Annotated in this window: 111 protein-coding genes and 2 tRNA genes (2 of these 113 running past the window's edge); 44 read left to right on the forward strand and 69 right to left on the reverse strand. The window is 71.9% G+C overall.

The window, feature by feature from the left end; translation table 11 throughout:
• The 4 genes from F4692_RS03855 to nrdR form a co-directional block, all read right to left on the reverse strand.
• Window positions 1-266, reverse strand: partial view of a ComEC/Rec2 family competence protein gene (locus F4692_RS03855; protein WP_179618287.1) — the 5' end (the start) only. Its footprint begins 733 nt before the window's first position; 266 of the gene's 999 nt are visible here — the first part of the coding sequence; its start codon is at window positions 264-266; the stop codon falls past the left edge of the window.
• A gap of 23 nt (window positions 267-289) precedes the next feature.
• Complete coding sequence (locus tag F4692_RS03860; RefSeq protein WP_179618288.1) at window positions 290-1,312, reverse strand: MBL fold metallo-hydrolase; 1,023 nt, start codon at window positions 1,310-1,312, stop codon at window positions 290-292.
• A gap of 240 nt (window positions 1,313-1,552) precedes the next feature.
• On the reverse strand, window positions 1,553-4,465 hold the full coding sequence (locus F4692_RS03865; protein ID WP_179618289.1) for a vitamin B12-dependent ribonucleotide reductase: 2,913 nt from the start codon (window positions 4,463-4,465) through the stop codon (window positions 1,553-1,555).
• A gap of 123 nt (window positions 4,466-4,588) precedes the next feature.
• Window positions 4,589-5,074, reverse strand: a complete 486-nt coding sequence (nrdR, locus tag F4692_RS03870) for a transcriptional regulator NrdR (protein WP_179618290.1) — start codon at window positions 5,072-5,074, stop codon at window positions 4,589-4,591.
• A gap of 345 nt (window positions 5,075-5,419) precedes the next feature.
• Between nrdR and F4692_RS03875 the strand changes: the two genes are divergently transcribed.
• Window positions 5,420-5,755: a hypothetical protein gene (locus tag F4692_RS03875; protein ID WP_179618291.1), complete on the forward strand. Its 336-nt coding sequence runs from the start codon at window positions 5,420-5,422 to the stop codon at window positions 5,753-5,755.
• Between the two features lie 42 nt (window positions 5,756-5,797).
• Here F4692_RS03875 and F4692_RS03880 read toward each other — a convergent pair whose 3' ends face one another.
• From F4692_RS03880 to F4692_RS03890, 3 genes are all read right to left on the reverse strand, one after another.
• Window positions 5,798-6,568, reverse strand: a complete 771-nt coding sequence (locus F4692_RS03880; protein WP_179618292.1) for a hypothetical protein — start codon at window positions 6,566-6,568, stop codon at window positions 5,798-5,800.
• Entirely contained in the window at window positions 6,565-7,077 is a 513-nt protein-coding gene (locus tag F4692_RS03885; RefSeq protein ID WP_179618293.1) for a hypothetical protein, read from the reverse strand. Before F4692_RS03885 ends, F4692_RS03880 begins: the two co-directional genes overlap by 4 nt.
• Before the next feature lie 274 nt (window positions 7,078-7,351).
• Entirely contained in the window at window positions 7,352-7,702 is a 351-nt protein-coding gene (locus F4692_RS03890; protein WP_179618294.1) for a LysM peptidoglycan-binding domain-containing protein, read from the reverse strand.
• Between the two features lie 295 nt (window positions 7,703-7,997).
• Between F4692_RS03890 and lexA the strand changes: the two genes are divergently transcribed.
• The 4 genes from lexA to F4692_RS03910 are packed head-to-tail and all read left to right on the forward strand — an operon-like array spanning window position 7,998 to window position 11,135.
• The gene (gene lexA, locus F4692_RS03895) at window positions 7,998-8,720 is read left to right on the forward strand and encodes a transcriptional repressor LexA (RefSeq protein WP_179618295.1); all 723 of its coding nucleotides are present in this window, start codon (window positions 7,998-8,000) and stop codon (window positions 8,718-8,720) included.
• 57 nt (window positions 8,721-8,777) lie between these two features.
• Complete coding sequence (locus F4692_RS03900; RefSeq protein ID WP_179618296.1) at window positions 8,778-9,995, forward strand: NAD(P)/FAD-dependent oxidoreductase; 1,218 nt, start codon at window positions 8,778-8,780, stop codon at window positions 9,993-9,995.
• Window positions 9,996-10,005: 10 nt separating this feature from the next.
• Complete coding sequence (locus F4692_RS03905) at window positions 10,006-10,728, forward strand: sulfotransferase family 2 domain-containing protein (RefSeq protein ID WP_179618297.1); 723 nt, start codon at window positions 10,006-10,008, stop codon at window positions 10,726-10,728.
• Entirely contained in the window at window positions 10,725-11,135 is a 411-nt protein-coding gene (locus tag F4692_RS03910) for a DivIVA domain-containing protein (protein ID WP_257029486.1), read from the forward strand. Before F4692_RS03905 ends, F4692_RS03910 begins: the two co-directional genes overlap by 4 nt.
• Before the next feature lies 1 nt (window position 11,136).
• Here F4692_RS03910 and F4692_RS03915 read toward each other — a convergent pair whose 3' ends face one another.
• The 3 genes from F4692_RS03915 to secD all read right to left on the reverse strand — a co-directional run bounded on the left by F4692_RS03915 (window position 11,137) and on the right by secD (window position 15,846).
• Window positions 11,137-13,134, reverse strand: coding sequence for an ATP-dependent DNA helicase (locus F4692_RS03915; RefSeq protein ID WP_374757294.1), 1,998 nt, complete (start codon window positions 13,132-13,134; stop codon window positions 11,137-11,139).
• Window positions 13,135-13,288: 154 nt separating this feature from the next.
• Complete coding sequence (locus F4692_RS20915; protein ID WP_257029487.1) at window positions 13,289-13,420, reverse strand: hypothetical protein; 132 nt, start codon at window positions 13,418-13,420, stop codon at window positions 13,289-13,291.
• A gap of 140 nt (window positions 13,421-13,560) precedes the next feature.
• Entirely contained in the window at window positions 13,561-15,846 is a 2,286-nt protein-coding gene (secD, locus tag F4692_RS03920; RefSeq protein ID WP_179618298.1) for a protein translocase subunit SecD, read from the reverse strand.
• A 208-nt stretch (window positions 15,847-16,054) separates the two neighbouring features.
• On the opposite strand from secD, the gene F4692_RS03925 reads away from it, so the two are divergent.
• Window positions 16,055-18,181, forward strand: a complete 2,127-nt coding sequence (locus tag F4692_RS03925) for a M14 family zinc carboxypeptidase (RefSeq protein ID WP_179618299.1) — start codon at window positions 16,055-16,057, stop codon at window positions 18,179-18,181.
• Window positions 18,182-18,307: 126 nt separating this feature from the next.
• Here the strand turns inward: F4692_RS03925 and hflX are convergent, their stop codons facing one another.
• From hflX to miaA, 9 genes are all read right to left on the reverse strand, one after another.
• Window positions 18,308-19,867 (reverse strand): GTPase HflX, encoded by a 1,560-nt coding sequence (gene hflX / locus F4692_RS03930; RefSeq protein ID WP_218858143.1) that lies wholly within the window; start codon window positions 19,865-19,867, stop codon window positions 18,308-18,310.
• A gap of 68 nt (window positions 19,868-19,935) precedes the next feature.
• Entirely contained in the window at window positions 19,936-20,712 is a 777-nt protein-coding gene (locus F4692_RS03935) for an NYN domain-containing protein (RefSeq protein WP_179618300.1), read from the reverse strand.
• Window positions 20,713-20,844: 132 nt separating this feature from the next.
• Entirely contained in the window at window positions 20,845-21,993 is a 1,149-nt protein-coding gene (locus F4692_RS21940; RefSeq protein ID WP_179618301.1) for a thrombospondin type 3 repeat-containing protein, read from the reverse strand.
• A 38-nt stretch (window positions 21,994-22,031) separates the two neighbouring features.
• Complete coding sequence (locus F4692_RS03945) at window positions 22,032-22,808, reverse strand: SDR family oxidoreductase (protein ID WP_179618302.1); 777 nt, start codon at window positions 22,806-22,808, stop codon at window positions 22,032-22,034.
• A gap of 147 nt (window positions 22,809-22,955) precedes the next feature.
• Window positions 22,956-23,741 carry a diaminopimelate epimerase gene (gene dapF / locus F4692_RS03950; protein ID WP_179618303.1) on the reverse strand — a complete coding sequence of 262 codons (786 nt, stop codon included), beginning with the start codon at window positions 23,739-23,741 and terminating at the stop codon, window positions 22,956-22,958.
• Between the two features lie 39 nt (window positions 23,742-23,780).
• On the reverse strand, window positions 23,781-25,631 hold the full coding sequence (gene ggt / locus F4692_RS03955; protein ID WP_179618304.1) for a gamma-glutamyltransferase: 1,851 nt from the start codon (window positions 25,629-25,631) through the stop codon (window positions 23,781-23,783).
• Between the two features lie 86 nt (window positions 25,632-25,717).
• A complete protein-coding gene (locus tag F4692_RS03960) occupies window positions 25,718-26,236 on the reverse strand; it encodes a dihydrofolate reductase family protein (RefSeq protein WP_179618305.1) in 519 nt (172 codons plus the stop codon).
• Between the two features lie 63 nt (window positions 26,237-26,299).
• Window positions 26,300-26,446, reverse strand: a complete 147-nt coding sequence (locus F4692_RS03965; RefSeq protein WP_179618306.1) for a hypothetical protein — start codon at window positions 26,444-26,446, stop codon at window positions 26,300-26,302.
• A gap of 42 nt (window positions 26,447-26,488) precedes the next feature.
• Window positions 26,489-27,400, reverse strand: coding sequence for a tRNA (adenosine(37)-N6)-dimethylallyltransferase MiaA (gene miaA / locus F4692_RS03970; RefSeq protein ID WP_179618307.1), 912 nt, complete (start codon window positions 27,398-27,400; stop codon window positions 26,489-26,491).
• A gap of 87 nt (window positions 27,401-27,487) precedes the next feature.
• Here miaA and F4692_RS03975 point away from each other — a divergent pair, with 87 nt between their 5' ends.
• The 4 genes from F4692_RS03975 (at window position 27,488) to F4692_RS03990 (ending at window position 29,633) form a co-directional block, all read left to right on the forward strand.
• A complete protein-coding gene (locus F4692_RS03975) occupies window positions 27,488-27,718 on the forward strand; it encodes an antitoxin (RefSeq protein ID WP_179618308.1) in 231 nt (76 codons plus the stop codon).
• A complete protein-coding gene (locus tag F4692_RS03980) occupies window positions 27,715-28,245 on the forward strand; it encodes an NUDIX domain-containing protein (RefSeq protein WP_179618309.1) in 531 nt (176 codons plus the stop codon). The genes F4692_RS03975 and F4692_RS03980 overlap by 4 nt, the downstream gene beginning before the upstream one ends.
• The gene (locus F4692_RS03985) at window positions 28,242-28,532 is read left to right on the forward strand and encodes a hypothetical protein (protein ID WP_179618310.1); all 291 of its coding nucleotides are present in this window, start codon (window positions 28,242-28,244) and stop codon (window positions 28,530-28,532) included. The genes F4692_RS03980 and F4692_RS03985 overlap by 4 nt, the downstream gene beginning before the upstream one ends.
• Before the next feature lie 147 nt (window positions 28,533-28,679).
• Window positions 28,680-29,633 carry a type IV toxin-antitoxin system AbiEi family antitoxin domain-containing protein gene (locus F4692_RS03990; protein WP_179618311.1) on the forward strand — a complete coding sequence of 318 codons (954 nt, stop codon included), beginning with the start codon at window positions 28,680-28,682 and terminating at the stop codon, window positions 29,631-29,633.
• A gap of 95 nt (window positions 29,634-29,728) precedes the next feature.
• On the opposite strand, the gene miaB is transcribed toward F4692_RS03990, so the two are convergent.
• Entirely contained in the window at window positions 29,729-31,231 is a 1,503-nt protein-coding gene (miaB, locus tag F4692_RS03995) for a tRNA (N6-isopentenyl adenosine(37)-C2)-methylthiotransferase MiaB (RefSeq protein ID WP_179618312.1), read from the reverse strand.
• Window positions 31,232-31,526: 295 nt separating this feature from the next.
• Between miaB and F4692_RS04000 the strand changes: the two genes are divergently transcribed.
• The 6 genes from F4692_RS04000 (at window position 31,527) to F4692_RS04025 (ending at window position 36,813) form a co-directional block, all read left to right on the forward strand.
• Entirely contained in the window at window positions 31,527-32,774 is a 1,248-nt protein-coding gene (locus F4692_RS04000) for a glycoside hydrolase family 16 protein (RefSeq protein WP_179618313.1), read from the forward strand.
• Between the two features lie 52 nt (window positions 32,775-32,826).
• On the forward strand, window positions 32,827-33,324 hold the full coding sequence (locus F4692_RS04005; RefSeq protein WP_179618314.1) for a 2'-5' RNA ligase family protein: 498 nt from the start codon (window positions 32,827-32,829) through the stop codon (window positions 33,322-33,324).
• A 59-nt stretch (window positions 33,325-33,383) separates the two neighbouring features.
• Complete coding sequence (locus F4692_RS04010; RefSeq protein ID WP_179618315.1) at window positions 33,384-34,160, forward strand: amino acid ABC transporter ATP-binding protein; 777 nt, start codon at window positions 33,384-33,386, stop codon at window positions 34,158-34,160.
• Between the two features lie 107 nt (window positions 34,161-34,267).
• Window positions 34,268-35,152 (forward strand): glutamate ABC transporter substrate-binding protein, encoded by an 885-nt coding sequence (locus F4692_RS04015; protein ID WP_179618316.1) that lies wholly within the window; start codon window positions 34,268-34,270, stop codon window positions 35,150-35,152.
• 100 nt (window positions 35,153-35,252) lie between these two features.
• The gene (locus tag F4692_RS04020) at window positions 35,253-35,942 is read left to right on the forward strand and encodes an amino acid ABC transporter permease (protein WP_179618317.1); all 690 of its coding nucleotides are present in this window, start codon (window positions 35,253-35,255) and stop codon (window positions 35,940-35,942) included.
• A 1-nt stretch (window position 35,943) separates the two neighbouring features.
• Entirely contained in the window at window positions 35,944-36,813 is an 870-nt protein-coding gene (locus F4692_RS04025; protein WP_179618318.1) for an amino acid ABC transporter permease, read from the forward strand.
• Window positions 36,814-36,837: 24 nt separating this feature from the next.
• Here F4692_RS04025 and F4692_RS04030 read toward each other — a convergent pair whose 3' ends face one another.
• The 4 genes from F4692_RS04030 to F4692_RS04045 are packed head-to-tail and all read right to left on the reverse strand — an operon-like array spanning window position 36,838 to window position 39,099.
• Window positions 36,838-37,314, reverse strand: coding sequence for a hotdog fold domain-containing protein (locus tag F4692_RS04030; protein ID WP_179618319.1), 477 nt, complete (start codon window positions 37,312-37,314; stop codon window positions 36,838-36,840).
• 16 nt (window positions 37,315-37,330) lie between these two features.
• On the reverse strand, window positions 37,331-37,900 hold the full coding sequence (locus tag F4692_RS04035; protein WP_179618320.1) for a P-loop nucleotide/nucleoside kinase family protein: 570 nt from the start codon (window positions 37,898-37,900) through the stop codon (window positions 37,331-37,333).
• Between the two features lie 9 nt (window positions 37,901-37,909).
• Complete coding sequence (locus F4692_RS04040) at window positions 37,910-38,290, reverse strand: VOC family protein (protein WP_179619021.1); 381 nt, start codon at window positions 38,288-38,290, stop codon at window positions 37,910-37,912.
• Complete coding sequence (locus tag F4692_RS04045) at window positions 38,290-39,099, reverse strand: trans-aconitate 2-methyltransferase (protein ID WP_179618321.1); 810 nt, start codon at window positions 39,097-39,099, stop codon at window positions 38,290-38,292. The genes F4692_RS04040 and F4692_RS04045 overlap by 1 nt, the downstream gene beginning before the upstream one ends.
• A gap of 196 nt (window positions 39,100-39,295) precedes the next feature.
• Here F4692_RS04045 and F4692_RS04050 point away from each other — a divergent pair, with 196 nt between their 5' ends.
• On the forward strand, window positions 39,296-39,781 hold the full coding sequence (locus tag F4692_RS04050; protein WP_179618322.1) for a MarR family winged helix-turn-helix transcriptional regulator: 486 nt from the start codon (window positions 39,296-39,298) through the stop codon (window positions 39,779-39,781).
• Window positions 39,782-39,785: 4 nt separating this feature from the next.
• Here F4692_RS04050 and F4692_RS04055 read toward each other — a convergent pair whose 3' ends face one another.
• From F4692_RS04055 to F4692_RS04095, 9 genes are all read right to left on the reverse strand, one after another.
• Entirely contained in the window at window positions 39,786-41,642 is a 1,857-nt protein-coding gene (locus F4692_RS04055) for an ABC-F family ATP-binding cassette domain-containing protein (RefSeq protein WP_179618323.1), read from the reverse strand.
• 122 nt (window positions 41,643-41,764) lie between these two features.
• The gene (locus F4692_RS04060) at window positions 41,765-43,333 is read right to left on the reverse strand and encodes a flotillin family protein (protein ID WP_179618324.1); all 1,569 of its coding nucleotides are present in this window, start codon (window positions 43,331-43,333) and stop codon (window positions 41,765-41,767) included.
• 54 nt (window positions 43,334-43,387) lie between these two features.
• Window positions 43,388-43,885, reverse strand: coding sequence for a hypothetical protein (locus F4692_RS04065; RefSeq protein ID WP_179618325.1), 498 nt, complete (start codon window positions 43,883-43,885; stop codon window positions 43,388-43,390).
• A 136-nt stretch (window positions 43,886-44,021) separates the two neighbouring features.
• Entirely contained in the window at window positions 44,022-44,921 is a 900-nt protein-coding gene (locus F4692_RS04070) for a 4-(cytidine 5'-diphospho)-2-C-methyl-D-erythritol kinase (RefSeq protein ID WP_179618326.1), read from the reverse strand.
• Window positions 44,918-45,784 (reverse strand): 16S rRNA (adenine(1518)-N(6)/adenine(1519)-N(6))-dimethyltransferase RsmA, encoded by an 867-nt coding sequence (gene rsmA, locus F4692_RS04075; protein ID WP_179618327.1) that lies wholly within the window; start codon window positions 45,782-45,784, stop codon window positions 44,918-44,920. Before rsmA ends, F4692_RS04070 begins: the two co-directional genes overlap by 4 nt.
• Before the next feature lie 47 nt (window positions 45,785-45,831).
• Window positions 45,832-46,962, reverse strand: a complete 1,131-nt coding sequence (locus F4692_RS04080; protein ID WP_308645149.1) for a transglycosylase family protein — start codon at window positions 46,960-46,962, stop codon at window positions 45,832-45,834.
• Between the two features lie 257 nt (window positions 46,963-47,219).
• Window positions 47,220-48,122 (reverse strand): TatD family hydrolase, encoded by a 903-nt coding sequence (locus tag F4692_RS04085; protein ID WP_179618328.1) that lies wholly within the window; start codon window positions 48,120-48,122, stop codon window positions 47,220-47,222.
• Window positions 48,109-48,939 carry a 16S rRNA (cytidine(1402)-2'-O)-methyltransferase gene (gene rsmI, locus F4692_RS04090; protein WP_179618329.1) on the reverse strand — a complete coding sequence of 277 codons (831 nt, stop codon included), beginning with the start codon at window positions 48,937-48,939 and terminating at the stop codon, window positions 48,109-48,111. The genes F4692_RS04085 and rsmI overlap by 14 nt, the downstream gene beginning before the upstream one ends.
• A 125-nt stretch (window positions 48,940-49,064) precedes the next feature.
• Window positions 49,065-50,792: a PKD domain-containing protein gene (locus F4692_RS04095; RefSeq protein WP_179618330.1), complete on the reverse strand. Its 1,728-nt coding sequence runs from the start codon at window positions 50,790-50,792 to the stop codon at window positions 49,065-49,067.
• Window positions 50,793-50,953: 161 nt separating this feature from the next.
• Here F4692_RS04095 and F4692_RS04100 point away from each other — a divergent pair, with 161 nt between their 5' ends.
• Window positions 50,954-52,546 carry a dolichyl-phosphate-mannose--protein mannosyltransferase gene (locus F4692_RS04100; protein WP_179618331.1) on the forward strand — a complete coding sequence of 531 codons (1,593 nt, stop codon included), beginning with the start codon at window positions 50,954-50,956 and terminating at the stop codon, window positions 52,544-52,546.
• Window positions 52,547-52,706: 160 nt separating this feature from the next.
• Window positions 52,707-52,934, forward strand: coding sequence for a hypothetical protein (locus F4692_RS04105; protein WP_179618332.1), 228 nt, complete (start codon window positions 52,707-52,709; stop codon window positions 52,932-52,934).
• Window positions 52,935-52,991: 57 nt separating this feature from the next.
• Here the strand turns inward: F4692_RS04105 and F4692_RS04110 are convergent, their stop codons facing one another.
• A complete protein-coding gene (locus F4692_RS04110) occupies window positions 52,992-53,603 on the reverse strand; it encodes a hypothetical protein (RefSeq protein ID WP_179618333.1) in 612 nt (203 codons plus the stop codon).
• A gap of 44 nt (window positions 53,604-53,647) precedes the next feature.
• Between F4692_RS04110 and F4692_RS04115 the strand changes: the two genes are divergently transcribed.
• From F4692_RS04115 to F4692_RS04135, 5 genes are all read left to right on the forward strand, one after another.
• Window positions 53,648-54,304, forward strand: a complete 657-nt coding sequence (locus F4692_RS04115) for a Type 1 glutamine amidotransferase-like domain-containing protein (protein WP_179618334.1) — start codon at window positions 53,648-53,650, stop codon at window positions 54,302-54,304.
• Entirely contained in the window at window positions 54,301-55,383 is a 1,083-nt protein-coding gene (locus tag F4692_RS04120) for an alanine racemase (protein ID WP_179618335.1), read from the forward strand. Before F4692_RS04115 ends, F4692_RS04120 begins: the two co-directional genes overlap by 4 nt.
• Before the next feature lie 78 nt (window positions 55,384-55,461).
• Entirely contained in the window at window positions 55,462-56,070 is a 609-nt protein-coding gene (locus F4692_RS04125; RefSeq protein ID WP_179618336.1) for a sulfite oxidase-like oxidoreductase, read from the forward strand.
• Window position 56,071: 1 nt separating this feature from the next.
• The gene (locus F4692_RS04130) at window positions 56,072-56,773 is read left to right on the forward strand and encodes an FAD-binding oxidoreductase (protein ID WP_308645150.1); all 702 of its coding nucleotides are present in this window, start codon (window positions 56,072-56,074) and stop codon (window positions 56,771-56,773) included.
• Between the two features lie 67 nt (window positions 56,774-56,840).
• Window positions 56,841-56,993: a hypothetical protein gene (locus F4692_RS04135; RefSeq protein ID WP_179618337.1), complete on the forward strand. Its 153-nt coding sequence runs from the start codon at window positions 56,841-56,843 to the stop codon at window positions 56,991-56,993.
• Between the two features lie 85 nt (window positions 56,994-57,078).
• On the opposite strand, the gene F4692_RS04140 is transcribed toward F4692_RS04135, so the two are convergent.
• The 7 genes from F4692_RS04140 to F4692_RS04170 form a co-directional block, all read right to left on the reverse strand.
• Window positions 57,079-57,151: transfer RNA gene (locus tag F4692_RS04140), tRNA-Ala, on the reverse strand.
• Window positions 57,152-57,335: 184 nt separating this feature from the next.
• Window positions 57,336-58,268, reverse strand: coding sequence for a divisome protein SepX/GlpR (sepX, locus tag F4692_RS04145; RefSeq protein ID WP_179618338.1), 933 nt, complete (start codon window positions 58,266-58,268; stop codon window positions 57,336-57,338).
• Window positions 58,269-58,328: 60 nt separating this feature from the next.
• Window positions 58,329-58,937 (reverse strand): GNAT family N-acetyltransferase, encoded by a 609-nt coding sequence (locus F4692_RS04150; RefSeq protein WP_179618339.1) that lies wholly within the window; start codon window positions 58,935-58,937, stop codon window positions 58,329-58,331.
• Window positions 58,937-59,413 (reverse strand): MogA/MoaB family molybdenum cofactor biosynthesis protein, encoded by a 477-nt coding sequence (locus F4692_RS04155; protein ID WP_179618340.1) that lies wholly within the window; start codon window positions 59,411-59,413, stop codon window positions 58,937-58,939. Before F4692_RS04155 ends, F4692_RS04150 begins: the two co-directional genes overlap by 1 nt.
• Complete coding sequence (moaC, locus tag F4692_RS04160) at window positions 59,410-59,898, reverse strand: cyclic pyranopterin monophosphate synthase MoaC (protein WP_179618341.1); 489 nt, start codon at window positions 59,896-59,898, stop codon at window positions 59,410-59,412. The genes F4692_RS04155 and moaC overlap by 4 nt, the downstream gene beginning before the upstream one ends.
• The gene (gene glp, locus F4692_RS04165; protein ID WP_179618342.1) at window positions 59,898-61,139 is read right to left on the reverse strand and encodes a molybdotransferase-like divisome protein Glp; all 1,242 of its coding nucleotides are present in this window, start codon (window positions 61,137-61,139) and stop codon (window positions 59,898-59,900) included. The genes moaC and glp overlap by 1 nt, the downstream gene beginning before the upstream one ends.
• Window positions 61,132-62,547: a UTP--glucose-1-phosphate uridylyltransferase gene (locus tag F4692_RS04170; protein ID WP_179618343.1), complete on the reverse strand. Its 1,416-nt coding sequence runs from the start codon at window positions 62,545-62,547 to the stop codon at window positions 61,132-61,134. The genes glp and F4692_RS04170 overlap by 8 nt, the downstream gene beginning before the upstream one ends.
• 22 nt (window positions 62,548-62,569) lie before the next feature.
• On the opposite strand from F4692_RS04170, the gene F4692_RS04175 reads away from it, so the two are divergent.
• Entirely contained in the window at window positions 62,570-63,178 is a 609-nt protein-coding gene (locus F4692_RS04175; RefSeq protein ID WP_179618344.1) for a 5-formyltetrahydrofolate cyclo-ligase, read from the forward strand.
• Here F4692_RS04175 and F4692_RS04180 read toward each other — a convergent pair.
• A complete protein-coding gene (locus F4692_RS04180) occupies window positions 63,175-65,814 on the reverse strand; it encodes a penicillin acylase family protein (protein ID WP_179618345.1) in 2,640 nt (879 codons plus the stop codon). The two genes, F4692_RS04175 and F4692_RS04180, sit on opposite strands and share 4 nt — an antisense overlap.
• 101 nt (window positions 65,815-65,915) lie before the next feature.
• Here F4692_RS04180 and F4692_RS04185 point away from each other — a divergent pair, with 101 nt between their 5' ends.
• The 3 genes from F4692_RS04185 to F4692_RS04195 are packed head-to-tail and all read left to right on the forward strand — an operon-like array spanning window position 65,916 to window position 67,356.
• A complete protein-coding gene (locus tag F4692_RS04185) occupies window positions 65,916-66,242 on the forward strand; it encodes an FmdB family zinc ribbon protein (RefSeq protein WP_179618346.1) in 327 nt (108 codons plus the stop codon).
• Window positions 66,243-66,294: 52 nt separating this feature from the next.
• On the forward strand, window positions 66,295-66,927 hold the full coding sequence (locus tag F4692_RS04190; RefSeq protein ID WP_179618347.1) for an SAF domain-containing protein: 633 nt from the start codon (window positions 66,295-66,297) through the stop codon (window positions 66,925-66,927).
• Window positions 66,928-66,984: 57 nt separating this feature from the next.
• Window positions 66,985-67,356, forward strand: coding sequence for an MscL family protein (locus F4692_RS04195; protein WP_179618348.1), 372 nt, complete (start codon window positions 66,985-66,987; stop codon window positions 67,354-67,356).
• Window positions 67,357-67,521: 165 nt separating this feature from the next.
• Here F4692_RS04195 and F4692_RS04200 read toward each other — a convergent pair whose 3' ends face one another.
• The 5 genes from F4692_RS04200 to F4692_RS04220 form a co-directional block, all read right to left on the reverse strand.
• On the reverse strand, window positions 67,522-67,710 hold the full coding sequence (locus F4692_RS04200) for a hypothetical protein (protein ID WP_179618349.1): 189 nt from the start codon (window positions 67,708-67,710) through the stop codon (window positions 67,522-67,524).
• Entirely contained in the window at window positions 67,707-68,990 is a 1,284-nt protein-coding gene (locus tag F4692_RS04205; protein ID WP_179618350.1) for an LCP family protein, read from the reverse strand. The genes F4692_RS04200 and F4692_RS04205 overlap by 4 nt, the downstream gene beginning before the upstream one ends.
• 111 nt (window positions 68,991-69,101) lie before the next feature.
• Complete coding sequence (locus tag F4692_RS04210; RefSeq protein ID WP_179618351.1) at window positions 69,102-69,908, reverse strand: carbohydrate ABC transporter permease; 807 nt, start codon at window positions 69,906-69,908, stop codon at window positions 69,102-69,104.
• Complete coding sequence (locus tag F4692_RS04215; protein WP_179618352.1) at window positions 69,908-70,855, reverse strand: carbohydrate ABC transporter permease; 948 nt, start codon at window positions 70,853-70,855, stop codon at window positions 69,908-69,910. Before F4692_RS04215 ends, F4692_RS04210 begins: the two co-directional genes overlap by 1 nt.
• Window positions 70,852-72,228, reverse strand: coding sequence for an ABC transporter substrate-binding protein (locus F4692_RS04220; protein WP_179618353.1), 1,377 nt, complete (start codon window positions 72,226-72,228; stop codon window positions 70,852-70,854). Before F4692_RS04220 ends, F4692_RS04215 begins: the two co-directional genes overlap by 4 nt.
• 280 nt (window positions 72,229-72,508) lie before the next feature.
• Between F4692_RS04220 and F4692_RS04225 the strand changes: the two genes are divergently transcribed.
• Window positions 72,509-72,584: transfer RNA gene (locus F4692_RS04225), tRNA-Arg, on the forward strand.
• Window positions 72,585-72,620: 36 nt separating this feature from the next.
• The gene (locus F4692_RS04230) at window positions 72,621-73,334 is read left to right on the forward strand and encodes a transporter substrate-binding domain-containing protein (RefSeq protein ID WP_179618354.1); all 714 of its coding nucleotides are present in this window, start codon (window positions 72,621-72,623) and stop codon (window positions 73,332-73,334) included.
• Window positions 73,335-73,372: 38 nt separating this feature from the next.
• On the opposite strand, the gene F4692_RS04235 is transcribed toward F4692_RS04230, so the two are convergent.
• Both F4692_RS04235 and F4692_RS04240 read right to left on the reverse strand, forming a co-directional pair.
• Complete coding sequence (locus F4692_RS04235; RefSeq protein WP_179618355.1) at window positions 73,373-73,801, reverse strand: hypothetical protein; 429 nt, start codon at window positions 73,799-73,801, stop codon at window positions 73,373-73,375.
• 76 nt (window positions 73,802-73,877) lie between these two features.
• Window positions 73,878-74,378 carry a DNA-binding protein gene (locus F4692_RS04240; protein ID WP_179618356.1) on the reverse strand — a complete coding sequence of 167 codons (501 nt, stop codon included), beginning with the start codon at window positions 74,376-74,378 and terminating at the stop codon, window positions 73,878-73,880.
• Window positions 74,379-74,455: 77 nt separating this feature from the next.
• On the opposite strand from F4692_RS04240, the gene F4692_RS04245 reads away from it, so the two are divergent.
• The gene (locus F4692_RS04245; protein WP_179618357.1) at window positions 74,456-76,489 is read left to right on the forward strand and encodes a vWA domain-containing protein; all 2,034 of its coding nucleotides are present in this window, start codon (window positions 74,456-74,458) and stop codon (window positions 76,487-76,489) included.
• A 49-nt stretch (window positions 76,490-76,538) separates the two neighbouring features.
• Here the strand turns inward: F4692_RS04245 and F4692_RS20660 are convergent, their stop codons facing one another.
• Both F4692_RS20660 and F4692_RS04255 read right to left on the reverse strand, forming a co-directional pair.
• Window positions 76,539-77,615, reverse strand: a complete 1,077-nt coding sequence (locus F4692_RS20660) for a serine/threonine-protein kinase (RefSeq protein WP_308645151.1) — start codon at window positions 77,613-77,615, stop codon at window positions 76,539-76,541.
• Window positions 77,616-77,624: 9 nt separating this feature from the next.
• Window positions 77,625-78,797: a saccharopine dehydrogenase family protein gene (locus F4692_RS04255; protein ID WP_179618358.1), complete on the reverse strand. Its 1,173-nt coding sequence runs from the start codon at window positions 78,795-78,797 to the stop codon at window positions 77,625-77,627.
• A gap of 53 nt (window positions 78,798-78,850) precedes the next feature.
• Here F4692_RS04255 and F4692_RS04260 point away from each other — a divergent pair, with 53 nt between their 5' ends.
• The 3 genes from F4692_RS04260 to F4692_RS04270 are packed head-to-tail and all read left to right on the forward strand — an operon-like array spanning window position 78,851 to window position 81,866.
• Complete coding sequence (locus tag F4692_RS04260) at window positions 78,851-80,728, forward strand: beta-propeller domain-containing protein (protein ID WP_179618359.1); 1,878 nt, start codon at window positions 78,851-78,853, stop codon at window positions 80,726-80,728.
• A gap of 53 nt (window positions 80,729-80,781) precedes the next feature.
• Window positions 80,782-81,048 carry a DUF2277 domain-containing protein gene (locus F4692_RS04265; protein WP_179618360.1) on the forward strand — a complete coding sequence of 89 codons (267 nt, stop codon included), beginning with the start codon at window positions 80,782-80,784 and terminating at the stop codon, window positions 81,046-81,048.
• A complete protein-coding gene (locus F4692_RS04270; RefSeq protein ID WP_308645152.1) occupies window positions 81,045-81,866 on the forward strand; it encodes a Sir2 family NAD-dependent protein deacetylase in 822 nt (273 codons plus the stop codon). Before F4692_RS04265 ends, F4692_RS04270 begins: the two co-directional genes overlap by 4 nt.
• 35 nt (window positions 81,867-81,901) lie before the next feature.
• On the opposite strand, the gene F4692_RS04275 is transcribed toward F4692_RS04270, so the two are convergent.
• Complete coding sequence (locus F4692_RS04275) at window positions 81,902-82,582, reverse strand: iron-dependent transcriptional repressor DtxR (RefSeq protein WP_179618361.1); 681 nt, start codon at window positions 82,580-82,582, stop codon at window positions 81,902-81,904.
• Window positions 82,583-82,645: 63 nt separating this feature from the next.
• On the opposite strand from F4692_RS04275, the gene F4692_RS04280 reads away from it, so the two are divergent.
• Window positions 82,646-83,461: a hotdog family protein gene (locus F4692_RS04280; RefSeq protein ID WP_218858145.1), complete on the forward strand. Its 816-nt coding sequence runs from the start codon at window positions 82,646-82,648 to the stop codon at window positions 83,459-83,461.
• A gap of 13 nt (window positions 83,462-83,474) precedes the next feature.
• Window positions 83,475-85,052, forward strand: coding sequence for a glycoside hydrolase family 13 protein (locus tag F4692_RS04285; RefSeq protein WP_218858146.1), 1,578 nt, complete (start codon window positions 83,475-83,477; stop codon window positions 85,050-85,052).
• Window positions 85,053-85,160: 108 nt separating this feature from the next.
• On the opposite strand, the gene F4692_RS04290 is transcribed toward F4692_RS04285, so the two are convergent.
• Window positions 85,161-85,604 carry a MarR family winged helix-turn-helix transcriptional regulator gene (locus F4692_RS04290; protein ID WP_179618364.1) on the reverse strand — a complete coding sequence of 148 codons (444 nt, stop codon included), beginning with the start codon at window positions 85,602-85,604 and terminating at the stop codon, window positions 85,161-85,163.
• A complete protein-coding gene (locus F4692_RS04295) occupies window positions 85,601-87,187 on the reverse strand; it encodes an MDR family MFS transporter (protein WP_179618365.1) in 1,587 nt (528 codons plus the stop codon). Before F4692_RS04295 ends, F4692_RS04290 begins: the two co-directional genes overlap by 4 nt.
• Before the next feature lie 591 nt (window positions 87,188-87,778).
• Between F4692_RS04295 and F4692_RS04300 the strand changes: the two genes are divergently transcribed.
• A complete protein-coding gene (locus F4692_RS04300; protein WP_179618366.1) occupies window positions 87,779-88,675 on the forward strand; it encodes a helix-turn-helix domain-containing protein in 897 nt (298 codons plus the stop codon).
• A 19-nt stretch (window positions 88,676-88,694) separates the two neighbouring features.
• On the opposite strand, the gene F4692_RS04305 is transcribed toward F4692_RS04300, so the two are convergent.
• The 3 genes from F4692_RS04305 to F4692_RS04315 are packed head-to-tail and all read right to left on the reverse strand — an operon-like array spanning window position 88,695 to window position 92,981.
• Window positions 88,695-90,656, reverse strand: coding sequence for an ABC transporter ATP-binding protein (locus tag F4692_RS04305; RefSeq protein WP_179618367.1), 1,962 nt, complete (start codon window positions 90,654-90,656; stop codon window positions 88,695-88,697).
• Between the two features lies 1 nt (window position 90,657).
• Window positions 90,658-92,391, reverse strand: a complete 1,734-nt coding sequence (locus tag F4692_RS04310; RefSeq protein WP_179618368.1) for an ABC transporter ATP-binding protein — start codon at window positions 92,389-92,391, stop codon at window positions 90,658-90,660.
• A complete protein-coding gene (locus F4692_RS04315) occupies window positions 92,391-92,981 on the reverse strand; it encodes a TetR/AcrR family transcriptional regulator (protein ID WP_308645153.1) in 591 nt (196 codons plus the stop codon). The genes F4692_RS04310 and F4692_RS04315 overlap by 1 nt, the downstream gene beginning before the upstream one ends.
• A gap of 106 nt (window positions 92,982-93,087) precedes the next feature.
• On the opposite strand from F4692_RS04315, the gene F4692_RS04320 reads away from it, so the two are divergent.
• Window positions 93,088-93,492: a hypothetical protein gene (locus F4692_RS04320; protein ID WP_179618369.1), complete on the forward strand. Its 405-nt coding sequence runs from the start codon at window positions 93,088-93,090 to the stop codon at window positions 93,490-93,492.
• A 21-nt stretch (window positions 93,493-93,513) separates the two neighbouring features.
• Window positions 93,514-96,474 carry a hypothetical protein gene (locus F4692_RS04325; protein WP_179618370.1) on the forward strand — a complete coding sequence of 987 codons (2,961 nt, stop codon included), beginning with the start codon at window positions 93,514-93,516 and terminating at the stop codon, window positions 96,472-96,474.
• On the opposite strand, the gene pdxH is transcribed toward F4692_RS04325, so the two are convergent.
• The gene (pdxH, locus tag F4692_RS04330) at window positions 96,426-97,082 is read right to left on the reverse strand and encodes a pyridoxamine 5'-phosphate oxidase (RefSeq protein WP_179618371.1); all 657 of its coding nucleotides are present in this window, start codon (window positions 97,080-97,082) and stop codon (window positions 96,426-96,428) included. The genes F4692_RS04325 and pdxH overlap by 49 nt on opposite strands.
• Before the next feature lie 37 nt (window positions 97,083-97,119).
• On the opposite strand from pdxH, the gene F4692_RS04335 reads away from it, so the two are divergent.
• Window positions 97,120-98,226: a citrate synthase 2 gene (locus F4692_RS04335; RefSeq protein WP_179618372.1), complete on the forward strand. Its 1,107-nt coding sequence runs from the start codon at window positions 97,120-97,122 to the stop codon at window positions 98,224-98,226.
• 13 nt (window positions 98,227-98,239) lie between these two features.
• On the opposite strand, the gene F4692_RS04340 is transcribed toward F4692_RS04335, so the two are convergent.
• From F4692_RS04340 to F4692_RS04350, 3 genes are all read right to left on the reverse strand, one after another.
• Window positions 98,240-98,884 carry a VldE C-terminal domain-containing protein gene (locus tag F4692_RS04340; protein ID WP_179618373.1) on the reverse strand — a complete coding sequence of 215 codons (645 nt, stop codon included), beginning with the start codon at window positions 98,882-98,884 and terminating at the stop codon, window positions 98,240-98,242.
• Window positions 98,885-98,971: 87 nt separating this feature from the next.
• Window positions 98,972-99,337 carry a thiol-disulfide oxidoreductase DCC family protein gene (locus F4692_RS04345; RefSeq protein WP_179618374.1) on the reverse strand — a complete coding sequence of 122 codons (366 nt, stop codon included), beginning with the start codon at window positions 99,335-99,337 and terminating at the stop codon, window positions 98,972-98,974.
• A gap of 35 nt (window positions 99,338-99,372) precedes the next feature.
• Complete coding sequence (locus F4692_RS04350) at window positions 99,373-99,855, reverse strand: GNAT family N-acetyltransferase (RefSeq protein ID WP_257029496.1); 483 nt, start codon at window positions 99,853-99,855, stop codon at window positions 99,373-99,375.
• Between the two features lie 104 nt (window positions 99,856-99,959).
• Between F4692_RS04350 and serC the strand changes: the two genes are divergently transcribed.
• Window positions 99,960-101,081, forward strand: coding sequence for a phosphoserine transaminase (gene serC, locus F4692_RS04355; protein WP_179618375.1), 1,122 nt, complete (start codon window positions 99,960-99,962; stop codon window positions 101,079-101,081).
• A 21-nt stretch (window positions 101,082-101,102) separates the two neighbouring features.
• Here the strand turns inward: serC and F4692_RS04360 are convergent, their stop codons facing one another.
• The 4 genes from F4692_RS04360 to F4692_RS04375 are packed head-to-tail and all read right to left on the reverse strand — an operon-like array spanning window position 101,103 to window position 104,813.
• The gene (locus F4692_RS04360; protein WP_179618376.1) at window positions 101,103-102,098 is read right to left on the reverse strand and encodes a DNA topoisomerase IB; all 996 of its coding nucleotides are present in this window, start codon (window positions 102,096-102,098) and stop codon (window positions 101,103-101,105) included.
• A gap of 51 nt (window positions 102,099-102,149) precedes the next feature.
• The gene (locus F4692_RS04365) at window positions 102,150-102,647 is read right to left on the reverse strand and encodes an O-acetyl-ADP-ribose deacetylase (protein ID WP_179618377.1); all 498 of its coding nucleotides are present in this window, start codon (window positions 102,645-102,647) and stop codon (window positions 102,150-102,152) included.
• Between the two features lie 3 nt (window positions 102,648-102,650).
• Window positions 102,651-103,946, reverse strand: coding sequence for a M4 family metallopeptidase (locus F4692_RS04370; protein WP_179618378.1), 1,296 nt, complete (start codon window positions 103,944-103,946; stop codon window positions 102,651-102,653).
• Between the two features lie 51 nt (window positions 103,947-103,997).
• On the reverse strand, window positions 103,998-104,813 hold the full coding sequence (locus tag F4692_RS04375; RefSeq protein ID WP_179618379.1) for a hypothetical protein: 816 nt from the start codon (window positions 104,811-104,813) through the stop codon (window positions 103,998-104,000).
• Window positions 104,814-105,052: 239 nt separating this feature from the next.
• Here F4692_RS04375 and typA point away from each other — a divergent pair, with 239 nt between their 5' ends.
• The 3 genes from typA (at window position 105,053) to F4692_RS04390 (ending at window position 108,336) form a co-directional block, all read left to right on the forward strand.
• A complete protein-coding gene (typA, locus tag F4692_RS04380; RefSeq protein WP_179618380.1) occupies window positions 105,053-106,942 on the forward strand; it encodes a translational GTPase TypA in 1,890 nt (629 codons plus the stop codon).
• A 5-nt stretch (window positions 106,943-106,947) separates the two neighbouring features.
• Complete coding sequence (locus tag F4692_RS04385; RefSeq protein WP_179618381.1) at window positions 106,948-107,592, forward strand: hypothetical protein; 645 nt, start codon at window positions 106,948-106,950, stop codon at window positions 107,590-107,592.
• 252 nt (window positions 107,593-107,844) lie between these two features.
• On the forward strand, window positions 107,845-108,336 hold the full coding sequence (locus F4692_RS04390) for a hypothetical protein (protein ID WP_179618382.1): 492 nt from the start codon (window positions 107,845-107,847) through the stop codon (window positions 108,334-108,336).
• Here F4692_RS04390 and F4692_RS04395 read toward each other — a convergent pair.
• The 4 genes from F4692_RS04395 to F4692_RS04410 form a co-directional block, all read right to left on the reverse strand.
• Window positions 108,317-109,684: an MFS transporter gene (locus F4692_RS04395; protein WP_179618383.1), complete on the reverse strand. Its 1,368-nt coding sequence runs from the start codon at window positions 109,682-109,684 to the stop codon at window positions 108,317-108,319. The genes F4692_RS04390 and F4692_RS04395 overlap by 20 nt on opposite strands.
• 45 nt (window positions 109,685-109,729) lie before the next feature.
• Entirely contained in the window at window positions 109,730-110,521 is a 792-nt protein-coding gene (locus F4692_RS04400; protein WP_179617620.1) for a hypothetical protein, read from the reverse strand.
• 167 nt (window positions 110,522-110,688) lie between these two features.
• On the reverse strand, window positions 110,689-111,444 hold the full coding sequence (locus tag F4692_RS04405; RefSeq protein WP_179618384.1) for a hypothetical protein: 756 nt from the start codon (window positions 111,442-111,444) through the stop codon (window positions 110,689-110,691).
• 150 nt (window positions 111,445-111,594) lie between these two features.
• Window positions 111,595-112,040 carry the 3' portion of an acyltransferase family protein gene (locus F4692_RS04410; protein WP_179618385.1) on the reverse strand. The gene runs 601 nt beyond the window's last position, so only the last 446 of its 1,047 coding nucleotides appear in the window; the start codon falls outside the window, past its right edge; its stop codon occupies window positions 111,595-111,597.

Below are 112,040 nucleotides of genomic sequence, written 5' to 3' on the forward strand. Positions count from 1 at the left end.
CGGTAATAGTCGACAGGATCCACGAGGAGGCTCTTGTAGTAGTCCTCCCAGGACTTCGACAGGTAGGTGCCGCTCGCCGTATGGGCGATCTCCAGGGACTTGAACTCGGCAACGTTTAGTGCGTGCTCGCGTGCCAGCGCGAGTTCATCCTCGTAGGGCAGGCTTGTGCTGTTGTTGATATCGACCATCATCAGACGTCCGCTTGGGAGTTCGATGAAGGTGCAGTCGCCGTGCCCAACGTTCAGGAAGTGCAGTTTCAAAGGCATCGCTCGGTCTCCTGTCCGTCGGCTCAGGCGCTCTCGTCGAGCCAGCCGAGCGGCTGGATCGGTCCGTAGTCCAGACGGTTAGGGGTGCCTCGGTGCCACCAGATGTTGATGCCGCGCGCTTGATAAACGGGGTACCCGCGTCGCCGGATCGCGTTGGCTACCTCTGAGCGAGGGTGGTCCTCCGCCTTCTGCCCGACGGTGACGTACGCGCTCCCACGCTGCATGTCACCAGCGACCGGTCCGAGCAGGCGATCGCATAGGTCCTTGGTGAGGTTGTGCCGTGAGCCGTGGTGAGGCACGTCGAAGAAGTCGATCCGCTGGCTGCCAAGGCCAATACTGTCCAGGTAGTCAGCGGCAGCCGAGAGAGCCGGTTCACCAGCATCGCCCGTGAGCAAGGCCCGGTAGCCATCCACCACCAGGTTGCAGATCACGCTTGTGTTGTTGCGCGGGGTGGTCCCGCCGTTGTCACCTGTGAGCGTCTCGCCGGGGTCCGAGCCGAGAACCTTTCTCACTGCCCGTTTCGCGGAAGCGGCAGACTCCGCGAGCAGGCGGAGGACCCGGTTGGCCACCGAGTTGTACTCGGCTTGCCCGGATAGGAACGCCTTGTAGTTAGCCTCCGACGGCCCGGCGATGGTGAGTGCTCCGCCGAAGTACTGGGCGCCCGCGAACGAGGAGTCGTCCACGACGGTTCCATTGAGGATGGCCACGTTGACCAGGTTCTCGACCGCTCCGGACTTGTAATCGTCTCCGGAGAACCCGTGCTGAGACGGTCGATGAATGAGGAGTCGTCGAACAGTTAGTTTCTCGATGACCGTCGACGTCCCCCCGATGTGGTCATTGTCGGGGTGTGTGCAGACGACGAGGTCGACGACGTTCGTGTTGTAGTACTTCTCGACGTGGTTCACGATGCGGTCGCCCGTCTCAGCGAAGCCGCCGTCGATCAACACAACGACGGTCCGGCCGGTTGACGGGTCGGTGAACCGACAGCCGATGGCGTCCCCCGTCTTGGATTCTTCTCCCACCCACAAGAAGTCGATCTCGATCATGCGCGTCCCCTGTTCGCTTGGCGCCCTGCACTTCCTCACTAGAAGCGACCGTGTAGTCCCCCGTCGCCTCGCTTAAAGCGGTGCAGGGTCGGAGCGGTCATCCGCTTCGACCCTGCACTTCACTTCTTGAGAACCAGTTCCCAGCGTCAGTTGTCGCCATCAGATGGCAAACAGTCGCCCTTTCACGGCAGACAGTCGCCGTGAAGTGGCAAGACTGTCGCTAGGAACTGGCACTTGTCATCAGCTGCAACCGCTGGTGCTCCCGCAGCCCTCGCACACGTAGCACGAGCCAGCCGGGCGCATCTTCGTCCCGCAGGTCATGCAGAGCGGCGAGTCGACGGCCGTACCGGTGAGCTTCTCGAACAGCTCGGCGGTGGTGTGCGGCGCACCGGTGGACACCTGGGCGGGGACCTCGCGGGCCTCGTTGCCGTGGGTGTCCTTGGTCTCGACCTCCTCGACCTCGACGACCTCGGCGGCCGCGGACGCAGACGCCGCGGACGTCAGCTCGGCAGCCGAACCAGTCTCCTCCACGAGCGGCTCGTAGGAGCCCGTCTCGAGGTGGCGCTGGCGCTCCTCGGCAGAGTAGATGCCGAGCATCGAGCGCTCCTCGAAGGACAGGTAGTCCAGGGCGAGGCGGCGGAAGATGTAGTCCATGATCGACTGCGACATCCGCACGTCCGGGTCGTCGGTGAGGCCGGCGGGCTCGAAGCGCAGGTTGGTGAACTTCGAGACGTAGGTCTCCAGCGGGACGCCGTACTGCAGGCCGATCGACACCGCGATCGAGAAGGCGTCCATCACGCCGGCGAGGGTCGAGCCCTGCTTGCCGAGCTTGAGGAAGACCTCGCCGAGCTGGCCGTCGTCGTGGGCGCCGGAGGTCATGTAGCCCTCGGCACCGCCGACCGTGAACGACGTCGTACGCGAGACGCGCGACTTCGGCAGGCGCTTGCGGACCGGGGCGTAGACGACCTTCTCGACGACCTTGGTCTCGACCTCGGCCGAGGAAGAAGCCGCGGCAGCCTTGTCTGCCTCGTCCTTCTTGGCCTTGCCGCCACCGTCGGAGAGGGGCTGGCCGACCTTGCAGTTGTCGCGGTAGACGGCGGTGGCCTTGAGGCCGAGCTTCCAGGACTGCAGGTAGACGTCCTCGATCTCCTCGACCGTGGCGGTCTCGGGCAGGTTGACCGTCTTGGAGATCGCGCCGGAGAGGAACGGCTGCGCCGCCGCCATCATCCGCACGTGGCCCATCGGCTTGAGCGAGCGCGCACCCATAGCGGTGTCGAAGACCTCGTAGTGCTCGAGCTTGAGGCCGGGGGCGTCGATCACGTGACCGTGCTCGGCGATGTAGGCGACGATCGCCTCGACCTGCTCCTCCTGGTAGCCCATCTTCTTCAGGGCCCGCGGGATGGTCTGATTGACGATCTGCATGGAGCCGCCGCCGACGAGCTTCTTGAACTTCACCAGCGAGAAGTCGGGCTCGATGCCGGTGGTGTCGCAGTCCATCATGAAGCCGATGGTGCCGGTGGGCGCGAGCACGGAGGCCTGCGCGTTGCGGAAGCCGTTCTTCTCGCCGAGCTTGATGACGTCGGCCCAGGCCTTCGTCGCGAGCTTGTGCGTACGCCCGTCCTCGGTGTGCAGGACGCGCACGACGTCGTTGGCGGCCTGGTGCTTGCGCATGACGCGCTTGTGGGCGTCGGCGTTGCGGGCGTACCCGTTGTAGGGGCCCACGATGCCGGCGAGCTCGGCGGAGCGCTTGTAGGACGTGCCGGTCATGAGCGAGGTGATCGCGGCAGCCATCGACCGGCCGCCCTCGGAGTCGTAGCCGAGGCCCATCGCCATGAGCAGGGCGCCGAGGTTGGCGTACCCGATGCCGAGCTGGCGGTAGTCGACGGTGGTCTGGCCGATCGCCTCGGTCGGGAAGTCGGCGAAGCAGATCGAGATGTCCATCGCGGTGATGATGAACTCGACGGCCTTGGCGAAGAGCTCGGCGTCGAAGGTGTCGTCGTCCTTGAGGAACTTCAGCAGGTTGAGCGACGCGAGGTTGCACGAGGAGTTGTCGAGCGACATGTACTCCGAGCACGGGTTGGACGCGGTGATGCGACCGGTCTCGGGGTTGGTGTGCCAGTCGTTGATCGTGTCGTCGTACTGCAGGCCCGGGTCGGCGCACTCCCACGCGGCCTGGCTGATCTTGCGGAACAGGTCGCGGGCGTCGACGGTCTCGATGACCTCGCCGGTCGAGCGCGAGCGCAGGCCGAACTCGGTGCCGTCCTCGACGGCGCGCATGAACTCGTCGTTGACGCGGACCGAGTTGTTGGCGTTCTGGTACTGGACCGACGTGATGTCGGCGCCGCCGAGGTCCATGTCGAAGCCGGCGTCGCGCAGCGCGCGGATCTTGTCCTCCTCGCGCGCCTTCGTCATCACGAACTCCTCGATGTCGGGGTGGTCGACGTCGAGGACGACCATCTTGGCCGCACGACGCGTGGCGCCGCCCGACTTGATGGTGCCCGCGGACGCGTCGGCGCCGCGCATGAAGGAGACGGGGCCCGAGGCCGTACCGCCGCTGCTGAGGAGCTCCTTGGAGGAGCGGATGCGGGAGAGGTTGAGGCCGGCGCCGGAGCCGCCCTTGAAGATGAAGCCCTCCTCCTTGTACCAGTTGAGGATGGAGTCCATCGAGTCGTCGACGCTGAGGATGAAGCAGGCCGAGACCTGCTGCGGCGACGCGGTGCCGACGTTGAACCACACCGGGGAGTTGAAGGAGAAGTACTGGTTGACCAGGAGCCACGTCAGCTCGTGCTCGAAGACCTCGGCGTCGGCGTCGCTCGCGAAGTAGCCGTTGTCGACACCGGCCTTCGTGTACGTCTTCACGATCCGGTCGATGAGCTGCTTGAGGCTCCACTCGCGGGCGTCGGTGCCGACGGCGCCGCGGAAGTACTTGGTGGTGACGATCGTGGAGGCGTTGACCGACCAGAAGTCGGGGTACTCGACGCCACGCTGCTCGAAGACGGTCTCGCCCGTCTTCCAGTTGGTCTGGACGACGTCGCGACGCTCCCAGGTGATGGCGTCGTAGGGGTGGGTCCCGGCCGTGCTGAAGACCCGCTCCAGCTTGAGGCCCTTGCCCTTCGCCGCTGCCTTCGAACGCGAGCTCGCCGTCTCTGTCATGGGTTCCTCATCCCTCGTGGTGCGTGGTGTGGTGGGTGGTGCTGACGTACGTGGAACGTGGGGTGCTTCAACGTGGTGAGCCCGGCAGGCAGCTTCCCCACTACCTGCCGGGCCGTCTGGGGGTCAGCCCGTCTGCGCAGGTTGCGCGGGCTGGTCGTCCGCGGCTCGCTCGAGCCGCAGCATCTTGATCTCCGCGTCGAAGTCGTCGGCCGACTCGAACGCGCGGTAGACGGAGGCGAACCGGAGGTACGCCACCTCGTCGAGGGCCCGGAGCGGCGCCAGGATCGCGAGGCCGACGTCGTTGGCGTCGAACTCGGCCTGACCGCTCAGGCGCAGGGCGTCCTCGACCTCCTGGCCGAGGCAGGCGAGCTGGGCGTCGGTGACCGGGCGGCCCTTGCAGGCCTTGCGGACGCCGGCGATCGCCTTGTCACGGTTGAACGGCTCGGTGGCGCCGGAGCGCTTGAGCACCGTGAGCTGCATCTTCTCGACCGTCGTGAACCGGCGGTCGCACTCCGCACAGGTGCGCCGGCGACGGATCGAACCGCCGTCGTCGGCGACTCGGGAGTCGAGGACCTTGGTGTCCTCGTTCTTGCAGTAGGGACAGTGCATGGTGGTCCTCCTCCCGTAGCCTTTCGGGCGCGCTTCATACACCGTCTACAACGGTCTCGCGCCTGTGGATCTTCCTGTGGACATCTAGCCTGGGCTGTGAGTTGCGGTCCCCAGCCTGTGCACCAGATGTGGATAACTACAGCGGTGTAAGTACTAGATGTAGTGGTAACCGTACGCGCCGACCACAAGGGTTGGCAAGCGAATGCCGGAGCTCGCCTCATCGATTTCGGCGACGCCGGAAAACCGCAGGTCAGTGCACTGCTGGGGCGCCGTCGGCGGCGTGTCGGGTCGCTCCTCGCGGCGGTTCCGGGTGCCCACTCAGGCCACATCCGCCACAATGATCCGGTGGCAGCCGGGGGGAAGAGAGCAGGGTCGCGGAGGGGCGCTCGCCCACCCCGCTCGCTGAACAGGGCCGCCCTCGGCCTGGGCGCCGCGATCACCGTCCTGGTGGTCGCCTGGGGCTACCTCGTGTACGCCGCCATCGACTTCGGTACGGCCGCCCGCGGGGGCAGCTCGCAGGCCTGGACCTTCATGGCCCTGGCCTGCGTCGGCGCGATCGCCTGCCTGTTCGTCGGGCTGTTGCTGGTGGCGCGGATGATGCGCGTCCTCGGGATCACCGCACCGACCCCGGCCGCGGACGAGCAGCCCCGCCCGGTAGGCGGGAAGCGCGCCGCGCGGTGATGCTGGAGCCTCTGGGTCACCTGGTGGCTCGGAGACTCCGCGTTAATGAAGGACAAGCTGCGGGAGGGCCTCGACGACCTCGAGGTCTTGCGTAGCGCCGGTGACGGTCAGGGTCTCCGCAATGGCAACCCAGTCGCCTGAGCCGATCCGGTACTTCCCTGCGTAGGTCGTGTCGACGCGCACGCCGACGGTCCCGGTGCGCTCGTACTGGTGCGTGATGTCGAGGTCGGGGTGCGGAGCACCAGGGCTGGCCGTGGTCTCGCTCGCCCCGTCGCCGAAGACGTAGACGTACGTCGTGGGCACCGCTCGAATCTCGACCTGCTGCCCGCTGACCGTGACGGTCTGGTCGATGGCGCGATGGTCGGGTGTGTAGAAGTTGGTCTCGAAGTTGACCAGGGTCCTGCCGCCCCTGGGCTGGACGACGAGCTTCGACGCCGGCCACTGGACGCGTTTGAACTCGCGGATGATCAGCTGGGCGAGGTTTTCCTCTTCCACCTCGGTCGCCGGGACGCAGACGTCGCCGACGTCGGTGCCATCCATGTAGACGTCATGGACGAAGCCCTCCGCGCCGCCCTCGACGCACTCGACGTGCTCGGAGCAGATGCCGCCGTTGCCGCACTGGATGGAGACGACCCAGGTGTGACCGTCACCAGAGGAGCTCGACTGCTGGTATTCAGCGTATGTCCATGCGCATTCCGAGTTGACTCCCAGGATGCCTACCTGTGTCGAGCATCCATTGGCCGATGCGGGGCTGCTCCAGCCAACTAGCAACATGCCGATCAGCGCGAAGACGGCTACAAGACGGCCCGTCATCGTCGTGAATAAGCGGCGACGAACCAGGCGCCCGGTTCGCCGTTGAGAGTCAGCAGATACTTCCCAACGCCCGCAGGAAGCCTCTGGTCCACTCCGCCATTCGCATCTCGGATCACCGTCTCCGGCGTCCTGAGGTCTAGGTGGAATGTGGGCGGCTGCGGCGCGACGCTCCTGAGCCGGTCGATCTCCGTTCCTGCGAAGTCGATCGAGCCGCCCGCCTCGTAGATGCTCGCCACCTGGTCCGCTACCCCGCGGCATGCCTGGCAGTTGCGAGACATTCTCCGAAACTCAGCCACGTCGCCCGTCGACTGCATCTCGTCCCCGACCTCCACCCACCGCCGTACGAAGTCCTCCGCACTCTCCACCTCCGGCGTCTCCGTCTCCTCCGGAGTCGGCGTGGGCGACGACGTCGTGGGGTCCGGGAGCTTCGGCGTCGGCTCCTCCTCCGTACATCCCGACAGGAGCAGGGGCACCGCGAAGGTGAGCGCGATGGCGCGGCGTAGGTGCATGAAGGTGCCTTCCCGAGAACAACGACTGCACCGGCAAGTTACCCAGTCGGACGGTCCCTGAACCAGAGGGAGAGCCCAGGCTGTGGAGAACTCCAAGGCACGAGGGTCTCGATACACCGCTCGTTCCTCGCGGCACTCGACCTCCTGTGGAGACTCGTTCCTCGCGGCGCTCGACCACCTCGAGACGCGCCGAGGGGCGGGCCACCAGGCCCGCCCCTCGCCTTCCCCTTGGTCCACCAGCCGGGGTCGAAGCGGCTGATGGAGGCCTCTGCGTCTACTCGGTGACGACCGGGACGCGGAGCTTCTGGCCGGCCGCGAGGCCGGCGGACTCGAGGGCGTTGAGCCGCTCGATCTCGTTCATCATCGAACGGACATCGCCGTCGGTCGCGATGTCACTGGCGATCCCCCACAGGGTGTCGCCGGGCGCGACCTGGACGATCTCGGTCGGTGCGGGCTTGCCGGCCTCGCCCGTACCCACCGCCCCGCCGGCGAGCATGAACGCCACGCCGAGGACGAGGAACAGCGACGTCAGGAACACCACGAGGCGGCCGCGACGGGTCAGTCGGACCGTCGAGCGGGCGCGCGGGGTGGCGGTGAAAGCAGGTGCAAGGCTGAGGGTGCTCATCGTGGCCTCCTGGGGAAGATCAGCCGGATTGTCGTGTCGGGAGATGTCTAGTGACGGCCACCGACAGTGAGTCTGTGTCGATCAGGCGTTCGATCGAACATGTGTACGACGTTAGAGCACGTGTTCGAACAGTTCAAGCACCTGATCGAACAATTGTTCGGCGTGTTCGACGACTCGGGCGCGACACGCGGGTTCGAACAGGTGTTTGATCCCGCCACGTCCCGGCCGCTACGGTGAGCCCACTGACGCCGCGTCGACACGACGTGGTCAGACGCATCGAGGAGAGGTTCTGCAGATGGCCGGCTCAGAGGACAAGAACGTCATCGAGATGCCCGACGGGCCCCCGGACGCCACGGGCCTGACGCCGCGCCAGCAGCGCGTGCTCGCCACGATCAAGGACTCGATCGAGGCCAAGGGCTACCCGCCGTCGATGCGCGAGATCGGCCAGGCCGTCGGCCTGACCTCCTCCTCCAGCGTGGCCCACCAGCTTCGCGTGCTCGAGAGCAAGGGCTTCCTCAAGCGCGACCCCAACCGGCCGCGGGCGCTCGAGGTGTTCCTGCCCGAGGTCATGGCCGCCCGCCGCTCGATCTCCAGCGGTGACGAGTCCAGCGTCGACGAGACCGGCATCGGCGACGTCGCGCCCACCGCGGTCAACATCCCTGTCGTCGGCCGGATCGCCGCCGGCGGCCCGATCCTCGCCGAGGAGCAGGTCACCGACGTCTTCCCGCTGCCCAAGCAGCTCGTCGGCGACGGCACGCTCTTCCTCCTCGAGGTCTCCGGCGACTCGATGGTCGACGCCGCCATCTGCAACGGCGACTACGTCGTGATCCGCCAGGAGCAGACCGCGGAGAACGGCCAGATCGTCGCCGCGATGATCGAGGGCGAGGCCACCGTGAAGACCTTCCAGCGCAAGGACGGCCACGTGTGGCTGCTCCCCCACAACGAGGCGTACGACCCGATCCCCGGCGACAACGCCACGATCCTCGGTGTCGTGACGGCGGTGCTGCGGCGCATGTGAGCCCCCTGCGGGTGGACGCGCGTTGAAAGGCGCCCACCCGCGCGACACGATGGCGCCATGAGCGACGCCGAGAAGTCCTACGACTACGTCATCGTCGGAGCGGGGGTCGCTGCGGCGAGCGCCGTGAAGGGCATCCGATCCGAGGACGGCAGCGGCAGCATCGCGGTGCTGGGCTCTGAGCCGGACGAACCCGTCTACCGTCCGGTCCTGTCCAAGGACCTGTGGCTCAAGGACGACGAGACCCTCGAGGGGTCCTCGCTCGCGGGCGACCTGAAGGACGACGACGCGGTCGACCTCCTCCTCGACACCACCGTCACCGGGATCGACACCGACGCCCACGTCGTACGCCTCGCCGACGGCAGCACGGTCGGCTACGGCAAGCTGCTGCTGGCGACCGGCGCGGAGCCGCGCGTGCTCGGGGTCGACCCCGGCCCGCGGGTCGTCTACTACCGCACCGCCGCGGACTACCGCCGACTGCGCGCGGTCGCCGCGAAGGGCAGCCACGTCGCCGTCGTCGGCGGCGGCTACATCGGCTCCGAGATCGCGTCGGCCCTGGTCCAGAACGGCGTCGACGTGACCCTCGTGCTCGACCTCGAGGACGTCCAGGAGCAGATGTTCCCGCGTGCTCTCGCCGCCCACCTCACCAAGTCGTTCGACGACCACGGCGTCACGATCGTTCACGGCTCGGTCGCCGGCGGCGAGGAGGACGACGGCGGGGTCCGGATCCGGCTGGACGACGACTCCCACATCGTCGCCGACGCGGCCGTGATCGGCGTCGGCGTCCTCCCCCGCACCGGGCTCGCCGAGGCCGCCGGGCTCGAGGTCGACAACGGCATCGTGGTCGACGTGCACCTGCGCACCAGCAACGAGGACGTGTACGCCGCGGGCGACGTGGCGGCGTACCCCGACGCGCTGCTCGGCCGCCGCCGTGTCGAGCACGTCGACCACGCCGAGAAGTCCGGCGAGCTCGCGGGCAGGGCGATGGCCGGCGCGAGCGACACCTACGACTACACGCCGTTCTTCTGGTCCGACATCTTCGACCACGGCTACGAGGCCGTCGGCGAGACCAGCAGCAGGCTCGACATGGTCGAGGACTGGAAGGACGGCGCCATCGGCACCGGAGTCGTCTACTACCTCCGGTCCGGCCAGGTCCGCGGGGTCCTGCTCTGGAACGTGTGGGACAGCGTCGACCAGGCGCGCGAGCTCATGGCCGAGACGGCGAAGGACCCGGTCGCCGACCCCGGCACCCTGCGCGGGCGGATCCCGTTCGAGTAGCCTCGCGGCGATGTCATCCGCCGCCCCCTCCCCGGAGGTCTTCCGCACCCGCCCCGGCAACCGGCGCCGCTACACGCCGGACGCACAGGCCGAGGTCGACCGGCTCACCGCCGCCGGCGAGGAGTCGGGCTGGCTCAGCCCGCTGGCGTACAACCTGACGATCAGCCACAGCCACCGGTTCGTCTGGTACCGCGTGGCCAAGGTCGCGACGCGGACCATCCGGCACCACTGCGAGACCCACGGCGTGAGCATGGACGTCGACCACGCGATGCGGGTGCGCTACCCCCTGACGGCCTTCGCTGACTACTACACCTTCGCCTTCGTGCGCGACCCGCTCGACCGCTTCGTCTCCGCGTGGCACGACAAGGTCGTGGACCACAACTACTACGACTTCGACCCCGCGACCCACGAGCGGATGCAGGTCGTCGAGGAGTTCGCGCGCTGGACGGCCGCCCAGGACCTCTCGGCCGTGCCCGGCACCGACCAGCACCTCACGCTGCAGAGCCGGATGATCGACCTCAACCGGGTCGACTTCGTCGGTCGGCTCGAGACGTTCGACCGTGACTTCGCCGAGGTGTGCGAGCGCATCGGGGCCCCCGCGGTCCCGACCGCGCCGAGGAACCAGACCGCCCCGGGCGGACGTGATCGCCGGGTCTCGGACGAGCTGCGCGAGCTGGTCGCCCACATGTACCGCCGCGACTACCAGATGTTCGGCTACGAGGTGCCCGCATGAGCCTGCGACGTCCGACCTTCTCCACCCGGCGCCTCGCCGAGGCGTACGACATGGGCGAGGTCGACGACGCGATCGACCGCATCTTCGCGGCGCTCGCCGCCGACCCGCCCGCGATGGCGCCGGAGCAGGTGTCAGGCCTCCGGTTCACGCCGACGCGCCTGCGGGACGGCTACGCCATGACCGAGGTCGACCAGTGGCTCGACGAGGCAGCGGCCGAGCTGGCGGCGCGAGGCGGACGGGCCGGGGCGGAACCCACCACCGCAGCCACCACCGCTCCGACGACCCGCGCGTCGGCATCCTCGGACGCGATCGTCGAGGTGCGGGGCAGCCGTACCCGTCTGGTCGTCGTGCTCGTCGGGGTCGCGGTGCTGGTCGTGGCGATGTGGGCCTACTACAGCGGCCGCTGACCTAGCCCTGGCCCAGCCGCTTCAGCGCTTGGCGTACGAGCGCGGGGTCGGTCGTCGACCACATCGGGGGCAGCGACGCCTTGAGGAACCGGCCGTAGCGCGCTGTCTCCAGCCGCGGGTCGAGGACGGCGACGATGCCGCGGTCGGTGGTCGTACGGATGAGCCGGCCCGCGCCCTGCGCCATCAGCAACGCGGCGTGGGTCGCCGAGACCTCCATGAAGCCGTTGCCGCCCCGGTCGTCGGCGGCCTTCGCGCGCGCCGACATCAGCGGGTCGTCGGGGCGCGGGAACGGGATCCGGTCGATGATCACGAGCTGGCACGTGTCGCCGGGGACGTCGAGACCCTGCCAGAGGGAGAGCGTGCCGAACAGGCAGGTGTGCGGGTCCTCGACGAACTGCTTGGCGAGCTCGGGGAGCTGGGCGTCGCCCTGGGCGAGGGTCGTCAGGTGGGGCAGGCGCGCGCGTACGGCCTCCGCCGCGGTCTCCGCCGCGCGGCGTGACGAGAACAGGCCGAGGGTGCGGCCGTCGAGGGCGTCGACGAGGTCGCAGATCTCGTCGAGCTGGGCGGGCCCGAGGCCGTCGCGACCCGGCTGCGGCAGGTGGCGGGCGACGTAGAGGATGGACTGCTGGCCGTAGTCGAAGGGCGACCCGACGTCGATGCCCTTCCACGGCAGGGCGTCGTCGGCGTCGGTCGTCGCGACCTGGTGGCCGATCCGTTCGGTGGGCTTGAGCCCGAGCGAGGTGGCGACCGCGCCGAACTCGCCGCCGAGCATCAGGGTCGCGCTGGTGAACACGACGGTCTTGTCGGTGAGGAGCTTGTCGCGCATCGGCCCCCACACCTGGAGCGGGGCGACGTGGAGTCGCGCCGGGAAGCGGTCGCGCGCCTCGCCGAGCCACAGGACGTCGGCCTGCGAGCCGGCGGCCATCCGCTCGGCGTTGACGAAGACCTCCTGCACCATGCCCTTGGCCTGGGTGCGGCCGGCGTCGCCCTCGCCGTCGCCGCCGGACTCGCGGGGGTACGCCGAGAGGCAGGTGCGGGCGGCGTCGCGCACGAGGACGAGGGCGTCGGACAGCTGCGTCGATATCTGGTCGATCCGCCCGGGTGGCGTCGCCTCGAACGCCTCGGCGAGCGTCTGCGCGGCGTCCTCGAGGTCGCCGGCGGGGTCGCCGTCGGCGGCCTCGGTCCAGCGGGTGGAGCGCCGGGCCGCGCGCTCGATGTCGGCGACCGCGAGCTCGTCGGTCGCGGCCTGGGTGACGCGGGCGGTGAGCTCGTGGGCCTCGTCGATGACGACGGTGTCGTAGTCGGGGATCATCGGCACGTCCTCGATCGCGTCGATCGCGAGGAGGGAGTGGTTGGTGACGATGAGGTGGCTGCGCTGCGCCTTCTCCTTGGCCAGCTCGGCGAAGCACTCGGCGCCGAAGGGGCACTTCGTGGCGCCGAGGCACTCGCGGTGGTTGACCGCGACCTGCCGCCACTCGCGGTCGGTGTGGCGTGGGGCGTTGTCACGCTCGCCGCTGCCGCCCTGCTCGGACTCCTCCTCGGCCCACGCCCGGAGCTCGAGGACCTTCTCGGCCATGGAGCCCATCGGCACGTCGACGAGGGTGCCCTGGTCGTCGGGGACGCCGGCGCGGATGCGGTGCAGGCAGGCGTAGTTGGAGCGGCCCTTGAGGACGGCGTACGACGTGTCGAGGCCGGGCACGCCCTTGACCGCCTCGACGAGCCGCGGGAGGTCGCGCTCGACGAGCTGGTGCTGGAGGGCCAGCGTCGCGGTGGCGACGACGACGCGCTTGTCGTGGAGCATCGCGGGGACGAGGTAGCCCAGCGACTTGCCGGTGCCGGTGCCGGCCTGCACCAGGAGGTGGCGCCCCTCCTCCATCGCCTCCGCGACCTCGGTCGCCATCTGCACCTGGCCGTCGCGCTGCTGCCCGCCGAGGCCGGTGACCGCCTTGGCCAGGACCTCTGCGACAGGGGCGGTGGCGGTGGAGGTCTCAGGCACCAGAGCACCTTACGGGGCGGCGCCGACAGCCCGTCGCAGGCCGTCCACAGCGGCTCCGACCGGATCGCGACTCAAGCGGACATATGGACGTCCAGGGGCCGTCATATGGCCTCATGAGCGGCTATATGTCCGCTGATGAGGGGATGTGGCGGGGTGCTCAGTAGTCCTTCTTGCGCCCGATCTGGCGTTCGATGCGCCGCTCGGGCTGGCCGAGGATGCGCGCCAGGATCTTCACCCGGTAGCGGTAGGCGACCACGCCCAGGACGACGATCAGCAGGATCCACAGCATGCGGTGAGCGTACGCGCAGGCGTCAAGGCGCGTGTGGACTTGTCAGGCTCTCGCTGACGTTGTCAGGCAGTGCAAAGGCCGACAACGTCAGCGATCCCCGGCTGGCCGGGGATCACTGACGGGGCGGCAGACCCCAGACCTCAGACGACCGCGCCGGAGTCCTCGGGCGCCCGCTCGACGCGCTCCTTCTTCACCCGGCTCATCGGCCACTTCGGCTGCATGTAGGTCAGCAGCGGCGTGGCGACGTAGACCGAGGAGAAGGTGCCGACCACGAGTCCGACGAGCAGCGCGATCGCGAAGTCCTGGAGCGAGTCGCCGCCCAGGACGGCGAGCGCGGCGAGGATGAACATCGCGCCGAGGCCGGTGTTGACCGTGCGCGGGATGGTCTCCACAGCCGCCTTGTTGGAGATGTCCATGAAGTCGTCGTCCGGCTTGGAGGCCCACCAACGTTCGCGGATGCGGTCGAAGACGACGACGGTGTCGTTGACGGACAGACCGACGATCGTCATCGCGGCGGCCAGGAAGATGCCGTCGATCGGCTTCTGCAGCCACGCGAAGAGACCGACGACGAGGATCACGTCGTGGGCCATCGCGAGGACGGCCGCGAGGCCGAAGGTCCACTTGAAGCGGATCGCGAGGTAGAGCAGCTGGGCGAGGAAGGCGACGCCGAACGCGATGATCGCGTTGTTGCGCAGCTGCTCCCCGAGCGCGGCGCCGATCTGCTGGTCGTCGACCTTGTCGACCTCGCCGCCGACCTTCTCCAGCTCGGCCTCGATCTGCTGCTCCTCCTCGTTGGAGATCGTGCCGGTGCGCACGGTGAAGTCGGCGGTGTCGGCGGTCTGCACCACGGCCTCGGGGAAGCCGGCCTCGGCGACGGCCTCGCGGGCCTGGTCGACCGAGATGTCCTTGCTGACCGAGTAGTCGAGCTGACGACCACCGGTGAACTCGACACCGAGCTGCAGGCCCTGCGTCGCGATGCCGGCGACGGCGACCACGAGCGCGGCGGCCGAGATGCCCAGCCAGGTGCGGCGGTGCTTCATCAGCTGCGGGTCCTTGCGGTCCAGCCACGTGCGGACCCGGCCGAGGTGGCTCAGGCCGCTGATGGCCGGACGACGCGCGATCGGCTTGTTGGCCACGGCCAGGTCGCACAGCACGCGCGCGATGATCAGGGCCGAGACCATCGACGCGATGACACCGATGGTCAGGGTGACACCGAAGCCCTTGATCGGGCCGGAGCCGAGGAAGAACAGCAGGCCGGCGGCGAGCAGGGTGGTGACGTTGGAGTCGATGATCGCGCTCCACGCCTTGTTGAAGCCGACCGCGAGCGCGCGCCGCAGACCCGCGGAGGGGTAGGCGACGTACTCCTCCCTCGCTCTCTCGAACACCAGGACGTTGGCGTCGATCGCCATGCCGATGGCGAGCACGAAGCCGGCGAGGCCGGGCAGCGTCAGCGTCGACCCGAGGCCGACGAGCATGGCGTAGGCGAGCAGGGCGTACGACGCCAGCGCGATGGTCGCGGCGAACCCGACCAGGCGGTAGACGATGATGATGAAGAGCCCGGTCAGGGCGATACCGATGATGCCGGCCTCGATGGAGGCGTCGATCGCCGCGGCACCCAGCGAGGGGCCGACGAGGCGGTCGGAGATGGCCGTCAGCTCGAGCGGCAGGGCACCACCCTGGATGAGGGCGGCGAGGTCCTTGGCGTCCTCGGAGGTGAAGCTGCCGGTGATGTCGGTGGAGCCGCCGCGGATGCCCACCTCGCAGCCGACGCCGGTGTTGACCTCGGGAGAGGAGATGATCTCGCCGTCGAGGACGATCGCGATGCGCCGCTTCGGGTCGCCGGACGGGTTGCACGCGGCCTTGCCGGTGATGTCGGCCCAGGTGTCGCCACCCTTGCCGCTGAAGTCGATGGCGACGACCCACTCCACGCTCTGGTCGCGTTGCACGGCGCTCGCGCCGGTGATCTCGTCACCCTGGATGACCGTGGGACCCACCTCGAGGGTGTCGCCCTGGTCGGACGGCAGGACGAGGTTGTCCTTCTTGCTCGGCTCGGCGTCCGGCTGCGCGGTGTTGAGGACCTCGTGGATCGTCAGCTTGGCGGTGCTGCCGATGCGCTCCTCGGCCTCCTGGGCCTCTTCGTCGCTGGTGACGCCCGGCAGCTCGACGAGGATGCGGTTCTCGCCCTGGCGGATGACGGTCGACTCGGCGACGCCCAGCGCGTCGACGCGCCCGCGCAGGACCTGGAGGGTCTTGTCGACGTTCTCGGCCGTCGCGGGCGTCTGCTCGGTGCCGTCCGCCTCGAAGACGAACTGCGCGCCGCCCTTCAGGTCCAGGCCGAGGTTCGGCTTGACGTTGATGGCGAGCGCCACGCACCCGACCAGGAGGCCGAGCACGAGGAAGAAGCGAATCCAGACACCACGTGACATGCGCGACAGTCTCCACTACCACTCTCGGAACGCCCGAATCAGGGCACGGTGACCTCCAACGGGCGACGCCGCCCGAAGGTTCCTCGCGAGTAGGACCTCGACACACCACGGTGCCGGGTGTTGTGTGGTCAGCACCGCGGCCGCTCCCGTGGCCGCACTCTCGGGAGGACACATGTCAGTACGCAGGAGATGGAGCAGTACGCGGCTGGTGGCCGTCGGCGGCCTGGTGGCCGCCGGCCTCGCGGCGGGCGCCGGGGTGGCCTCGGGCTCGGAGCAGTCGCCCGCACCGGACGAGGGGCGTCGCGAGATCGCGCGCACCGCCTCGGAGGACCCCACCAGGATCGTGATGGTCCGCGCGCCGGAGGTCGCGGACCGCAACGAGGTCATCGACCTCGGCCTCGACGTCACCGAGCACGCCACCGAGAAGGGCATCGAGGTGGTCCTCCACGACGCGCAGGACGCGCAGGTGCTGCGCGACGCCGGCTTCACCTGGAAGGTCGTCGTCGACGACCTCGAGGCCCTCACCGCACGCCACCGCGCGCGCGACGCGGCGTACGCGAACCGCGTGGCGACATCGCCGCTGCCGAGCGGCCGCACGTCGTACCGCCTCTACGACGACTACCTGCGCGACATGAACCGGCTCGCCCGGCTCTACCCGACGCTCACCAGGCCGCTGACGCTGGAGAACCGCACCGTCCTCGGCGAGCGCATCCGTGGCCTGGAGATCAGCACGGACGCGACCAACGTCCGCGACGGCAAGCCGGTGTTCCTGCTGATGGGCGCCCACCACGCGCGCGAGTGGCCCAGCGCCGAGCACACGATGGAGTTCGCCTTCGACCTCCTGCAGTCCTACTACGACCGCGACCGTGACGTCCGCGACCGGGCGCGCGACCTACTGTCGACCTCGCGCGTCATCGTCGTGCCGGTCGTCAACGTCGACGGCTTCAGGATCTCGCGCGACGCCGACCCGCTCGGCGACTTCAGCCAGTTCGACTACGAGATGAAGCGCAAGAACTGCTCGATCTCCGCCGCCACGCCGCCGGCGTACCTCGGCGGCACGTGCGACGACAACCCGGCCGGTCGGCTGCGCGGCACCGACCTCAACCGCAACTACCCCGGCTTCTGGGGCGGCGGCGGCGCCAGCCCGACGTGGTCGAGCGACACCTACCGCGGCGACGGCCCGGGCAGCGAGCCCGAGTCCGACGCCGTACGCCAGCTCATCTCCGAGCGCGCGGTGACGGTGATGATCTCCAACCACACCTACTCCAACCTGGTGCTGCGCCCGCCGGCCATCGCGGCCACGGGCAAGGCCCCCGACGAACCGCAGCTCAAGGCGCTCGGGGACGCGATGGCGGCGCAGAACGCCTACACCAGCCAGGCGTCGTACCAGCTCTACGACACCTCGGGCTCGACCGAGGACTGGAGCTACTGGATCACCGGCGGCTACGGCTACACGATCGAGATCGGCGACGAGGGGTTCCACCCGGCGTACGAGGAGGCCGTCGTCGGTGAGTACCTCGGCGAGGCGCCGGCCGACAGCGCCGGGCTCGGCGGCAACCAGGAGGCGTACTGGCTGGCGGCCGAGGCCGCGGCCGACGACTCCCAGCACGCGCTGATCCGGGGTACGGCACCGGCGGGCCGCGCGATCACCGTGTCGCGTCGCACGGTGTCCCCCACCTCGCCGGTCATCAACGCCGACGGCACGGTGGGCGACCCGATCCTCTACGAGGACACCCTGGTCAACACCTACGACACCCGTCGCGGCGGGCGGTTCACGCTGGACGTCAACCCGTCGACGCGACCGCTGGTGGCCGGTCGCTACGGCCGGCTTCCCGAGGCGCCCCCGCAGGCGCCGCTGACCCTCACCAACCCCGACGGGGTGCCCGCGGTCGGGGGCAGCGAGAGCACGACCTTCGAGGTCCAGGGGCTGCCGCAGGCCGACAACGGCTTTCTGGAGGTGTCGGTGGCCTGGCCGTCGGAGGACCCGGAGGCGTTCGACTGGGACTTCACCCTGCTCGGACCCGACGGGGCACCGGTGGGCTCGGGCGCGACGCTGGACAACCCGGAGGTCATCCGCGTGCCCGACCCGGCACCCGGGACCTACACCCTCGTCGCCGACAACTTCGCCGGCGGCGACGCGGCCCACGACTGGACCGGCACGGTGACCTTCGAGGGTCCCGAGCCGCCCGTCGACACCGGGATCGAGGAGGCGTGGCTGGTCTCCTGCACGAGCCGCGGCGGCGGCAAGGTCTTCGGCACCCGGGAGGTCGTCGTGGACCGCGGTGAGGTCGTCGGCGTGGGCGACCTGTGCCGCAGGTCGAGCTACAAGAGGTGACCGGGTAGCCGCCGCTGCTTCACCATGGGATGTCGCCGGACGTGCACTCCCCTCGGTTCGTTGACCGAGGGAAGTGCCTCGCTTCCCGACATCCCATGGTGAAGCGTCAGGGACGCGGCGGCGAGATCAGCGGGCGTACGCCTCCAGCTCGCCTGCGAGGTCGGCGTTGGCGCGCCCGACCACGAGCGTCCCGTCGCCGGTGTGCTCCAGCGAGCCGATCTCGGCCTCCTGGTGGATCCGGTTGACGAGGTCGCCGCGCTCGTAGGGCAGCAGCACGTCGAACTCGACCTGGGGCCGCGGCAGCTCGGACTCGATGGTCCGCAGCGCGTCCTCGATGCCGTCGCCGGTCTTCGCGCTCACCACGACGCTGTGCGGCTCGCGCGAGCGGAGCCGGCCGATCACGAGCGGGTCGGCCGCGTCGGCCTTGTTGATCACGATGATCTCGGGGACCTTGTTGGCGCCGATCTCGGCCAGGACCTCGCGCACCGCGGCGATCTGACCCTCGGGGTCCGGGTGGGAGCCGTCGACGACGTGCAGCAGCAGGTCGGCGTCGGCGACCTCCTCCAGCGTCGAGCGGAACGCCTCGACGAGGTCGTGCGGGAGGTGGCGTACGAACCCGACGGTGTCCGACATCGTGTAGACGCGGCCGTCGGCGGTGGTCGTACGCCGCGTGGTCGGGTCGAGGGTCGCGAAGAGCGCGTCCTCGACGAGGACTCCCGCGTCGGTCAGCCGGTTGAGCAGCGAGGACTTGCCGGCGTTGGTGTAGCCGGCGATCGCGACGCTGGGGACGTGGTTGCGCCGGCGCGACTGCCGCTTGACCTCGCGGGTCCCGCGCATCTCCTTGAGCTCGCGGCGCAGCTTGGCGATCTTGGTGTTGATCCGACGGCGGTCGGTCTCGATCTTGGTCTCACCGGGGCCGCGGCCACCGATGCCGTCGCCGCCCGCGGCGCGGCCACCGGCCTGGCGGGAGAGGTTGCCGCCCCAGCCGCGCAGGCGCTGCTTCATGTACTGCAGCTGCGCGAGCTCGACCTGCGCCTGGCCCTCCTTGCTCTTCGCGTGCTGGGCGAAGATGTCGAGGATCAGCGCGGTGCGGTCGACGACCTTGACCTTGATGCGGTCCTCGAGGTTGCGCAGCTGGCTGGGCGCGAGCTCGCCGTCGCAGATGACGGTGTCGGCGCCGGTGGCCTGGACGATCTCGCGGATCGCGTCGACCTTGCCGCGCCCGATGTAGGTGGCCGGGTCGGGCTTCTGGCGGCGCTGGAAGACGGCCTCGAGGACCTCGGAGCCGGCGGTCTCGGCGAGGAGGGCGAGCTCGGCCATGGAGTTCTCGGCATCGGTGACCGAGCCGTCGGTCCACACCCCGACGAGCACGACCTTCTCGAGCCGGAGCTGGCGGTACTCGACCTCGGTGATGTCCTCGAGCTCGGTGCGCAGGGCGGCGACGCGGCGCAGGGCGTGCCGCTCGGCCAGCTCCTGGGCGCCGACCGTGAGCTCCTCCGGATCGCCCTCCTCGTCCCAGGACGCGTCGTCGGCGTAGCCGGACTCGCCCCACTCGTCGGAGTCGTCGGCGTCGTCGTCGAGCAGCTCGTCGTCGAGCTGGATGGTGTCGTCGTCCCAGCCGCGGGTGGCGTCGAGGGCGTCGCGCAGCGTGAAGTCGGCCGCGGTGTGGTCAGGTGCGTTCGTCATATACCGACAAGGGTAGGTCGGACCGCGCGCCCGTGCGAACGACTTTGCCGTGGGCGAACACCGAGGGGTCAGGCGCGGTGCCGCCCGACCGGCGCCGCCGGACCGCCCACGAGCGACTGCGCCGGCACGAACTCGTCGCAGGCGCCGCGCACGTCGTGGGGCGTGTGCCCCGGGCCGACCAGGACCACCCGGACACCCGCCGCGTGGAGGCGGTGGACGAGCGGCAGCATCGAGGTGAGGTCGCCGGCGATGACAACCTCGTCGACGGCCGCCTCCCGGGCGATGTCGACGGCGTCGATCGCCATCGCGACCAGCGCCTGGTCGTCGTCGTCCGCGAACTGGTGGAACGAGTGCAGGCCCGCGCGGCGCAGCCGGCCGACCCACGCGCCCAGGTCGGAACGGGTCCAGTCGGCGTACGCCCGGCAGACGTTGACGGTCCCGCGCTCGCCGAGCCGGCCGAGCAGCGCGGCGGCGACGTCCTCGGGGACGCGGCGGGCGTCGATCAGCACCGCCACCCGGGTGGCGTGCTCGGCCTCCTCGGCCGTCGGGCGGTGCGGGAGGGCGGGCGCGCGCGGCGCGGGATCGGTGAGACCGGCGAGCGGCTCGGTCGCGGACTCGACCGCGACCGCGGGCTCGGGCCCCATCGCGAGCGCGGGCGCGGGCTCCACCTCGGGCGCGGGACGGGGCTCCGATGTCGGGGCGAGGCGCAGCACGCCGTCACGCCGGCCACGGTTGCCGGCCTGCATCCAGCGCCGGACGAGTGACGCGAGCTCGCCCTCGCTGCCGGAGCGCTGGGTCGCGTCGTCGTCGACGTCCGCCCCACGCGGCTCCACCAGGTTGGTCATCGTCGTCTCCCACTCGTCCGCCGACGCTGGTCGGCGGTTCCCCGAGGAGACTGTCCCGCGTGTCGCCTGGACTTTCCCGGCTTCGGGCGAATCCCCGCGCTCGGTCTGGACCAGTCGTCCCGCGATGTGGGATCAGCGTCGCTTGACGCGGACCGTGCGGGACCGGTCGGCGCCGCAGAGCGGCTCGGCCGCCGACCCGACGGTCACGTAGTAGCGCCCGGCCCTGCGGGGAGCGCTCGTGCGGAAGGTGCCGTTGCGGCGCGTCGTGGTGACCACGAGCCGCAGGTCGGCCTTCGCGCGCTGCTGCCACAGCGTGACCGGCACCTGCGAGGTGCACTGGTTGCTGGTGGAGGTCACGGCCCCGGTGAGCCGACGCTTCTTCTCCTTCAGCCTCAGCCCCACCGTGCGGGGGTACACGCAGGAGGCCGTGCACCCCGGCGTGGGTGGCTGGGCCGACGGCGGCGGCTGCTGCGGCTGCGGCGGCTGCGGGGAGACCGGCGGGGCCGGCGCGGTGCCGGGGGTGTCGTCGCAGGCGTTGCCCCGGCCGTCGGCGTCCCAGTCGAGCTGGTCGGTGTTGGCATAGGACGGGCAGTTGTCGCCCGCGTTGGCCACGCCGTCGTTGTCGAGGTCCGGGTCGCACGCGTCGCCCCACCCGTCGCCGTCGAGGTCGGCCTGGTCGCGGTTGATCACCGTGGGGCAGTTGTCGAGCTCGTTCGGCAACCCGTCCCGGTCGGGGTCGCAGCCCTCGTAGGTGACGGTGGCGGAGAGGTGCCGGAGGTAGCCGGTCGACTGCCCGTAGCTCTCGATCCACACGCTGATGTCACGCACGGGACCGAAGCGGAAGATCGAGCTGGGGATGGACTGCGGGCTGAACCTGCCGGTCCGGGCGTTGTCGGGCCAGGTGCTCGCACCGGAGAGGTTGTCGAAGGTGATGTCGACCGAGGAGCCGCCCCCAAACAGCCGACTGGACCCCAACGGCTGGCGCTGGCCGGACGATCCCCACTCCATCCGGACCTCGCCCTCGTCGACGTCCATGGCGACCGTGAGCTCGACACGCGACACGCGCACGGGACCGTCCGGCGGGATCCCGGCCCGGATGGTGAACTCACGACCCCCGAAGACGGCCCCGCCGACGGCCCCTCCGAACGTCTGCTGGCACGGCGGGGCCGTAGGCACCGCGGACGCAGGTGCGGAGGGTCCGGTGAGCACCCCCAGCACCCCGGTGACGAGCAGCACCACGAGTGCGGCAGCGTGCGTACGAGTCCCCCGTGATTCCCCCATGCGCCCGGTCCTACCCGGGAGCGCGGTTGGCGAAACCGCTACTTCGGGGGCATCCGGATGCCGCCGTCGACGCGGATCGTCTCGCCGTTCATGTAGGAGTTGGTCAGGCACTCCACGACCATGCTCGCCAGCTCGTCGGCACGGCCGAGGCGTTTGGGGAACAGGACGTTCTGGCCGAGGTTGGCCTTGAACTCGTCGGGGTCGGGGAACGCGTCGTAGATCGGGGTGTCGATGAGGCCGGGTGCGATCGTGTTGAGCCGGATCCCGGCGGCCGACAGGTCGCGGGCGACCGGGAGGGTCATGCCGACGACCCCGCCCTTGGACGCGGAGTAGGACGCCTGGCCGATCTGGCCGTCGAACGCGGCGACCGAGGCGAGGTTGACGATCGCGCCGCGCTGGCCGTCGGCGTCGGGCTCGTTGCGGCTCATCACGGTGGCGGCCTGGCGGGTCATGTCGAAGGTGCCGATGAGGTTGATCTCGACCACCTTGCGGAACGCGTCGAGGTCGTGCGCCTGCTCCAGCAGCCCGTCGCGACCGATGGTGCGCTGCGCCCAGCCGATGCCGGCCGAGTTCACGCACGCGCGCAGCGGGGCGATCTCGGCCGCGGCCTCGACGGCCGCGGCGACCTGCTCGGTCCTCGTGACGTCGACGGAGGCGAACACGCCGCCGACCTCCGCGGCCAGCGCCTCGCCCTTCTCGGCGTTGAGGTCGGCGACGACGACCACGGCGCCCCTCGCGGCGAGGGCTCGGGCGACGGCGGCGCCGATGCCGCTGGCGCCGCCGGTGACGATGGCGGTGGAGGCAGAGATGTCCATGTGCGGGATCGTAGCCACCGCCGTACCGGCGTCACTCATGTGGTGATGTGGCCGCTCCTCGCACGGTATTCCGCATCATGAGCGGTCACACGGCCGCTCATGAGGGGAAATGGACCGAGGAGATGGACCGGGAAGCGGACCCACCCCTCAGAGGTCGGTCAGCCCCTCGGCGACCAGCTCCGCCGGGCCGGTCATCAGCACCCGGTCGTCGTCGGTCCAGGTGACGTGGAGCGTCCCGCCGGGGACGTCGACGCGGTACGCCGTCCCGCGGGCCGCGCCGTCGGCCAGCGCCGCCGCGACGGCCACCGCGCACGCGCCGGTGCCGCAGGAGCGGGTCTCCCCCGAGCCCCGCTCGTGGACGCGCATCGCGACGTGGTGCTCCCCGCGACGGACCACGAACTCGACGTTGACCCCATCGGGGTAGACCGCCTCGTCGTGGGTCGGCGCGTCGAGCAGCAGCCCCGCGTCGGCGAGGTCGTCGACGAACGCGACGGCGTGCGGGTTGCCCATCGACACGTGCAGGGCGGACCAGGTGTGGTTCGGGACCGACACGGAGGTCTCGCCGAGGACTTCGGGCTCCCCCATGTCGGCGGTGTACGCCTCCCCCGCGGCGTCCAGCACCTTGACGCCGGCGCGCGTGCGGATCTCCATCGGGAAGGGCTCGCCCTGCCGCTCGTGGAGGTAGCGGGCGAAGACGCGGACGCCGTTGCCGCACATCTCGCTGACCGACCCGTCGGCGTTGCGGTAGTCCATGAACCACCCGCCGTCACGCCGTACGGCCCGCAGCACCCCGTCGCCACCGATGCCGGCGCGCCGGTCGCACAGCGCGCGTACGCGCTCCGCCGACAGGTCGCCGTGGACCGTGCCGTCGGGGTCGGGCAGGACCACGAAGTCGTTCTCGGTGCCGTGGCCCTTGAGGAAGGGGTAGCTCACCCGGTCATTGTCGCAGGGCGAGCCACCCCGTCCGGGTGGCTACCGCGGGTCGACCACCTTGGCCGACCCCTTGCCGCGCCGGCTCGGCTCGGCGACCGCGGTCATCGTCTTGCGCGGCCCGAACTCGATCGCCGTGGCGGCCCCGATCTCGGCGGCGCTCGTGAAGGCGTCCCCTGCCGGCGCGAGCGTGTGCCCGAGCGCCGTCAGCGCGGCGCCGTACGCGTCGATGAAGGCCGGCTCGGCGGTGACGCTCGCGGTGTTGCGCTGGCTGGCGCGCGGCGCGGCGATCGCCTCCTCGATCGTCATGCCGAGGTCGATCCGGTTCACCAGCATCTGCAGCACGGTGGTGATGATCGTCGAGCCGCCGGGCGACCCGAGCGCGAGGAACGGCTTGCCGTCCTTGAGCACGATCGTCGGCGACATCGAGCTCCGCGGCCGCTTGCCCGGCTGGATGCGGTTGGGGTCGGCGGCGTCGTAGACGGTGGAGAAGTCGGTGAGCTCGTTGTTGAGCAGGAAGCCGTGGCCCGGGACGGTGATACCCGAGCCGCCGGTCTGCTCGATGGTGAGGGTGTACTCGACGACGTTGCCCCACTTGTCCGCGACCGTGAGGTTGGTGGTCGAGATGTTCTCGGTGTCCGCGTCGGTGACGCCCGTGCCGGCGGCAGGCGGGCACGCCCCGTCGTACGCCGTCACGTCACCGGCAGCGACCGGCTTGGTGGCCGCCTTGGCCGGGTTGAGCGAGCACGCGCGCTCGGCGGCGTACGTGTCGTCGAGGAGGCGCTTGACCGGGACGTCGACGAAGGCGGGGTCACCGACGTACTTGCCGCGGTCGGCGAACGCCAGGGCGCTCGCCTCGAGGTAGTGGTGCAGGGCCTGCTCGGTCGTCATCGCCGACAGGTCGTAGCGCTCGAGGATGTTGAGCGCCTCGCCGACGGTCGTGCCTCCCGACGAGGACGGCGCCATGCCGTAGACGTCGTGGCCGCGGTAGCTCGTCCTCGTGGCCTTCTGCGAGCGGACCCGGTAGTCGCGCAGGTCGCGCGGGGTCAGGTAGCCCTTGGGTGCGGGGAGCGTCGTGTTCTTGGTCATGCGCGGCTTGCGCACGACGTCGGACATCAGCCGCGCGAGCGGGCCGCGGTAGAACGCCTTCGTGCCCTTCGCGGCGATCGCGCGGTAGGTGTCGGCGAGCTCGGGGTTCCGGAAGACCGAGCCCACCTGGGGGGCGTCTCCCCTGGGCAGGAAGAGCTTCTTGGTGTCCTTGAACGCGGAGAAGCGTTCGAGGTTGTCGAGCGTCTGCTGGCGGAAGGTGGCGTCGACCTTGAAGCCGCGGTCGGCGACCTTCGTCGCGGGGGCGAGCGCCTCGGCGAGCGACCAGGTGCCCCAGTTGGCCAGCGCCTTGTCCCAGGTCGCGAGGGTGCCGGGCGTGCCGACGCTGACACCGCTGGTCACGAGGTCGGGCGTGAACGGGTAGGGCTTGCCGGTCGCCGGGTCGACGAAGGCGTCCTGCGGCATCTTGCTGGGCGCGGTCTCGCGGCCGTCGAGCGTGCGGACCTTGCCGCTCTTCGCGTTGTAGTAGACGAAGTAGCCGCCTCCGCCGATGCCCGCGCTGTAGGGCTCGGTCACGCCGAGCGTCGCGGCGGCGGCGACGGCCGCGTCCACCGCGTTGCCGCCCGCCTTGAGGACCTTGAGCCCGGCCGCACTGGCCTCGGGGTCGACGGTCGTGACGGCGCCGCCCGTGCCGATGGCGGTGGGCACCTTCTTCGTCGGCCGCAGGTCGGGGCCGTCGGGCGCCTGCGCCTGGGCTCCGGGGACGGACGAGGCGAGCAGGAGCCCCGCGACCAGGCCGGTCGCGGTGACGGTGGCGAGGGACGTACGCAGGTGGTGCAGGGACATGGGTCTTCCTCCCGAGCGATGGTCCGTCCACCCTGCCCGCGCCCGACGGCCTTGTCCACGCCCGCCGGAGGGTGTGTCACCCACGGTCACCGCACGACCGCGTACCTCCCGCACATGAAGTCCCGGTTGCGCGCGACCTCCTCGAGCCTCAGCTCGACGTGGCGCGGCAGCACGGGCGCGCCGCTGCCGACCGTCACCGGGGCGTACTGGATCCACACCTCGTCGAGCAGGCCGGCGTCGTGGAGCTGCCCGACCAGATCCCCGCCGCCGACGACCCACAGGTCCTTGCCGTCGGCGGCCTCGGTCATCTCGGCGTGCACGCGCCGCACGTCGCCCTGGGCGAAGTTCACGCTCGCCGGCGCCTCGGGGAAGGTGCGGTGCGTCAGCACCCAGGTCGGGAGCGGCCCCCACGGGTCGTCGTCGTGGTCGAGGATCCACTGCCACGTCGTGGCGCCCATGACGCAGGCGCCGAGGCGCTCGCGGAACGCCGGGTAGGCCATCGGGCCCTCCTGGTCGATGTCGCGCGAGGTGAGCCAGTCGAGCGAGTGGTCGTCGGTCGCGATGAAGCCGTCGAGGGTGCAGCCGGTGTAGTAGATGGTCGCCATGTCCGCCACCGTGGCACCGGCGACGGTGTCTCCGCTTGACCGGGATTGCGGTCCTTGGGGGGCCTACCGGACGAGCGCGTGGACGGCGGGTTCGGCCGCCTCGGCCGGCAGGTGGCCGAGCATGATGAGCTGGGCCATCCCGTGGACCGTCGACCACAGCGCCGCCGAGAGCGCCATCGGGTCGCGGCCCTCCCACCCGGGCTCCTGCACGAGCCGGCAGGCCGACCGCCGTACGCCCGGCGCTGGCGCGCGTCAGCTGACCCGGTCGACCGCCCCGATCGCCTTCTCCACGCGGTCGGGGTCGTCGTGCGCGACCCACAAGATGCGCGGGTCCTTGCGGAACCAGGAGTCCTGCCGTCGGGCGAACCGCCGGGTCGCGACGGTCGTCTGCTCGATCGCCTCGGCGAGGCTGCGGTCGCCGGCGAGGAAGCCGGTCACCTCGCGGTAGCCGATGGCGCGGTGGGCCGTACGCCCCTCGGCGAGGCCGCGGGCCAGCAGCGCCTCGACCTCCTCGACGAACCCGCCCGCGAACATCTCCTCGACCCGGCGCGCGATGCGCGCGTCGAGCGTCGGCCGGTCGATGTCGACCCCGACCTGGACGGTGTGCGGGACGGCGTACTCCAGTCGCGGGAGGCTCGCGCTGAACGGCCGCCCGGTCAGCGCGACGACCTCGAGGGCACGGACGACGCGGCGCCCGTTGTCGGGCAGGATCTGCGCCGCCGCCTCGGGGTCGACGCCCGCGAGCCGCCGGTGCAGGGCGTGGGTGCCGACGGTCTCGAGCTCGGCCTCGAGCTCGCGGCGCAGCGAGTCGTCCGTGCCGGGGAACTCGAAGCGGTCGACGATGGCGCGGGTGTAGAGCGCCGACCCGCCCACCAGGACCGGCGTTGCGTCGCGGCCGCGGATGTCGTCGATCGACTCGCGCGCCCACCCCTGGAAGAGCGCGACCGTGGCAGGCTCGGTGACCTCGTAGAGGTCGAGCAGGTGGTGCGGGATGCCCCGGCGCTCGCCCTCCGGCAGCTTGGCGGTGCCGATGTCCATGCCGCGGTAGACCTGCATCGCGTCGGTGTTGACCACCTCCCCGCCGAGCCGTTCGGCGAGGTCGAGGCTGAGACCGGTCTTGCCCGACGCGGTCGCTCCGACGAGCGCGACGATGGGGCGAGGCATGTCGCCATTGTCCATGCGTGGCTAGGCTCTGGAACGCCGGAGTCCCCACCCGCCGGGGTGGGCCGGAACCCCTCCGAGGAGGACCAGATGAGTTTCCTGGACAAGGCGAAGGCCAAGCTCACCGACGCGGTCGACCAGCACGGCGACAAGATCGCCCAGGGCATCGACAAGGCCGGTGCGTTCGCCAACGAGAAGACCGGCGGCAAGCACGCCGACAAGATCGACAAGGCCACCGGCAAGGCGCGCGACGCGCTCGACCAGCTCGACGGCAAGGACGACGACATCCCGCCCGGCACCCCGCCGACCGCGCGTCCGTGACGGTCGCCTTCGCCCTCGTCCCGGCCTCCTACGTCTACCTGCTGCGGGAGGGCGGGACGGGGACCGAGGTGCTGCTCCAGCAACGGGGCCCCGTCCCCTACATGCCCGGCCACTGGGCCGCGGCGGCCGCCGGCCACGTCGAGCCCGGCGAGACGGCGTACGACGCCGCGCGCCGCGAGGCGCTCGAGGAGCTCGGCATCACCGACGTCGCCCTCGACTTCGCGTTCACGATGCAGCGCAGCCAGTTCGGCCCGGCGATCGAGGAGCGGGTGGACTGGTTCTTCACCGCGCGCTCCTGGTTGGGCGAGCCCAGGGTCGTCGAGCCGGAGAAGGCGGCGCGCCTGGGCTGGTACGCCCTCGACGCGCTCCCCGAGCCGATGGTGCCGCACGAGGCGTACGCCCTCGCGCACCTCGGGTCCGGCGTCGGCTACCTCACCTTCGGGTGGGGTGCCCCTCCGCACGGAGGTGGTCCCGGCAGGTCGATCGGGGCAGGATCGACGGCTCGACCACAGGGAGGGAACCCATGAGTGACGACGACCTGAGCCCCATGCCGACGCCCTACGCCGAGGAGCCCCAGCTGGTCCCCGGCGGCGTGGACGCCATCGAGGAGGACCCGGCCGACAACGGCCTGCCCCGCGACCTCAGCACCGAGGAGAACCCGGCCGTCGACGACACCGTCCCCGACGAGATCGGACAGCCGGACGACAAGCAGCAGGCCCCCGAGGGCGAGGCCCGGGACCAGGAGCCCGGGACCGAGGACGACCCGTCCGCCGGCCAGGAGGCCGAGGACGGGTCGGTGGAGCCGCCGGCCTGACGACGGTGTCGTGCTCCCCGGCCGAGCGGGGATGCGCGACAACAGTGCGGTCGTCGTGACGCACGAGGTACGTCACCACGACCGCGCTCCTCCACAGACCGGGTCCGCCCCCTCGCGGTCCAGCAGGTGCCCGGCCACGATCGTCACATGACCTCGACCGGGTACGCCGACCTGCTCGCCCTGCAGCGTGGCGTCGTCTCCCGTCGCCAGCTCACCGAGCGCGGAGTCGCCCCGCACGAGATCGAGCGGCTGCTGCGCAGACGCCTCCTGGTGCGCGTGCACGACGGCGTCTTCCTCGACCACACCGGCAGCCCGACCTGGCTCCAGCGTGCGTGGATCGGCGTGCTTGCGGCGTGGCCGGCCGCGCTCGCGGCCGACAGCGCCCTGCGGGCCGCCGACGGTCCGGGGCGGGCGGGGCGCGACGACGGCGTCATCCACGTCGCGGTCGATCGGCACCGGCGGATCCGGCTCCCGTCCGGATTCCGGCTGCACCGCAGGTCCGGCCTCGACCGGCTCGTGGCCTGGAACGCCAGCCCTCCCCGGCTGCGGGTCGAGGAGGCACTGGTCGACGTCGCGTCGGACGCGCACGACGACTTCACGGCGATCGCTGTGCTGGCGGACGCGTTCCAGGCCCGGCGCACGACCCCCGCGCGCGTCCGCGACTCGCTCGACCTGCGTCAGCGGGTCCACCGGCGCGACTTCCTCTCCAGCGCCCTGACGGACCTGGAGCAGGGGACCTGCTCGGTGCTCGAGCACGGCTACCTGACTCGGGTCGAGCAACCGCACGGCCTCCCAACCGCGCGCCGACAGCTCCGCGACTCGTCGCGGGGTCCGGTGTACCGGGACGTCGCCTACGTCGAGTTCGACCAGCTCGTCGAGATCGACGGCCGGCTGTGGCACGACTCCGCCGTGAGCGTCGACGCCGACCTCGACCGGGACCTCGCCGCGGCGGTCGACCGGATGAACACGGTCCGTGTCGGCTGGGGCCAGGTCTTCGACCGGCCATGCACGACGGCGGCCCGCATCGGCGTGCTGCTGCAGGCGCGCGGGTGGAACGGTCGCACCACGCCGTGCGCGGCCTGTCTCCCCCGGACCGCATGACCCGGGCGCGGACTGCGGTCGTGGTGACGTGCCTGGCGCGTCAGGACGACCGCACTCCCGGCGGGATCCCCGCGCGAGCGGGGACTCCGACGAGGTCAGCCGCAGCCGGGCGCAGGCGGCAGCGCGGCGGGCACCCCGACCGACGGCATGCCGAGCCCGACGGAGGCGGCGGCGGGCGGGACGGACGTACGCCGCTCCCAGGCGTCGCCGGCACGGGTGCGCCGCACGGACCGGATGGCACCGTCGGCGACGAGGTGGTGCGGGGCGGCGTAGGTGATCTCGACCGTGACCATGTCGCCGGGACGCACCGAGTCGGCCTCGACCGCGGAGAAGTCGGCAGCGAAGTGCACGAGGCGGTTGTCGCGCGCGCGACCGGAGAGCCGCTTGGTGGCGGTGTCCTTGCGTCCCTCGCCCTCGGCGACCATGAGCTCGACGGTGCGCCCGACGAGCGCCGTGTTCTCCGACCAGGAGATCTCCTCGACGACCTCCACGAGCCGCTGGTAGCGGTCCTTGACGACCTCGGGAGGGACCTGGTCCTCGAGGGTGGCCGCCGGGGTGCCGGGACGCTTGGAGTACTGGAAGGTGAAGGCGGCGGAGAAGCGGGCTGCCCGCACGACGTCGAGGGTGGCCTGGAAGTCCTCCTCGGTCTCGCCGGGGAAGCCCACGATGATGTCGGTGGTGATCGCGGCGTCGGGGATCGCGGCGCGGACGCGCTCGATGATCCCGAGGTACTTCGACTGGCGGTAGGACCGGCGCATGTCGCGCAGCACCTTGTCCGAGCCCGACTGCAGGGGCATGTGCAGGGACGGCATCACGTTGGGCGTACCGGCCATCGCCTCGATGACGTCGTCGGTGAACTCCGCCGGGTGCGGCGAGGTGAAGCGCACCCGCTCGAGGCCCTCGATCTCGCCGCAGGCCCGCAGCAGCTTGGAGAACGCCTGGCGGTCACCGAACTCGACGCCGTAGGCGTTGACGTTCTGGCCGAGCAGGGTGACCTCGGTGACGCCCTCGGCGACCAGCGCCTCGACCTCGGCGAGGATCTCGCCGGGACGGCGGTCCTTCTCCTTGCCGCGCAGCGACGGCACGATGCAGAACGTGCAGGTGTTGTTGCACCCGACCGAGATCGACACCCACGCGGCGTACGCCGACTCCCGCTTGGTCGGCAGCGTCGAGGGGAAGACCGAGAGCGACTCCAGGATCTCGACCTGGGCCTCCTCCTGGACGCGGGCCCGCTCGAGCAGCACCGGCAGCGAGCCGATGTTGTGCGTCCCGAAGACCACGTCGACCCACGGCGCGCGCTTGGTGATCGTGTCGCGGTCCTTCTGGGCCAGGCAGCCGCCGACGGCGATCTGCATGCCGGGCTTCCCCGCCTTCACGGGCGCGAGGTGGCCGAGGTTGCCGTAGAGCTTGTTGTCGGCGTTCTCCCGCACGGCGCAGGTGTTGAACACGACGACGTCGGCCTGCTCGTCGGCCGCGGCGCGGACGTAGCCGGCGTCCTCCAGCAGACCACTCAGGCGCTCGGAGTCGTGGACGTTCATCTGGCACCCGTGGGTCTTGACCTCGTAGGTGCGCGTGGGGGCGTGGATCGCGGTGCTCATGACCCGCCCAGCGTACGGCGACGCCCGGCGACGACAGGAATCACACAGGAACAGCGACCCGGGGGCGCCGACGCGTGTCCACCCCACTCGGGTGCGATGAGTAGTCCTGCATGACCATGCACGGCCTGACCCGCATGGCACGTCTAGCCCACGTGTCCAGTCCACCTGGGGGGTTACGGGCCAATCTCGTTGATTTTTTGTCCACGTTTTCCGAAGGTTCGGTGACAGCGATCAACAAATCGGTAACACGGCGTCCACGGACGGACCCGTACCGATCCGGACCGTGGGGGCCCGCATGGATGCAAAGACCGCCGACAACCGCACGTTCACGCTCGCCACCGTGCGACTCGCGGCCGTGCTCGCGATTGTTACCGCGCTGTTCCTCAGTGCCCTTCCGGAGAGCCACGCCGATGACGTGGCATCCAGCGAGAAGAAGCGCTCACGTGGTAGCGCCGTCACGGCCACCCTGACCTCGCTGCCCCCGATCGTCGCGCCGGGCACCTCGCCCGCGGCGCCCAGCTCCACGGGCAGCCTCCTCGCCACGTTCTCCCCTGCCGACCCCGGCCAGCGCGTCGTGCTGGAGAAGAAGGTCTCCGGCGGCTGGAAGGTCGTGGCCACGGCCCGCGAGGACGCCTGGGGATCCGCAGCCTTCTCCCCGGGCCGCGGCGCCTACCGCGCCAGCACCACCAGCCGGGGCATCACCTGGTCGACCCGCACCGTGCGCACCACCCGCTGGACCCCCGAGTTCGAGGACACCTTCTCCGGGACCTCCCTCGACGGCTCGGTGTGGAACGACCAGAAGCGCGAGCACGAGAGCGTGTACGCCCCCCGCACCTGCGCGCGTACGGACCCGTCGGCCCGCCGCGTCGAGGGCGGCGTCCTGCACCTCGGCGTCGCGGCCGACCCGGCCCGCGCCGGCATGCCGTGCAGCTGGTCGACCGACCGGAAGTCGGGCACCAGCCCCTACCTCCTCAACACCCAGGTCGCCACGGAGTACACCCGCTCGTTCCGCCACGGCATCGTCGCCGCCCGCATCAAGCCGCAGCGCGCGAAGGGCATGCACTCGGGGTTCTGGATGCTCCCCCAGGGCACGACGTACGTCGACGGCGTCCCCGAGGGCGGCACCGAGATCGACGTCATGGAGTTCTTCGGCGAGACCGGGCGCGGCGACGAGACCATCGGGTCGCACATCCACTACTACGAGCCCGGCTGGAGCAAGGTCAGCCTCGGCGACATGTTCCCCCAGGCGCGCCGCTCGCTCGGCGGCAACCGCTCGTGGTGGCAGGAGTTCCACGTCTTCTCGGTCGAGTGGACCGCCCGCGAGTACATCTTCCGCATCGACGGCCGCGAGTACTACCGCGAGGCCAAGGCGGTCTCGCAGGTCCCGCAGTACCTCGTCCTGTCCAACCTCACCTCCGACTACGAGCTCGACGAGCTGACCGCGGACGAGCTCGGCGACACCGCCCAGGTCGACTGGGTCCGCGTCTTCGACGCCACGTCGCACCAGACCTCGCGCACCTCCCACGGCCGCTCGGTGTCCTGAGGTGACGACGGCCGTCAGCCGGGCGCTCCTCCCCACGCCTAGGCTCGCGACCATGCCCCGGATGCACGCCTTCGAGCTCCTCCCCGACGAGGCCGGCTGCGAGCTCGTGCGCCGGGACTGGCGGGCCCTGCGCGACGCCGGGCTGCCCTCGCAGCTCGACCACCGCGGCACCACCAACAGCCCCCACGTCACGCTCGCCGCCGCACCGGCGATCGGCGAGGAGCTCGCCCGGGCCGCGGCCGGCCTGCTCGCGGGGCACCTGCCCGCCGCGGTGCGTACGTCCGGGCTCGCGCTGTTCGGCGACCGGCGCGTCACGCTCGTACGCCTGCTGACCGTGCCCGACGCGATGACCCGCGCGGTGCTCGACCTGCGCGCCGCGGTACCGGACGTCGCGCACCTCGGGTGGCTCCCCCACGTCACGCTGGCGCGACGCGTCGAGCCCGCCGACGTCGCCCGCGCCCTGGCCGTCGTCACGCGGCCGGACGAGCCGCTCTCGCTCACCACGCTGCGCCACTGGGACCCGGACGCCGGAATCGTCACCATCCTGTGATGCCCCGGACGGGGCGGGCGACGTGGCCCGAAAGGGCTGCGTGCGGTTAGGTTTCGCCTATGACTGCACAGGAAGCGGCACCTGTCAGCGCCGGGCGGGGTGAGCCCCTCGTCGTGCTGAGCGGCGTGCAGAAGCACTTCGGACAGCTCCACGCGCTCAAGGACATCGAGCTGACCGTCAAGCGCGGCGAGGTCGTCGTGGTGATCGGACCGTCGGGCTCCGGCAAGTCGACCCTGTGCCGCACCATCAACCGCCTCGAGACCATCGACGAGGGCACGATCACCCTCGACGGCAAGGACCTCCCGCAGGAGGGCAAGGCGCTGGCCGCGCTCCGTGCCGAGGTCGGCATGGTGTTCCAGAGCTTCAACCTCTTCGCCCACAAGACGATCCTCGAGAACGTCACGCTCGGGCCGGTCAAGGTCCGAGGCGTCGGCAAGGCCGACGCGGAGAAGCGCGCTCGCGAGCTCCTCGACCGGGTCGGCGTCGGCCACCAGGCCGCGAAGTACCCCGCCCAGCTCTCCGGTGGCCAGCAGCAGCGCGTCGCGATCGCGCGCGCGCTGGCGATGGAGCCCAAGGTCATGCTCTTCGACGAGCCGACCTCCGCGCTCGACCCGGAGATGATCAAGGAGGTCCTCGACGTCATGGTCGACCTCGCCCAGCAGGGCATGACCATGATCGTCGTGACCCACGAGATGGGCTTCGCCCGTACGGCCGCCGACCGCGTCGTGTTCATGGCCGACGGCGCCATCGTCGAGGAGAACACCCCCGAGGAGTTCTTCACGCACCCGAGCTCGGACCGCGCGAAGGACTTCCTCGGCAAGATCCTCAAGCACTGACCCAGCACTGGCCCAGCGCTGAGGACCCCACTCTCGGGAACCGCACTGCACCGACATCCCCAGAAACCCCCAGACGGCCTCGGGCCGCCAACCGAAGGAGAGCAAGGATGAGATTCACCAGGACCAAGGCGATCATCGCCACGGCGGGGTTGGCCCTGTCGCTCGCCGCCTGCGGCGACGCCGGCGAGGAGTCCGACGGCCCGGACGTCGAGGCCGCCGAGAACGCCTCCGACAACTTCGACGACGGCACCCGCATGAAGGAGCTGGCCGACGCCGGCTCCATCAAGATCGGCGTGAAGTTCGACCAGCCCGGCCTCGGCTTCAAGGACGCGGCCTCCGACACCCCGACGGGCTTCGACGTCGAGATGGCCAAGCAGCTCGCGGCCAGCCTCGGCATCGAGGGCGACGGCATCGAGTGGGTCGAGACGATCTCCGACAACCGCGAGCCCTTCCTCGAGGACGGCACCGTCGACCTCGTGCTGGCGTCGTACTCCATCACCGACGAGCGCCGTGCGGTCGTTGGCCAGGCCGGCCCCTACCTCGTCACCGGCCAGCAGCTGCTGGTCGCCGCCGACAGCGACATCGCCGACGTGGCCGACGTGAAGGGCGAGGAGGTCTGCTCCGTGACCGGCTCGACCTCGCTCGACAACATCGAGGCCGAGGGCGCCAAGCCGGTCGGCTTCGACACCTACTCCGAGTGCGTGGAGAAGGTCCTCGACGGCACCGTCTCGGCGATGTCGACCGACGGCACCATCCTCGCCGGCTACGCCGCGCAGAACGAGGGCGAGCTCAAGGTCGTCGGCGACCAGTTCTCCGAGGAGCGCATCGGCGTCGGCTACTCCAAGGACAGCCCCGAGATGTGCCAGTGGATCGTCGACACGATCACCGAGGCCTACGACAGCGGCAAGTACGAGGAGGCGTTCAACGCCACGCTCGGCCCCTCGGGCGTCGAGGTGCCCGAGCTCCCCGAGATGGACGCCTGCGAGTCCTGACCCGCACGCTCCACCTGCACCACAGCACTGCAGCAGCACTGCGACCCGGGCCCGTCGGTGACGGCGGGCCCGGGGCGCACCCCCTGACGAGAGGAGTGGCGTGAACGCCGTCCTGGACAACTTCGACCTGGTGCTGAGGGCCTTCGGCTACACGGTCTTCCTGTTCCTGGTCTCCGCCGTGATCTCACTGGTCCTCGGCACGTTGCTCGCCGCCATGCGCGTCGGCCCGGTCACGGTGCTCCGCATCTTCGGCACGGGCTACGTCACGCTCGTGCGCAACACCCCGCTCGTCATGATCTTCCTGTTCTTCCAGCTCGGCGCGGGCAAGATCTTCGACACCCTCCGCTTCACCTGGGTCGACATCCACATCGGCCCCTTCGACTTCACCTCGTTCTTCAGCGCGGCCGTCGCCTCGCTCAGCCTCTACACCGCGGCCTTCATCTGCGAGGCCATCCGCGCCGGCGTCAACGCCGTGCCCATGGGCCAGGCCGAGGCCGCCCGCGCGATCGGCCTGCCCTTCAGCGGCGTGATGTCGCAGGTCGTGCTGCCGCAGGCGATCCGCGCGTCGGTGCCGCCCCTGGCCAGCACGCTGATCGCGCTTCTCAAGAACACGTCGGTCGCCGGCGTCTTCGGCGTCATCGAGGCCGTCGGCCGGATGAAGGGCTTCACCAACGACTACGCCGACCAGCGCTGGGGCATCTTCATCGCCTTCGCGATCGGCTACGTCATCCTCGTCGAGATCGTGTCGCTGATCTCCTCGCTGCTCGAGCGCCGATGGAAGGTGGCCTGACATGAGTGCCGGAGTCCTCTTCGACGCCCCGGGTCCCGCCACCCGCGCCCGTCACCGGACCTACAGCATCGTCGCCGCCCTGGCGCTGGTCGCCGGCGTCGCCTTCGTGATCTGGCGGCTCTACGACACGGGCCAGCTCGAGTACGACAAGTGGGAGCCCTTCCTCACGCCCCGCTACATCGAGGCCATCCTCGTCGACGGCCTGCTGATCACCCTCCAGATGGCCTTCAGCGCCGTCATCGGCGCTGTCGTCTTCGGCGTCCTGTTCGGCGTCGGCAAGCTCTCGGACCACCGCTGGGTGCGCTGGCCCTGCTGGCTGGTCGTCGAGTTCTTCCGCGCCGTCCCGGTCATCATGCTGATGATCTTCTGCTTCTACGCGGTCTTCGGCGGGATGGACGAGCTCAGCCGCCGCACCTACTGGTCCGTGGTCCTCGCCCTCACGCTCTACAACGGCGCCGTGCTCGCGGAGGTCTTCCGCGCCGGCATCAACGCCGTGCCGCGGGGCCAGGCGGAGGCGGCGTACGCCATCGGCATGCGCAAGACGCAGGTCATGACGATCGTGCTGCTGCCCCAGGCCGTTAAGATCATGATCCCCGCGATCATCAGCCAGATGGTCGTCGCGCTCAAGGACACCAGCCTCGGCTACGCCGTCGCCGGCCTGGGCCTGACCCGCATCGCGAAGCCGATCTACCAGCAGTTCGGCAACCACGTGCCGACGATCATCGTCATCACCGCGATCTACGTCGTGGTCAACCTGCTGCTCACGCTGCTCGCGACCTGGATCCAGAAGAAGTTCGTTGGCGAGAAGAAGGTGCTCGACGTGCCGATGGTCGGTCAGGCCCAGTCCGACCGAAGCACGGGAGTGATCTAGCCCTCGCGGGGGACGGTCGCGTCGCTACGCTCCGCGCCTCTCGGTCACCCAGAGCCGGATCTCGCCCTCGACCACCACGGTCCCGTCGGTGCGCACGCCCCGCACGCGCACCGGGAGGTCGTACCCGTCCCCCAGCTCCGCGGTCCACTGCCCGGGCTCGGTCTCGGCGATGCAGGTGACGTCCGAGTCGGCCTTCGCGGTGTAGGCGACCTCCATCCCCCGGGGGATCCATCGCCGATCGCGCGGGATCGTGGCCTCGGCGAGCGCCCCCATGGCGGCCTCGAGGCCGTTGCAGAGCGCGATCGCGTGCACGGTGCCGATGTGGTTCTGCACCCCGCGGCGCTTGCGGATCACCAGCTCGGCCCGGTGGGGCTCGATCACCGTGAAGCGCGGGCGGATCGAGGCGAAGTAGGGGGCCTTCTGGCTGAAGGCGAGGGAGAAGAGGCGGCCGCCCAGGGGCAGGGCCGAGGTCTTCCTCCAGAGGTCGAGGACGGCAGGCATGGCCAGATGTTACCAATCAGTAACTGAGCCAGGCGAGAACGCGGTCCGCCGCCTCGTCGGCCGGCAGGTCCGTGTTGTCGACGAGCAGGTGGGGCCAGCGGGCCAGCAGCCGCTCTCCGGGGGCGTCTCGCCCGGGCTCAGAGGTCATCCGGTAGTCGGCCTCGAGCTGACGGACGTTGCCGTCGGACCAGTCGACGTCGCGCTTGGACTTCTTCTCCGCGAGCCGGTGCTCGGTGCGGTTGCGCACCAGTCGGGTGCCGAGGTCGGCGACGAGCTCGACCACCGCGACCCGGTCGCCGTACGGCTCCGCGAGCCGCTCGAGGTAGTCGGCCTCGTCCTGCTCGTCCATCCCCATGACGTAGGTGAAGACCAGGTCGGTGCCGTCCGACGCGGCCTCCTCGATGACGCGCCGGCGGATCTCGGCGTTGAGGGTGCGGAAGGGCGGCGTGCCGTAGTCGAAGACGTCGAGCAGCATCTCGATGCTGTGGTGGTTGTGGAACAGCCGGAAGTCCGAGCGGTCCGCGATGGCGCGGCCCACGGTCATCTTGCCGACGGCGGGCGGACCGAGGACCAGCAGCAGGCGCATGGCGGGATGCTAGCCAGCGGGCGCGAGCACCTCGACCCGGTTTCCGTGGCCGTCGGCGGTGTGCAGCCGGACGTGCCCGGGGAAGGAGTCGCGCTGGCTCTCGTCCACCTCGAAGCCGAGCCGGCGCAGACGGCCGGCGACCACGTCGAGGTCGTCCACCACGAACGCGGGGTGCGCCTTGCGGGCGGGTGCGAAGGGGTCCTCGACGCCGACGTGCAGCTCGGCGGTGACGGCCCCAGCGGTGTCGTACGCCCGGAACCAGCACCCGCCGCGGCCGGCGAGGTCGGCCGGCTTGTCGACCTCGGCCAGGCCCAGGCCCTCGGCGTAGAACCGGCGGGCGACCTCCTCGCCGCCGGGCGGGCAGGCGACCTGCACGTGGTGGAGCCGCATCACGCGTCCACCCGGTCGCCCTCGCCGGCCTTGCGCGCGACGACGAAGATGCGGCGGAACGGCAGGACGACGCGACCGGACCGGTCCGCGGGGTAGGCCTCGCGCAGCAGCGCGCGGAACTCGTCCTCGAAGAGGGGGCGCAGGTCGTCGGGCAGCGCCTGCAGCGTCGGTCGGGCACCGGTGCCGGAGACCCAGTCGAAGACGGGGTCGGGGCCGGAGAGCACGTGGAGGTAGGTCGTCTCCCACGCGTCGACCTCGCAGCCGAGGTCGACCAGCACGCGCAGGTAGTCGGCGGCGTCGTGGCTGGCGGGCACCGCGACGTCGCGGGTGTGCTCGGCGTACGGCGTGCGCGCGGCGATGTCGGTGCGGATGGTGTGGCTCGGCTCGTCGAAGTTGCCGGGCACCTGGAAGGCGAACCAGCCGCCGGGCGCGACCCGGTCGAGGAGGTCGGGCAGCAGCTCGAGGTGGTCGGGCACCCACTGGAGCGTCGCGTTGGAGACGAGCACGTCGATCGGCGCCCGCAGCGCGAGCGGGTCGGGTCGGGCCCAGTCGCGCAGGTCGCCGACCTCCCAGTCGATGCCCTCGACGGACCTCGCGGCGGCGATCATCTCGGGGCTGCTGTCGACGCCGACGACGCGCGCCCCGCGCCAGCGGTCGGCCAGCAGCGCCGTCAGGTTGCCGGGCCCGCACCCCAGGTCGACGACGCTGTGCGGCCGCTCGGCCTGCACCCGCGCCAGCAGGTCGACGAAGGGCCGGCCCCGCTCGTCGGCGTACGCGAGGTAGCGGTCGGGGTCCCAGGTGTGGCTCATGGTCGTCTCCTCGTGCTGGTGCGTGCTCGTGCCGGGGTAGTCCAGTGAGTTGTGGTCGACAGGCGGGGTGCTCGACGGCCAATTCTCACTGGACTACCGCATTGATTGTCTTGATGTCGAGACACTTCCACTCTCGACCCGATCTGTCTCGATGTCAAGATTCTCGACCGCATTCGTCGTCTGGCAGAATGCCGCCATGCGTGACGAGGTGGACGACCTGGTCGAGGCGTGGGGCCGCGAGCGCGGCGACCTCGACCTCGACCCCGTCGAGGTGTTCTCGCGCATCAGCCGGCTCTCCCGGCACCTCGACCTCGCGCGCCGCGACGCCTTCACCGCGCACGGCATCGAGTCGTGGGAGTTCGACGTGCTGGCCGCGCTGCGGCGCGCCGGCGAGCCGTACGAGCTCTCCCCCGGGCGCCTGCTCCGCGAGACCCTCGTGACCAGCGGGACCATGACCAACCGCGTCGACCGGCTCACCGACCGCGGCCTGGTGCAGCGGCTGCCCGACCCGCACGACCGTCGCGGCGTGCTCGTCCGGCTCACGGTCGAGGGCAAGGCTGCCGTCGACGGGGCGTTCGAGGCGCTGCTGGCCGCCGAGGCCGACCTGCTGGCCGACCTCCCGGACGAGGACCGCGCGCGTCTCGCGGGCCTGCTGCGGCAGCTGCTGGCGCCGTTCAGCTGAGGCCCTACTCGACGACCTCCGAGGCCTCGAGCCACTCCAGCTCGAGCTCCTCCTTCTCGGCCGCGAGCTCGCCGAGCTGCTTGCCGACCCGGGCGAGCAGGTCGTAGTCGCTGAGGTTGGCCTCCATCTCGGCCTGCAGCGCCGCCTCGCGCTCCGCGATCCGCTCGAGCTGCTTCTCGACCCGGGCGAGGACCTTGCGGGCGGCGCGGTCCTCGGCGGAGCCGGCGCGGGCCTTGGTGGGGGGTGGCGGCAGATCGCTGGTCGGACCCGCCGCGGACTGCGATGCGCCGCCACCACCCGGTGGGGGTGGCGGCAGATCCCGCGTCGGGGACGCCGCAGCGTGCGACGTGCCGCCACCCCCGGCGGCCTGGAGCGCGGCACGTCGCTCGAGGTACTCCTCCACCCCGCGCGGCAGCATCGACACCTGCCCGTCGCCGAGCAGCGCCCAGACGGAGTCGGTGACGCGCTCGAGGAAGTAGCGGTCGTGCGAGACCACGACCAGGGTGCCCGGCCAGGTGTCGAGGAAGTCCTCGAGGACGTTGAGGGTGTCGATGTCGAGGTCGTTGGTGGGCTCGTCGAGGAGCAGCACGTTGGGCTCGCTCAGCAGCAGCTTGAGGAGCTGGAAGCGGCGCCGCTCGCCACCGGACAGGTCGCCGAGCCGGGCGGTCAGCCGGTCGCCGGTGAAGCCGAAGCGCTCGAGCAGCGAGGTCGCGGTCAGCTCCTGGCCGTCGATCGTCTTCGTGACTCGCCGAATGGACTCCACCGTCGGCAGGACCCGCGCCTCCGGGTCGATCTCGTCGAGCGCCTGGGTGAGGTGCTGCATCTGCACCGTGCGCCCGTGCTTGACCCGGCCGACGTCGGGCGCGAGCGTGCCGGCGACCAGCGACAGCAGCGAGGTCTTGCCGGCCCCGTTGACGCCGACGATGCCGACCCGGTCGCCGGGCCCGATCCGCCATGTCGCGTGGTCCAGCAGCCGCCGCTCGCCGCGGGACAGGTCGACGTCCTCGATGTCGACGACGTCCTTGCCGAGCCGCTGGCTGGCGAAGCGCTGCAGCTCCATCCGGTCGCGCGGCGGCGGCACGTCGTCGATGAGGGCGTTGGCGGCGTCGATGCGGAACTTCGGCTTGGACGTACGCGCGGGGGCACCGCGCCGCAGCCACGCGAGCTCCTTGCGGGCGAGGTTCTGCCGGCGCGTCTCGGTGGCGGCGGCCTGTCGCTGGCGTTCGGCCTTGGCGAGGACGTACGCCGCGTAGCCACCCTCGTAGGCGTCGACCGCGCCGTCGTGGACCTCCCACGTCGTCTGGCACACCGCGTCGAGGAACCAGCGGTCGTGGGTGACGACGATCAGCCCGCTCGGCAGCGACACCAGGTGGGAGGCGAGCCACGCGACGGCCTCGACGTCGAGGTGGTTGGTGGGCTCGTCGAGGACGATCAGGTCGTGCCGCGACAGCAGCAGGGCGGCCAGGGCGCACCGGCGCCGCTCGCCGCCGGACAGGCCGACGACCGCACGGTCGAGGGCGACGCCCTCGAGCAGCTCCTCGACGACCTGACGGGTCGTCGGGTCGGCCGCCCACTCGTGGTCCTGCCGCCCGCCGAGCACGGCCTCGCGCACGGTGTGGCTGTCGACCAGCTCGTCGCCCTGGTGGAGGTAGCCGATCTCCACGCCGCGGGTGCGCGAGACGCGGCCGGAGTCCGGCTGCTCGAGGCCGGTCATCACCTCGAGCAGCGTGGTCTTGCCGTCGCCGTTGCGGCCGACGACGCCGACCCGCTCGCCCAGCGAGATGCCGAGGGAGACGTTGTCCAGGAGCGGCCGGACGCCGTAGGACTTCGAGACGCGCTCGAGGTTGATGAGGTTCGCCATGTCCGGGCGATCCTCTCAGGTGTCGCCCAGCGGGCGCGGACCGGCGTACGCCGCGGGCCCGGGCGGTACGTGAGCCACGTCTCCACGTCCCGGAAGGTGGCTCACGCGCCCCTCGTACGGCGTCAGCTCAGCGGCTGCCCGTCGGCCGGCGCGGGGGCGGCGGGCTCGGGCTCGGACAGCGCGGGCCGCGAGGCGGTGGGCGCGCTCGCGCCGTCGGTGCCGGCGTACTTCTGGATCAGCGACTCCACGTCGAGGCCCGTCGTCGACTTGAGCAGCTCCATCGTCTGGACGAGGTTGTTGGTGACCTGGCGGGGCAGCTCTCCGGCGCCGTCGGCGGAGATCACGGTCAGCTTGTCGATGCCGGCCATCGGGCGCGCGAGCTCGGCGGCCACCTTGGGCATGACCTCGATGAGCATCTGGAGCACCGCGGCCTCGTTGTAGCCCGCGAACGCCTCGGCCTTCTTGTCCATGGCCTCGGCCTCGGCCTGCCCGGCGGCGAGGATCGCGGCGGCCCTGGCCTCACCCTCGGCGCGGGTCGCGTCGGCCTCGGCGACACGACGCGCCTTCTCGGCCTCACCGCGCTTGGCGCCCTCAATGGCCTCGGCCTCGGCGAGCGCGGACCGGCGGGACTTCTCGCCCTCACCGGTGAGCCGCGCCTCCTCGGCCTGGGCCTCTGCGGCGGCGATCGAGGCGGCCTTGCGGGCCTCGGCCTCGAGGATCTGGGAGTTGCGGCGACCCTGCGCCTCGGTCTCGACGCGGTAGCGCTCGGCGTCGGCGGGCTTGCGGACCTCGGTGTCGAGCTCGCGCTCCTTGAGCGCCGCCTGGCGCACGGCCACCTTCTCCTGCTCGAGCAGGACGGCCTGGTCGCGGTCGGCCTGGGCCAGCGGGCCGGCGGCCGCGGCCTGGGCGTTGGCCGCGTCGGTCTCCGCCTTGATCTCGGCGTTCTTGAGGGCGAGGGCCCGCTGGGTGACGGCGATCTCCTGCTCGGCGGCGATCCGTGCCTGCTCGGCGGCCTGGCGGGCGTTGGCCTCGGCGATGGACGCCAGCTGGTTGAGCTTGGCGGCCTCGGGACGACCGAGGTCGGCGAGGTAGGAGCCGTCGTCGGTGATGTCCTGGATCTGGAAGGTGTCGAGCACGAGGCCCTGCCCGGTCAGCGAGGACTCCGACTCCTCGGCGACGCGCTGGGCGAAGGCGGCACGGTCGCGGATGATCTGCTCGACCGACATCGAGCCGACGATCGAGCGCAGCGCACCGGCGAGGACCTCCTGCGTGAAGGTCTCGATCTCCGACTGCTGGCTGAGGAACCGCTGACCGGCCGCGCGGATCGAGTCCTCGTTGCCGCCGACCTTGACCAGGGCGACCCCGTCGAGGTTCAGCTTGATGCCCTGGCCCGACACCGCCCCACGGATCTGCACCGAGATGCGCCGCGAGGACAGGTCGAGGGTGGCGAGGCGCTGCACGAACGGGATGACGAAGACGCCGCCGCCCATCACGACCTTCTGCCCGGACAGGTCGGTCGAGATCTCGCCGGTCTCGGGGTTGCGCACCTCGCCCTTGCCCTTGCGGCCGGTGACGATGAACGACTCGTTGGGGCCGGCGACCTTGTAGCGCGTGGTGACGAGCAGCGCCAGCAGCACCAGCAGGACGACGAGGCCGATCACCGAGGTGACGACCGGGGACAGACCGAACATGGCGGTGCTCCTTGTGGGGACGGGACGGGTCAGGCGGAGATCAGGACGGGATGGTCAGGGCAGGAACAGGGGCTCGACCTGGACGGCCGTGGGCGAGATGACCTGGGTGACGCTCACCTGGGTCCCGGCCGGCACGGCGACGCTGGAGCGGGCGTTGAGGCGGGTGAGGTGGCCGCCGACGCTGATCGACACCACCCCGAAGCCGCCCTCGGGGATGGCGCTGACGACGTTGCCGATCTTCTCGACCATGTCGGACGTACGCACGGTGTCGGTCTCGCCGGTGCCGTGCAGGAAGCGCGACGCGCGCGCCGCGAGCCAGCCGAGCAGCACGCCGAGGACGAGGCCGATCACGACGGCGACGGACGTCGACCCGGTCGCCGAGAGGGCGATCGCGCCGCCGAAGCCGAGCGCGCCGAGGAAGCCGGCGAGGGCCTCGGTCGAGAAGAAGCCGGCGCTGAGGCCCTCGAACGCGCCGTCGAGCACGTCGCCCACCACCAGCGCGACGAGCAGCAGCACGACGCCCAGCGCGCCGATGACCAGAAACGCGGTCACGATCCTCCCCCAGTCACCCGCAGCGCGCGGATGTCGCGCACAACATAGCGGCATGCTTCCCCGCACGGCGAGGTTCACACCACCGGGTCCGGACCCCATCTCGACGCGTCCCCGGGCGGACGGGATCGGGCGGGGGTCAGGCCAGGACGTGGGCCCCGGCGACCGGGCCGGTGGCGGTGAGCACCACCTCGTGGCCGGCGCCGGCCAGCCCGAGGGCGGTCTCGTGGGCGCCGTCGGCCGACTCGCACAGGAAGACCACCGTCGGCCCGGAGCCGCTGACCATCCCGCGCAGCGCCCCCTCGGCCTCGCCGCGCGCGATCAGGTCGCCGAGCTCGGGGCGCAGGTCGATGGCCGGCTCCTGCAGGTCGTTGTGGAGCGCCCGCGCCAGACGTACGGGCTCCCCCGAGGCGAGCGCGGCGAGGAGGGGCTCGGCGGACGCGGGCACCTCCGGGGCGTCGGGTCGCAGCTCGTCGAAGTGGCGGTAGACCACCGGTGTCGACAGGCCCTCGGCGGACGGCACGGCCACCCACCACCACGAGCCGAGGTCCTCGACGGGCGTGACGACCTCGCCGCGGCCGACGCCGCGCGCGGTGCCCCCGACGAGGGAGAACGGGATGTCGCTCCCGAGCCGGGCGGCGAGGGCGAGGAGGTCCTCGTCGGGCGTACGCAGGTCCCGGAGCCGGTCGTAGGCCACCAGCGCCGCGGCGGCGTCGGCCGAACCGCCGGCCATGCCCCCCGCGACCGGGATGTCCTTGCGCACCTCGAACGCACCGGCGGCGCCGACGCCTGCGTGGTCGGCGAGCAGGCGGGCGGCCCGCAGGACGATGTTGTCGGACCCCTCGGGGACGGCCGCCGGGTCGATGTGGTCGGCGACCTGGGTGCGGAGGGTGAGGTCGGCCGCGTCGGTCAGCGTGAGGTCGTCGTGGATCCCGATGGCCTGGTAGACCGTGTCGAGCGGGTGGAAGCCGTCCTCGCGCACCCGGCCGACGCCGAGGTGGAGGTTGATCTTCGCTGCCGCGCGGACCGTGATGCTCATCGCTGCGCCGCCAGCCCCTCGGCGATCCTCGCGAAGTCGCCGACGTCGAGCACCTCGCCGCGAGCGGTCGGGTCCACCCCCGCCGCCTCGAGCGCTGCGGTGGCCGCCTCGGCGGACCCGGCCAGCCCGCGCAGCGCAGCACGCACCTGCTTGCGGCGCTGGGCGAACGCGGCGTCGACGACGGCGAAGACCTGCTCGCGGGTGGCCGTGGTGTCCGGCGGCTCCCGCCGGGTCCAGGCGACGAGGCCGGAGTCGACGTTGGGCGCCGGCCAGAAGACGTTGCGTCCGATCGCGCCGGCCCGGCGCACGTCGGCGAACCAGGCGGCCTTCACGCTGGGCACGCCGTAGGTCTTCGAGCCCGGGGGCGCCGCGAGCCGGTCGGCCACCTCGGCCTGCACCATCACCAGGCCGCGCTCGAGGGAGGGCAGCAGGGTGAGCAGGTGGATGAGCACGGGCACCGAGACGTTGTAGGGCAGGTTCGCGACGAGCGCGGTCGGCGCCGGGCCCGGCACCCCCTCCACCCGCATCGCGTCGGCGAGCACGACCTCGAAGCGGTCGGCCTGCGCCGGGGCGTACGCCTCGATCGTGGCCGGCAGCCGCTCGGCGAGGACCGGGTCGACCTCGATCGCGATGACCCGCCGGGCGACCTCGAGGAGGGCCAGCGTCAGGGACCCGAGGCCGGGGCCGACCTCGACGACGACGTCCGCGTCGGTGATGGCCGACTCGCGCACGATCCGGCGCACGGTGTTGGCGTCGATGACGAAGTTCTGCCCGCGCTGCTTGGTGGGTCGCAGGTCGAGCTCGGCGGCCAGCCGGCGCACCTCCGCGGGCCCGAGGAGCCTCGGGCCCGGGTCGGTCGTCATGCGGCCAACCCTAGTGGCGGGCCGCGGCGCCGCCGTCACGCCGGTCCTCAGCGGGGCAGGCCCAGCTTGGCCGCGCAGCCCGGCCAGGAGCCGTACCCGCCGGTGGCGTCGCGGAGACGGCTCGCGACGGCGATCTGCGTCTCGCGGGAGGCCTGGTGCGGGTAGCCGGTGCCGCCGTACGCACGCCAGGTGCCGAGGTTGAACTGGAGGCCGCCGTAGTAGCCGTTGCCGGTGTTGATGGCCCAGTTGCCACCGGACTCGCAGCGGGCGAGGGCGTCCCAGACGGTGCTGCCGTCGGCGAAGTTCGAGGTCGGCTCCTCCTTGGTGCCGACGTTGACGATCGTCGAGACGGCCTTCACGCGGACCTTCGCCCGGACGACCTTGCGGGCGACGAGGTCGCCGTTGACGAAGCGCAGCTTGTAGGTCACGGCGCGGACGCCGTCCCTGCCCTCGCGGACGACCTCCTCCTCGCCCTCGTACATCGTCGCGTCCTCGCGCTCGACGACGGGGGCGTCGACGACCTCGCGCTGCACCTTCTTCGTCGCGAGGCGGATGTCCTTGACCACGACCTTGTCGCCGTCGGCGATCGCGGTGTCCAGGGACGGGATGACCTTGTCGTGCTCGTCGAGCTCGAAGCCCATCGAGTCGAGCACGTCGGCCACGGTGAGGGCGGCGACCTTGCGCTTCTCAAGGTCCTTGCCGCCGAGCTTGACGTGCAGCACCTTGGGCGTCACGACGTCGAGGCTCAGGCCCTTGCGGCCGATCGAGGCGCTGCGGCTGGCGGACAGGTCGGCGCCGTCGAAGCGGCGGCCGATCTCGCCGAGGGCGCTGGCGACGTCGGTGGAGTTGACCCAGTAGGTCCGGGAGGCGCCGTCGACGGAGAGCTCGAGCGGTCGTCCGAACTGGACGGCGATGGCCGACCCGTCGGCGACGGCCTCGTCGACCGCCGGCGCGACCAGGTCACGGTCTCCGACGTCGATGCCCTCGGCCGCCAGGACGTCGCCGACGGTGTCGCCGATGGCGCTCACCTGCCGGGTCTCCCCGTCGAGGGTGAGGGTCACGTCCTTGCTGAGTGCGGCGTACCCGACCGTCGTGCCTGCGACGGCTGCCGCGATCACGGCCACGAGGGTGGCCAGCACTGCGTGGGACCTGCTGAGCTGCGCGAGACGAGAGCGCACGATTCTCCGAACGTCGTACTACCCGGGCCTCGGGCGGCAGCACACCCTCCGGCCGAGCGTGCGCAGCACCCACCAGCGCGGTGGGAGGACGTACGACGTGCGAGCGGGGGGGTTCTCGCAGGACCGGCCCGATCCGGTCCTCGTGCTGCCGGAAATCACTCCCGATCCCGGCCAACAATCACAGAACGATAACGACGAGATGCCCTCCCGCAAACTCGAACGCCGAAATCAGGCGATCGGATCTGCCTGCCGGCCTGCTACCAGGTGCCGCCGAAGGCGTCCTCGGTGGTGCGGTCGAGGGCCCGGCACAGCTCCTCCAGGTCCGCGTCGAGGACCTCGGCCATCGCGCGCACGGTCAGCGGGACGAGGTAGGACGCGTTGGGCCGGCCCCGGTACGGCGTGGGCGTGAGGTAGGGCGCGTCGGTCTCGACGAGCATCCGGTCGATCGGGGTGACGGCGAGGGCCTCGCGCAGCGGTGCGGCGTTCTTGAAGGTCACCGTCCCCGCGAAGCTGAGGAAGGCCCCGCGGTCCAGGCAGCGGCGTGCGAAGGACGCGTCGCCGGAGAAGCAGTGCATCACCCAGCGGTCGGGCGCGCCCTCCTCGTCGAGGATGCGCAGCACGTCGTCGTGGGCGTCGCGGTCGTGGATCGCGAGGGTCTTGTCGAGCCGCTTGGCGATGTCGACGTGGCGGCGGAAGCTCTCCTCCTGGGCCGCGCGACCCTCCTCACCCGTGCGGAAGTGGTCGAGGCCCGTCTCGCCGACCGCGCGCACCTTGTCGTGGGCCGAGGCCAGGCGCTCGATCTCGTCCAGTGCGGCGTCGAGGTCGCCGGTCGCGGCGAGGCGCGGCGCCTCGTTGGGGTGCAGGGCGACGCCCGCGACGAGGGCGTCGTGGTCGGCCGCGGCCTGCACGGCCCAGCGGGCGCCGGGAAGGTCGCACCCGATCTGCACGATCCGCGGCACCCCGACCGCGGCCGCGGCGGCGATGGCGTCCTGCGTGGCGACCCAGTCGCCGTCGGCGATGTCGAGGTGGCAGTGGTTGTCGACCACGGGGTGGGGCAACGGGTCGGGCGCGGGCGGCCGCTCGCGGTCCCGGCGGGCACCCGACTTCTCCTCGGTGGCCGCGCGGCTGCGCGTGGGCTGTTCCGGCTCAGCGGTGGACAACGTCGTACACCTCCCGCTTGGGCAGTCCGGCCCGCTTCGCCACCTCGGCGATCGCCTCCTTGCGGGTCGACCCGGACGACTCGAGGGCGGCGACGGCCGTACGCAGGGAGCCTGGGTCGGTGTCGACGGCGGGCGCGCCGCTGGAGCCCTGCACCACGATGGTGACCTCGCCGCGCACACCGTCGGCGGCCCACGCGACGAGCTCGGCGAGCGGCCCGCGGCGTACCTCCTCGTGCGTCTTGGTCAGCTCGCGGCAGACCGCGGCCGGGCGGTCGTCGCCGAGCGCCTCGGCCATCGCGGCGAGAGCCGCCTCGGTGCGGTGCGGGGCCTCGAAGAACACCATCGTGCGCTCCTCCGCGGCGAGGGAGGCCAGGCGCCGCCCGCGCTCGCCCGCCTTGCGGGGCAGGAAGCCCTCGAAGCAGAACCGGTCGACCGGCAGGCCGCTCACGGCGAGCGCGGTGAGGACGGCGCTCGGACCGGGCACCGCGGTGACCCGCACGTCGTGCTCGACGGCCGCGGCGACGAGGCGGTAGCCGGGGTCGGAGACGCTGGGCATGCCGGCGTCGGTCACCAGGACCACCCGGTCTCCGGCGAGCAGCGACTCGAGGAGCGCAGGGGTCCGGGCGGTCTCGTTGCCCTCGAAGTAGGACACCACCCGTCCACGCAGCGTGATGCCGAGGTCGGCGCACAGCCGCTTGAGGCGGCGGGTGTCCTCGGCGGCGACGACGTCGGCCTCGGACAGCTCGGCGGCCAGCCGGGGCGGCGCGTCCCCGGCCCGGCCGATCGGGGTGCCCGCGAGGACCAGGACGCCTGACATGGGGTGATCATCTCAGGCGGCCCGTTCCCACCCGCAGCCGAGAGAGCCGGGTCTCGATACGCCCGCTCGCTGGCGCTCGCGGGCTACTCGACCACCCAGGGGGGTGCGCTGGCGCTCGGCCACCTTCAACGGACGCGGAACCACCAGGTCCGGCGCGCGGTGTTGCCGGCGGTGTCGCGCACGACGAGGCGTACGACGTGGCGCCCAGGCCCCAGCGGTGTGGCGGGGCGCCACGTGACCAGCCCGCGGCGTGCGTCGTACGCCGGGCGGGCCACGCGTCGGCCGTCGACCCGCAGCACGAGGTCCTTCCTCCGGACGGTCGAGTCCCGGTCGCGGACCCGCGCGGTGATGGTCGGCCGCGCGCCACGCACGGCACGGAGGGGGCCCACCTTCGAGATGCGCGGCGGCACGGTGTCGGCCGCGGGAGCCGGAGCCGGGGCAGGCACCGGGGCCGGCGCCTGGGTCGGCGCCGGGGCCGCACCCCCGCCGACGACGACCTGCACGCTGTCGCTCACCCCGTGGCCCGCGTGGGGGCCCGAGGCGCGGGCGACGATCACCGTGGCGGTGTAGGTCCCGGGGGCGGCGTAGGTGTGGTCCGGGTCCGGGCCGCTGGCGCTCGTGCCGTCGCCGAAGCTCCACGCGTAGGACAGGTCCGCCGTCGCCGGCGCGAGGTCGGCGCAGCCGATCCGCCGAGCCGGGTTGGTCGGGTCGTGCACGACGACCGACACCGCGAGCGGGCCGGCGCGCAGGGGCTTGACGACCTCGACCGGGCCGCTGGCGCCGGCCGCGTCGGCGGCGAAGGCCGGCCAGATCTCGTTGGGCTCGGCGAACGGCTGGGTGGTGTCGAAGCGGAAGTGGGCGCCGCCGTCGTCGACGTCGCACGGCTTCTCGTGGACGTGGACCGGGTGCTGTGCGCCGGCACGCGCGCCGGTGACGACGAGCGAGGTGCGGGTCTGGCCGCGGCCCCGCACCAGCACGGCGGTGCCCGTCAGCCCGGCGTCCTGGGGCTGCGCGTCGGCGAAGGGGGCGACGGTGCCGGTCGTGGTCACCTGCGTCGAGAAGGCCACGGCCAGCGGCGCGTTCCCGGACGAGGGGCTGGCCAGGGCGTCGATCGCGGGGAGCGCGCCGTCGTCGACCGGCGGGTCCGGGTCCGGCGGCAGCGGGTCGCCGGTGACGGTGATCGGGAAGTCGCGCTCGACGAGCCCGCCGCGGCCGTCGCTCGCGCGCAGGCGGGCGGTGTACGCCCCGGGCGCGGCGTAGGCGTGCATCGCGTGGTCGGTGAGGGCCGCCGCCCCGCCGGCCCCGAAGTCCCACGACACCGCGACGACGTCGCCGTCGGGGTCGGTGGCGTTCGCGGTCGCGTGCACCGCCTGCCCGACCGCGACCGTCGTCGGCTCGACGACCGGGTCGACCACCGGCGCCGTGTTGCCGCCCGGGTCGACCACGAAGACGGCGCCCGACATCATCGTGCCGTGCAGCGAGCACCAGTAGCGGTAGGTGCCGGGTCGCTCGAAGGTGACCCGCACGGGCGCCTCCCCCGGTTCCCGATGGACCTGGAGCGGCTCGTCCCAGACGCTCTCCCACGCGTCGGACGGTGCGAGGGACGTCAGGTCGTGGCCCTGCGTCGCACGGTCGAAGCGCCACTCCACGGTGTCGCCGACCGCGATCGTCACGTGCGACAGGCCGGTGTCGACCGACTCCCACACGTTGCTGGCAGGCCCGTCGACCGCGTCGACGACCCAGGTGCGGCCGGCCCCCGCCGGGGCAGCCGTCGAGGCGCCCGTCGCGCCGGGCAGCAGGACGGCCACGAGGGCGGAGCCGAGGAGCACGAGCACGGCGACGGCGCGGGACATGGGATCCTCTCGTGCGACCCGATGAACATGGTTCGCATATTTGAACGACGATGACAGTCTGGGTGGCGCGCCGGGAGGCGTCAAGGGCGCCGCGGTCGCCGCGGACCCAGGACGTCGCGCGTACGCCGGACCGGCCGCGTGGCTCTGGCTAGAGTTCCCGCGTGACCCCGACTGCCGCCGAGCGGAATCGTCCGCGCTGGCGGTCGGAGGACCCGCTCCTCGGCTGGGTGGGCGCGATCTGCCTGGCGAGCCTGGCGTTCTTCCTGCGCCGGTGGCACCTCGGCACGCCGCACCAGTTCTCGTTCGACGAGACCTACTACGCCAAGGACGCGTGGTCGCTGCTCAACCACGGCTACGTCCGCCAGTACGTCGAGGACGCGGACAAGACGATCCTCAACGGCGGGCTCACCGGCCTGTTCCAGGACGACCCGTCGATGATCGTGCACCCGGAGGTCGGCAAGTGGCTGATCGCAGCCGGCATCGAGGTGTTCGGCATGGACCCGACCGGCTGGCGTACGGCCTCGGCGGTGGTCGGCTCCCTGATGGTCCTGCTCATGTGCCGCTTCGTCCGGCGTGTCAGCGGGTCCACCGTGCTCGGCCTCGTCGCCGGCCTGCTGCTGTCGATCGACGGCCTCCAGCTCGTCCTCTCACGGCTGGCGCTGCTCGACATCTTCCTGGCGTTCTTCCTGCTGTGCGGCGTGCACTGCGTCGTCGCGGACCGGCAGTGGCTGCGCGACCGGCTCGCGGCGGAGCAGGCCTCCGGCCGGACCCGGCGCTGGCTCTTCTGGTGGCGTCCGTGGCTGCTCGCGGGCGGGCTCGCGTTCGGCCTCGCCTGCGGCACGAAGTGGTCCGGGGTCTATGCGCTCGCGGCGTTCGGGCTGCTCGCCTGGCTGTGGAGCGCCGGCGCGCGGCGCGCCTTCGGGCAGCGCCGCCCCCTGCTGAGGTCCGTGCTGCTCGACGGCGTCCCGGCCTTCGTCGCGCTCGTCGGCGTCGCCGCGGTCACCTACGTGGCGTCGTGGACGGGCTGGCTGGTGCACGCCGACGTCTACGAGGAGGCCTTCAGCAACACGCAGTACACCTCCTACGGCGGCGACGACCCGTGGCCGACCGCGAGCGAGCCGGACGCGGAGGGTCTCGGCGAGGTCACGCAGTCGTTGCGCTCGCTCTGGTCCTACCACCAGGACGTCTACACCTTCCACAGCCACTTCCTCGACGACTCGACCCACATCTACGCCTCGAAGCCGTCGACGTGGCTGGTCATGGGGCGCCCGGTCGGCGTCGACGCGCAGACCGACATCCAGCCGGGATCACAGGGGTGCGAGGCCCCGTCCGGGTCGAGCTGCATCCGCCAGATCCTGCTCCTGGGCAACCCCGTCGTCTGGTGGGGCGGCTGCCTGGCGATGGTCGCGTCCCTGCTGCTGTGGATCGGCGCGCGCGACTGGCGCCACGGCGTCGCGGTCGTCGGCCTCGCCAGCACCTGGCTCCCGTGGTTCCTCTACGACGACCGACCGATCTTCTTCTTCTACGCGATCACCTGCCTCCCGTTCCTCGTCCTCTCCATCGCCCTCGCGATCGGGCACCTGATCGGCGCCTCCGACGTGCCGACCCCGCGGCGTACGTTCGGCGTGGTGGTCGCGGGCAGCTACACCGTGCTGGCGCTGGTCGCCTTCGCGTGGTTCTGGCCGATCTGGACCGACGTCCTGCTGACCAAGTCCGAGTGGGACGCCCGCATCTGGTTCCGGCGCTGGATCTGACGGCCCAGACCGGACCACCTAGCGCAGACCCGGAACGTACGCTGCAGTTTTCGTCAAGACCGCTCGAAATTTAACGATCGCCATTGTTCGCGGCCGACCGCCCGCACACCATGGAGCCACGACGGCTCATGGGGGAGCCGGTCACCGAGAGGGGTGCGCGATGTTTTCTCTGATGATCCACGTCTGCCTGCAGACCGCCGGCGCACCCACCAACGAGGGCCACGAGGTCGGCGAGCGCTGGGTGTGCTCGTGCGGGGACAACTTCGTCTACCGCGAGGGCTTCAACCGCGCCGGCTACGAGAGCCTCGAGTGGTGGCCCGCCCCGGCGATCCCCCAGCCCCGCAAGCCCGTGCTCCGCGGGCTCCTGTTCGGCCCGCGCAAGGGCTGAGCCCCACGTTCCGACGCCCCCGCCCGACCCCATCGGGCGGGGTCGTGGCGCGCCCGCTCACCAGGAGCCGGGGAAGCGGTTCGAGCTGACGACCGCGAACGCCCCGACCAGCACGGCGACGCCCGTCGCGATCAGCAGCATCTGGCCGACGTGGCGACGGCCCGGGACGACGAGCAGGCCGAGGCCGGCGAGCAGCACGAGTCCCGGCAGCACCCACGCCGGGACCACGGCGGACAGCAGGCCGGTGACGAGGGCGAGCCCCACGCCGACCACCACCGCCTGCCACGTCTGCACCGGGCGCGCACCCCGCGGCAGCCCCACCTCGGTGACCGGACCACCCTCGGCGAGCTGGTCGGGCGCGAGCACCCGCAGCAGCAGGGTGATCGTCGCGGGGTCGGCCACCACCGCCACGTCGCGGAAACGGTCCTCCACCGCGTGACGGCGTACGGCCTCGTCGAGCCGGTGTCCGCGGTCGACCCCCGGATAGCTGACCGGGGCGAGCACCACCTCCGGCACGGCGTCGCGCCCCAGTGCCTGCACCACGCGCTTGGCCTCCCCCGTGGGCGCGGTCAGGACGACCGCCGACGGTCCCAACCGCTCCCGGACGCGACCGAGGTCGGCGGTGCCCGCCCGCGTGCTCACCACGAGGATGCGCTGGTAGTCGCTCACGCCTCCGACGGTAGTCCTGCGTCGGCCTCTGCGACGATGCGGGGATGAAGCTGCTGCTCACCTCGGGAGGCGTGACGAACGCCAGCATCAGGGACGCCCTCGTCGACCTGCTGGGCAAGCCGGTCGAGCGCTCGAGGGCGCTCGCCGTCCCGACGGCGCAGTGGGGACACCCGATGTGCGGGCCGGTGGGCGCGCGCGACTTCCTCCTCGACCGCACCCCACCCACCATGACCGGCCTCGGCTGGGCATCCGTCGGGATGCTCGAGCTCACCGCGCTGGCGAGCATCGACCCCGGCCGCTGGGTGCCCTGGGTGACGGAGGCGGACGTCCTGCTCGTCGACGGCGGCGAGGCGACCTACCTCGCCCACTGGGTGCGCGAGTCCGGTCTCGAGGCCCTCCTGCCCGAGCTGACCGACACGGTCTGGGTCGGCGTGAGCGCCGGCAGCATGGTCCTGACGCCCCGCATCGGCGAGCTCTTCGTCGAGTGGCGCCCGGAGGACGGGGACGCGACGCTCGGGGTCGTCGACTTCTCGATCTTCCCGCACGTCGGGCTCTTCCCGGACAACACGATGGAGGCGGCCACCCAGTGGGCTGCCGGGCTCGGGAACCCGGCGTACGCCCTCGACGAGGAGTCCGCCGTGCTCGTCGACGGCGACCGGGTCGAGGTCGTGTCCGAGGGCGAGTGGCGGCACTTCGCATGAGCGCGGGCTCGCCGACGCCCGAGCCGCCGACGCCCGCCCTCCCGACGCCCTACCTGCGTGTCGACGTCGACCGGCTCCGGGCCAACGTCGAGCGCGCCGCCGGGGCCGCGGCGACGGCGGGCGTCGCGCTGCGGCCGCACGCCAAGACCCACAAGTCGGTCGACGTCGCCCGCCTCCAGCTCGAGGCCGGCGCGGCGGGTCTCACCGTCGCGACCGTCGGCGAGGCGGAGGCGTTCGCCGAGGCCGGAGTCGGTGACCTCTTCGTCGCCTACCCGCTGTGGCTCACCGACGCGCTCGCCGACCGGCTCCGGGCGCTGGCCGACGCCGGCGTGCGCCTCGCGATCGGCGTCGACTCCGTCCGCGGCGCGCAGTCGGCCGGACGCCTGCTCGCCGGGTCGGGCGTCGAGGTCGTGGTGGAGGTCGACTCGGGCCACCACCGCAGCGGCTGCGACCCACGGCTCGCCGGTGACGTCGCAGCGGCAGCGGCCGGCGCGATCGGCGTGCGCGGGGTCTTCACCTTCCCCGGCCACTCCTACTCCCCCGACGGCCGCGCGAGCGCCGCCCGCGACGAGGCGCAGGCCCTCGCCACCGCCCGCGCCTCCCTCGAGTCCGCCGGCCTGGCGGTCGCCGTCGCCAGCGGCGGATCCACCCCGTCCCTCGCGCACACCGAGACGACGGTGCTGGACGAGGTCCGCCCCGGCGTCTACGTCTTCGGCGACGCGCAGCAGTGGGAGCTCGGCTCGATGCCGGCCGACGACATCGCCCTCACCGCGGTCGCGACCGTGGTGAGCCACGCCGGCGGACGCCTCGTCCTCGACGCCGGCTCCAAGGTGCTCGGGGCGGACCGCGCGGCGTACGCCACGGGGTTCGGCCGGCTCCTCGAGCACCCCGACGCGCGGCTCGTGCAGCTCTCGGAGCACCATGCCGTCGCCGAGCTCCCCGGGCCCCTGCCCGCCCTCGGCAGCCGCGTCCTCGTGGTGCCCAACCACTGCTGCACGGCGGTGAACCTCGCCGACGTGCTGGTGCCGACGGTGGGCGGCACGCCGTGGCCGGTCACCGCGCGGGGGCGCAACGGCTGACCTGCCCTTCCCGACCGCGGCGCAGGCGCGGCAGACTGGGCGCGTCCGGTCGAGCACCCCACCCCGAGGAGCCGTCGCATGCCCGTCACCCGTGGCTTCCAGCGTCGCCGTCCCGAGCCCGAGCGCGGTCGGCTGCCACCCGGCCAGTACGACACCGGGTCGTCGTGGCCGGTGCTGACCGCCGAGGCCACGCCGCAGCAGCCGGCCGAGGCGTGGCAGCTCACTGTCGACGGACTGGTCGACTCGCCCCACACGTGGAGCTGGTCGGAGATCCGCGCCTTCCCCGGGTCGACCTACGTCGGGGACATCCACTGCGTCACCACCTGGTCGAAGTTCGACATGACCTTCAGCGGGGTGAGCGTCGACGACCTGCTCGAGGTCGCCTCGCCCACCGACGAGGCCGCCTACGTGCTCGCGCACTCCGTCACGGGCTACACCACCAACCTGCCGCTCGCCGACGTCACCGGCGGCAAGGCGTGGGTCGTGTGGGAGGTCGACGGCAAGCCGCTCCCCCGCCAGCACGGTGGGCCGCTGCGACTGCTGGTGCCGCACCTCTACTTCTGGAAGTCCGCCAAGTGGGTCTCGCGCCTAAAGCTGATGGCCGAGGACCGCGCGGGCTTCTGGGAGCAGAACGGCTACCACGACCGCGGCGACCCGTGGCTCGAGCAGCGCTACCAGGGCGACTGAGGTGGCACCCGCACCGCTCGCCGCGTGGACGGACGGGCGCATCATCGAGAAGGATCACCCGACCGCGCACACCGTCCGGCTGCGCATGCACGTCGACGACCGGCCCTTCCACCTCCCCGGGCAGCACTACCTGATCCGGCTGCGCGCCCCGGACGGCTACACCGCCCAGCGCTCCTACTCCGTCGCCTCGGACAGCGACGACCCGCTGCTGGAGTTCCTCGTCGAGCGCCAGCCGGACGGCGAGGTGTCGGAGTTCCTCGCCGACGTCGCGGAGGTCGGCGACGTCCTCGAGCTGCGCGGGCCGATCGGGCGCTGGTTCGTCTGGGACGGTCGGACCCCCGCGCTGTGCCTGGTCGGCGGCACCGGCGTGGTCCCGGCCGTCGCGATGGCGCGCACCGCGCGCCGGCTCGGGCGTACGGACCTGCTCCGCATCGCCGCGGTCGGACGGGCGCCGGACGAGCTGGCGTACGCCCCCGAGCTGCAGCGCTACGGCGCCGACCTGGCCTGGACCCGTGCCGACGTCGACGGACGCGCGCCCGGCGCCTTCACCGCCGACGAGCTCGCGCCGCTCGTGGAGGGGGTCGGGATCGCGTACGCCTGCGGCTCGGCCAGGTTCGCCTCCTACGCCGAGGAGCTGCTGCTGGCCTGCGGCCTCGACGCCTCGTCGATCCGGGTGGAGCGCTTCGGCCCGACCGGCGACTGAGCCGGGACGCGCGCTCACCCCGGCGGTCGAGGCGTGGCGGCGCCCCTCGGTCGGTAGCGTGGCGCGCATGACCTCCGAGACGAGCCCGAACCCCGAGTCGCCCGACCAGGCGAACGCCGCAGACCACGAGGACGCCGACGTCACCGAGCAGCCCGGGCACGGGCAGCCCGCTGGTGCCGGCGACGACGAGGTCTACCCCGAGGAGTACGAGAACAGCTAGGCGCAGCGCTCCGGCCGCGGCACCGTGGGGCGGGCCGGACGCAGCACCGCCCGTCACCTGCGGGTGACGGGCGGTGCCGGTGCGGTGGAGCTGAGGGGATTCGAACCCCTGACCTTCTCATTGCGAACGAGACGCGCTACCAACTGCGCCACAGCCCCTCCACGCCTCACGGCGCGACGCCAAGATACACGAGCGGCGAGGGCCTCACCCAATCGCCCCGAGGGACGTCCACCCGAGCGCGTGGAACACCATCCGGGCCCGAGCGTGGAGTCGCCCCGACGGGCCGGGACTTCCACGCGTACGGGTGGAACACCATCCGGGCCGGGGCGTGGAGCGACGGGCTCAGGCGCCGCTGGCGCGCCGGGTCCCGCGGTCGTTCTCGTCGGCCTCGCGGGCGGTGCGGGCGGACTGCTCGGCCGACCGGGCGAGGGCGGAGTCCTCGTCGTTGCGGCCGCTCGACCAGACGCCGGTGGAGTCGAGGTCGATCGTGGAGACGGTGCGGCGCTGGGCGGCGGGCTTGCTGACGTAGGTCGGCAGCGTGGTGGGCACCATGTCCCACCCGCCGACCACGGGGACCTCGCCGGTGAGGACCGCGGGGACGTCGGCGGCCGGCGAGGACTCGACCGACTCGGGGACGGCGGGCACGTCGGGCGTACGCGGCTGCGGCGCGACGGGCAGCTCGCCGGTGAGGTCGACGTCGTCCGGCTCCTCCTCGACCGCCGGCGGCACGCCGACCTCGATGGCGGAGCGGGTGGCGCGCTGGCGGCGCTCGGCGCGCACGGACACGCGGCAGGCGACCAGCCAGGCGACGAGGACGCCGACCGGGACGCCGACCCACGGCCAGCCGACGACGGAGAAGGCGGCGAGGCCGACCACGACGGCGTTGGCGAGCAGGACGAGGGCCAGGACGTTGCGGCGGCGCCCGGCGGCACGGCGCGCGGAGGCGCGCTCGGCGGCGGGCGAGGGCGTACGCCGCACGGAGGTGGTGACCTCGCGGGTGACCTCGGTGGTGACGGTGGCGGCGACGACGGGCTCGGGTGCGACGTGGGCCTTGGTCTCGACCGGCGGTCGCAGCGACGCGCGGATCGGTGAGACGACGAGGCGCGCGTTGCGGCGGTCGACGGGCTCGCGGCGCGCGAGGACGCGCATGGTGTGGGAGAACTTCTCGACCGATCGGCTGCGGACGACCTCGTCGTGGTGCTTGAGGGCCTTCGGGATCAGGTAGACGGCCCACGCCACGGCAAGGGCGACGAAGATCAGAGCGCTCAGGTCCACGCTCGAAGCGTAGGAGTGCGCGGCGCGACCGGGGCGGATGTCAAGTGGTGTGTCGCAGAACTACTGGTGTGACTGGTGTGTCTGCAACCGGACGAGCACCCCCTCGGGGGCCTCCTCGGCCGTGACGGCGAAGATCCGGTGGTCGCGCCAGGCGCCGTCGATGTGCAGGAAGCGCGGGGCGTAGCCGACCTGCTCGAGGCCGAGCTTCTCCACGACCCGCAGCGAGTTGGTGTTCTCCGGGCGCACGCAGATCTCGATGCGGTGCAGGCCGACCGGGCCGAGGCAGTGGTCGATCACCATGCCGACCGCGCGGGGTGCGATGCCGCGACCGGCGACGTCGGCGGAGAGCCAGTAGCCGATCGACCCCCACTGCGCGGAGCCGCGCGCCACGTTGCTCACCGTCACCTGGCCGACGAACCGGCCGTCGACCTCGATGACGAACGGCAGGCACTGCCCCCGCTTGGCCTGGTGGAGCAGGGAGCGCGTGACGACGCCGTACGACGAGGGCCGGGGCGCGGCGCCCGGCGGGACCGTCGCGTCCCAGGGCCGCAGCCAGTCGTGGTTGCGGGCGCGCACGGCCTGCCACTCGTCGGCGTCGGACCTGCGCAGCGACCGGACCGCGACGCCGGCGGACTCGAGTCGGGCCGGCCAGCCCGGGGCGGAGGACATCAGTGGTCGCTCCCGACGACCTGCTCCACGGCGTGCCCGATCACCGGCTCGAGGACGCCGAGCGCGTCCTTGACCCCGCCGCGCGAGCCGGGCAGGTTGACCACCAGGCAGTCGCCGGCGAGCCCGGCGAGGCCGCGCGACAGCATCGCGGTGGGCACGCCCTTCGCGGCGCCGGCCGCGCGGATCGCCTCGGCGATGCCGGGCACGAGCCGGTCGAGCAGCGGCGCGGTCACCTCCGGGGTGCGGTCGGTCGGGGTGAGGCCGGTGCCGCCCGTGGTCAGGACGACCCGGGCGCCCGCGGCGACGGCAGCGGCGATCGCCTCGCCGACCGGCGCACCGTCCGGCACAACGACGGGGTCACCGCAGGCGAAGCCCAGCCCGCGCAGCCACTCGGCCAGGAGCGGACCGGTCTCGTCGGCGTAGACCCCGGCCGCGGCGCGGTTGGAGGCGACCACGACGTCCGCGCGCAGGCTCATCGCGCCCAGTCCCCCGACCGCCCGCCGGACTTGGACTCGACCCGGACGTCGGTGATGACGGCGCCCTTGTCGACGGCCTTGACCATGTCGACGACCGTCAGCGCGGCGACGGAGACGGCCGTCAGGGCCTCCATCTCGACGCCGGTCCGGTCGGTGGTGCGGACGGTCGCGACGATGTCGACGGACTCGTCGGTGACCTCGAGGTCGACCGTGACGCCGGAGATCGCGAGCGGGTGGCACAGCGGGACGAGCGACGGCGTCTGCTTGGCCCCCATGATCCCGGCGATGCGGGCCACGGCGAGCGCGTCGCCCTTCGGCACGCCCTCGCCGCGGAGCAGCTCGACGACCGCCGGGCTGACCAGCACGCGACCGGACGCGGCGGCCGTACGCGTGGTGACGGGCTTGTCGCCCACGTCGACCATGCGGGCCGCGCCGGACTCGTCGACGTGCGTCAGCCGGCCACCGCCCTCGTGCTGGTCCGGCATCAGAACTCCTCGTCGAGCTTGCGGATCGCGACCATCTCGCCCGCCTGGACCGACGTGGTGCCGGCCGGGACCTCGATCAGGCAGTTCGCCGCTGCGAGGTCGCCGAGCAGGTGCGAGCCGTGGCCGCCGACCGGCGAGACGAAGGTGCCACCGCGGTCGGTGTCGTGGAGGCCGCGCACGAGCTGCACCTTGCCGGGCGGCGAGGAGATGCCGTGGGTCAGCCGGGCGCGCGCGGTCGGGCGGGCGTACGGCAGCTTGCCCATCATCCGGCGGATCGCGGGCAGCACGAACATCTCGAACGACACGTAGGAGGAGACCGGGTTGCCGGGCAGCGTGAAGACCGGGGTGTCGTCCTCGCCGACCGTGCCGAAGCCCTGCGGCTTGCCGGGCTGCATGCCGACGCCGCCGAACCACATCGAGCCGTGGTGCGACAGCGACTCCTTCACCACGTCGAAGTCGCCCTCGCTGACGCCTCCGCTGGTGACGACGAGGTCGGCCCGCACGAGCTGGTCGCTGAGCGCCTCGGTGAAGGCGTGGGCCTCGTCGGGGACGATGCCGACGCGGTACGCGATCGCTCCCGCGGCGCGCGCGGCGGCGGCGAGGAGGTAGGAGTTGCCGTCGTAGATCGAGTCGTGGCCCAGCGGGGTGCCGGGATCGCGCAGCTCCGAGCCGGTCGAGATGACGACGACGCGCGGGCGCGGGCGGGTGCGCACGGTCGCCCGCCCGACGGCGGCGAGCATGCCGAGGTGCCGCGGCCCGAGGACGATGCCCTCCTCGAGGAGCATGTCGCCCTCGGAGATGTCGTCGCCGAGCGGGCGGATGTGCTGCCCGGGCCTGGCGGCGCGGCCGATCCGCACCTGCGCGACCCCGCGGTCGGTCCACTCGTAGGGGACGACGGTGGTGGCACCGGCGGGGACCGGGGCGCCGGTCATGATCTTGACCGCGGTGCCGGGCGACAGCGCGAGGATGGAGGACCTGCCCGCCCCGATCTCCCCGACCACGGGCAGCGTGACCGGGTGCTCCTCGCTGGCGTCGGCCACGTCCTCGGCGACCACGGCGTAGCCGTCCATCGCGGAGTTGTCGAAGCTCGGCAGCGAGATGGGCGCGACGACGTCCTCGGCGAGCGCGAGCCCGAGCGCCTCCATCAGGGGCTGCGGGAAGGCCGGCAACGGGGAGACGGTGGCGAGGATGCGCTCGACGTAGTCCTCGACCGGCAGCAGGTCGGGGTGCAGCTCAGCCATGCTCGTCCCGGCGCGGCTCCTGCTCGGCGAGGACGGTGCCACCCTCGACGCGCTTGGCGGCCGGGGAGCTGAGGGTCACGTCGCCGACGACCTTGACGCCGTTGCCGAAGGTCCAGTCGCCCTCGACGGTGAACGAGTCGGCCTCGCGCAGCGACGGCGCGCCCTCGGGGAACCGTTTGTCGAAGTCGCCGACCAGCTTGTAGAACTCGCCGTCCAGCGCGACGTAGGGGATCTCGTCGCCGGCCTGGTCGAGCACGAAGTCGCGGCCCAGGTCGTAGACGTCGGAGCGCAGCACCAGCAGGTCGTCGGTGGTCTTCACCGGCACGAAGCGGTCGCGCCCGACCTCGATCGTGCGGGCACCCTCGAAGACCTCGATCGCCGCGCCCATGGCGGTCTCGACCTGGATCACCTTCGGGGTGCCGGGGTCGGCCGGGTCGAGGTTCTTGACGTTCTTGATGAGCGGCAGGCCGAGGATGCCGCCGCGCGCGTCGAGCGCCTCGACCATCGCCTGCAGGTCGAACCAGAGGTTGTTGGTCGAGCAGTACTTGTGACGGCTCAGGTCGGCGAGCGCCTCCTTGTCCGCGTCGAGGGTCTGCGCGCTCTCGCGCAGCACGATGCGGCCGTCGGCCTTGCGTCGGGCGAAGTGGCCGCCCTTGCGGTCCGACGGGGTGCGCCGCACGGCCTCGATCGCGAACGGCGCGCCGCTCTGGGCGAACCAGCCGGCGACCCGCGCGTCCGGCACCGCGCCCAGGTTGTCGGAGTTGGAGACGAAGACGTAGCGGTAGCCGGCGTCGATGAGCCGGGCGAGCAGCCCGGTGCCGCGCAGCGCCGTGTAGATGTCGCCGTGGCCGGGCGGGCACCACTCGAGGTCGGGGGCCTTGGGGTACGCCGCGGGCATGAGGTCGGCCTCGAGGAGCTTCGGCTCCTTGTTCTGCAGGAACTCCAGGGGCAGGCCGTCGACCGGGAGGTCCTCGTAGCGTTCGAGGGCCGCCATGGTGTCGGCCGAGGTGCGGAAGGAGTTCATGAACAGCAGCGGCAGCGTGGCGTCGTACTCCTTGCGGAGGTGCAGCACCTGCCGCGCGATGATGTCGAGGAAGCTCAGCCCCCGGCGTACGCACAGCAGCGACTTGGCCCGGTCCATGCCCATCGAGGTGCCCAGGCCGCCGTTGAGCTTGATGACCGCGGTCGCCCGGATCGCCTCGGCGGCGGTCTCCTCCGACACCTCGACGTCGGCGAGCGCCTCCATGTCGAGGGGGTCGATCGTGTCCTCGGCGATCATGCCGGTCTCGCCGTGCTCGAGGAGCCGGTAGTAGTGGGCGAAGGTGTCGATCGCCACCTCGTCCACCCCGGCCTGACGCATCTTCTCGCGCGCGAGCTCGAGTCCTCGGGCGTTGCCCTTGCTTGCCATGCTTCGATCGTAGGCTGCCGACGTGGACTCACCACAGTCGGCTCACAGCGCCGCCGCCAAGACCGCCCTGCGCGACCAGGTGCGGGCCGCCCGCAGGCGTCGCCCGCCGGACGCGTCCGCCGAGGTCGCAGCCGCCGTGGCGGAGGTCGCCCTCGGCTGGGGCCCGGTGCGCGACGCGGCCACGGTCGCGGCGTACGTCTCCGTCGGCAGCGAGCCGGGCACGGGACTGCTGCTGGAGGCTCTGGTCGCCGCGGGCACGCGGGTCGTCGTGCCGGTGGTGCGGCCCGACCGGGACCTCGACTGGACGGTCTACACCGGACCGGACGACCTGGCCCCCGCCGTGCGCGGGCTGCTCGAGCCCTCCGGTCCGCGGCTCGGTGTCGACGCCGTCCGCACCGCCGACGTCGTGCTCGCCCCCGGGCTCGCCGTCTCTCCCGCCGGCGACCGGCTCGGGCAGGGCGGCGGCTACTACGACCGCGTCCTGCCGCGCGTCCCGGCCCAGACCCCGGTGGCCATCGTGCTCTTCGACGACGAGGTGGGCCTCGACGTGCCCGCCGACCCCCACGACGTACGGGTCGGGTTCGTGCTGACGGCGTCCGGGGTGCGGCGCCTCGGCCCCCTGGAGGGCTAGTCGGGGTCCGCGGGCGCCAGCACCAGCCGGTCCTCGGCCGTGGCCTCGACGGCGTCGCGGGAGTACGCCCAGGGCAGGGTGCGTCCCTCGACGTAGAGCTCGGTCTGGTCGGAGTAGTGCGACGACGCGGGGTGGCCGGAGACGCCGGTGAGGTTGATCCAGCGCGAGTCGTCCCAGTCGGCGGTCGAGACGACCATCCGCATCGAGGGCGCGGCCGTGACCTCGTAGCCGTCGACCGCGTTCCACGACGTCGCGTCCACGATCGAGGAGCCGCCGCCCACCTCCCAGCCGTCGCGGTTGAAGAGCCGCTCTACCAGCCCGATGCCGGACTCACCGAGGGTGGCGTTGTGCAGGTTCATCCGGTGCAGGTGCCCCCACGTCCACAGCTGCGGGTCGCGCGCCTGGCGTCGGGTGAGCTCGTCGCGCGCCTCGACCATCGCCTGCCGCAGGACGTCGTCGCGGGTCTCGACGACGTCGTCGGTGCCGGCGTCGTCCCACCACGGCCCGGCCGGCTCGGACAGCATCCGGCTGACGACGAGGAACCAGCGGTCGCCGCCGTCCGGCCAAGTGCGCCGGCGCAGGTCGTCGTGGAAGGTCAGCTCGAGGACCTTGCGCCACACGACGTTGAAGTACGCCGCCGGCGCGCTGTCGGCGGGCGAGGTGAAGTCCCAGTCGCGCAGGAGGTCCTGGGCGTTGCGGTAGTAGCCGTTGGGGAGCGTCTCGATGTCGAGGAGGTAGGGCACGAGGCTCTCGGCCATCGGGTTGGTCGTGTCGAGCTGGAGGTCGGCCATCTCCTGCACGGACAGCTCGCCCTCCTCCTCGAGCACCTCGCGGATCCGGGTCGACCGGTAGCCGTAGTCCCAGTCCTGGGTGAGCAGGTAGGGGTAGCGCTCGTCGATGACGGCCTGGTTGGCCGTCGCGATGAAGCCCTCCTCCGGGTCGAGCACGCTCGGCAGGCCGTCGAACGGCACGTAGTCGCCGGTCCAGTCGTTGGCGCTGATCCAGCCCTCGACCGGCATCGTGCCGTCGTTGCCCGCACGACGGATCGGGATCCGGCCGGGAGACTGGTAGCCGATGTGGCCCTCGCGGTCGGCGTACACCAGGTTCTGCGACGGCACCGCGAAGTCCGCGGCGGCCGCGCGGAACTCGTCCCAGTCCGACGCGCGGTTGAGGCCGAGGATCGCGTCGGCCGTCGGCGCCGGGTCGAGGGCGGTCCACGCCAGCGCGACGGCGTAGCCGCTCCCCCGGTCCCCAGGCTCGTCGGTCGGGGCGTTGGCGCCCACCGTGGCGAACTCCGAGGACACGTCGCTGATCAGCGGGCCGTGGACCGTCTCGCGCACCCGCAGCTCGACGTCGTCCTCGCCGCGCACCTTGATCGTCTCGGTGCGCACCTCCATCGCCTCGGTCCCGCCGTCGCGGACGTAGCGGTCGTCGCCCTCGGTCTGCTCGAGGAAGAGGTCGGTGACGTCGGGCCCGAGGTTGGTGAACCCCCAGGCGATGTCGGCGTTGTGGCCGATGATGACGCCGGGCACGCCGGAGAAGGTGAACCCCGACGTGTCGAGGGTGCAGTCGGCCGACGTCTCGCGGCAGTGCAGGCCCATCTGCATCCAGATGCCCGGCTGGCTGATCCCCAGGTGCGGGTCGTTGGCCAGGATCGGCATCCCGGTCGCGCTGTGCTCACCGTCGACGACCCAGGAGTTGCTGCCGATGCCGCGCCCCTTGCCAACCAGCTCGGGGACCGCGTCGAGCCGGTCCTGCACGCGCTCGAGCGCCTCGACGACCCCCGCGGGGTACGCCGGGCGCGTGGGGTTGCGGGTCGCGTTGCCCGTCGCGTTCTGCTCGAAGACGCCGTCGACCACGCCGCCCCCGGAGACGATCGGCGGGTGCTGGTCGAAGGGGTAGTCCGGCCACAGCTCGGCGATCTCGTCCTCGTCGTGGTCGAGCGAGAGCAGCACCCGGTCGACCTCGGCGTCCATGTTGCCGCGCAGGTCCCACGCCATCGCCTTGAGCCAGGCCAGCGAGTCGACGGGGTCCCACTCCGCGGGCGAGTAGTCGAGGCCGGTGAGTCCGAGGATGGCGTACTCCGGCGCGAGCTGCGACGGGCTCCGGTCGGCGAGGTAGGCGTTGACGCCCTCGGCGTACGACGTCAGCGCGTCCCGTGTCGCGGGCTGGAGCAGTGCCCACTCCTGCTCGGCGACCCGCCGCCAGCCCATCGTCCGGATGAAGCGGTCGGTCTCGAGCGTGTCCGGCCCGAAGATCTCCGAGAGCCGCCCGGCCGTGACGTGGCGGCGGAAGTCCATCTCGAAGAAGCGCTCCTGCGCGTGCACGAACCCCTGCGCGAACATGAGGTCGGCGTCGGTGTCGGCGTAGACCTGCGGGATGCCCTCCGCGTCGCGGACCACCTCCACCGACGCGCTCAGGCCCGGCACCTCGATGGTGCCGTCGTGGTCGGGCAGGGACCGGCGCACGACGACCGTGCCCGCGACGGCGAGGACGACCAGCACGAGCACGAGGCCGAGCGCCGTCCAGGCCGCCCAGCGGACCCCCCGGGGCGCGCGCCGGAACGTCTGCCGCCAGCTGATCCGCTGCGGTGCGGGTGGCTGGTCGGTCGCGGGGGTGGGTGACGGCTCGCTCATCGCTTCGCCATTGTGCCGTACCATTGGCAGTCGAAGGGCCTGAGTGCCAGCGCGTCGCGCGGGCCCGGCCGATCGCCCGTCTTGATCGCACGAGGACACAGATGCCCACCTACCAGTACGCCTGCACCGAGTGCGGGCACTCCTTCGAGCAGTTCCAGAGCTTCAGCGAGGACGCGCTGACCGTCTGCCCGGAGTGCGACGGCAAGCTGCGCAAGCTCTTCAACGCCGTCGGCGTGGTGTTCAAGGGGTCGGGCTTCTACCGCACCGACAGCCGCTCCACCTCCTCGTCGTCCGACACCTCCTCCTCCACGACGACATCGTCGGACTCGTCGTCCAGCGCGTCCAGCTCGTCGACCGCCGGCTCCTCGTCGTCCTCGTCGTCGTCCTCGTCGTCGTCCAGCTCCTCGTCGTCGTCCTCGTCCGACTGACCCCTGTGGATGCCGCCAGCGGGTGAGCCGTGATCCGGCCTAGCGTCGGAGCATGTTCCCGGGACTCCCGCCGGCACGCCGTCGGCTCCGCGCCGTACGCCACCAGCTGCTCCGGCGTCGCCGGCTGATCGCCGCGGCGCTCACCGCCGTCGCCGTGCTCGCCGCGCTGCGTACGCTCGCCCCGCCGCCGCCCGACACCGTCGACGTGCTGGTCGCCGCGCGCGACCTGCCGTCCGGCACCCTGCTCGGCGACGACGACCTCGCCCTCCGGGCGTACCCCGCCGCCCTGGCCCCCGACACCGCCGCCGAGGCAGCGGCCGGACGCGTGCTCGCCGCTCCCCTCGGCAGCGGTGAGGTGGTGACCGACGCACGCCTGGTCGGCCCGGGGCTCGCCGATGCGCAGCCCGGCCGCACGGTCGTGCCGGTGCGGCTGCCGGACGCGGGCATGGCGGCGCTCCTGCGCCCGGGCGACCAGGTCGATCTCGTCGCCACCGACCCCGGCTCGGGCGAGACCAGCCTGGTGGCCGGCGACGTCACCGTCCTGGCGACCCCGCGCGACGTGCCGGAGGGCCCGACCGGGGGCTCGGGCGGTGCGCTGGTGGTCGTCGCGGCGACGGCCACCGAGGCCGTACGCATCGCATCCGCAGGGTTGTCGCAGTTCCTCACGGTGTCCTGGGAGCGCTAGCGTTCGCGGGTAGTCACTCGTTCGCCTCTCGGGGCGCATCAAGAGGGAGCAACCACCATGACCGGCTTCAAGAACTTCATCCTGCGCGGCAACCTGGTCGAGCTGGCCGTCGCGGTCATCATCGGCACGTCGTTCGCCGCGGTCGTCACGGCCTTCACGGAGATGCTGCTGTCGTTCGTCGCGAAGATCACCGGCGGCGCCCAGCCCAACTTCGACTCCTACGCCCCCGGCGACATCTCGGTCGGTCCGTTCCTGACGGCCGGCATCGCGTTCCTCATCCTGGCCGCCGTCGTCTACTTCTTCGTCGTGACGCCCTACACCAAGGCCAAGGAGCGCTTCTTCCCGGCCGAGGACAAGGGCACCCCGGCCGACGTCGCCCTGCTCGAGGAGATCCGCGACCTGCTCAAGACGCGCGGCGGGGCGGTCTGAGCCGGCCCCGCACCACCGCACCACCCGGCGGCCCGTCCCGGCAGGGGCGGGCCGTTCTCGTGTGGGGGCAGCCAGCCACTTGCTACCTGAAATGTCCGCTCGGCGCACGGTATGTCGCGACTTGAGCGGTCATGTGGTCGCTCAAGTCACGAAAGGAACCCACGCTCAGCCGTGGTGCGGCGGCACCTGCTCGCGGTACCAGTCGTCGCCCTTGCCCGGCCGGTCCTCGCGCGCGTCGGAGTCGTCCGTCGTCTGCTCGGGACCGGACTCGCCGAAGACCGCCGCCAAGCGCTGGCGGCGCTTCCACTCCGGCTCCTGCTGCGGGTCGGGGCGCGAGTCCGAGGGGGTGCTCATGCACAGACCCCGGGGACCGGCTCCTCCGCGGCGGGCGAGCTCGGCGTGCTCGGTGACGCCGGCGGCGTCTCGGTGACCGTCTCCGACGGTGTGTCGGACGGGGTGTTCGACGGGGTGTTGGACGGCGTGTTCGACGGGGTCTCGCTCGACTCCGTCTCGCCGGCCGTGGGCGAGCTGGTCGACGATCCGGGCGGGCCCTCGGCGCTGACCGACGTGCCCTTGATGAGCTTGGCCGGGAGCTCCTTGTCCTCGTTGATCAGCTTCCAGATCTCGTCGGCCTGCTCGGTCCAGTAGACGCGGCCCCAGAACTCGGAGTCGCGCGGGTAGTAGGCGGTCGGCAGGGTGACGAACTTGATCTTGTCGAGGCCGATGCCCTGCAGCTGCATCGCCACCTTGCCGAGGCGGGTGACGTTGGCGAACTCCTCGTCGGTGCTGAGCGACTTGGTCGCCGCGTCGAGGAACCGCACGACCTTGTCGAGACGGGTCAGCGTCCCGGCGGAGAGCACCTCGCGCACGAGCGCGCCGATGAACTCCTGCTGGCGCCGGATCCGGGAGATGTCGTTCTGCTGGAGGAGGTCGCCGACGTAGCGCGCCCGGACGTAGTCGAGGGCCTCGTCGCCGGTGAGCACCGACGGGTCGCCCTTCGGGACGAAGATGCCGTGCTTGGGGTCGTCGATGTCCTCGGGGACGCAGACCGGCACGCCGCCGACCGCGTCGACCATCGAGCCGAAGCTCGCGAAGTCGACCACCACGAAGTGCTCGACGCGGATGCCGGTGTTCTCCTCGAGCTGGCGCAGCGTGCAGGTCGGGCCGCCGACGCCGTAGGCCGCGTTCCAGATCACGTCCGACACGGCCGGTGAGTCGCAGCCGTCCTCGGGCCGGTCGACGATCGAGTCGCGCGGGATCGAGACGGCGTACGCCCGGCTGCGGTCCGCGGAGAGGTGCACGAGGATGGTGGTGTCGGAGCCACCGCCGCCCTCCTGGTCGATCCCGCAGCCGTCGCAGTCGCGCGAGTCCGAGCCCATGACGAGGATGTCGAGCGGCTGGCCGTTGCCGGTGTAGACCTCTGCGGGTCGCTCGTCCTCGTCGAGGCCACCGAGGGAGATGCCCTCGATGTTCCCGTTGAGGTGGCGGATGAAGTAGACCGTGCTGAGCCCGGTGATCAGCGCGAGCACCACGGCACTGATGAGGATGACCCGTCCGACCGTGTGCTTCCTGGCGACCTTCGCCCGTCTCTTGGGCGCACCGTCAGCGGGCTCCGGGCGCGACTCATCGGACACGGGGCTCACCTTCGACGGGGTGTGGACAGGGGCTGACCGCACAGAACCTACTTCACGAGCGCAAGAATGCGGCGCTCCGCGCGAGGCGCTGCGGCGTGCGGGTCGACCCCCTCACCGGATGCCGGAGCGTGCAAAGCCGGCGACGAAGTAGCGCTGGAGGACGACGAACACCACGAGCAGGGGGACGCAGGAGACCAGGGCCATCGCCATCAGGCCGCCGTAGTCGGCGTCGAACTGGCCCTGCAGGTAGCTCATCGCGACGGGGAGCGTGTAGAGGTCGGGGTCGCGGAGCGTGATGAGCGGCCACAGGAAGTCGTTCCACTGCGTCATGAAGGCCAGCAGCGCCATCACCGCGATCAGCGGCTTCGCCAGCGGGAGGACGATCCGGACGAACGCGGTCCAGTGGTTGCAGCCGTCGATGCGGGCCGCCTCGACCAGCTCGATCGGCACCGAGAGGAAGAACTGCCGGGCGAGGAAGACGCCGAGCGCGGTGGACGCCGACGGCAGGATGACGGCCCAGAAGAACCCGATCAGCCCCATCCGGGCGACGAGCTCGAACTGCGGCATCATGATCGCCTGCGTCGGCACCATCAGGGTGCTCAGCACCACGACGAACACCAGTCCGCGGCCGCGGAACGGCAGCTTGGCCAGGGCGTACCCGGCGGCGAGGTTCACCGCGACGGCGAGCACCGTCGTCAGCGTCGCCACGACCAGCGCGTTGCCGAACCACCGCCAGACCGGGAACGCCTCGGTCAAGCCGGTGAAGTTCGACGTGGTCCAGCGATCGGGCCAGAGCCCGGCACCACCGTCGAAGATGAGCTCGCGCGGGGTGAACGCGACGACCACCATCGCCAGGAGGGGGAAGGCGAACACCGCGCACACCAGCACGCACACCACGAACCTCAGCGGACGCGACATCACGCTTCCTCCGTCCTTCTGTTGATGCGGACCTGCACGAGCGTGACCGCCAGCGTCACGACGAAGAGGACCAGCCCGACCGTCGCGCCGTAGCCGAAGTTGCGGGCGGCGCCGAACCCCTCGTCGTAGGCGTAGGTGACGAGCATGGTCGTGTCGTAGCCCGGCCCGCCGTTGGTCATCACGTAGACCACGTCGAAGACCTGGAACGACCAGATCAGGTTGATCACGACCAGGAAGAACGTCGTCGGGCGCAGCCACGGGACGACGATGTGCCGCACCCGGGCGAGGGGACCGGCGCCGTCGACCGCGGCGGCCTCCATCACCTCGCCGTCGACGTCCTGCAGGGCCGCGAGGTAGACGAGCATCCCGAAGCCGACCCGGGTCCACAGCGTCATCAGCACCACCGTCACCATCGCGAGCCGGCCGTCGGTCTGCCACGACACCGGCCCGATCCCGGCGTCGCGCAGCAGCCCGTTGACGATGCCGACCGTCTCGTCGAAGAGCAGCAGCCCGACCAGCGAGGTGACCAGCGTGCTGATCGCGATCGGGAGGTAGACGATCGTGCGGAAGACGCCCCGCCCCGGCAGCGCACGGTCCATCAGCAGCGCGAGCGCGAGGCCCAGGCCCACGCTCAGCGGGACCGTCGCCACCGTGAAGATGCCCGTGTTGAGCAGCGCCCGCCAGAACACGTCGTCGCCCAGGAGACGGGTCAGGTTGTCGAGCCCCGTCCAGCGGCCGGGGCCGAAGGAGCGCTTGGCCTGGAAGGACATCACCAGCGCCCACACGAGCGGCACGAGCAGGAACACGACGATCAGCAGGAGGTTGGGCGCGACCATGGCGTACGCCGTCAGCGACCCGCCGCGGCTCGACGCCGGCGCCCGGTCGCCGGCCGGCCGCTCCTCGGGCACCTCGCGGTCCGCGGGAGCCTCGACCACGGGGGCGCTCATGCTGCACCGTCCTCGACGTTGAGAGCGGCCGACTCGCTCACCTGTTCGTCCAGTGCGGCGAGGGTGTCCTCGACGGAGCGTCCGCCGAGGAAGCACTGCTCGAGCTCGTTGGCCAGTGCGAGGTTGACCTCGGCGAAGGTCGCCGTGGTCACGTCGGCGACGTCGCGGTCCTCGATGGTCGTGACCTGGTCGGCGTAGACCGGCATCAGGTCCGCCGCGACGGCGAAGTCGAGCCGCCGGTCCAGCAGCGACGTGCGGGTGGGCAGCAGCACAGCCGCCTCGCAGAAGGCCTGCATCTGCTCCGGCTCCCCCATGAAGGCCAGGAAGTCGGCGGCGAGGTCGGGGTTGGTGGCCGTCCTGCTGGCGACCAGCGCGTTGCCGCCGAGCTCGCTCGCCCGTCGCTCGTCGCGCGGCAGGTAGGTCACGGCGTACTCGAAGCGGTCCTTGATCGTCTCGGCGAAGGCGGGCAGCAGGAAGTTGCCGGCGTAGAGCATGCCGAGCGTGCCGGAGGTGAAGAGCGAGTCGGGGTAGGTCGCGGCCTTGGTGGACGTCGACCCGGGCACCCACCCGCGCTCGAAGAAGGAGGCGGTGAAGTCGAGGGCCCGCCGGGCCTCGGGGCTGTCGAGCGCGCCGCGGGTCAGGTCGTCGGAGTAGACGTGGCCGCCGGCCTGGAAGAGGAAGTTGAGCCAGCGGAAGGCACCGAGCGCCTGCCAGTTCACGCCGAACGCCGCCGACCCGTCGGGGGCGGCGTCGGTGAGCCGGTCGGCGACCTCGCCGAGCTCCTCCCACGTCCACGCGTCCTCGGGGCGGTCCGGCACCGAGCCGATGCCGGCGTCGCGCAGCACGTCGGGGCGGTAGACGAGCGCGCTCGTGTCGACGTGCTGCGGCATCCCGTAGATCCGGCCGTCGTGGCTGACCGCGCCGAGGAAGGCCTTCGACAGGTCGCCGGCGAGGTCGTCGAGGGCGTCACCCACGTCGAGCAGCTGGTCGGCACTCGCATAGACGCCCATCGTCGGGTAGTCGACGCGGAACACGTCGGGCGCCGTGCCGGACGCCAGGCCGGTGTCGATGCCGACCGACGCCTCGGAGAACGGCACGGAGACCAGGTCGACGGTGACGCCGCGCCTGGTCTGCTCGAAGCGCCGCGCGAGCTCGTCGTAGATCGTCGCCTCCACGTCGGTGCCGTAGACCTGCACGCTGAGCAGGTCGCGTCGCCCCGCCGTGGTCGCGGACACCCGGCTCGTGAGCCCGGCGCACCCGGACAGCGCGGGCACGGTCGCTGCCACTGCCGCGCCGGCCACGAGGGAGCGCCGCGAGAGCGCGACCGGGCCGGGACGTGGCGCGCGGGCACCGGTCCGAGAGGCGTGCTGCATGAGGTTGTCCCGATCTGTCGACGAGCTGCACGGACCGGTGGAGTGCTCCACCGTGCGTCTGGGGCCGCGGGGCGAAGCGGGGCAGCTGTGACGCTAGGGCGGTTCGACAAAGGTGGGACACACCCCGAGGGGCGTAGCCCGCGGGGCGGCGGGGCCGGCTCTCCGGGACGCCGACGTCCCACTGAGACCCGCCGCCGGGACCGGCCAGCGAGTTCGCCCGCTGAGTTCGCCCGCCCGGCTCGTCGGTGGCAGGATGCTCACCGCCGCGGCAACGCGGCACGCCCCAGTAGCTCAGTGGATAGAGCAGCCGCCTCCTAAGCGAAAGGTCGCAAGTTCGACTCTTGCCTGGGGCACCACGGCGCTCCCGCCTCCCCCGACCCCAGGAGCTCCGCATGACCGTTCCCGTCCCGCCCACCGCCTCCGTCGCGCCGACCGGCGCCCTCCGCGTCGTCATCAACCTCGGCAACCCCGTGCTCGCCCAGGGCACGGCCGAGGAGCCCCGCGGCGTCACGGTGGCCATCGCCCGCGAGGTCGCCCGGTGGCTCGGCGTGCCGCTCGAGCTCGAGTGCGTCGACGCCGCGCGCGACGCGTACGCCGCGATCACCGAGGGCCGCGTCGACCTCTGCTTCCTGGCCAACGAGCCGGCCCGCGAGGAGGGCGTGGCGTTCACCGCGCCCTACGTGCTGATCGAGGGCGTGTACGTCACCGAGGGGGACTCCCCCCTCACGTCCTCGGACGAGGTGGACCGCGACGGCGTCCGCGTCGGCGTCCGGACGGGCTCGGCCTACGACCTCTACCTCACCCGGACCCTCCAGCACGCCGAGCTCGTCCGCGCGTCCGAGGCCACCGACGTGTTCGAGGAGGAGCACCTCGACGCTGCTGCCGGGGTGCGGCAGCCGATGGAGGACTACGTGGCCGGGACCGAGAGGCGCATCCTCGAGCCGGCGTTCATGGAGATCCGCCAGTCCGTGGGCCTGCCGCGCGCGCTCGACCCCGCCGCCGTCGCCGCGGTCGCCGCCTTCGTCGAGCACCTCAAGGCCACCGGCTTCGTCCGCGACGAGCTCGCGCGCAGCGGCGTGGAGGCCACGGTGGCGCCGCCGGCCTGAGCCGTACCCGTCAGCCGGGTGGGCGTCGTCGCGGCGCGCTAGGGGCAGACGTCCTGCGCGATGCCGATGAGGGCCTCCGCCTGGTCGGGAGTGACCGGTTCGTCGGCCGACCCAGAGAACCGGGCCACCGACTCGTCGACGAGGGCCTGGCCGGTGGTGCCTCGTTCGATCGACTCACACGTGCCCAGCAGGTCGTCGAGGTCGCCCTCGCCGAGGTGTGGCGCGACTGCCTGCATCTCGCCGACCAGGCCTTCCGGGTCCTCTGAGATCGTCGCGCGCCACTCGTAGGTCGGGGACCCCTCGAAGTCCGAGAGCGGCCGGCCCGAGACCGCGTCCACCTCGTCGTTCTCCGTCGGCTCCGCGGAGAGCGTCTTCTCCGGGTCACCCGTGGGTGCGTCCGCGCCGCCGACCGTGCAGCCGCTCAGCGTGACCAGCAGGGCTGCAGCCGCGATCTTCGTCTTCCTCATGACGCCCTGTGCCCACTCCGAGGCATTCCCAACGTCGCCGCCCCGCCCGTCCAACGGCGTGGGCCCGCCGGCGGCGTCAGCGCAGGTGGGCCAGGCCGTCGAGGTGGGCGCGTACGTCCTCCGCCGAACCGGTGCCGTGCACGCGGATGAGCTCGGACAGGGCCGGGTGCTCGGCCTCGAGCAGGTCGGCCGCCCGCAGCAGGTCCTGCCCGGACGCCACCGCCCGCAGCAGCTCGGCCGTGGTGGGCGCCGCCCGGTCCGCCGACCCGGTCAGGGTGGTCGAGTCCTGCTCCCTGATGCCCTCGATCCGCACGGCCACCTCGCTGTGCGCGAGGCCGGCGGCGACCTCGTCGCAGAGCTGGACGAGGGCGCGCAGCCGCTGCACGGCCAGGGGGTTGCCGATCGTCGTACGCCGGCCGCTGGCCAGCTGCGACAGCATCGGCGCACTGACCCCGATCGTGCGGGCCACGGCTGCGCGGCTGATGCCGAGCGTCGCGGTGACGCGGTCCAGCACGTCGCCGATCGCGGCCCCGTAGAGCTCCTGCTGCCGCTGACGGCTCTCGGACTGCGCGACCATGCGGCCAGCGTAACGCATGCGAATGCTATGTTTGCGATCGCAAACGGCGGGTAGGACGTGGCGCAGGAGGTACGACCATGACGACGACAACCACCCCGACGGGCCCGACGAGCCCGACGAGTGCGCCGGTGCGCGCCCTGGCGGCCGGCGCCGCGCTCGCGCTGCTGGCGCTGGGGACCGCCCTCGGTGCGACGGCCCCCGCCAGCGCGGCCGACGAGACGGGCACCGAGCAGTCCGGCACCGAGCAGTCCGGCGGCCCGACGACGGAGACCGACTACGCGCGGATGGTGCTGGTGCTGGACTCCTCGGGCTCGATGGCCGAACCGGCCTCCGGCGGCGCGACCAAGATCGAGGCGGCCAAGGACGCGCTCGGCACGGTCGTCGACGGGCTGCCGGACGAGGCGTACGTCGGGCTGCGCGTCTATGGCGCCAAGGTCTTCTCCCGCGACCAGAAGGGCGCCTGCACCGACTCCCAGCTCGTGGTCGACCCCGGCACCGACAACCGTGACGAGCTGCGGGCGGCGCTGGAGTCGTACGAGCCCTACGGCGAGACGCCGATCGGGTACGCCCTGCGCCAGGCAGCCCGCGACATCGGTGGCGAGTCGACCCGCTCGATCGTGCTGGTCTCGGACGGCGTCGCCACCTGCGAGCCGGACCCCTGCGTCGTGGCGGGCGAGCTCGCCGAGCAGGGCATCGACCTGCAGATCGACGTGGTCGGCCTCGGGGTCGACGCGAAGGCGCGCGCCCAGCTGCGGTGCGTCGCCGCCAAGGGCAACGGCACCTACTACGACGCCGACGACGCGGACGACATCGTCGAGAGCCTGCAGACCGCGACGGACCGCGCGCTGCGCCCCTTCGCCCTCGACGGCACGCCGCTGGCGGGCGGCGACTCGGCGAACCCCACCCCGGTCGAGGCCGGCCTCTGGGTGGACGCCGTCGGGACGAAGGCCGACACCGTCGAGCGCTGGTTCTCCTACACGCGCACCATGCCCGGCTCGACCGTACGCGTCGGCCTGGCGAGCCTCGGCGGGGACCCGAAGGAGTGGGACACCGTCCAGCTCGAGGCCAGCACGCCGCTCGGTGACTTCTGCGGCTCCGACAGCGGCTTCAAGAACATCAACTCCGCCGAGCTGCTGGGCGCCGAGGTCGCCGCCGGGGCGAGCGGGGACGAGGACTGCGCGACCTCGGACGAGGTGCTCATCTCGGTCTCGCGCTCGCTGAGCAACCTCGGCCGGGGCGAGGCGCCGTTCAGCCTCCAGGTCGTCGAGGAGCCACCCGCCGACGGGACGACCCTGCCGGAGGCCGACACGTGGGACGGCATGGTCCTCGACCCGCCGGACGTCCCGGGCCAGCCGGCCCCGGTGAGCGGCGGCGACTCGTTCGCCACCGCACCCGTCCTGACCGACGGCGCCTGGAGCGGCTCCATCGTCCCGGGCGAGACGCAGGCCTTCCGGGTCGAGGTGGCGTACGGCCAGAAGCTCAGCGCCCGCCTGCGCACGCCCGCCGCGTCACCGGCGCTGCGCGAGCAGATCGGCTTCCAGGGTCCGTTCGGCTCGATGAAGATCTACAGCCCGATGCGCGGCGAGATCCCGATGACCGGTGAGGGCATCCGCACGAGCGGCTTCGCGGCGCAGTCCAGCGCCGACTTCCTCTCCGCCCAGACCCCCGAGGTCCGCTGGAACAACCGCGAGGGCATCAACACGATCGGCAGCAGCCTGCCGGGCTACTACTACCTCGTGTTCGCGGCGGACGCGGACTACCGCGGTCGTTCCTACGAGATGCCGTTCCGCCTCGACCTGCAGGTGCGGGGCGAGGAGTCGGGGGCGCCGGAGTACGCCGACGGGCAGACCCTCGTCACCGGGACCGACGGGCCCGTCGGGGCGCCGCCGACGCTCGCGCAGGACACGGGTGAGGAGCCGACCGACGACACCGGCAGCGCGGACGGGACGGACGATCCGACCGACGGCCCCACGGACGAGTCCGGGCAGGCCGCGGACGACGGCGACGGGGGCGGGATGCCCACGCGCACGCTGGCCGCGGGCGGCCTGGCCGTGGTCGCACTCGGGTGCGTCGCGGGTGCCGTCGCCCTGCTGCGGGGGCGCCGCGCGTGACGACCTGACGGCCGGTCGAGGTCGAGGTCGAGGTCGAGGTCTAGGCCGCTCAGGCCAGCACGAGCCACGCCGCGGCGACCAGGCACAGGGCCGCGACGACGAGGAGCGCGACCGCGGGGCCGACCGCAGGGCCGACCGGCGCGGGGGCCGGCGACGGCACCGACCCGGTGTGGGCCGCGTCGGCGTCGGTGGGCGGCGCCACCGTCTTCCGGGCCGTCTCCTCGGCCGTCTCCTCGGCCGTCTCCTCGGCCGTCTCCTCGGCCGTGTCGCGCGGCCGGACGCGCGTCGGGCCGGGCGCCACGTCCTCGAGCTGGTCGAGCACGACGACCGGCTCGGACGGGTGCGGTGCCGCGGACAGGTCGAGGGCGAGGAGCCGGTCGCGGAGCGCCGCCGCGGTGGGCGGGCGGGCCGTCGACTCGTGCTGCGCCGCCTCGAGCAGCAGCGACGCGAGACCCTGCAGGCCGGGCTCCGTGGCGACCAGCGCGGCCGCGGCGTCGCGCGTGCGAGGAGGCCGCACACCGGTCAGCATCTCCAGGCCGACCAGCCCGGCGGCGTACACGTCCTGCGTGACGGCCGGGTCGGCCCCGGCGAGCTGCTCGGGCGCCATGTAGCCCGGCGACCCGATGACCTCGCTGGCGTGGGTGAGCCGCGGCGCGTCCACGCGCGCGGCGATGCCGAAGTCGCTGAGCAGGAGGTGCGGGCGCGCCTCACCCGTCGCGTGCAGGAGCAGGTTGGCGGGCTTCACGTCGCGGTGCACCACCCCGGTCGCGTGCACCGCGTCGAGCGCGGTGAGGAGCTGGACGAGCAGCTCGCGCACCCACAGCGCGGGCAGGGCACCGTGGTCCCCGATGAGGGTGGCCACCGAGCCGCCGCGCACCAGTGGCATCGTGAACAGCACCCTGTCGTCCTCGCCGGCCCACGACAGCGGGGTCACGACGTGGTCGTGCGAGATGCGGGTGCTCTGCTCGCGCATGAAGCGCAGCAGCGACGCCGAGTCGGACTGGCGCAGCACCTTGCCGGCGTACACCTCGTCGTCGCGGCGGTCGCGCACGACCCACACCGAGCCCATTCCGCCCTCGGCGACCGGCTCGAGCAGCTCGAAGCGCCCGGCGAAGACCTCCCCCACGTCGTCGCCTCAGACGGTCTCGAAGCGGATGCCGGCCGACTGCAGCCGGCCGAGCAGGGCCTCGCCCATCGCCTGGGCCGGGGTCACCTGGCCGGAGGTCGACGGGTTGTCGTCGAGGGCCAGGCAGAGCGCCGCCTCGGACAGCATCTTGGCGGTCTCGGTGTAGCCCGGGTCGCCGCCTGACACGCGTGTGTGCACCGTGCGGCCGGCGGCCTCGCCGACGAAGTCCACGGTGAACCACGACCGCTCCCGCTTCGCCTCGTCCGGCCCGGAGCCCTGCGGCACCTTGCTCTTCAGGAAGTCGCGGACCGGCCCGACCTGCGCGGCGAGCGTGAGGGCGCCGACGCCGAGGGCGCCGCCGGCGGCGTAGCGCAGCGTCTTGGTGCCGGCCCAGTGCGAGTAGCGGAACCTCGGGCCGTACGCGTCGAGAGCGGCGCCGCTGCGCGCGACGACGATCGGGTCGATCGTCGGCAGCGGGAGCAACCAGTAGCCGAGGAGCGGGTCACGGTGCGGCTTCCCGCTCACCGAGCGCGAGGAGCGGCCGTCCGCGGGCTTGCCCTCCGCGCGGCGGCGGGCCGCGTACGTCTGCTTCATCTCGCGGGCCCGCGCGAACTGGTCGAGGGCGGAGTGGAACGTGCCCCCGGAGAAGGTGCCGCCCGAGCGGACCACGCCGCGGACGGTGATCGGCTGGTCCGACGGCAGCTGCTGCACCGTGAACCACGCCCCGAGGTCGTGCGGGATCGAGTCGAAGCCGCACGCGTGGACGAGCCGGGCACCGGTGCGGACGGCGGTCTGGTGGTGCTCGAGGTAGGTCCGGTCGACGAACTCGGGCTCGCCGGTGAGGTCGAGGTAGTCGGTGCCGGCCTCGGCGCAGGCGGCGACCAGCGGACCGCCGTGCGCGAGGTAGGGGCCGATCGTGGTGAGGACGACCCGGGTGCGCCGCGCGACGTCGGACAGCGCCGCGTCGTCGGTGGAGTCGGCGACGAGGACCTCGACCCGCTCCCCCGCGGCGCCCAGGCGACGGCGTACGCCCTCGAGCTTGTCGGCGTTGCGTCCGGCGATCCCCCACCGCAGCCCGTCGGGGGCGTGGGCCGCGAGGTAGTCCGCGGCGAGACCGCCCGTGAAGCCGGTGGCGCCGAACAGCACGATGTCGAGGTCACGCCCCGCGTCAGCTCCGCTCATCGCGCCATCGTGTCACGGCGGAACCACGGCCCCTCCGGTCGCGTCCGACGACCATGAGGATCCGCACCATCACCACCGGCGTCGCCGCCGTCACCAGCCTCGCCGTCGCCGTGGGCGTCGGCTACGTCGTCGGCAACGGCCAGGGTGGCGGCCCGCCGGCATCGCCGCCGATCCGCCTCGCCAACGCGGACCTCACCGTGGCAGCGAGCTGCGAGGACCTCCTCGCGTCCTACGTCGACCGGGCGCTCGAGCAGGTGGGTCCGTACGGCTGGGGCGGCGTGATCGCCTACGGCGACGTCGGCGCGATGGACGCGGCGTCGCCGCAGGCTTCGGAGTCGGCGGCCGGGTCGATGTCCGCCCGGACGATGGTGAAGACCTCACGCTCGGAGAGCAACGAGTCCGGCACCAACGTGCAGGAGGTCGGCGTCGACGAGTCCGACGTCGTCAAGGTCGCGGGCAGCCTGCTGCTGCGGATGCGCGACGGCGTGCTGCTGGCCTACGACGTGGCGGGCGACGGGCCGCGACTGCTGTCCTCGACCCCGGTCGACGACGCCCGCGGCAGCTCCGTCTGGGTCGGCGACCCCGGCGGGGAGATGGTCGTCGTGGACGGGCGGGCGGTGGTCCTCGGCACCTCCGACGACGGGCGCTCCTCGACCATCACGACCGTCGACCTGTCCGACCCGACGTCACCCTCGGTCGTGGACGCCACCACGATCAGCGGCCGCGCGTCGGCCGTGCGCCTGCACGGCGACGTCGTCCGGGTGGTGGTGCAGAGCGCGCTGCCCGAGCTCGACTTCTCGGTCCCGAGCGGAGCCTTCGGCGAGCTCCGCGCCAGGCTGCGCAACCGCGGCCTGGTCCGCGACACCACGCTCGCCGACTGGCTGCCGACGGTGGACGGCGCACCGGTGGTGGACTGCGGCGACGTCGCGGTCCCCGACGACGACCTCGCGCTCGGCACCACGACCGTGCTGGCGTTCGACCCCGCCGACCCCTCGTCGCGCTCGACCACCGCGGTCGCCACCGACTCCGACATCTCCTACTTCTCGACCGACCGCTTCTACCTGGCCGCCGCCCAGCCGCCGTGGGGCTGGGTGGACTGCATCGACTGCCGCCCCGCCCAGACCACGGGCCCGTCCGGCACCACGCCGGTCTTCGCGTTCGCCCTCGACGGTGCCGACGCGACCTACGTCGCGTCGGGCGAGGTGGAGGGCACGGTCGCCGACCGCTGGTCGATGGACGCCGTCGGCTCCTCCCTGCGCGTCGCGGTCGGGCCGAGCAGCGAGACCGGCAACTACAACTCGGTGGTCACGCTGCGCGAGGACGGCTCGTCGCTGGTCGAGGACGGCCGCGTCGACCGGCTCGGCGTCGACGAGCAGCTCACGTCCGTGCGGTGGTTCGACGACCTCGCCATCGTGGTGACCTTCCGCCAGACCGACCCGCTCTACGCGATCGACCTGTCCGACCCGTCCGCGCCGCGGCTGCTCGGTGAGCTCGAGATCCCCGGCTTCTCGGAGTACCTCCACCCCCTGGGCGAGCACCGGCTCATCGGGATGGGCCAGGACGCGTCGCTGCAGGGCGTCACCCGCGGGGCGCAGGCGGCCCTCTTCGACGTCACCGACCTGACCCGGCCGCGCCAGCTCGACGTGGTCACCTACGGCGCGGAGACCCAGGCGGGCGCCGCCGCCGACCCGCGCCAGTTCACCTGGCTGCCCGACCAGCGGGTCGCGCTGACCGTGGTCTCGGAGGGCTGGACCGGGACGACGGGCTGGGTCTCGGTCCTCTCGCTCGCCGACGGCTCGATGACCAACCGGATGGTGGAGGTCGAGCACGGCACCGACGTCGAGGACGTACGCCTCGTCCCGCTGGCCAGCGGCGCGGTGGTGCTGGTGACCGGCGAGGACGTCACCTCCTTCGACGTCACCGCCGGCTGAGCGGGCGCGGCGACGCCGTGTCGAATCCCCGGCGCCCGACGTACGCTCGCACCATGTGCCGCAACATCCGACCGCTCAACAACTTCGAGCCGCCGGCGACGCGCGACGAGGTCACGGCCGCTGCCCTGCAGTACGTCCGCAAGGTGGCCGGCACGACCAAGCCGTCGCAGGCCAACGAGGAGGCCTTCTACGCCGCGGTGAAGGAGATCGCCCACATCACCGAGCACCTGCTGGACGACCTGGTGACGACCGCACCGCCCAAGAACCGCGAGGTCGAGGCGGCCAAGGCCCGGGCCCGCGCGCAGGCGCGGTACGCGTGACGATCGCCGCGATCGAGGGCGAGGCCCTCGACCTGCTGGCCGGACGGCCCCTGGTCGTGCTGACCGGCGCCGGCCTGTCGACGGACTCGGGGATCCCGGACTACCGCGGCCCGGGCGCACCGTCGCGGATGCCGATGACCTACCAGGAGTTCGTCGGCTCGGCCGAGGCCCAGCAGCGCTACTGGGCGCGCAGCCACCTCGGCTGGCAGCGGATGGGTCGCGCCGTCCCCAACCACGGCCACCGCGCGCTGGCCGCGCTGGACCCGCAGCTGCTCATCACACAGAACGTCGACGGGCTGCACGAGGCGGCCGGGTCGCGGGCGCTCGTCGCGCTGCACGGCCGCGTCGCCGACGTCGTGTGCCTGACGTGTCGCACCACCTCCTCCCGCGCGGCGCTCGAGCGCGAGCTCGACGCGCTCAACCCGCAGTGGCTCGAGCGGCACGGCTGGGTCGAGTCGCGCCCCGACGGCGACGTCGACCTCGACGACACGCACGACTTCGTGGTCCCGCGCTGCCCGTGCGGCGGGCCCCTCAAGCCGGACGTCGTGTTCTTCGGCGAGAACGTCCCACCCGAGCGCGTGGCCCGCTGCTACGCCGCCGTCGAGGCGCTCGGCCCGTCCGGCGCGCTCCTCGTGGCCGGCTCGTCGCTGACCGTCATGAGCGGCCTGCGGTTCGTGAAGCGGGCGGCCGCGGGGGGCACGCCGATCGTGATCGTGAACCGCGGCGAGACCCGCGGCGACCCGCTGGCGGCGTACAAGCTCGAGGTGGGGTGCAGCGAGTTCCTGACCCGACTCTGCACCCGGGCTGCGGGCTCGTAAGTAGATGGCGGCAGCCGGGCTCCCCCCGGACCCCCTCAGCGGCGCACGAAGATGTGCTCGGCCGCCTCGACGACCAGCTCGGCGGTCTCGCCGCCGGAGCCGATGAGGATGCCGTCGTCCGTACGCGCGATGGTGACGGTCTTGCCCGGCAGGGCACCGACGCGGCGCAGGGCGCCCATCAGCTCCTCGTCCTTCTGCATCTCCTCGGAGATCCGCTTGACGTGCACACGCTGGTCCTCGCCGGCGGCGGCGTCGGAGAGCGGCTCGACGTTGTCCATGAAGTCCTCGCCGACCTGGTCACCGAGCTCGTCGAGGCCGGGGATCGGGTTGCCATAGGGCGACTCGGTCGGGTGGTCCAGCAGGTCGAGCAGGCGGCGCTCGACGGTCTCCGACATCACGTGCTCCCACCGGCACGCCTCCGCGTGCACCAGCTCCCAGTCGAGCCCGATGACGTCGGTGAGCAGGCGCTCGGCGAGCCGGTGCTTGCGCATGACCCGCGTCGCGAGGCGCTGGCCCTCCTCGGTGAGCTCGAGGTGGCGGTCGCCCTGGACGGTCAGGAGGCCGTCGCGCTCCATCCGCGCCACGGTCTGCGAGACGGTCGGGCCGGACTGGTGCAGCCGCTCCGCGATCCGGGCGCGCAGCGGGACGATGTCCTCCTCCACCAGCTCGTAGATCGTGCGGAGGTACATCTCGGTGGTGTCGATCAGGTCGCTCACGGTGGTCATTGTGTCCCATCCCGCAACTGCCCCGCGCACGCCGGCCGTGGCACAGTGATGCCGGTGAGCGAGCTGATCGTGCCGCGGCGCTTCTGCGGCCCTCCCGACTCCGGCAACGGCGGCTGGACCGCCGGCGCGCTGGCCGCGCTCGACCCGGCGGACGCGCCTGAGGACCACTGCCGGTCCTGGCCCGCGATCGAGGTCTCGCTGCGCCGGCCGCCGCCGCTGGACACGGCCCTGCCGGTGACGATCACGGACGGCGTCACGACGGCGTCGTACGACGGGGGTCCCGTCGCGACGGCGCAGCGGGTCGACCGCCCGCTCGCCGAGGTGGAGCCCGTCGACCCGGCCACCGCCGAGGCGGCACGAGCGGCGTACCCGGGTCACGACTTCCACCCGTTCCCGACCTGCTTCGCGTGCGGCACGGCACGCGAGGAGGGCGACGGCCTGCGGATCTTCCCCGGCAAGGTGGGCGCCGGCCCCGACGGGGACCTGGTGGCCTCGTCGTGGACGCCGCACCCGAGCCTGCGCGAGGACTGGCACACCTACGTCGACGAGCACCCGCGCGCCTCGGTGGCCGCGACCTGGGCTGCGCTCGACTGCATCGGCGGCTGGGCCGGCGACCTCACCGAGCGGCTGATGGTGCTCGGCCGGATGACCGCGCGCGTCGACGCCCTCCCCGTGGTCGGCGAGCCCCACGTGGTCGTCGGCGAGGGCCGTGGCCAGGACGGCCGCAAGACCTTCACCGCGTCCACGCTGTACGACTCCGACGGCCGCGTCGTCGCGACGGCCGAGCACACGTGGATCGCCGTCGACCCGGCGATGTTCGGCGGACGGACGCCGGGCGACCACGACCGGCCCGGCCCCACCGCCCTCTGAGAGGATGCCGCGCATGGCTGACGTGAACGAGCAGAGGACCGACTGGTGGCGCAACGCCGTCGTCTACCAGGTCTACGTGCGGAGCTTCGCCGACAGCGACGGCGACGGCGTCGGCGACCTGCCGGGCATCACTTCACGCCTGCCGCACCTCGCCGAGCTGGGCGTGGACGCGCTCTGGATCACGCCGTTCTACACCTCGCCGCAGCACGACCACGGCTACGACGTCGCCGACTACTGCGACGTCGACCCGCTGTTCGGCTCGCTGTCCGACGCCGACGATCTGCTCGCCCGCGCCCACGAGCTGGGCCTCAAGGTCGTGGTGGACCTCGTCCCCAACCACACGTCCGACCAGCACGCGTGGTTCCAGGCCGCACTGGCCGCGGGTCCGGGCAGCCCGGAGCGCGCGCGCTACCTGTTCCGCGACGCCCCCGAGGGCGAGCTGCCCAACAACTGGAGCTCGGTCTTCGGCGGCCCGGCCTGGACCCGGGTCGAGGACGGCCAGTACTACCTGCACCTCTTCGACTCCACCCAGCCCGACCTCGACTGGCGCAACCCCGAGGTGCCCGAGATGTTCGAGGGCGTCCTGCGGTTCTGGCTCGACCGCGGCGTCGACGGTTTCCGCGTCGACGTCGCCCACGGCCTGTTCAAGGAGGAGAGCCTGCGCGACCAGGTCGTCGAGGAGGGCGCCACCCCGGTGAGCGGTGCCGCCGAGATGGTCGAGCGCCAGGTGACCGACGAGCCGATGTGGGACCAGCCCGAGGTGCACGACGTCTACCGCTCGTGGCACCGGATCCTCGACGAGGCCGGCCCGGACCGGATGGCCGTCGCCGAGGCGTGGACGCAGACGGTGGAGTCGATGGCCGCCTTCGTGCGCCCCGACGAGCTCGACCAGACCTTCAACTTCGCCTGGCTGCTCGCCAGCTGGTCCGCCGAGTCGTTCGCCGGGGTCATCACCGACACGCTCGCCTCGGTCGGGCCCGTCGGCGCGTCGCCGACCTGGGTGCTCAGCAACCACGACGTCGTCCGCCACACGACCCGCTACGGCGGCGGCGCCCGGGGCCTCGCGCGGGCCCGCGCCGCGACGCTCACCATGCTCGCGCTGCCCGGCTCCTGCTACCTCTACCAGGGCGAGGAGCTCGGCCTCGAGCAGGTCGACGTCGCCCCCGAGGACCGGCAGGACCCGTCGTGGTTCCGCACCGGCGAGGTCGGTCGCGACGGGTGCCGCGTCCCGATCCCGTGGGGCGGGGACGCTGCGCCGTACGCCTTCGGCCCCGGCACGGGCCAGCCGTGGATCCCGCAGCCGGCCGACTGGGCGCCGCTCACGGTCGAGGCGCAGACCGGCGACCCGGCCTCGACGTTGGAGTTCTACCGCGACGCCCTGCGCGTACGCCGCGAGTTCGCCTGGACGGCCGGCGACGAGGTGACCATGCGCCAGCTCGGTGACGACGTGCTCGCCTTCACCCGCGGCCCGCTCACCGTCGTGCTCAACTGCGGCGACACCCCGGTCGAGCTCCCCGCGGGCGAGCTGCTGCTGGCCAGCGGCCCGGTCGACGGGACGCTCCCGCCCGACACCGCCGCCTGGCTGCGCTGACGTACGTCGTGGGCGAGCCCCACGCCATCTCGACGTAGTCCGCATCATTCGGCATGCTCCGAACGCCGTCCGGGATGACGAATGATGCGGACTACCGGGGGGCGGGGTTCAGTCGTCGGCCAGGAAGCGGTTGTACTCCGCGAGCTGGTCGGCGAAGCTCTCGATCTCGGTGTCGGTCCAGGCCGAGAGGCGCTCGTCGAAACGCGCGCTGCGGCTGCGGCGCATCACCTCGAGACGCTTGTGGCCCTCCTCGGTCGCGGCGAGCAGGATCGCGCGACGGTCCTCCGCGTCGGGCTGGCGCTCGACGAGGCCGAGGTCGACCAGTGTCTGGACCTGCCGGCTGACGCCCCCCTTGTCCATCCCGAACGCGTCCGAGAGGTCGGCGGCCCGCATCGGGCCGTCCTTCGCGAGGTGGGTGAGGATGAAGAAGGTCATCGGGTGCAGCTCGGGGTGGACCTCACGGGCACGCTCCCCCATGACCCGCTTGACCCGGCGGATCAGCGTGCCGACCTCGGTCTCGATGCGGCGCAGGTCGTCGTACCTCGCGGTCATGCCTGCGGGCCCGCGTCGGCCAGGAGCTCGTCCTCACGCTTCACCGAGGTGCGCAGGGGGACCTCCTTGATGAAGAGCACCGCGACCAGCGCGCCGATCGCGAACGGCAGGGCCACGAGGAAGATGTGACCGGTGGCGTCACCGTACGCGCTCTCGAAGATCGCGCGGATCGGGGCGGGCAGGGTCGAGACGTCGGGCACGCCGCCGGTCTCGTGGCCGACCTGCGAGGCGAGCTCGGGGTGGTCGGCGACCAGCCTGCCGATGCCCGCCTTGACGGCGTCGGCGACCTGGTGGGCCAACACGGCGCCGAGGGCGGCGATGCCGACCGAGCCACCCAGCGAGCGGAAGAACGCCACGACGGACGACCCGGCGCCCATGTCGGAGAGCGCGATCGTGTTCTGCACGGCGAGCACGAGGTTCTGCATGGTGGCGCCGAGGCCGAGGCCGAGGACGGCCATGAAGAGGCCGGTACGCCACAGCGGGGTGTCGGCGTCGATGGTGGCGAGGAGGCCGATGCCGACGATCACGGCGACCATCCCGCCGACGAGCCACCGCTTCCAGATGCCGGTGTTGGAGATGATCCGGCCGCTGACGATGCTCGAGACGAGCAGTCCGCCGACCATGCAGATCGACATCAGGCCGGCCTCGGTCGGGCTCATGTCCTTGGCGCGCTGGAAGTAGAGGCTCAGGTAGACCGTGGAGCCGAACATCGCCAGGCCGATCAGGACCGACGCGATCGTCGCGAGGGTGAGGGTGCGGTCCTTGAAGAGCCGCAGCGGGATCACCGGGTCGATGGCGACGTTGGCCTCGACGTGGATGGCGCCCGCGATGACGGCGACGGCGGCGATGACGAGGGCGAGGCTGGTCCAGGAGACCCAGTCGAAGTTGATGCCGCCGAGCGAGACCCAGATGAGGAGGATCGAGACGCCGCCGACGAGCAGGAAGGCGCCGAGGTAGTCGATCGAGACCTCACGCTTGACGACCGGCAGGTGCAGGGTGCGCTGGAGCACGACGAAGGCGAGCGCGGCCACGGGGAGCCCGGCGAAGAAGCACCAGCGCCAGCCGACGGTGTCGACCAGGACGCCGCCGACGAGCGGGCCGCTGACGGTGGCCAGGGCGAAGACCGCGCCGATGTAGCCGCTGTAGCGGCCACGCTCACGCGGGGACACCATCGTGGCGATGACGACCTGGACCAGCGCGGTGAGGCCGCCGACGCCGAGGCCCTGGACCACGCGGGCGCCGATCAGCACCTCCATCGACGGCGCGAAGCCGGCGATGAGGGAGCCGACGGAGAAGATCACCAGCGCGCTCTGCACCAGGGTCTTCTTGTTGAACATGTCGGCGAACTTGCCCCAGATCGGGGTGGTCGCCGTCATCGCGAGCATCGTCGCGACGACCACCCAGGTGTAGCCGGTCTGGCTGCCCTCGAGGTCGTCGACGATCGTCGGCAGGGCGTTGCTGACGATCGTGCTGGAGAGCATCGCGACGAACATCGCGAGGAGGAGTCCGCTGAGGGCCTCGAGCACCTCGCGGTGGGTCATCTGGCCGGCCTGCTCGGCGCTGGCGGGGGGAGCCTGGGTCACTGCGTGCCTTCGATTCTGGTTGCGTACAGCAATAGTTGTTGAGCACAACGATACGCGCGTCGTACGACGATCGCCAGCCGGCGGCGGGGAGACCTGGGCCACACCCGGGGCGGGCTCGCGGCCCGGACGCCGGCCTCACGCGTGCTGGGGTAGTCCAGTGAGTTCTGGCTGGCTTGCGGGCCCGGAGGCGACCACTTCCCACTGGACTACCCCGGCGGCGGAGCCAAAGCTCACTGGAGTACGCCGTGGGGGCCGGCGGCGACCCCGGAAATGCAGCGACCCGCAGGCTGCTGCCCCTCGGAGAGGGGCCCCGGCGGATGAACTCCGGGAGCCTGCGGGTCGGGTGGCTGCAGTGGATTCGCCGGCAGCTGTCGGCGGACCGGGCTGCCTAGCGGGCAGCCACCTCACTCATCCGAAAAGAACTCATTCTTCGGATCACCTCCCTTCTGTGTGCCTCGAGCGTACGTCGCGATCCGCGGCCGCTCAACGCGTTATCCACCCGGTCGGACTAGCGCCCGGGCTTGCACCTCCCGTGGCGTCATGTGGTCCGGTGGAGCCACGTCCACCCCATACACGGAACCAGGAGCACAGATGAGCCTGCCGTTCGTCACCCCACGCGAGGTCAGGATCGGTGACGCGGCAGCGTTCGTCGGCACCACCCCTCGGGCGATCCGGCACTACCACGAGATCGGGCTGCTCCCCGAGCCCGAGCGGGGCAGCGACGACCGCCGTCGCTACGGGTACGACGACATGATCCGCCTGCTGTGGATCCGACGGATGGCCGACGCGGGGATCGCCCTCGACGACATCCGCACGGCCGTCGCCGACCCGGACACCGGCGGCGCCGACGGCGACCGCGAGGTCGCGGCGATGCTCGAGCGGCTGGAGGGGACCCTCGCCGCCCAGGAGGCCGAGCTCCGGCGCCAGCGGGGCGCCGTGCAGCGCATGCGCCGCGCGGGCAGCAGGAGGGGGCTGCTCTCCGAGCTCGTGGCCACCCGCCTCGCGGACCTGCCCGAGGGGGCGCTGCGCCAGGCGGACCTGGACACCCTCCTGGTCACCGAACGGATCCTCGGCCCGCTCGGCGCGGCCGTGCAGGCCGGCCGGTTCATCGCACTCGCGGCCCACCCGGACCTGCAGGAGGAGTCCGACCGCGTGGACGCCGCCGAGGAGTCCCTCGACGACACGGTCGACGTCGACGACCCTCGCGTGGCAGAGGTGGCAGCGGTCCGGTACGCCTTCGAGCTGGCGCTGAACGCCGTCATCGAGGAGTCCGGTCAGGCGGGGGACGAGGAGGCGTTCTTCGACGCGTGGGACGCCGCGCACCCCGACGACGGCGACGAGACCAATCCGCGCCCGGGACCGCAGCGCGGGTCGTCGGGGGCTCTGGAGGCGATCGCGAAGATGCCCTACGACTTCTCCCCCGCCCGCCTGCGGTGCCTCGAGCTGGTGGCGCAGATGCTCGGCACCGACGGGCGAGCCGTCACCTGACCGCGGGACTGCGGATCGGTCAGCCGACCGCCCCTTCGACCGGCGACTCGAACTGCGAGCGGTAGAGGCGGGCGTACGCCCCGTCGGCCGCGAGCAGCTCGTCGTGCGAGCCCTGCTCGACGATCGACCCGTCCTCCATGACCAGGATCAGGTCGGCGTCGCGGATCGTCGAGAGCCGGTGCGCGATGACGAAGGACGTGCGGTCCGAGCGCAAGGCCGCCATCGCCTGCTGCAGCAGGAGCTCGGTGCGGGTGTCGACCGACGACGTGGCCTCGTCCAGGATCAGCAGGGCCGGATCGGACAGCGACGCACGCGCGATGGTGACCAGCTGCCGCTCGCCCGCGGACAGGTTGGACCCGTCCTCGTCGATCATCGTGTCGTAGCCGTCGGGGAGCGAGTGCACGAACCGGTCCACGAAGGTGGTCCGCGCCGCCTCGAGGATCTCCTCCTCGCTGGCGTCTGGGCGGCCGTAGGCGATGTTGTCGCGGATGGTGCCGGCGAAGAGCCAGGTGTCCTGCAGGACCATCCCGGTCCGTCCGCGCAGCACGCCGCGCGGGACCGAGGCGATGTCCACGCCGTCGACGAGGATCCGTCCCGACTGGGGGTCGTAGAACCTCATCACCAGGTTGACCATCGTGGTCTTGCCCGCCCCGGTCGGGCCGACGATGGCGACGGTGCTGCCGGGCTCGGCGACCAGCGACAGGTGCTCGATGAGCGGTCGCTCCGGGTCGTAGGAGAACGACACGTCGTCGAAGCGCACCTCGCCGCGGGCGGTCGCGGCCGGGTGGCCGTCGGCGTCCGCGGACTCCTCCTCGGCGTCGAGGAGCTCGAAGACCCGCTCGGCGGAGGCCACGCCGGACTGGAGCAGGTTGAGCATCGAGGCGACCTGCGTCAGCGGCTGGGTGAACTGGCGGGTGTACTGGATGAACGCCTGCACGTCACCGAGCGACATCGTGCCGCTGGCGACCCGGAGGCCGCCGAGGACGGCGATCACGACGTAGTTGAGGTTCCCGACGAACATCATGATCGGCATGATCAGCCCGCTCACGAACTGGGCGCCGTAGGACGCCTGGTAGAGCTCGTCGTTCTGCTCGGCGAACACCCGCTCCGACTCGGCCTGGCGCCCGAACACCTTGACGATCGCGTGCCCGGAGAAGGTCTCCTCGATGTGGGCGTTGAGGGTGCCCGTACGGCGCCACTGCTGCACGAACATGCCCTGCGAGCGCTTCATCACCGCGCCCGTCACCACCATCGAGATCGGGACCGAGACGAGCGCGACGAGGGCGAGCAGCGGCGAGATCCAGAACATCATCGCCAGCACCGCGAACACGGTCAGCAGCGAGTTGAGCATCTGGCTCATCGTCTGCTGGAGGGTCTGGCTGACGTTGTCGATGTCGTTGGTGGCGCGGCTCAGGAGCTCGCCGCGCGGCTGCTTGTCGAAGTAGCCCAGCGGGAGCCGGTGGACCTTGTCCTCGACCTCGGAGCGCATCCGCAGCACCGTGTGCTGGACGACGTCGTTGAGCAGGTAGCCGCCGAGCCAGGCGAGCAGGGACGCGGCCACGTAGACCGCGAGCACGAGCAGCAGGACGTCGGCGACGGCCGAGAAGTCGACGCCGTCGGTGAGGTCCATCGAGGCGAGCATGTCCGCCTGGTTGGTCTCGCCCTGCGCCCGGAGCGACTCGACGGCCTGCTCCTGGCTCGCGCCGGAGGACAGCACGTCCTTGCCGATCAGGCCGGCGAAGACCAGGTCGGTGGCGCGGCCGAGGATCTTGGGCCCGATCGCGGTGGCGAGCACGCTGAGCAGCGTCAGCACGAGGACGGCGTACGCCTTGTGCCGCTCGGGGCGCAGCCGCGCCAGCAGCCGCTTGAGGGACGGCCAGAAGGTGTCGGCCTTCTGGCCGATCATCCCGCCGCCCATCGGGCCGCGGCCCGGGCCGCCGGGGCCCTGCTGGACCCGCTCGGTCTCCTTCATCTGGCTCATGTCATGCCACCTCCTCGGCGGTCAGCTGCGACCGGACGATCTCCTGGTAGGTCGCGCACGTCTCGAGGAGCGCGTCGTGCGTGCCGGTGCCGACGACCGCGCCGTCCTCCAGCACGACGATGCGGTCGGCGTGCCGGATCGTGGCGACGCGCTGCGCCACGATCACCACCGTCGCGTCGCGGGTGACCGGCCTCAGCGCAGCGCGCAGCCTGGCGTCGGTGGTCAGGTCGAGCGCCGAGAACGAGTCGTCGAACAGGTAGATGTCGGGCCGACGGACCACCGCGCGGGCGATCGCCATCCGCTGGCGCTGTCCGCCGCTCAGGCTGGTGCCGCCCTGGGCGACCTCGGACGCGAGCCCGTCGGGCATCGCCTCGACGAACTCCCTGGCCTGGGCGATCTCGAGCGCCGCCCACATCTCCTCCTCGGTGGCGTCGGCCTTGCCGTAGCGGAGGTTGTCGGCGATGGTCCCGCGGAAGAGGAACGCCTTCTGCGGCACGAGGCCCAGTCGCGACCAGAGGGCCTCCGGCTCGAGGTCGCGCACGTCGACGCCGCCGACGCGCACCGCTCCCCCGGTGACGTCGAAGAGGCGCGGCACGAGGTTGACCAGCGTGGACTTGCCGGCGCCGGTGGACCCGACGACGGCGACGGTCTCGCCGGGACTCGCCCGCAGCGACACCTCGCGCAGCACCGGCTCGTCGGCCCCGGGGTAGGCGAAGGTGACGCCGTCGAGCTCGAGGGTGAGCGAGACGGGGAGGTCGGTCACCGGGTCCGCCGGGGGGACGACCGACGACTCGGTGTCGAGCACCTCGGAGATGCGGTCGGCGCACACGGCGGCCCGCGGCACCATCATCAGCATGAACATCGCCATCATCACCGACATGACGATCTGCATCAGGTAGGAGATGTAGGCCGTCAGCGCCCCGACCTCCATGTGCCCGTCCTCCACGCGGTGCCCGCCGAACCAGAGCACCCCGACGGTCGCGACGTTGGCCACGATCATGACGGTCGGGAACATCGCGGCCTGCCAGCGACCGGCGCGGATGGCGACCTCGGTGAGCTGGGTGTTCGCGTCACCGAAGCGCGCGGTCTCGTGCTCCTCGCGGACGAACGCCCGCACCACGCGTACGCCCGTGATCTGCTCGCGCAGCAGCCGGTTCACCTCGTCGATGCGCTCCTGCATCAGCCGGAAGCTCGGCACCATCTGCCGCACGATGAGGCCGATGGAGACACCGAGGACCGGCACCACGGCGAGCACGAGCCACGACAGGCCGACGTCCTCGCGGGCCGCCATGATGATGCCGCCGACCATCATGATCGGCGCGGCCACCATCAGCGTGCCACCCATCAGCACCAGCATCTGCACCTGCTGGACGTCGTTGGTCTCGCGGGTGATCAGCGACGGCGCACCGAACTGCTGGACCTCGCGGGCCGAGAAGGACCCGACCCGGTGGAAGATCGCGGCGCGCAGGTCACGGCCGAAGCCCATGGCGTTGCGCGCCGAGAACCAGACGGCGGCGATGGAGCAGACGACCTGGACGAGCGAGACGAGCAGCATCAGCCCGCCGTGGCGCACGATGTAGCCCGTGTCACCGGTGACGACGCCCCGGTCGATGATGTCGGCGTTGAGGCTCGGCAGGTAGAGCGCGGCCATCGTGCCGACGAACTGGAGCGCCACCACGGCGGCGAGGGGTGCGACGTAGGGCGCGAGGTAGGTGCGCACGAGTCGGAGCAGCATCAGCGGTCCTCGGTGGTCGACGGGGTCTTCAGCACCCCGTGCAGGACGGTGTCGACGATCTCCTCGGCGGTCAACGGGTGCCCGTCGGAGATGTGGGGGTGGGTGCCGGAGAAGGTCAGCAGCCTGACCATGTGCATGAGCTGGGCCGGCGGGACGCGGAGCTGGTCGCGGTGCGGCTCGGCCAGCGCGGTGACGATCGCCGCCAGCCGCTCGCGCTCGGCCTCCATGTGCGCCTTGGCGCGGGGCGGTCCGACCATCCCCATCCGCGTCATCAGCGTGAAGACGCGCTCGAAGCGACGCTGGAACAGCTCCACCACCTCGAGCAGCATCGGCGCGAGCGGCAGGTCGCGGTCGATGCCGTAGAGCTGGGCGATGAACGGCGCGAGGTCGAGCGCGTCCTCGAGCGCTGCCGTGACCAGGTCGTCCTTGGAGTCGAAGACCCGGAAGATCGTCCCCTCGGCCACGCCCGCGGCGTCGGCGATCTGCCTGGTCGTCACTGACCGGCCGTGCTCGAGCAGCAGTGGCAGGGTCGCGGTGACCAGGGCCTGGCGCCGGTCGTCGGGAGCCATCGGGCGAGCGCGTGGGGACACGCCGCCACGATAAGTGAGTGAGCACTCACTCACAAGCGCTGGAACCTGGGGGCCTGCCGTTTCCGGGGATGCCGCGAGCTCCGTCGGACATGGTCGACTCGGAGCCATGAGCCGCATGGACAGCTTCCTCAACTCCAAGCTGGTCGACACGTACGGCGCCGCGCTGGCGCCGTCGTTCGACTTCGTCAACACCGGTGCGGGCGCCGAGCTCGACCTGCCGATCCCGCCGCCGGCGGTGAGCGAAGGGATCCAGCAGCTGGTCGCCGACCTCGGCCACACCCTGGCCGGCGTGAGCCCGGACGGGCTCGAGATCGCGGTGATCACGAAGAAGACGATGCTGAGCTGGGAGACCGCGACCGGCATCCAGGTCACGCCGACCCCGACCGGCTCGCACGTCACGATCTTCATGCAGAACATGCCCGGTCGCCCCAAGGCGCTGCTCGACGGCAAGAAGAACAAGAAGTCGGCCCAGAAGCTCGCCGAGCAGATCAGGGCCAGCGCGCTGGGCTGATGCGTTTGTAGGGTGCGACGCGTGCGGACCACACGCGGGCTCCAGGTCGCCACGGTCCTGCTCGTGCTCGGGCTCCTCGGCGTCGGCCTCGCGACCGGCATCTCCGGCGCGCTCGGCATCCGCGTCGAGCCCAAGGTGGTGCCGGTCGAGGAGCTCGTGGCCGCTCCCCCGCGCGAGGCCGTGGCGCCGCCGCGCTTCACCCGCGTCGACGCGCCGGGGGGCGTACGCCTCGACACCGCCCTCGACGAGCTCCGGGACGCGACGTCCGGCGACACCCGGGGTCGCGCGACCCTGCGGGTGCGGGTCCTCGGCCCTGCCGGTGACGACCGGGCCGACGACTCGTACCGCCTGGCCGGCACCGCGACCCGCCTGCGCATCACCGCGACGAGCGAGACCGGCGCCGTCCGTGGCGTGTACGACCTCGCGCAGGCCGCGCGCGCCCACCGCCCGCTCATCGACGCGGCCGGGACGACGGCCAGGTCGCGGCTCCCCTTCCGGATGGTCGACCTCGGCGCGGCCGGCGTCGACCCGGACCCGGAGCAGTGGCGCGGCGGCACCGACTACTCCCACTACTCGCGCGCCTTCGAGGACGTCTTCCTCGACGAGGCGCCGTGGGTCGACCGGGCCGAGCTCGCGGAGGCGCGGGAGAGCGTGCTCGCGTACGCCCGCCACGTCCTCGCCCAGGGCCACAACGCGGTCGCCGTGCCCGGCTTCCTCGAGTACGTCACCTTCTGGGCGATCCCGGAGGTCTACGCCGACGACCCTGCGTACGTCGAGCGCGCCGAGGCCGTGCGCGAGGCCTTCGGACCGATCTGGGCCGAGCTCGACGGGCTCGGGCTCGACGTGCTGCTGCGCACGGACATGCTCGTCCTCAGCGGCCCCCTCGAGCGCTACCTGCGCGACGAGCACGGCCTCGACACGGAGGACCCGGCGCTGTGGGACGTCTACGAGGCGGCGATCGACGAGCTCTGGACCGAGATGCCGCAGCTCGCCGGCGTGGTGCTCCGCATCGGCGAGGGCGGCGGCATCTACAACACGCCCGGCATCGACTACTACTCCGAGATCACCGTGACGACCCCGGAAGCCGTCCGCGCGATGCTGGACGCCTTCACCACGTCGGCCGAGGGCGCGGACAAGGACGTCGTCTTCCGGACGTGGAGCGTGGGCGTCGGCGCCGTCGGTGACATGCACACCGACGCGGAGTCGTACGACGAGGTGCTGGCCGGCGTGGACTCGCCGAGCCTCGTCGTGTCGACGAAGTACAGCCTCGGCGACTTCTACTCCTGGCTGCCGCTCAACGACACCCTGGAGCAGGGCGATCAGCGACGCATCGTCGAGCTGCAGAGCCGCCGGGAGTTCGAGGGGTTCGGCGCGGTCCCCAACGACCTCGGCGTCCTGCACCAGCTCGCCCTGCAGCGCTTCATCGCCGCGAACCCGCGGGTCGAGGGCATCTGGACGTGGACCCAGGACGGTGGACCGTGGCGCGCCGGCCCGATGTCGCTGCTGCTGACCACCGGGTTCTGGCAGCTCTACGACCTCAACTCCGAGGTCGCCGCGCGGCTCGCGCGCGACCCGGGCACCGACCCGGCGGAGGCGACGGCCGACTGGGTGCGGCGGTGGTTCTCCACCGACCCCGACACCGTCGCCGCGATCACCCGGGCGATGGCGCTGTCCCGCGAGGCGGTGACGCACGGGCAGTACGTCCCCCAGTTCGCCGAGGTGCGGGCCCTCGCGCTGGGGCTCGAGCCGCCGCCGCAGATGCTGCTCTTCGAGTGGGACATCCTCACCGGCGACAGCGCGGTCCTCGACGTGCTCCACGCGATCGCCCGCGACTCCGGACCGGACGGCGTGAGCGCCGCGATCGACGACGGCCAGCACGCCGTCGACGTCGCGACGACGATGCGTGACCTGGTCGCGGGCACCGACCCGACGACGTACGCCGACCCGGCCCTGCGCGAACAGCTGCTCGCCTCGCTCGACTACCAGGTCGACCTCCATGGACTGCTCGGCGCCTACCGGGAGATGACGCTGCGGCACACCCTGTGGCTCGACACCGGCGAGGGCCGCCACGTGTGGGAGGCCGCCCGCGAGCGCTTCGACGTGGCGGCGGCCGAGCACGAGGCGACGTACGGCGACGACCTGGCGCTGCCGGCGTACAACCTCACCGCGGCGAGGATCGGCGAGCAGCGGGCGGCGCGGGACCTGCCGATGGCGTGGCTCGCGCGCGGCGGCCTGGTCGCACTCGTCCTCGTGCTGGCGCTGACCCGTACGGGCCGGGTGCTGGTGCGGACGGCGGTGACGCCGTGGCGTGCGCCGGGACCGGTGGCACGCGGGCTGGTCGTCGCGGTGCCGGTGCTGGCGGTCGCCTGGAGCCGGCTCGTCCTCACGTGGTTCCTCGCCCCCAGCCACCTCCTGCTCGCCGGCCTCGGCTGGGCCGTGCTCGCCGCGGTCGTCGTGGCGCTCACCCTGCGGACCCGGTCGTGGCACGTCGCGACGGCCGTCGGTGGCGCGGTGACGATCCGTTCGCTGCTCCTCCTCGCGGTGCTGGCGTGGCGTGGCCCGGGCGGCTACTGGTTCTCCTTCTGGACCGAGCCGGGCGTGCGGTCGGCGTACGTCGTCGTCGCCGTCGTCCTCGCCGGGTGGGTCCTGGCCGCGCTGCTCTGGTCGCTCGCGGCCCACGTCGGGCGTCGTCGCGCGACGGCGACCGTCGTCGGGACGGTCGGCGTCGCGCTGCTGGCCCTCGCGGCGCTGCTCCTGGCCGTCGGCCTCGAGGACGCCCTCACGGTGTGGAACGACCAGATGGCACTGCTGCCGTGGGGGATGGCGCGGATCCTGGGGATCGCGACCTTCCTCGGGATCCCGACGGCGCTGCCCACGTGGATCCTCGTGACCGGTGCCGCGCTCACCGCTGCGGCGCTCGCGCTGGGCCTGCCCTACGGAGCCAGCCGCTCGACCGACCAGCCCTCGCCGGCCCGGCGATAGACGAGGCGGTCGTGCATGCGGCTCGGCCGTCCCTGCCAGAACTCGACGACCTCCGGCGCGACGCGATAGCCGCCCCACTCCGGTGGGACCGGCACGTCGGTCTCCCCGTCGCCGTCGCCCTCGGAGCCGAAGCGCTCCTGCACCCGGGCGTACGACTCCGCGAGCTCGGCGCGCGAGGCAACGGGACGCGACTGCGCGGACGCCCAGGCGCCGAGCTGCGCGCCGCGCGGACGGGAGTGGAAGTAGGCCGCGACCTCGGCGTCGGTGAGCTCGGTCGCGGCGCCCTCGACGCGGACCTGTCGCTCGAGCGGGTGCCACGGGAAGAGCAGGGCGCAGTGCGGGTTGGCGGCGAGCTCGGCGCCCTTGCGCGACGCCTGGTTGGTGAAGAACACGAAGCCGTCCGCGCTCACCCCCTTGAGCAGGACCATCCGGCTCGACGGCCGGCCGTCGGGCGTGGAGGTGGCCAGCACCATGGCGTTCGGCTCGTGCACCCCCGCGTCGATCGCTTGCTGCAGCCAGCGCTCGAACATCTCCACGGGGTCGTCGGCCAGGTCCGGGAGGTCGAGGCCACCGCGGCCGTACTCCTCGCGCAGCGCACTCAGGTCCATTCGGTCGAGGGTAGACGGGAGGTGCAGAATGCGGGACATGACCGAGATCCAGCACGGCCTCGAGGGCGTCGTCGCGTTCGAGACGCAGATCGCCGAGCCCGACAAGGAGGGGTCCGCGCTGCGCTACCGCGGCGTCGACATCGAGGACCTCGTCGGCCGCGTCCCCTTCGAGAACGTCTGGGGCCTGCTGGTCGACGGCTCCTACACGCCCGGGCTGCCCCCGGCCGAGCCCTACAACATCTCCATCCACACCGGGGACGTCCGCGCGGACGTCCAGGCGGCCGTGGCGATGCTGGCGCCGATGCTGGGCATGGGACAGACCTACGACATCTCCGACGAGCAGGCGCGGCTCGACCTGTCGCGGGTCGCCGTGATGGTGCTGTCGTACGCCGCCCAGTCCGCGCGCGGCCTCGGCAAGCCGGTCGTCACCCAGGCCGAGGTCGACCAGGGCCGGACCCTCGCCGAGCGGTTCCTCATCCGCTGGCGCGGCGAGGCGGACCCGAGGCACGCCCACGCGATCGACGCCTACTGGTCCTCGGCGGCCGAGCACGGCATGAACGCCTCCACCTTCACCGCCCGGGTCATCACCTCGACCGGCGCGGACGTGGCGGCCGCCTTCTCCGGCGCGATCGGGGCGATGTCCGGGCCGCTCCACGGCGGCGCGCCCTCCCGGGTCCTCGGGATGATCGAGGAGGTCGAGAAGCGCGACGGCGACGCCTCGTCCTACGTCAAGGAGCTGCTCGACGACGGCGAGCGCCTGATGGGCTTCGGCCACCGCGTCTACCGCGCCGAGGACCCGCGCGCCCGGGTGCTGCGGCGCACCGCCAAGGAGCTCGACGCCCCGCGCTACGAGGTCGCCGAGGCACTCGAGAAGGCCGCGCTCGCCGAGCTCCGCGAGCGTCGCCCCGACCGCGTGCTGGAGACCAACGTCGAGTTCTGGGCCGCGATCGTGCTCGACTTCGCCGAGGTGCCGGCGCACATGTTCACCTCGATGTTCACGTGCGCGCGCACCGGCGGCTGGTCGGCCCACATCCTCGAGCAGAAGACGACGGGACGGCTGATCCGTCCGTCCGCGGTGTACGCCGGGCCGAGCACGCGCCCGGCCGACGAGGTCGAGGGCTGGGACGCCGCCTGGGGCGCCTGACCCGGTCGCGGCGTCAGCCGACCGGTGGGACGAGTCCCTGGGCGTAGTACCAGGACGTCTTGCCGCGGGCACCCTTGCGCGTCAGCGAGATGTGCATGTGGTCGCGGTGTCGCAGGGTCGTCGAGCACTTCCTTCGCGTGCGGCAGCCCGAGCTGAGGTAGCGCTTGGCGACGAACCCGTCGTAGGAGGCGTACATCGTGTCGTCCCAGATGATGTACATGATCCCCATCCGGCGCGCGAGCGCGTGCGGCTGGCCGAGGTCGTCGGGGGCCAGCACCTCGTCCAGGAGGGCCGCGGCGAGCGCCTGGTCGACGGGATCCGTGGCGTCGAGGAGCCAGTCGAAGGCACGCGCCTCCTTGTGCTCGCTGGTGCTCGACCCGGAGCAGGCGCGGGCGATCGGGCCGTACCCGCCGCCGCGGGCGACGAGCCAGTCGGCGAGCATGAGCACCCCCGGCTTGGGCGTCTGCTGGCACGTCGTCTGGGGCTGATAGCCGGCGTAGGGCTCCATCGGCATGAGGTACGGCGCCGAGGACGTGACCGTGCCGCGGGCGTCGACGGGCTCGTCCGCGGACGCTGCAGGGAGGCTGGTGCCCACCAGTCCCAGCACCAGCGCGCAGGCACCTGCGGCCAGTGCGGCCACACGCGGCGACGTTCGCACGACGACGTCCCACCTCTCCCTCGGATCACTCCTGACCCGGAGACCGTAGGTGGCCCCACGAGGCACCTGCAGGGGAACGTCAGAACATCAACGCTGTAGTTCGCAGGCGGGTGTCCCACCCGGCAACCGGTGCCGGTTGTGGGCGACCCAGCGGTAGGCGGAGGCCGCCACGGGATCGATCGGCCAGAGGGTCATCAGCCGTCCGGCGACGCGCCAGGGCAGCGGGCCGGTGCGCAGGATCGCGGCGAAGGCACGGTGGCCGTAGTCCACCCGGCCGTCCGGGTGGACGTACGGCATCTCGACCACGGCCCGCTCCGCGTCGACCCCGAGCGCGACGAGGTCGGCGGCCTGCACGGTCGAGCTGTCGACGTCCACCCCGAGCCGGGGCACGAGGCGCGCGGTGCGCATGCAGAAGCCGCAGTCGGCGTCGTTGAGCATGAGTCCGCGGTCCACACCCTCAGGCTACGTCGCGAGGTCAGGGGCTCGCGTCAGATGCGTCGGGCGAAGCAGCGGCTCAGCTCGGAGTCGGCGTAGTAGCCGAAGCCGGGGATCGGCTCGTAGCCCGACGAGAGGTAGAGCTCGATCGCCTCCGGCTGCTTCATGCCGGTCTCGAGGACCAGCGCCTGGATCCCCGCGTCCGCTGCCGTGGCCTCGAGGTGGGCGAGCATCCGACGAGCCAGTCCGCGGCGCTGGGCGGCCGGGACGACGTACATCCGCTTCACCTCCGCGGTGACGTCCGCGCCGAGCGCCGACACGCTGCTGCGTCGCCACGCACCGGTCGCCACTGGCTCGCCGTCGAGGTAGCCGACGAAGAAGCTGCCGAGCGGGTCCTCGAAGTCGGCGGGGTCGATGGGCGACTCGTCGCGCCCGCCGTAGCGCAGGACGTACTCCTCCTGCACGGCCTCGACCAGGAGCATCGCGTCGGGGTGCGTGATGGGCAGCCGCTCGATGCGGAGCGCGATGTCGGGCAACAGTCGGGTCCTCGATGTGAGACGTGGTCGAACAGGTGCCACAATAGAAACCTCTGACAGCGTCGTCAGGACCGCCCTTCCGCCATCACGTGAGAGGTCCTCCCTTGACCGACGCACTGCAGATCCCCGCCGAGCTCATCCCGGCCGACGGCCGGTTCGGTGCCGGGCCGTCCAAGATCCAGACGAGCCACCTCGACGCGCTCGCCGCGACCGGCTCCTCGCTGATGGGCACGTCCCACCGTCAGGCCCCGGTGAAGAAGACGGTCGGTCGCGTCCGCGAGGGACTGACCGCGCTGTTCGACGTCCCCGACGGCTACGAGGTCGTGCTCGGCAACGGTGGCGCCACCGCGTTCTGGGACATCGCCTGCTTCGGGCTGATCCGTGAGAAGAGCCAGCACCTGTCGTTCGGCGAGTTCTCGTCGAAGTTCGCGACGTCGGCGAAGAAGGCGCCGTGGCTCGCCGACCCGACCGTCATCGCGAGCGAGCCCGGCTCGCGCCCCGACGCGGTCGCCGAGGAGGGCGTGGACGTCTACGCCTGGGCGCACAACGAGACCTCCACCGCCGTGATGGCACCGGTGCGCCGGCCGGCCGACGTCGACGACGACGCCCTCGTCCTGGTCGACGCCACCTCGGGCGCCGGGGGCCTGCCGGTCGACCTCGACCAGGTCGACGCCTACTACTTCGCGCCGCAGAAGTGCTTCGCCTCCGACGGCGGCCTGTGGATCGCGCTGATGTCGCCGCGCGCGCTGGCCCGCGCCGAGGAGATCGCCGCGACCGACCGCTACGTCCCGCCGTTCTTCGACCTGCCGACCGCGATCGACAACTCCTCGAAGAACCAGACCTACAACACGCCGTCGGTCGCGACGCTGTTCCTGATGGCCGAGCAGCTCGACTGGATGAACGCGCAGGGCGGCCTGAAGGGGATGGTCGAGCGGACCACCGCCTCGTCCGACGCGCTGTACGGCTGGGCCGAGCGCACCGCCTACACCACGCCGTACGTCAGCGAGCCGACCGACCGCTCGCTCGTCATCGGGACGATCGACTTCGACGACTCGATCGACGCCGCCGCGATCGCGGCCACGCTCCGGGCCAACGGCATCGTGGACACCGAGCCCTACCGCAAGCTCGGACGCAACCAGCTGCGCATCGCGATGTACCCCGCGATCGACCCCGCCGACGTGGAGAGGCTCACCGCCGCGATCGACCACGTGGTCGCCCACTCCTGAGGTTTCACGGGCAGGTCGTGCTCAGGCCCTCAACAGCTTGAGCACGGCCCGCTCGAGCGCCGCCTGGCGGGCGTCGTCGGTCTCGAACGTTCCGCGGACCTTGACGGTCCGGCCGCGCTCGTAGGCCTCCACGACCCGAGGGTCGACGTAGGACGAGCGGGCGAGGGTCGGGGTGTTGCCGAGGAACTCCGACACCTCCTTCATCGCACCCGAGACGGCCCTCTTGCGTGAGGCCTTGGTCTGGCCGGGCTCGTCGCTCTCGGCCAGCGCCGAGGCGGCGATGACGGTGGCGTGCCAGGTGCGGAAGTCCTTGGCCGTGGCCTCGATGCCGAAGCACGTGCGGATGTAGTCGTTGACGTCGGAGGACGACAGGTCCTTCCAGGTCCGGCCGTCCTTCCACGCCAGCAGCCGGTCGCCACCGCCCCGGCGCCGGCGCATCACGTCGAGCGCCTGGATCGCGGACGGGTCGTCGATGGTGATGTCGTGCTCGACGCCGGACTTGCCGACGAACACGAACCGCATCCCGTCCCGGGTCCGGGAGACGTGCTCGCGCAGCATCGTCGTCAGGCCGAACGACCCGTTGGTGTCGGTGTAGACGTCGTTGCCGATGCGGAAGTAGCCGAGGTCCAGGAGCCGGACGGCGGCCGCGCACGCGCGCTCCTGCGTCATGCCCTCGGCGCCGATGTCGGCGAGCACCCGCTCGCGGGCCTTGGACAGCGCCTTGCCGAACCCGAGGATCCGGTCGAACTTCGCGGCGTCGCGGCTGGAGCGCCACTGCGGGTGGTAGAGGTACTGCTTGCGACCGGCGTCGTCGGTGCCGACGGCCTGGAGGTGGCCGTTGGCGTACGGGGTGATCCACACGTCCTTCCACGCCGGCGGGATCACGAGGTCCTTGCACCGCTGCACCTGCTCGGCGTCGAGCTTCTGGCCGGCCTCGTCGAGGTAGGTGAAGCCCTTGCCGGACCGGCGTCGGGTCCAGCCGGGCTGGTCGGGGAACGTGCGCCTCAGTCGCGGCATGCCGCGAACCTACTGGTGCCACGCGACCCGCCGGACACCCAGAGGGAGGGGTCAGTCGCCGAGCGCGGACGCGACCTCGTCGAGGGCCGACCGGCCGTAGGCGACGATGCGCGCCTCCTCGACTCCCGTCGGCGTCGCGCGGAGCGTGTCGATGGCGGCGCGGATCGCGTCTTCGCGCGGCCACCCGTAGACGCCGGCGCTGACGAGGGGGAACGCCACGCTGCGGGCGCCGAGCTCGTCGGCGACGGCGAGCGCTCCGGTGTAGCAGGAGACGAGCAGCGACCGGTCGCGCTCACCCCTGTTCCAGTTGGGGCCGACCACGTGGATCACCCAGCGCGCCGGCATCCGCCCGGCCGTGGTCCAGCCGGCCGCGCCGGTCGCGAGCCCGTCGGGGAAGCGACGGCGGCAGTCCTCGAGCACCTCCGGCCCGCCCGCGGCATGGATGGCGCCGTCCACCCCGCCGCCACCGCGCATCCTGCGGTTGGCCGCGTTGACGACCGCGTCGACGTCCTGGACCGTGATGTCGCCCTGCACGACGGTGACCTGCACGCCTCAGACCTCCGAGCCCGGCTGCAGCACCCGGCGCGCGAGCTCGGCCTGGCTGGCCGAGAGCAGGTGCTCGGGGACCCGCACGGGAGCGCCGCCGTCGACCGAGAACGAGTAGACGAACATGTCCGGCCGCGGCGGCACGTCCCTGAGGTCCGACCCGCCGAGCGCCTGGCGCACCAGGTCGCCGAGACCCGGGTCGCCCGGGTCGAGGTCGACCTCGGCAGCCTCGCTGCGACCGACGAACCCTCCGCTGCGCTCGACGCGCAGGCGGCCCTGGGAAGCGGGTGCGGGGACGCCGCCGGGCGCGGCGGGCTGGACACCCACCTGCGCCCAGGCCTCGCGCACCGCGTCGGCCTGCTCCCCGGCGGCCGCGACCGTGGCGGCGGCGAAGGTCGCGAAGTCGGCGTCCGACGGGACGTCGCCGCCCGTCAGCGCGGCGTACCAGATGCGTCCCGCACCCTCGAGCGCCGTGCTGCCGACGGCGACCGCCGCCAGCTGGAACGCCCTGTTGGGGATGCCGGAGTTGAGGTGCACGCCGCCGTTGTCGTCGGCGGTGTCGATGAAGTCGTCCATGTGGCCGACCTGCGGGTCCGCGCCGAGCTGGGGGTCGTCGTACGCCGTGCCGGGCGCCGCCATGTCGCGCAGCGCCCGCGCCTGGATCCCGGCGACGAAGAGCCCCTCCCCGATCAGCCAGTCGCCGTCGGCGGCCTGCTGACCGAGGAGTCGCTGCTTGAGGCAGGCTGCGAAGACGTCGGCGACCGACTCGTTGAGGGCCCCCGACTGGTCGCGGTAGGCAAGGTCGGCGGTCCGCTCCACGACGGCGTGGGAGAACTCGTGCGCCAGCACGTCCACCGGCTTGGTGAAGCGCTCGAAGACGCGGCCGTCACCGTCGCCGAAGACGAGCTGGGTGCCGTCCCAGAACGCGTTGTTGTAGCCCGAGCCGTAGTGGACCGTCAGGCTGACCGGCGCGCCGGCGTCGTCGTAGGAGTCGCGGGAGAACGCCTCGGCGAACATCTGCAGCGTCGACTCGATGCCCACCGCGGCCTCGTCGACGGCGACGTCACCGGTCTCCGGCTCGCCGGCGCTGCGCGCGGGGGTCCCGGGCAGGGAGGTCGTGGAGCCGGCGTCGTGCACGGTCCAGGCGGTCGCGGCGGGTGCCACCGCACGCGGGGAGCCCGTCGTGGCGCGACGCTGCGCGCGCAACGCCTCGTCGCGCGCCACGGCGTCCGGACCGTCGACCCGCTCGGCGAGCCAGGGCGGGATGAAGGTGCAGTGCGGCGTGGTGTCCCGAGTCCTCATGGGACAGGTCTACCTCGCGGCACCGACAGCCGGAAGGGCTCCTCCGGACGATCAGCAGGGCTTGTAGTCGAACGAGAGGCCCGACAGGAAGACCTTCTGGTCGCCGTCGGCCGACGAGCCGGTGCTGGACAGGTTCCAGTAGTGGAACTCGAACGACGTCACGGTGGGCATGGTGATCGCCACGTTGCCGTCGGTGCTGCCGTCGCCCACGCCCAGGTTGTTCGAGCTCGACCGGAAGGGGTCCGTCAGCGCTCCTGTGCCGGACACGTAGCTGGCGTTGGCCCTGCTGCTGGTGAACGCGGCGCCAGCGAGGGCGATGCCGTCCCAGAAGTCGCGGAAGGCCGAGTCGATGTCGCGGATGGTGAAGGTCAGCCCCGTCACCTCGCGGCTGAAGGTGAACGTGGTGATCGACTTGTTGGACGTGGTGGTCCACGTGTCGACCTTGTCCCCGTCGCGCCTCGGCGACTGGTGCAGCTGCAGGCTCGTGGCACCCGCTCCGGATCCACCCACGCCCGTGGTCGTCCGGAGGTTGTCGTTGATCCTGACGCCGTTCCCGCTGTTGTAGCCCTGGTCGCCGAGCTGGGTGTTGGACCCCAGGAACGTGGTGCTGATGGTGAGCGTCAGCGCCTCGCCGGGACCCGACCCGTCGGGGTCCGGGATCGTGTAGGTCGCGCTCGACGCGCTCGCCCGGCTGAACCGACTGCCGTTGGCCCAGTCCACGGTGCCGGCTCGCGAGTCGCACGGCGAGGCGGCGTAGGCCGGCGCGGTCGCCGCCACCGCCACCACCGGCACCGTCCAGGCCGCGGCCCGGGTGACGGAACGGCGTGACGGACGCTGGGTGCTGCTCGGGTCGATCAAGGTGCTCATGACGTGCTACCCCCCACCGCAAGGTCCCCCACGGACCCTGCTTTCCACCGAAACTACGGCCGACAAGGCAACGAATCGGTAACGCCCGATGCCCGATTCAGTGATTTCCGCGGTACGCCCGCGCCAGCCGGGTCCGTACGCGATGCGGCCCCGCCGCTGATTGAGGCCGTACGCCGGTCCCCCGGTAACCTTGAGCGGCGCCTCTCGCGCCCCTCGCCTCCTCGAAGAGAGTCTTTCGCATGCCCACCCAGTCCCGCTCCGACCTGCGCAACGTCGCGATCGTCGCCCACGTCGACCACGGCAAGACCACGCTGGTCGACGCGATGCTCCGCCAGGCCGGCGCCTTCACCGCGCACCAGGCCGAGAGCGTGGCCGACCGGGTCATGGACTCCGGCGACCTCGAGCGCGAGAAGGGCATCACGATCCTCGCGAAGAACACCGCGGTGCACTACACCGGCCCGTCCGCGCCCGACGGCATGACGATCAACATCATCGACACCCCGGGCCACGCCGACTTCGGCGGCGAGGTCGAGCGCGGCCTGTCGATGGTGGACGGCATCGTGCTCCTCGTCGACGCGTCCGAGGGCCCGCTCCCCCAGACCCGCTTCGTGCTCCGCAAGGCGCTCAACGCCGACATGCCGGTGATCCTGGTCGTCAACAAGACCGACCGCGGCGACGCCCGGATCAGCGAGGTCGTCGACGAGTCCTACGAGCTCTTCATGGACCTCCTCGACGACAGCCACAGCCAAGACGCGCTGGACTTCCCCGTCGTCTACGCCTCGGGCAAGGCCGGCATCGCCTCGCTGCAGAAGCCCGAGGACGGCACCATGCCCGAGGGCTCGGACCTCGAGCCGCTCTTCAAGACGATCCTCGAGACCATCCCCGCTCCGCAGTACGACGAGGGCGCCCCGCTGCAGGCCCACGTCACCAACCTCGACTCGTCGCCCTTCCTCGGTCGCCTCGCGCTGCTGCGCATCCACCAGGGGACGCTGAAGAAGGGCCAGACCGTCGCGTGGATGCGCCGCGACGGCGACGTCAAGAACGTCCGCATCACCGAGCTGCTCGTCACCGAGGGCCTCGAGCGCAAGCCCGGCGAGTCCGCCGGCCCGGGCGACATCGTCGCCATCGCGGGCATCCCGGAGATCACGATCGGCGAGACCCTCGCCGACGCCGAGAACCCGATCGCCCTGCCCCTCATCCACGTCGACGAGCCGGCCATCTCGATGACCATCGGCACCAACACCTCGCCGATGGTCGGCAAGGTCAAGGGCGCCAAGGTGACCGCCCGCCTCGTCAAGGACCGCCTCGACTCCGAGCTCATCGGCAACGTGTCGCTGCGTATCCTGCCGACCGAGCGTCCCGACGCGTGGGAGGTCCAGGGCCGCGGCGAGCTCGCCCTCGCGATCCTCGTGGAGCAGATGCGTCGTGAGGGCTTCGAGCTCACCGTCGGCAAGCCGCAGGTGGTCACGCGCGAGATCGACGGCAAGGTGCACGAGCCCTTCGAGCGCCTGACGATCGACGCCCCCGAGGAGTACCTCGGCACCATCACCGAGCTGCTCGCCGTCCGCAAGGGCCGCATGGAGGGCATGACCAACCACGGCACCGGCTGGGTCCGGATGGAGTTCGTCGTCCCGGCGCGCGGCCTCATCGGCTTCCGGACCGACTTCCTCACCGAGACCCGGGGCACCGGCATCGCGCACCACATCTCCGAGGGGTACTTCCCGTGGGCGGGTGAGATCCGCTCGCGCAACAACGGCTCACTGGTCGCCGACCGCTCCGGCGCGGCGACGGCGTACGCCATGACGTCGCTGCAGGAGCGCGGCGTGCTCTTCGTCGAGCCGACGACGGAGGTCTACGAGGGCATGATCGTCGGCGAGAACTCCCGTGCCGACGACATGGACGTCAACATCACCAAGGAGAAGCAGCAGACCAACATCCGGTCCGCCACCTCCGACAACTTCGAGAAGCTGATCCCGCCGAAGCGGCTCTCCCTCGAGCAGTGCCTGGAGTTCTGCCGCGAGGACGAGTGCGTCGAGGTCACGCCGGACATGGTCCGCATCCGCAAGGTCGTCCTGGACGCCAACGCGCGCGCCAAGACCGCGAGCCGGGCCCGCAAGGCGAACAAGTAGGTCTGGTGGCGCCCGGCTCATCCGAGGACACCGGCGAGCGGTTGGCGGACTGGCTGGAGGCCCTCGGGCTCTCCGACCAGCTGGCCGCCGCCGGGCTGCCGACGTACGACCGCGTGGACGGCGTCGTGCGCTGGCGGGAGCCCGGGACGTCGGAGCCGCTGGACGCGGACCGGCTGGCGGACCTCGACCGTCAGCTGCGGGCCCAGGGCGACGACCCTGCCCACGCCGTTCCGGTCGCCCTCGTGCGACTGCGCCGGGAGGCGAGGGTGCGCGCGGAGCTGCTCGACGGAGGATGGCTGGACTACGCCGGCGTCGCCGCCCTCCGCGGTGTCTCGCTCAACGCCGCCCGCTTCGCGGTGCACAAGGCGGCTGAGCGTCGGACCATGCTGCTGGTGCAGCACGAGGGCACGATCCTCGTCCCCACCTTCCAGCTCGACGCGGTCGGCGAGGTGCGCGCCGAGCTGCTCACGGTGCTCGAGCCGTTGTTGGCCTCGGTCGACCCGTGGCGCGCATGGATCTGGCTGACCACGCCGGCCGGCCTGCTGGGCGGGGAGGTGCCGCACGAGGCCGCCCGGGACGCGGACGAGCTGCCTGTCGTCCAGCGAGCCGCGATGGCGCTCGCGGAGCGGGCACAGGCCTCGCGCGGATAAGGCCGTGCCCACTGGATCAGTACGCTCGAACCGTCGACGACGTCGAAACATGGAGATGACATGACGCTCGATCGCCGCACCGTGGTGCGGGGTGCCGCCTGGACCGTGCCCGCGATCGCAGTGGCGGCTCAGGCACCTGCCTTCGCCGCGTCGCCGTGCGCGCCCGTCCCCTTCCAAGCCAACTGGCGGGTCACGAGCACGGGGACGTTCAACGCAGACCGACGAGGCTTCCTCACGGGCTACCCCGATGGCGTGGAGCGCTACCTCAGCGAGGCCGACAACAGCCGCACCACGTCGGAGACCGTGGCGACAAACAGCTCCACGATCACGCTCGAGCGCGACCTGACGCTGGTAGCAGGGCGCGAGTACACGTTCTCCTTCACGATCGCGTCGCGATTCTCGGGCGACAACTCCACGAACTCGCAGAACCAGCACCTGCAGATCCAGACCGTCGTGGGAGGAAGCGCAACCGACCGCCTCAAGCTGGTCAAGGGCGGCCGGGACACCACCCACTTCGGCAACCTGGCCGCGAACGGATGGTCTCGGCTGCTTCCGCTGACGACACCTCCGGGTGGCGTCCAGGTCGAGACCCGCTCGTTCACGTACACACCCCCGGCCGGGACGAGCGCCGTGGTCCTCCGCTACCAGTACACGCTCCCGGCCCGCGGCTACACCGGGGGGACATTCCCAGGACAGGCGGACATCGCAGTCAGCGCTCCCGCGATCAGCGGCGAGGGGTGCTGACCGACTCCTCGGCGTGCCGCAAGGTCGGCGCGAGGACGACAAGGCCCAGCAGCGGGAGCACGGCCAGGACCAGCAGTGCGACCGGCATGCCGAGCGGTCCGCCGATCCCGCCGACCACGGCGGAGCCGATGCTGCCGCCGACGAGGAACAGCAGCGTGGACACGCCGAGCGCCACGCCCCGTACGTCCTCGCGGACGGAGTCGCCGACGACCGCGCTGAGCGCGGGCTGACCGAGGCCGAAGGCGAAGGTCACCAGGATGATCGCCACGACGAGCACGGGGGCGTTGACCCACCACGCGCCGAGCGTCGCGACCACCAGTGCGACCGAGGCGACGAGCCCGGCCATGGCGAGAGCACGGTTCGGACCGATGCGGTTGAGGGTCGGACCCGTCACCTGCGGGACCAGCAGCGCGACGACGGCGCTCGGCACCATCGCGAGCCCGACCTGCCACGCCTCCCAGCCCTCGGCGAGCAGCACGGCGGGCAGCGCGATGAGCATGGCGAACCACGACGCCGGCACGGCTGACGCCGCGACGGCGCTCCGCACGACGGCCGCGTTGCGGATCACCTCGACGGGCAGGAAGCCGTCGGGGCGCCGGCGTACGGTCGCCCGCACGGCCGGGACGCCGACGACGAGCAGTGCGGCGCCGATGCCCGCCACCACCAGGCCCGCGGACGGCGACTGGACGAGCAGGACCATGCCCGCGGCGGTGCCGGCGACCAGCACGGCGCCGATGACGTCGAGGCGGGCGCCGCTGCCGCCGGTCGGGAGCGCCCGCCAGAGCAGCGGGACGACGAGCGCGCCCAGGATCGGCAGCGCCATGACCGCGCGCCAGCCGTACGCCGCCTCGACGACCCCGCCGATCAGCGGGCCGAGGCAGCTGATCGCCGCGGCGACGCCGGCGAGGCGTCCGAAGGCGAGCCCGCGGACCTCGCCGGTGTACTTCGCGGAGAGGATCGTGACCCCGAGCGTCGGCACGGCCGCGGCGCCGGCCCCCTGTACGAGCCTCGCACCGAGGAGCACCTCGAACGTCGGCGCCACGGCCGCCACCAGCGCGCCGACCGACATGAGGACGAGCCCGGCGAGCAACGGCCCGCGCACACCCACGAGGTCGGAGATGCGGCCGTAGAGGGCCGTCGTGACGGCCAGCATCAGGACGTAGAGGCTGATCACCCACGCGGCGATGCCCGCGCTGACGCCGAGGTCGTCGGCCAGCAGCGCGAGGGCGACCGCTGCACTCGACGACCCCATCCCGGCCAGTCCGAAGAGGAGGCCGAGGAGGTACGGCACGCGCCGCGAGTCGTCAGGCTCGGTCGCCGGGGTCGTGGTCTCGCGCGCGGAGGTCATCGAGAGGCGACAACGACGCACGGCAGCACGTCATTCCCGCGAGACTCAGCAGGGGTCGTAGTCGAACGTGAGGTTGCTGAGGAAGATCGCCTGCTGGTTGTTCAGCGCGCCGGACGTGTTGCCCAGGTTGGCGGAACGGTTCCAGTACGTGATGGAGAACGAAGAGATCTCGTTCGCGTAGGAGACCCGGACATTGCCGCTCTGGCTGGTGAAGTCGTCCACCGGCGCCGTGGCGGACGAGGCGCGGTAGGGGTCGGTGTCCGTGCCGGCACCGGTCAGTGCGGTCGCCCGGAACTGCTGGGTGAAACCCGGGGTCAGTGAGACGGCGTCGTAGTACTGGCTGCCGTTGGAGTCGATGTCGGTGACCGTGAACGTCAGGTTCTTGACGGGCCTCGAGAACTGGAAGGTGTAGGTGCCGCGGTCGTTGAACGTTCCGGCCCCCGTCGAGGTCGTCGACTGGTACATGACGAGTCCCGCACCCAGGTTGCCGACGTTGCTCTGAAGCAGGAGGCTGTCGTTGACCGCGTTGCCGAACTCGGTGCCGGACTTCATGTTGCCCGAGTAGACCGCGGTCGTGGTGAGGGTGAGGACCGGGACCGGGCCGTTCCCGTCCGGGTCGTACTTCGTCGTGGCACCGAGGATGCTGGTGCGCTGGTGCGTCGTCGTCGCGGTGTTGTCCCAGTCGATGACGGCTCCGGTGCGCGGGTCGCACGGGGAGGCAGCGAAGGCCGGGGCAGCCGTGGCGGCCGCGATCACCGGCACGGACCACGCCGCGCCGCGCACGACCGTGCGGCGAGAGGTGCGCGTCATGTCGAGCACGTCGGTGTCCAGCTTCATGGTGCGAGTCCCTGCGTCTAAGAGCGAGAACCCCCACGGCTCCCAGTTGATGACTCAACGCTAGGGAGCGGGCGAGAACGGGACGGTAACAATGCCTCTCGGCAGGGACATAGTTGAAGAACGACGGACCTTGTGGCCCCCGTCACACGGGAGCATAGAGCCGATGATCAGCAGCCGACGGCGGTCCACGTCAGGTCGCCGATCCAGATGGCCTGCTGGCTCGAACCGCCCCGGTTCCAGTAGCGGATCTCGAAGTCGGTCACCGGCGAGAGGAACTTGACCGCGACGTTGCCGCGGTTGTCGGCCGTGTCCGGGATGTTGGCCGGCGTCGGATTGCTGGCGGGGGGTCGCCAGGGGTCGGTGTAGGTGCCGGTGCCGATCACGTACGAGCTGGCGGGGATGCCGGTGCGGTTCCCCGAGACGGCCACGCGGTCGGAGAAGTTGCCGGACTGGAAGTCGATGTCGGTGATGGTGAAGGCGAGGTCGGACACTGACCGGTCGAAGCGGACGACGACGGTCTGGTAGACGTTGTCGGAGTTGGCGCTGGAAGAGTGCCACAGCTCGAGGCCCTGCTCACCGGCGCCGAGCGCACCGATGTTGCCCATCCCGGCCTCGATGTCGAGGTTGGTCTGGTGACGCGTGATGCTGCTGAACAACGTGTTCGTCACCGAGCTGTTGAAGGTGACGGTGATTGGGTAGGTCCCTGCGACGTTGTTGACCGTGGCCGTGCCGAGGTTCGCCGTGTTCTTCGTGTAGCTCGTGGTGCCCCAGTCGAGCTTCCAGCTGTACGTCGACCCGCAGGGCGAGGCCGCGAAGGCGGGCGCGGTCGTGGCGGCGGCGACGACGGGGACGCTCCAGGCCGCACCGCGCACCAGCGTGCGCCGCGTGGTCCCCAGGGGCACCCCCGAGCTGGTCTCCGTCACGAACGATCCTCCGCGTCCGACCGGCCCGTGGCGTGCCTCCTTCGCAGCCATCTGTTGCCGATCCACACCACGGTAACGAAATGCACGCCCGCGCACTGCCGAACACTCGAATCGACGGCTCCGCGGCGGCGGCCGCACCTGATCCGGGGGTCAGCGCCGGGACGGATCGAGCGCCCGCGGGAGCCCGAAGACCCACGTCCAGCGCAGCCTGTCGGCGACCACCGCGACCAGCAGTGGCACCGCGACGCCCAGCGTGGTGCCGGCCACGAGGTGCATCCACGGGTCACCCACGCCCGCCCGGTCGAGCAGGATCCGGGTGCCCGAGGCCACCACGATGTGCGCGAGGAAGATCTCGAGCGACCGGCGGCCCAGCAGGGCGACGACGCCCGCCACGGGCGTACGGGCGACCAGCGCGGCAACCGCGAGCGCGGCGACGGTCCCGGCGAGGCATCCCAGCACCCCCAGCGCCACCGTCGGGACGGTCCGCTCGTCGCCTCCGGTGGTCGGCGTCGTGGCGGTCGTGCCCAGGCCGACCCACAGCCACACCGCAGTTCCCACGACGGCCGCCACGGCGACGACCGTGGTCCTGCGCGCCG

Origin of the sequence: Nocardioides cavernae (genome assembly GCF_013410035.1) — a bacterium.
In the GTDB taxonomy this organism is placed as follows: Bacteria; Actinomycetota; Actinomycetes; order Propionibacteriales; family Nocardioidaceae; genus Nocardioides; species Nocardioides cavernae_A.

Excerpts from the sequence above, each read along its gene's own strand:
- F4692_RS04035 (WP_179618320.1), bottom strand. The coding sequence starts at position 37,900 with ATGCGCCTGCTGCTGGTCCTCGGTCCGCCCGCCGTCGGCAAGATGACC.
- F4692_RS21940 (WP_179618301.1), bottom strand. The coding sequence starts at position 21,993 with ATGGGGGAATCACGGGGGACTCGTACGCACGCTGCCGCACTCGTGGTG.
- F4692_RS04135 (WP_179618337.1), top strand. The coding sequence starts at position 56,841 with ATGACCTCCGAGACGAGCCCGAACCCCGAGTCGCCCGACCAGGCGAAC.
- F4692_RS04310 (WP_179618368.1), bottom strand. The coding sequence starts at position 92,391 with ATGCTGCTCCGACTCGTGCGCACCTACCTCGCGCCCTACGTCGCACCC.
- F4692_RS04190 (WP_179618347.1), top strand. The coding sequence starts at position 66,295 with ATGTTCCCGGGACTCCCGCCGGCACGCCGTCGGCTCCGCGCCGTACGC.
- F4692_RS04030 (WP_179618319.1), bottom strand. The coding sequence starts at position 37,314 with ATGCCTGCCGTCCTCGACCTCTGGAGGAAGACCTCGGCCCTGCCCCTG.
- miaA (WP_179618307.1), bottom strand. The coding sequence starts at position 27,400 with ATGCCTCGCCCCATCGTCGCGCTCGTCGGAGCGACCGCGTCGGGCAAG.
- glp (WP_179618342.1), bottom strand. The coding sequence starts at position 61,139 with ATGGCTGAGCTGCACCCCGACCTGCTGCCGGTCGAGGACTACGTCGAG.
- F4692_RS03935 (WP_179618300.1), bottom strand. The coding sequence starts at position 20,712 with ATGACCAACCTGGTGGAGCCGCGTGGGGCGGACGTCGACGACGACGCG.
- F4692_RS03900 (WP_179618296.1), top strand. The coding sequence starts at position 8,778 with ATGAGCGACGCCGAGAAGTCCTACGACTACGTCATCGTCGGAGCGGGG.
- F4692_RS03885 (WP_179618293.1), bottom strand. The coding sequence starts at position 7,077 with ATGCACCTACGCCGCGCCATCGCGCTCACCTTCGCGGTGCCCCTGCTC.
- F4692_RS04015 (WP_179618316.1), top strand. The coding sequence starts at position 34,268 with ATGAGATTCACCAGGACCAAGGCGATCATCGCCACGGCGGGGTTGGCC.
- F4692_RS04335 (WP_179618372.1), top strand. The coding sequence starts at position 97,120 with ATGACCGAGATCCAGCACGGCCTCGAGGGCGTCGTCGCGTTCGAGACG.
- F4692_RS04210 (WP_179618351.1), bottom strand. The coding sequence starts at position 69,908 with ATGTCGCGTCCGCTGAGGTTCGTGGTGTGCGTGCTGGTGTGCGCGGTG.
- F4692_RS04400 (WP_179617620.1), bottom strand. The coding sequence starts at position 110,521 with ATGAAGCTGGACACCGACGTGCTCGACATGACGCGCACCTCTCGCCGC.
- ggt (WP_179618304.1), bottom strand. The coding sequence starts at position 25,631 with ATGTCCCTGCACCACCTGCGTACGTCCCTCGCCACCGTCACCGCGACC.
- typA (WP_179618380.1), top strand. The coding sequence starts at position 105,053 with ATGCCCACCCAGTCCCGCTCCGACCTGCGCAACGTCGCGATCGTCGCC.
- F4692_RS04000 (WP_179618313.1), top strand. The coding sequence starts at position 31,527 with ATGGATGCAAAGACCGCCGACAACCGCACGTTCACGCTCGCCACCGTG.
- F4692_RS04220 (WP_179618353.1), bottom strand. The coding sequence starts at position 72,228 with ATGCAGCACGCCTCTCGGACCGGTGCCCGCGCGCCACGTCCCGGCCCG.
- F4692_RS04005 (WP_179618314.1), top strand. The coding sequence starts at position 32,827 with ATGCCCCGGATGCACGCCTTCGAGCTCCTCCCCGACGAGGCCGGCTGC.
- F4692_RS04150 (WP_179618339.1), bottom strand. The coding sequence starts at position 58,937 with ATGTCCTCCGCCCCGGGCTGGCCGGCCCGACTCGAGTCCGCCGGCGTC.
- F4692_RS04305 (WP_179618367.1), bottom strand. The coding sequence starts at position 90,656 with ATGAGCCAGATGAAGGAGACCGAGCGGGTCCAGCAGGGCCCCGGCGGC.
- F4692_RS04105 (WP_179618332.1), top strand. The coding sequence starts at position 52,707 with ATGTTTTCTCTGATGATCCACGTCTGCCTGCAGACCGCCGGCGCACCC.
- F4692_RS04290 (WP_179618364.1), bottom strand. The coding sequence starts at position 85,604 with ATGACCGCGAGGTACGACGACCTGCGCCGCATCGAGACCGAGGTCGGC.
- F4692_RS04230 (WP_179618354.1), top strand. The coding sequence starts at position 72,621 with ATGACCGTTCCCGTCCCGCCCACCGCCTCCGTCGCGCCGACCGGCGCC.
- nrdR (WP_179618290.1), bottom strand. The coding sequence starts at position 5,074 with ATGCACTGTCCCTACTGCAAGAACGAGGACACCAAGGTCCTCGACTCC.
- F4692_RS04050 (WP_179618322.1), top strand. The coding sequence starts at position 39,296 with ATGCGTGACGAGGTGGACGACCTGGTCGAGGCGTGGGGCCGCGAGCGC.
- F4692_RS04155 (WP_179618340.1), bottom strand. The coding sequence starts at position 59,413 with ATGAGCCTGCGCGCGGACGTCGTGGTCGCCTCCAACCGCGCCGCGGCC.
- F4692_RS04285 (WP_218858146.1), top strand. The coding sequence starts at position 83,475 with ATGGCTGACGTGAACGAGCAGAGGACCGACTGGTGGCGCAACGCCGTC.
- F4692_RS04200 (WP_179618349.1), bottom strand. The coding sequence starts at position 67,710 with ATGAGCACCCCCTCGGACTCGCGCCCCGACCCGCAGCAGGAGCCGGAG.
- F4692_RS04360 (WP_179618376.1), bottom strand. The coding sequence starts at position 102,098 with ATGCCGCGACTGAGGCGCACGTTCCCCGACCAGCCCGGCTGGACCCGA.
- F4692_RS04180 (WP_179618345.1), bottom strand. The coding sequence starts at position 65,814 with ATGAGCGAGCCGTCACCCACCCCCGCGACCGACCAGCCACCCGCACCG.
- F4692_RS04055 (WP_179618323.1), bottom strand. The coding sequence starts at position 41,642 with ATGGCGAACCTCATCAACCTCGAGCGCGTCTCGAAGTCCTACGGCGTC.
- F4692_RS04115 (WP_179618334.1), top strand. The coding sequence starts at position 53,648 with ATGAAGCTGCTGCTCACCTCGGGAGGCGTGACGAACGCCAGCATCAGG.
- F4692_RS03990 (WP_179618311.1), top strand. The coding sequence starts at position 28,680 with ATGACCTCGACCGGGTACGCCGACCTGCTCGCCCTGCAGCGTGGCGTC.
- F4692_RS03865 (WP_179618289.1), bottom strand. The coding sequence starts at position 4,465 with ATGACAGAGACGGCGAGCTCGCGTTCGAAGGCAGCGGCGAAGGGCAAG.
- F4692_RS04060 (WP_179618324.1), bottom strand. The coding sequence starts at position 43,333 with ATGTTCGGTCTGTCCCCGGTCGTCACCTCGGTGATCGGCCTCGTCGTC.
- F4692_RS04070 (WP_179618326.1), bottom strand. The coding sequence starts at position 44,921 with ATGAGCATCACGGTCCGCGCGGCAGCGAAGATCAACCTCCACCTCGGC.
- F4692_RS04170 (WP_179618343.1), bottom strand. The coding sequence starts at position 62,547 with ATGGCAAGCAAGGGCAACGCCCGAGGACTCGAGCTCGCGCGCGAGAAG.
- moaC (WP_179618341.1), bottom strand. The coding sequence starts at position 59,898 with ATGCCGGACCAGCACGAGGGCGGTGGCCGGCTGACGCACGTCGACGAG.
- F4692_RS04265 (WP_179618360.1), top strand. The coding sequence starts at position 80,782 with ATGTGCCGCAACATCCGACCGCTCAACAACTTCGAGCCGCCGGCGACG.
- F4692_RS04300 (WP_179618366.1), top strand. The coding sequence starts at position 87,779 with ATGAGCCTGCCGTTCGTCACCCCACGCGAGGTCAGGATCGGTGACGCG.
- secD (WP_179618298.1), bottom strand. The coding sequence starts at position 15,846 with ATGTCACGTGGTGTCTGGATTCGCTTCTTCCTCGTGCTCGGCCTCCTG.
- F4692_RS03960 (WP_179618305.1), bottom strand. The coding sequence starts at position 26,236 with ATGGCGACCATCTACTACACCGGCTGCACCCTCGACGGCTTCATCGCG.
- F4692_RS04025 (WP_179618318.1), top strand. The coding sequence starts at position 35,944 with ATGAGTGCCGGAGTCCTCTTCGACGCCCCGGGTCCCGCCACCCGCGCC.
- F4692_RS03985 (WP_179618310.1), top strand. The coding sequence starts at position 28,242 with ATGAGTGACGACGACCTGAGCCCCATGCCGACGCCCTACGCCGAGGAG.
- F4692_RS04255 (WP_179618358.1), bottom strand. The coding sequence starts at position 78,797 with ATGAGCGGAGCTGACGCGGGGCGTGACCTCGACATCGTGCTGTTCGGC.
- F4692_RS03975 (WP_179618308.1), top strand. The coding sequence starts at position 27,488 with ATGAGTTTCCTGGACAAGGCGAAGGCCAAGCTCACCGACGCGGTCGAC.
- F4692_RS04010 (WP_179618315.1), top strand. The coding sequence starts at position 33,384 with ATGACTGCACAGGAAGCGGCACCTGTCAGCGCCGGGCGGGGTGAGCCC.
- F4692_RS20915 (WP_257029487.1), bottom strand. The coding sequence starts at position 13,420 with ATGCTGTGGATCCTGCTGATCGTCGTCCTGGGCGTGGTCGCCTACCGC.
- F4692_RS04370 (WP_179618378.1), bottom strand. The coding sequence starts at position 103,946 with ATGAGGACTCGGGACACCACGCCGCACTGCACCTTCATCCCGCCCTGG.
- F4692_RS04120 (WP_179618335.1), top strand. The coding sequence starts at position 54,301 with ATGAGCGCGGGCTCGCCGACGCCCGAGCCGCCGACGCCCGCCCTCCCG.
- F4692_RS04395 (WP_179618383.1), bottom strand. The coding sequence starts at position 109,684 with ATGACCTCCGCGCGCGAGACCACGACCCCGGCGACCGAGCCTGACGAC.
- F4692_RS04240 (WP_179618356.1), bottom strand. The coding sequence starts at position 74,378 with ATGGTCGCGCAGTCCGAGAGCCGTCAGCGGCAGCAGGAGCTCTACGGG.
- F4692_RS03945 (WP_179618302.1), bottom strand. The coding sequence starts at position 22,808 with ATGGACATCTCTGCCTCCACCGCCATCGTCACCGGCGGCGCCAGCGGC.
- F4692_RS04045 (WP_179618321.1), bottom strand. The coding sequence starts at position 39,099 with ATGAGCCACACCTGGGACCCCGACCGCTACCTCGCGTACGCCGACGAG.
- rsmI (WP_179618329.1), bottom strand. The coding sequence starts at position 48,939 with ATGTCAGGCGTCCTGGTCCTCGCGGGCACCCCGATCGGCCGGGCCGGG.
- F4692_RS04260 (WP_179618359.1), top strand. The coding sequence starts at position 78,851 with ATGAGGATCCGCACCATCACCACCGGCGTCGCCGCCGTCACCAGCCTC.
- F4692_RS04185 (WP_179618346.1), top strand. The coding sequence starts at position 65,916 with ATGCCCACCTACCAGTACGCCTGCACCGAGTGCGGGCACTCCTTCGAG.
- F4692_RS04375 (WP_179618379.1), bottom strand. The coding sequence starts at position 104,813 with ATGAGCACCTTGATCGACCCGAGCAGCACCCAGCGTCCGTCACGCCGT.
- F4692_RS04235 (WP_179618355.1), bottom strand. The coding sequence starts at position 73,801 with ATGAGGAAGACGAAGATCGCGGCTGCAGCCCTGCTGGTCACGCTGAGC.
- hflX (WP_218858143.1), bottom strand. The coding sequence starts at position 19,867 with ATGACGAACGCACCTGACCACACCGCGGCCGACTTCACGCTGCGCGAC.
- F4692_RS04245 (WP_179618357.1), top strand. The coding sequence starts at position 74,456 with ATGACGACGACAACCACCCCGACGGGCCCGACGAGCCCGACGAGTGCG.
- F4692_RS04320 (WP_179618369.1), top strand. The coding sequence starts at position 93,088 with ATGAGCCGCATGGACAGCTTCCTCAACTCCAAGCTGGTCGACACGTAC.
- rsmA (WP_179618327.1), bottom strand. The coding sequence starts at position 45,784 with ATGACGACCGACCCGGGCCCGAGGCTCCTCGGGCCCGCGGAGGTGCGC.
- F4692_RS04195 (WP_179618348.1), top strand. The coding sequence starts at position 66,985 with ATGACCGGCTTCAAGAACTTCATCCTGCGCGGCAACCTGGTCGAGCTG.
- F4692_RS03880 (WP_179618292.1), bottom strand. The coding sequence starts at position 6,568 with ATGACGGGCCGTCTTGTAGCCGTCTTCGCGCTGATCGGCATGTTGCTA.
- F4692_RS03890 (WP_179618294.1), bottom strand. The coding sequence starts at position 7,702 with ATGAGCACCCTCAGCCTTGCACCTGCTTTCACCGCCACCCCGCGCGCC.
- pdxH (WP_179618371.1), bottom strand. The coding sequence starts at position 97,082 with ATGGACCTGAGTGCGCTGCGCGAGGAGTACGGCCGCGGTGGCCTCGAC.
- F4692_RS04095 (WP_179618330.1), bottom strand. The coding sequence starts at position 50,792 with ATGTCCCGCGCCGTCGCCGTGCTCGTGCTCCTCGGCTCCGCCCTCGTG.
- F4692_RS03910 (WP_257029486.1), top strand. The coding sequence starts at position 10,725 with ATGAGCCTGCGACGTCCGACCTTCTCCACCCGGCGCCTCGCCGAGGCG.
- lexA (WP_179618295.1), top strand. The coding sequence starts at position 7,998 with ATGGCCGGCTCAGAGGACAAGAACGTCATCGAGATGCCCGACGGGCCC.
- F4692_RS03905 (WP_179618297.1), top strand. The coding sequence starts at position 10,006 with ATGTCATCCGCCGCCCCCTCCCCGGAGGTCTTCCGCACCCGCCCCGGC.
- F4692_RS04215 (WP_179618352.1), bottom strand. The coding sequence starts at position 70,855 with ATGAGCGCCCCCGTGGTCGAGGCTCCCGCGGACCGCGAGGTGCCCGAG.
- F4692_RS04040 (WP_179619021.1), bottom strand. The coding sequence starts at position 38,290 with ATGCGGCTCCACCACGTGCAGGTCGCCTGCCCGCCCGGCGGCGAGGAG.
- F4692_RS04125 (WP_179618336.1), top strand. The coding sequence starts at position 55,462 with ATGCCCGTCACCCGTGGCTTCCAGCGTCGCCGTCCCGAGCCCGAGCGC.
- F4692_RS03860 (WP_179618288.1), bottom strand. The coding sequence starts at position 1,312 with ATGATCGAGATCGACTTCTTGTGGGTGGGAGAAGAATCCAAGACGGGG.
- miaB (WP_179618312.1), bottom strand. The coding sequence starts at position 31,231 with ATGAGCACCGCGATCCACGCCCCCACGCGCACCTACGAGGTCAAGACC.